The sequence below is a fragment of the Streptomyces sp. NPDC044061 genome (genome assembly GCF_056434305.1).
Genome location: NZ_JBWKFL010000007.1, coordinates 1 through 113035 on the forward strand (window position 1 = coordinate 1; position 113035 = coordinate 113035).

Genomic DNA, 113035 nt, shown 5'->3' on the forward strand with positions numbered 1-113035 from the left:
GTGCCAGTTGTTCTGCCAAGGGCATGGCTGGTTGGCTACGTTCGGGAGGGATAACCGCTGAAAGCATCTAAGCGGGAAGCCTGCTTCGAGATGAGGACTCCCACCCACTTGATGGGGTAAGGCTCCCAGTAGACGACTGGGTTGATAGGCCGGATCTGGAAGCCAGGTAACTGGTGGAGGTGACCGGTACTAATAGGCCGAGGGCTTGTCCATTGATGCTCGCGTCCACTGTGTTAGTTCTGAGGCAACGACCGTTGCCGGCTTTTGAGTAGAACGCATAACAGAAGAGTGTGCTTGTTCGCTCGAAACCATTAGGGTTTCGGTGGTCATAGCGTGAGGGAAACGCCCGGTTACATTTCGAACCCGGAAGCTAAGCCTCACAGCGCCGATGGTACTGCAGGGGGGACCCTGTGGGAGAGTAGGACGCCGCCGAACAATCTTTGGGAAGGACCCCTGGTCACCAGCGTTCAGCTGGGACCAGGGGTCCTTTTGTTTTTACAATGCTTGCGGTACCGAAGACAGGAGTCACCATGTCCACCAACTCTCCCGACGACCGACCGGAGCGCGACCAGCGGCGACGGGACAGTGGTGACCGCGGTGATCGTGGCGGCTACCGCAGTGACCGTGGCGACCGCGGTGGCTTCCGCCGGGACAACGACCGTCGCGACGACCGCGGTTACGGCCGTCGCGACGACCGCGGTGGTTACGCCGGCCGGCGTGATGACCGCCGTGACGACCGGCGTGACGACCGTGACCGTGGCGACCGCGGTGGCTTCCGTCGTGACGACCGTCGTGATGACCGGCGGGACGACAGCCGTGGTGGTGGCTACCGCCGTGAGGGCGACCGGGGTTCGCGCCCGGCGTACCAGCGCGACGACCGCGACCGTGGGGAGCGTGGCGGCTTCCGTCGCGACGACCGCGGTGGCGAGCGTGGCTACCGGCGCGACGACCGCCGCGACGACCGCCGCGACGACCGCCGTGACGACCGCGGTGGCGACCGCGGTGGCGACCGTCCCTCGTACCGTCGCGACGACGACCGGGGCAGCTACGGCCGTCGCGACGACCGCGGTGGTTACGCCGGCCGGCGTGATGACCGCCGTGACGACCGGCGTGACGACCGTGACCGTGGCGACCGCGGTGGCTTCCGTCGTGACGACCGTCGTGATGACCGGCGGGACGACAGCCGTGGTGGTGGCTACCGCCGTGAGGGCGACCGGGGTTCGCGCCCGGCGTACCAGCGCGACGACCGCGACCGTGGGGAGCGTGGCGGCTTCCGTCGCGACGACCGCGGTGGCGAGCGTGGCTACCGGCGCGACGACCGCCGCGACGACCGCCGCGACGACCGCCGTGACGACCGCGGTGGCGACCGCGGTGGCGACCGTCCCTCGTACCGTCGCGACGACGACCGGGGCAGCTACGGCCGTCGCGACGACCGCGGTGGTTACGCCGGCCGGCGTGATGACCGCCGTGACGACCGGCGTGACGACCGTGACCGTGGCGACCGCCGTGGCGAGGACCGCGGTGGCTTCCGGGGCCGTGACGACCGGGGCGACCGCGGTGGCTTCCGCGGACGCGACGACCGCGGTGCCCGTGGGCCCCGAAGGGACGACCGTGGCGGTCGGCCCGGCGGTTACCGGGGGCGTGACGGACGGGACGACCGTCGGGACGACCGCCGGGGCGGTGGCCGCTTCCGCGACGAGCGCGACCGGGACCGTGAGCCGATCAAGCGGCTGCCGATCCCGGAGGACGTCACCGGCGACGAGATCGACAAGGACGTCCGGCAGGAGCTGCAGAGCCTGCCCAAGACGCTCGCCGAGGACGTCGCCAAGAACCTGGTGATGGTCGCGCGGCTCATCGACGAGGACCCGGAGGGTGCCTACGGCTACTCCAAGGTGGCCCTGCGCCTGGCGTCCCGTGTGGCCGCCGTGCGCGAGGCCGCCGGGTTCGCCGCGTACGCCAACCAGAAGTACAGCGAGGCCCTGGCCGAGTTCCGGGCCGCGCGACGCATGACCGGCACCGTGGACCTGTGGCCGGTGATGGCCGACTGCGAGCGCGGGCTCGGCCGGCCGGAGAAGGCGCTGGACATGGCCGGTGCCCCCGATGTGCACAAGCTGGACAAGGCCGGTCAGGTCGAGATGCGGCTCGTCGCCGCAGGTGCCCGGCGCGACATGGGCCAGCTGGACGCTGCCATCGTGACCCTGCAGAGCCCGGAGCTGGCGTCGAACTCCATCCAGCCGTGGACCGCTCGCCTGCGTTACGCCTACGCCGACGCCCTGCTGTCCGTCGGCCGGGAGAACGAGGCGCGGGAGTGGTTCGCGAAGGCCGTGGAGGCGGACCGGGACGGCAGCACGGACGCCTCCGACCGGCTCGCCGAGCTGGACGGCGTGGAGTTCGTCGACGCTCTCGACGAGGGCGAGAGCGAGCACGAGGGCGGCGACCAGCCTGAGGCCGCGAAGGAGTCGGAGGGCGGGCGCGAGCAGAGTGCCGACGCCAAGGACGCCTCCGCGCAGGACGACGACGAGGACTGACCCGTACGGGTGACAACATGACGAAGGGCGGGATCCCCGGGGGGCCCGCCCTTTCGCATGCGCCGGGTCAGACCTCCAGCGCCCGCAGCACCAGTCCCGACGCCGGCTTCGGGCCGAACGAAGTCGACTTGCGGGGCATCGTCACGCCTTGGCGGGCCAGGTCGCGTACGACCTCCTCGTGGACGGGGTGCATCAGCACCGCCGTACTGCCGTCGCGCTCGGCCTTCTCGACCGTGGCCGCCGCGTCGTGGATGTAGGCGATGTGGGCCGGGGAGTCCTCGGGGATGTGCCAGACGTGGTCGAGGAGCGTGGCGTGCAGGACGGTGGCGTCCAGGGAGCGCCAGGCGGCCGGGCGGTCCGCGGGGACGGTGCGGGCCAGCAGGTCCTGGTCCGGGCGGTCGATGAGATGGAAGGTGCCGCCGCCGGCCAGCAGGAAGGCATTGCCCTCGACTGCCGCGTCCGCCAGCGCCCCCAGGGCCTCGGGCAGTGGTTTGTCGAGCCGGCGTAGCCGGAACAGGCCCTCCAGCGTGGCCAGCGCGTCGGTGACCGCGAAGCCGTGCAGCAGGCGGTGGATGGCGCGGACGCGCAGCGGGTAGCGGGAGGTGTCGACCAGCAGGACCAGGCCGTGGTCCCAGGGGCTGGGGGAGGGGTGCTCGGCGCGCAACCGCCGGTAGGTGGCCCAGCGGTGGTGGCCGTCGGCGATGAGGGCCTGGTGGTGGGCCAGGTCGGACTGGATCCGGCTCACGTCGGCGGGGTCGGTGACCGCCCACAGGCGGTGCTGGAAGCCGTCCTCGGTGGTCGTGGCCAGCAGCGGGGGCCGCTCCACGGTGTGCTCGACGACTTCGGCCGCCGTGCCGTTGCCGTGGTACGTCAGCAGGAGGGGTTCGAGGTTCGCCCGGGTGGCCCGCATCAGGGCCGCGCGGTCGGCGACCACCGGGGGCATGACGTCCTCGTGCGGGAGCACCACGCCCTCCGAGGGCTCCGACACGCGCAGGGCGCCGATGACGCCGCGCTGGAGCATGCCGTTGCCGTCCCGCTGCTCGTACACGTACAGGGCGGGGTCCGGGTCGGCGGTCAGGACGCCCTCGGCGAGCCAGCGGCGCAGGGTGTCGGCCGCCTGTTCGGTGCGGGCGCTGGGCGTGCCGGCCTGGGGGAGGATCAGGCGGACGATGTTGTAAGGGTCCGCCGACTGGAGGTGGTGCAGGCCGTCGGGGCGGACCACGACGTCGTAGGGAGGGGAGGTGACGGCGGCCAGGCTGCCGACCCGGTCGGGGTCGTAACGAAGGCCACGGAACGGGGTGAGTTCCAGGCCTCGGCGCGCCGTTGCTTCCGAGTGACCTGCAGTGTTCATCCCGGCATCGTACGTGTGTCAGTGCCATGCGGGATGATCGGGGAAACACGGTCGAACGAGGAGCGATGTGGAATGAGCCAGAGCGTCAGGACGAGGCCCGAGGGCAGTGGGCAGCCCCTGAGCGAGGCGTACGACACGGCGCTGCTCGATCTGGACGGGGTGGTGTACGCGGGCGGGAAGGCGATCGTGTACGCCGTCGACTCGCTGGCACACGCCCGTTCGGGTGGCATGCATCTGGCCTACGTCACCAACAACGCGCTGCGGACGCCGGACGCCGTGGCGGAGCACCTGACGGAGCTGGGGATACCGACGCGGGCGGACGACGTCATCACGTCGGCGCAGGCGGTCGCGCGGCTGATCAGCGAGCAGGTGCCGGCCGGCGCGCGGGTGCTGGTGATCGGTGGTGAGGGGCTGCGGGTGGCGCTGCGCGAGCGCGGCCTGACGCCGGTGGAGTCGGCGGACGACGATCCGGCGGCCGTGGTGCAGGGGTACGGCGGTCTCGATCTGCCGTGGGGGCGGTTCGCGGAGGCGTCGTACGCCGTGGCCCGGGGGGTGCCGTGGTTCGCGTCCAACACCGATCTGACGATCCCCAGCGGGCGGGGGATCGCGCCGGGCAACGGGGCGGCCGTGGAGGTCGTGCGGATCGCGACGGGCGCGGAGCCACAGGTGGCGGGCAAGCCGCTGCCGCCCATGCACCGGGAGACCGTCCTGCGCACGGGCGCGAAGCGGCCGTTGGTGGTCGGGGACCGGCTGGACACCGACATCGAGGGCGCGTTCAACGGCGAGGTGGACTCGCTGCTGGTGCTGACCGGCGTCACGGACGGCCCGCAGCTGCTCGCCGCGCCGCCGCGGCACCGGCCGACCTACGTGGACGCCGATCTGCGCGGGCTGCTCACCGGCCAGCCGCAAGTCACCGAGGAGGGTGACGGTTTCCGCTGCGGGGGCTGGCTCGCGACCGCCGGCGCGGACCGGCTGGAGCTGGAGGGTGAGGGAGAGGCCCTGGACGGGCTGCGGGCGCTGTGCGCGGCGGCCTGGACGGCGGCGGGGGACGGTTCCTGTGAGCTGGAGGTGGGCAAGGCGCTGGCCAGACTCGGGCTCTGACGGGCGGAGAGGCCCCGCACGGGGACCGGGGATCGAGATCGTATGCGAGGGTAGGCTAACCTAACCTCGTGTTGGTCGACAGTCCTCCGGAACAGCGCGCGGAGACCGCCCCCGCGCCTCCAACCCGCCGGGCGGCGAGGGCCCTTGGGCTCCTCCTCTCCGTCGCGGTCCTGGTGCTCGTCGCTCTGGCGAGCATCGCGATCGGGGCCAAGGCGCTCTCGCCGGACCAGGTCTGGCACGGCCTGTTCCACGACACGGGGACGTACGGCGACGTCGTCGTCGACGAACGGCTCTCGCGTACCGTCCTCGGTCTGCTGGCCGGTGCCGCGCTCGGTCTGTCCGGGGCGGTGCTGCAGGCGCTCACCCGCAATCCGCTGGCCGATCCCGGGCTGCTCGGCATCAACGCCGGCGCCTCGGCCGCCGTGGTCACCGCCATCACCTACTTCGGCGTCACCAGCCTCACCGGTTATGTGTGGTTCGCCTTCGGCGGTGCGGCGGCGGTCGGCGCGCTGGTGTGGTTCCTCGGCGGTAGCCGGGGTGCCACCCCGGTGCGGCTGGCACTCGCCGGTACGGCGATCAGCGCCGCGCTGTACGGCTATCTGCAGGCCGTGATGATCACGGACGACGCGGCGCTGGGCAGGATGCGCTTCTGGACGGTGGGTTCACTCGGCTCGGCCACGGACTCGACCATCGTGCAGGTGCTGCCGTTCCTCGCGGTCGGCACCGTCCTCGCGCTCGCCCTGGCCCGGCCGCTGAACGCCGTGGCGATGGGCGACGACACCGCCCGGGCCCTCGGCGCCCACCTGGGCCGCACCCGGGCCCTGGCCATGCTGGCCGCGACCGTGCTGTGCGGTGCCGCGACGGCCGCTTGTGGCCCGATCGTCTTCGTCGGCCTGATGGTCCCGCACATGGTGCGCTCCTTCACCGGCCCCGACCTGCGCTGGATCCTGCCGTACGCGGCGGTCCTGTCGCCCGTGCTGCTGCTCGGCGCCGACGTCGTCGGCCGCGTCGTCGCCCGCCCCTCGGAACTCCAGGTCGGCATCGTCACCGCGATCATCGGGGGACCTGTCTTCATCTTTCTCGTACGACGGCGGAGGACGGCCCAGCTGTGAAGACACTCTCCCGGAGCCGCGTCGTACGCACTCCAGGCGGGCACTCCCTGCGCCTGGACGTCCGCGCGCTGGTCGTCGTCGCCCTGCTGCTGGCCGCGGCGCTCGCCGCGGGCGTGGCACTGATCGGCACCGGGGACGCGAAGATCCCGGCCGCCGACGTCATCAGGGCGCTGGCCGGCGACGGCACCGCGTACCAGGACTTCATCGTCAACGAGTTGCGGCTGCCGCGGGTGCTGGTCGGCCTGCTGGTCGGCGCCTCGCTCGGCCTCGGCGGCGCCCTGTTCCAGGCCGTCTCCCGCAATCCGCTGGGCAGTCCGGACGTGCTCGGCCTCTCGCAGGGCTCGACGGCGGGCGCGCTGGTCGTGATCGTGCTGCTGTCCGGCGACGCCACACAGGTCACGGTCGGCGCGCTGATCGGCGGCCTGCTGACCGGACTCGCCATCTATCTGCTCGCCTGGAAGCAGGGCCTGCACGGCTACCGGCTCGTCCTGGTCGGCATCGGCGTCTCCGCGATCATGACGGCCGTCAACGGCTATCTGCTCACCAAGGCCGACCTGGTCGACGCGGCCCGCGCCGTCGTGTGGATGACGGGGTCCCTCAACGGCCGTGACTGGCAACAGGTCTGGCCGCTGCTCTGGCTGTGCGCCCTCCTCGTACCGCTCGTCCTCGCCAACGCGCGGGGCCTGAGGATGATGGAGATGGGCGACGACGTGGCGAACGCCCTCGGCGTGCGCGTGCAGCGCGTACGGCTGGTCCTGATGGTCTGCGCCGTGCTGCTCGTCGCGGCCGCCACCGCCGCCGCCGGGCCCGTCAGCTTCGTGGCGCTCACCGCGCCGCAGCTCGCCCGGCGCCTGACCCGCTCGCCCGGGCCCAACCTCGTGCCCTCCCTCTGCATGGGCGCCACCCTGCTGGTCACCGCCGACTGGGCCTCGCAGCGCGTCTTCGGCGCCGACCAGCTGCCCGTGGGCGTGGTCACCGGTGTCCTCGGCGGCGCCTACCTGCTGTGGCTGCTGGTCGCCGAGCGCAGGGCGGGCCGGATATGACTGCCGGCAGCGCGACGAACAACCGAAGGAGCCCCGTGAACCGCCTGTCCGCCGAGAACGTCACCCTCGCCTACGACCAGCGCGTCATCGCCGAGGAGCTGTCGGTGGAGATCCCCGACAACTCCTTCACGGTGATCGTCGGCCCGAACGCCTGCGGCAAGTCGACGCTGCTGCGGGCGCTGTCCCGGATGCTGAAGCCGAGCCAGGGCCGGGTGCTGCTCGACGGCCAGGTCATCCAGTCCATGCCGGCGAAGAGGGTCGCCCGCACCCTGGGCCTGCTGCCGCAGTCGTCCATCGCGCCCGACGGCATCACCGTCGGCGACCTGGTCGGCCGCGGCCGCTACCCGCACCAGGGCATCCTGCGGCAGTGGTCGGCCGAGGACGAGCGGGTCGTGCGGGAGTCCATGGCGCAGACCGGCGTCGCCGAACTCGCCGACCGGTACGTGGACGAGCTGTCCGGTGGCCAGCGCCAGCGGGTGTGGATCGCGATGGCGCTCGCCCAGCAGACCCCGCTGCTGCTCCTGGACGAGCCGACCACCTACCTGGACATCCAGCACCAGATCGACGTCCTCGACCTGTGCGCGGAGCTGCACGAGACCCAGGGCCGCACCCTGGTCGCCGTCCTCCACGACCTCAACCACGCCGCCCGGTACGCCACCCACCTGATCGCCCTGCGCGGCGGCGAGGTGATCGCCGAGGGCGCGCCGAAGGACATCGTCACGGCCGAGCTGGTGGAGGAGGTCTTCGGGCTGCGCTGTCAGATCATCGACGACCCGGAGACCGGGACCCCGTTGGTCGTCCCGGCCGCGCGCAGGGCGCGGCTCACAGCAGCCTCCTGAGCCGGAACAGGTCCAGCAGGCTCGCGTCCAGCTTCACCCGGCCCTTGCCCCAGGCGGTCGCGAAGTTCAGCTCACCGTCCACCAGGGCCACCAGGTCGTCGCCGGCCAGGGCGAGCCTGATCTGCGCCTTCTCGCGCGGCGGTCCAGGGTGGGTGCCGTCGATCTCGATCCGGCCGCCGGTCATCCGGCCCGTGAAGGTGACGTCCAGGTCCGTGATGTGGCAGCTCACCGAGCGGTCCAGGGCGGCGGCCGCCCGGACGTCGCCCTCGGCGCCCTGCATGTTGTCCGAGAGCTTCCCCAGCGCGGTGCGGCACTCCTCGATCGTGGCCATCGCCACCGACGTTACCCCAGCCGTTCGGGGTAGCGTCTGGGCATGAGCGAGTCCGTGTCCGAGGAAGAGGTCGTCACCGAGGCCGATCCCGAGCCCCACTACGACCCCGCCGCCCCGGCCCCCCTGAACGTCCCGCGCACCGCCACCGGCAACGCCGAGGTCGACGCCCAGCTGGAGCGGCTGGCCGACGCCGACCACCTCGCCGCCGACGGGCACCTCGAGGTGTACGAGGATGTACACCGGGGGCTGCGCGACGCGCTCACCGCGCTCGACGCCCGCCCGGGACCTCCGGCGCCCCCTCCGCCTCACCACCCGGCGTCACCGGCGCCGTACCAGAGCAGGAGCTGAACCGAACGTGGCAGGAGTCGCACGCCGCCGTCTGGACGCGGAGCTGGTCCGCCGGAAGCTCGCGCGCTCGCGCGAGCATGCCGGCCAGCTGATCGCCGCCGGGCGGGTCACCATCGGCAAGACCGTGGCGACCAAGTCGGCCACGCAGGTGGAGACGGCGGCGGCGATCGTGGTGCAGAGCGACGACAGCGACCCGGACTACGTCTCCCGGGGCGGCCACAAGCTCGCCGGCGCGCTGGAGGTCTTCGTACCGCTGGGGCTCGTCGTCGAGGGCCGGCGCGCGCTGGACGCCGGCGCGTCGACGGGTGGCTTCACCGACGTCCTGCTGCGTGCGGGCGCGGCGCACGTGGTCGCCGTGGACGTCGGATACGGCCAACTCGCCTGGTCTCTCCAAAACGATGAACGCGTCACCGTCAAGGACCGTACGAACGTACGCGAGTTGACGCTCGAGGCGATCGATGGGGAACCTGTGGATCTTGTCGTGGGTGATCTGTCCTTCATCCCGCTCGGACTGGTGCTGCCCGCCCTGAAGCGGTGCGTGCGACCGGACGCCGACCTGGTGATGATGGTCAAGCCGCAGTTCGAGGTGGGGAAGGAGCGGCTCGGCAGCGGGGGTGTCGTACGGAGTCCGCAGCTGCGGGCGGAGGCCGTGCGCGGGGTGGCCGAGAAGGCGTGGGAGCTGGGGCTCGGGGTGCGTGGGGTCACCGCCAGTCCGCTGCCCGGCCCCTCGGGCAATGTCGAGTACTTTCTCTGGCTGCGGTCCGGCGCCCCCGAACTGGACCCGGCCGATGTCGACCGAGCAGTGGCGGAGGGGCCGCGTTGACACAGAACCGAGCGCGTACTGTTTTCCTGCTCGCCCACACCGGGCGGCCCGCGGCGATCCGCAGTGCGGAGCTGGTGGTCAAGGGGCTGCTGCTGTCCGGCATCGGGGTGCGGGTGCTGGAGGAGGAGGCGCGCGACCTGCCGCTGCCCGACGAGGTGGAGCTGGTCAAGGAGGCGACTCCGCAGTGCCTCGACGGCTGCGAGCTGCTGATCGTGCTCGGCGGCGACGGCACGCTGCTGCGCGGGGCGGAGTTCGCCCGGGCGTCCGGAGTGCCGATGCTCGGCGTCAACCTCGGACGGGTGGGGTTTCTCGCGGAGGCCGAGCGGGACGACCTCGATCGGGTGGTCGACCGGGTGGTGGCGCGGTCGTACGAGGTCGAGGAGCGGATGACCGTCGACGTCGTCGTGCACCGCAACGGGGACATCGTGCACACGGACTGGGCGCTGAACGAGGCGGCCGTGCAGAAGGCGGGCGCCGAGAAGCTTCTGGAAGTCGTGCTGGAGATCGACGGCCGGCCGGTGACCGGGTTCGGGTGCGACGGGATCGTCCTGTCCACGCCCACCGGGTCCACGGCGTACGCGTTCTCGGCCGGGGGGCCTGTGGTGTGGCCCGAGGTGGAGGCACTGTTGATGGTGCCGATCTCCGCGCATGCGCTGTTCGCGAAGCCCCTGGTCACCTCGCCGGACTCGGTCCTCGCCGTGGAGGTGCTGCCGCACATCCCGCCCGGGGTGCTGTGGTGCGACGGGCGGCGGACCGTCGAATTGCCGCCGGGGGCGCGGGTGGAGGTGCGGCGGGGGGCGGTGCCGGTGCGCCTGGCCCGGCTGCATCACGCCTCGTTCACCGATCGGCTGGTGGCCAAGTTCGCACTGCCCGTCTCCGGGTGGCGGGGCGCGCCTCACTGACCACTCTCCGGAGTGACATGGGCGGGCCATGTGCGCTCCCCGCCCTGGACCTCGTATGGTCTGTTCCGTGTTGGAGGAGATGCGGATACGGTCGCTCGGGGTCATCGACGATGCCGTCGTCGAGTTGTCGCCCGGGTTCACCGCCGTCACCGGTGAGACGGGTGCGGGCAAGACCATGGTTGTCACCAGCCTGGGGCTGCTGCTCGGTGGGCGCGCGGACCCGGCGCTCGTGCGGATCGGGGCCGGGAAGGCGGTCGTGGAGGGGCGCATCGCCGTCCCCGCGGACGCCACCGCCGTCGTACGCGCCGAGGAGGCCGGGGCCGAGCTGGACGACGGGGCCCTGCTGATCAGCCGTACCGTTTCCGCCGAGGGCCGCTCGCGGGCGCACCTGGGCGGGCGCAGCGTGCCCGTGGGGCTGCTCGCCGAGCTGGCGGACGACCTGGTGGCGGTGCACGGGCAGACCGACCAGCAGGGACTGCTGAAGCTGTCCCGGCAGCGGCAGGCCCTGGACCGGTACGCCGGCGATGCCGTCGCCGTGCCGCTCGCCAAGTACACGGAGGCCTACCGGCGGCTGCGGGCCGCCTCCGCCGAGCTGGAGGAGATCGTCACGCGCGCGCGTGAGCGCGCCCAGGAAGCCGACATGCTCCGGTACGGGCTCGAGGAGATCTCGGCCGTGGAGCCGCGGGCCGGGGAGGACGTGGAGCTGGCCGAGGAGGCGGAGCGGCTGGGGCACGCCGAGGCGCTCTCGTCCGCCGCGACCGCCGCGCACGCCGCTCTCGCGGGCAATCCCGAGGACCCCGAGGGGATCGACGCCTCCACCCTGGTCGCGGGCGCCCACCGGGCCCTGGAGGCCGTCCGCTCGCACGATCCCGCGCTCGCCTCGCTCGCCGACCGGATCGGTGAGATCGGGATCCTGCTCGGTGACGTGGCCGGTGAGCTCGCGGGATACGCCGACGACCTGGACGCCGACCCGCTGCGGCTGGCCGCCGTGGAGGAGCGCAGGGCCGCCCTGACCGCGTTGACGCGCAAGTACGGCGAGGACGTGAACACCGTCCTCGCCTGGGCCGAGCAGAGCGCCGCACGGCTCACCGAGCTGGACGGCGACGACGAGCGGATCGGCGAGCTGACCGCCGAGCGGGACGCGCTGCGCACGGAACTGGGCGGGCTGGCCCAGGCGTTGACGGACGCGCGGACGGAGGCCGCCGAGCGGTTCGCGGCCGCGGTCACCGCCGAACTGGCCTCGCTCGCGATGCCCCACGCGCGCGTGTCCTTCGACATCCGGCAGACCGAGGACCCGGAGGGCGTCGAGGTCGGCGGGCGCACGGTCGCGTACGGGCCCTCGGGCGTGGACGAGGTCGAACTGCTGCTCGCCCCGCACCCGGGCGCGCCGCCGCGGCCCATCGCCAAGGGCGCCTCCGGCGGTGAGCTGTCCCGCGTGATGCTGGCCGTGGAGGTCGTCTTCGCGGGCACCGACCCCGTGCCGACCTATCTGTTCGACGAGGTCGACGCCGGTGTCGGCGGCAAGGCGGCGGTGGAGATCGGCCGGCGCCTGGCCAAGCTCGCCAGGACCGCCCAGGTCGTCGTCGTCACCCACCTGCCCCAGGTGGCCGCCTTCGCCGACCGGCAGCTGCTGGTCGAGAAGACCAACGACGGCTCGGTCACCCGGTCCGGCGTGAAGGTCCTGGAGGGCGAGGAGCGGGTCCGCGAGCTGTCGCGGATGCTGGCCGGGCAGGAGGATTCCGAGACGGCCCGGGCGCACGCGGAGGAACTGCTGGCCACGGCCCGCGCGGATCTGTGACGCCGGCGGCGGGCCGGGGCACCCCAAAGCTCGGCTCGTTCCTGCTGTCCGCCGGGCTCACCCGGGCCGGCCAGGCGCTCCTGAGCGCCGGCCCGCCGCGCGGACGCGAGCGCTGGCAGCGGAGGAACTACGCCGGGCGGACCGTCGGGCTGTACGCCGGACCCGCCTCTGCGCCGGCCACGGCGGCCGCCGCGGCCCGGGTCCACCCCGGCGCCGGGCTCGCGGTGCCGGCCGCCGGGGCCTGCGGGGCGTACGACGGCGTCGCCGGGGATCACCGGCGCGGGTTCCGGGCGCATCTGGGCGCTGCGGGACGGCGAAGTCACCAGTGGGGCCGTCAAGTCGTTCGGGAACTGCGCCGCCGGGCCGGTGGCCGGCTCCCTGCTGAAGGAGCGGCCGGTCGACAAGGCGTCGGCGGGTGTCGCCATCGCCGGCGCCGCGCACTTCGTGAACCCGGTCGACGTACGGCCGGGGCGCGCGGCCGGTGCGGTGCTCGTGCTCGGGGCGCCCGGACTGCTGCGGAGGGGACCGGGCGGTGAACTGACCGCGGCAGCCCTGGGCGGTGCCGCGGCCGTCCTGCCCGACGACCTCGGGGAGCGCGTGATGATCGGTGGCGCGGGGGCGCACGCCCTGGGAGCGGCGCTCGGGGCCGCGGTGGTCGCGTGCAACAGGCGCGCGGGGCTGCCGGCGTACCCCGCCGCGGTGATGGCGGCCGCGGTGTACGGTGACCGGGTGAGCGCCTGGGCTCGGCTGCGCTGAGCCTCTGACCTCCCGGTACGGGCACTCGGGCGGTTGAGGCGAGCCGGAGTTGCCCTCACCCGTGTGGGTGACGTGCTCCGGCGCACTGCTCCGGCCCGCCGCGCTGTGCGCCTCCCCGGATTTCCCGGAACCGCCGTACGGCCTGGCATGCTTGGCGAAGAAGCCAGGGAGGGCGGCGGTGTGAACGCCGGGCGGGCGGCGGGTCGAGCGCAGGGCGGGCGGCGGGTTGAACGCGGTCCGTGCGGGAGGCGCGCGGTACGTCCTTCCGCCCTTGCCCGCCCGCTACCTTCGGTACGTTTCTTCGTGACCGCCCGCGCCGAGTCAGGAGCCCCGGCCCCGTGAGCCCCGTGAGCAGCAACGCACCGCACGGCCAGTCGCCGCTGCGCACCGTGCAGGTGCTGGGCGGAGGCAACGCCGGCAGCAGCGCGCACGTACGCTCCCTGGCCGAGGGGCTCGTCGCCCGGGGCGTGCGGGTCACGGTGTGCGCCCCCGTCGAGGCCGATCACGCCTACGACTTCACCGGTACCGGCGCGGACCACGTGCACGTGCCGCGCAGCAGCGACCCGGCGTCCGTGGCCGCGCTGAGGGCGGCCTGCGCCGACGCCGACCTGGTGCACGCGCACGGGCTGCACGCCTCCTTCCGCGCCGTGCTCGCGCTCAGCGGGCGGCGCACCCCGCTGGTGGTCACCTGGCACAACCGGGCCCGGGCGGAGGGGGCGCGGGCGCATCTGCTGCGGCTGCTGGAGCGGCGCGTGGTGCGGACGGCCGCCGTGGTGCTCGGCACCACCTCCGACCTGGTGGACCGGGCGCGCCGGACGGGCGCGCGGGACGCCCGGCTCGCGGCCGTGCCCCTGCCCGGGCGGCGCCGGCCCGTCGACCGGGACGACCCCGACCGGCTGCGGCCCAAGATGCGTGCCGAACTCGGCGCCACCGGACGACCGTTGCTCATGGCGGTGGGCTCCCTCGACCGGCAGCGCGGCTACGACGTGCTGCTCGACGCGGCCCGGACCTGGCGGGACCTCGACCCCGTACCGCTGGTCGTCGTCGCGGGGGAGGGGCCGCTGCGGCCGGAACTGCAGCGGCGGATCGAGGACGAGGAGCTGCCGGTGCGGCTCGTCGGGCGGCGCGAGGACATGCCCGAGCTGCTCACGGCGGCCGACCTGGCGCTGCTCACCAGCAGTTGGGAGTCGCGGTCCGTCCTCGCCCAGGAGGCGCTGCACGCGGGTGTACCGCTCGTCGCGACGCGCGTCGGCGGCATTCCCGACCTCGTGGGCGACGCGGCCGACCTCGTCCCGTACGGCGACGCGGAGGCGCTCGCGGACGCCGTCGTACGGCTGCTCGCGGATCCGGAGCGGCGGGAGCAGCTGCGGGAGCGGGGCGCGCGGCAGGCGGCGACCTGGCCGACGGAGGACGAGACCGTCGCCCAAGTGCTCAGCGTCTATGACGAGTTGACCCAGCCGACGCCGCTGGCCTAGCCCTGTCCGAAAGAAGGGCCCTGGGCCCCGTCTAGGGCACGTGCCGGCGGGCCCGCAGGGCGAGGCTCAACGCCAGTACCGTTTGCGGGTCGTCGAGGTCGGTGCCCAGCAACTCGCCTATGCGGGCGAGGCGGTTGTAGAGGGTCTGACGGTTGAGGTGCAGCTCGCGGGCCGTCTCCGCCTTGCGGCCCGCGTGCGCGAGATACGTCTCCAAAGTGGGCAGCAGCGGCGGCTTGGAGCGGTGGTCGTGGTCGCGCAGCGGCCCGATCGCGCGGTCCACGAAGGCCGCCAGGTCCGGGTGGTCGCGCAGCCGCCACAGCAGCAGGTCGATGTCGAGACGGCGGGCGTCGTACCAGGGCCGGTCGGTCAGGCCCTGTGCCGCCGTCGCCGTCTCCGCCGCGTGCCGCAGCCCCGCCGACGCGGCCGCCCAGCCGCCGGCCACCCCGACGACCACGACGGGCGGCGGCGCGCCCGGCCGCTGCATCCCGGCCCGCTCGACGCCCGCCCGCAGCGCGGCCGCCACCCGGTCGGCGACCGCCGCACGCTCGGACTCCGAGCGCAGCCCGAGCAGCACCAGGACCCGGCCCTCCACCGGCCGCACGCCGAGCAGCACCGGCACCCCCACCGCGGCCAGCTCCTCGGAGACCGCCCGGGCCAGCACCGCCCAGCCCCCGCCGGGGGAGAGGGAGTCCCCGACCCGCATGACGACCGGCAGCAGCGGGCTGTTGCCGGGCTTGAAACCGAGGACCCGGGCCTGCGCCGGGGCGTCCTCCGCCGTGATCCGGCCCTCGGCGAGGTCGGTGAGGAAGTCACCGCGGCCGCGCGCGGCCAGCTCCTCCTCCTGCCGGGCCTGCATCAGCACCACGGCCAGGATGCCGGCGGCCCGCTCGGCGGCCATCCGGTGCACCGGAGCCAGCGGGGAGCGGACCGGCAGCAGCACCAGCCGGGCCCGTACCGACCCCGGTCCCGCTCCGGGCCCGCCGCCGGGCACGTCCACCAGCACCGAACCGGCGGGCGGCGGCGCGTCCTTGTGCGGACCGCGCAGCCCCTCCCACACCTGCAGTGGATCCGCGCCCTCGGGACCGGACCCGGCGGCGTACAGCAGCCGTCCGTCCGTCGTCTCCAGGAAGACCGGGTTGCCGCTGAAGTCCGCCAGGATGCCCAGCACCTGCGGCACCCCGCCACCGCCCAACAGGGCCTCGGTACACCGGCGATGGACCTCCTCCGCCCGCTGCAGCAGCGCGTAGTGGCCGTTGACGATCTCGGTGTGGATCTCCTCGGTGACGGTCACGAACGGCACCTCGCGGTGCAGCTGGACCAGCGGCAGCCCCGCGCTGCGGGCGGTGTCCACCAGGGCGGCGGGCAGCCGGGTGAAGCGCGGGCCCAGCTCCACCACCAGCGCGGCGATCCCGCGCTCGGCGAGCGTGCGCACGAACGCCCGCTGCTCGGCGGGCCGGGTGCCGAGGCCGTACCCGGTGGTGAGCAGCAGCTCGCCGCCCTTGAGCAGCGAGGCGATGTTCGGTACCTCGCCCGCGTGCACCCAGCGCACGGTGCGTCCCAGCCGGTCGGCGCCGGCCAGGACCTCCGGGAGCCCGCTGCGCAGCCCGGGCAGCTCCAGCGCCCGCTGAACGGTGATCCCGGCGCCCTGAGTGGCGAATCTGCTGTCCGTACCGCTGTCCATGCAGCGGACGCTACCTGCGTGAACGGCGGGACGACAGCGAGGGCTCCGACAGGGCGCATTTTCCGCGACCTCGCCTGGCGCCATGTGGCGCCAGGTGGCATCACTCGGCGTCATCCGGTGCCACGAACCCGCCGACGCGCCCACACCACCGAGCGCCGCGAGTCCCTGCCGAACTCCTCTATATGGGCCGGATGTTGTGGTTGAAGCGGAACACGTTGTCGGGATCGTAGGCCCGCTTCACCTTCTCCAGCCGCAGCAGGTTCCCGCTGCCCAGTCCCTCCTCGACGCGCTTCCGGCCCTCGTCCCCGATGAAGTTCAGGTAGACGGCGCCGGTGCTCCACGGCCGTACATCGGCGCGGACGTCCCGCACCCACGCGATCGCCCGCTCGTCGTCGGCCGGATCGTCCCAGATCGCGAAGGGATGGGCCGCCCAGGCCGCGTCCCGGTAGGGCACCGGATACTCGTGCGGGCCGGCGGCGATCGCCCCGCCCTGCGGGAACAGCAGGTGCTGGGTGCTGGTCGGCACCGGCATGCTGTCCGCGCGGGCGCAGTAGACGTCCACCAGGTCGTCGGGCAGACCGGTGAGGTACTCGGCCGACCAGTAGTTCCGCTGACCGGGCGGATCGTCGAGCATGCACTGGACGTCGGCGTACGGCATGTCGCCGGCCATCTCCACCTCGTGCGGCAGCGCGAGCAGGGGCTCGGCGAGCTTGCGCAGGTCGTCCTCGCCGCCCGCGTACGTCAGCAGCGCGGCGCAGGCCAGCTTGCCCACCAGGTGCTCGGGCACGAATTCCTCGGGCGGGCCGGTCAGATACAGCACCGCGCCGCTCAGCTCGTCCGGGCCGGTACGGACGACCTCGCGGAAGGTGCGGACCACGTCCGGGCCGAACTGCGGGAGGTGGAAGAGCAGGACGATGGAGAACTCCGGCATCTCGTGCAGGCTCAGGGTGAGCGCGGTGGCGATGCCGAAGTTGCCGCCGCCGCCGTGCAGTGCCCAGAACAGCTCGGGGTTCTCGTCGGCGTTCGCGTGCACCCGCTCGGCGTTCGCGGTCACCAGTTCCACGCCGAGCAGGTTGTCGACGGCGTAGCCGAAGGTGCGGTCCAGCCAGCCGGTGCCGCCGCCGAGGACGAAGCCGCCGACGCCGGTGGTCGACGCCCGGCCGCCGGTGGTGGCGAGGCCGTAGGGCTGGGTGGCCCGGTCCAGATGGCTCATCGTGGCGCCGCCCTCGACCCGGACCGCCTCGGCCGCCGGGTCGACGGTCACCTCGTGCATCCGGCGCAGGTCCACCACGAGCGCGCCGTCGCCGAGGGCCGTGCCGGCGACGCTGTGCCCGCCGCCGCGCACCGCGATCGGCAGGTCCAGCTCTCTGCCGAACCGCACCGCGCGGACCACGTCGGTCCCGTCCGCGCACTGGGCGATCACGGCCGGACGCCGGTCGATCATCGCGTTGAAGACCGTACGGGCCTCGTCGTACCCCAGGTCCCCAGGGGCGAACACGTCGCCGACCAGATCCTCGCGCAGCGCGGCGAGGGCCGCGCCCGCCTTCGAAGGGGAAGCCATGGCCGCCCCCTTTCCGAAAAGGGGGATTTGTTCGGTTTCAGCCTAGGCAGGAGCCCCCGAAGAGGCGCGGGGAACCGAGCGGGCGGAGCGTCTAACCGCCGTACGCCCCCGACGCCGTCAGCCGCAGCGCGGTGTCGATCAGCGGAACGTGGCTGAAGGCCTGCGGGAAGTTGCCGACCTGGCGCTGCAGCCGGGGGTCCCACTCCTCGGCGAGCAGGCCGAGGTCGTTGCGCAGCGCGAGGAGCTTCTCGAACAGCTTGCGGGCCTCGTCCACCCGGCCGATCATCGCCAGGTCGTCCGCCATCCAGAACGAGCAGGCCAGGAAGGCACCCTCGTCGCCCGGCAGGCCGTCGACGCCCTCGTCCTCGCCCTCCGTCGGGTAGCGCAGGATGAACCCGTCCGTGGTGGACAGCTCACGCTGGATCGCCTCGATGGTGCCGATCACCCGCTTGTCGTCCGGCGGCAGGAAGCCCATCTGCGGGATCAGCAGCAGGGAGGCGTCCAGCTCCTGGGAGCCGTAGGACTGGGTGAAGGTGTTGCGCTCCTTGTCGTAGCCCTTCTCGCACACGTCCCGGTGGATGTCGTCGCGCAGTTCCTTCCAGCGCTCCAGCGGGCCGTCCGCGTCACCGGACTGGATCAGCTTGATGGTGCGGTCCACCGCCACCCAGGCCATCACCTTGGAGTGCACGAAGTGCCGGCGCGGTCCGCGCACCTCCCAGATGCCCTCGTCCGGCTCCTGCCAGTGGTCCTCCAGGTAGCGGATCAGCTTCAGCTGCAGCAGGGAGGCGTAGTCGTTGCGTGCCAGGCCCGTCATGTGGGCCAGGTGCAGGGCCTCGGTGACCTCGCCGTACACGTCCAGCTGGAGTTGGTGCGCCGCGCCGTTGCCGACCCGGACCGGGGCCGAGCCCTCGTAGCCCGGCAGCCAGTCCAGCTCGGCCTCGCCCAGCTCGCGCTCGCCGGCGATGCCGTACATGATCTGCAGGTTCTCCGGGTCGCCCGCGACCGCCCGCAGCAGCCACTCGCGCCAGGCGCGGGCCTCCTCGCGGTAGCCCGTGCGCAGCAGCGACGACAGGGTGATCGCCGCGTCCCGCAGCCATGTGTAGCGGTAGTCCCAGTTGCGGACGCCGCCGACGTCCTCGGGGAGCGAGGTGGTGGGGGCCGCGACGATGCCACCCGTGGGGGCGTACGTCAGTGCCTTCAGGGTGATCAGCGAGCGGATCACCGCCTCGCGGTACGGACCGTGGTACGTACAGTGCTCGACCCACTCGCGCCAGAAGTCCTCCGTCGCCGTCAGCGCCGCCTCCGGCTCCGGCAGCGGCGGCGGCTCCTTGTGCGAGGGCTGCCACGAGATCGTGAACGCGATCCGGTCGCCGGGGGCGACCGTGAAGTCGGCGTAGGTCGTCAGCGCCTTGCCGTAGGTCTCCGCCTCGGTGTCGAACCAGACCGAGTCGGGCCCGGCCACCGCCACCGTCCGCCCCTCGTGCTTGTGCACCCAGGGCACCACCCGGCCGTAGGAGAACCGCATCCGCAGCGCCGAGCGCATCGGCACCCGGCCGGTGACGCCCTCCACGATCCGGATCAGCTGCGGGGCGCCGTCACGCGGGGGCATGAAATCCGTCACGCGGACGGTGCCGCGCGGGGTGTCCCACTCCGACTCCAGGATCAGCGAGTCGCCGCGGTAGGTGCGCCGGGCCGCGCTGGGCGGCTGGGAGTCGGCCGCGTGCGCCGGGCCGAGCCGCCAGAAGCCGTGCTCCTCGGTGCCCAGCAGGCCGGCGAAGATGGCATGCGAGTCGAAGCGGGGCAGGCACAGCCAGTCCACTGTGCCGTCCCGGCAGACCAGGGCAGCGGTCTGCATGTCTCCGATGAGTGCGTAGTCTTCGATGCGCCCGGCCACGTGCAACTCCAGTCGAACGGCCACGTCACCCCCGCGCAGGGGGGCTGTCGCTAGTGCGGTCAAGGGGTCGTTGTTATGCGTCGTTGAGCGGTGAAGCAAAGCAGTCCGCCGAGCCCTGGGGCAATACGACAGTCTTTGCTCAACGAACTGCCGCGCTCTCGTTGTTCCGGGTAATGCAGGCGGGGGTGTGCCGTCGTTCCGGCCGGGCTCGGCAGCGAGTGTCCGAGCAGGATACGACGCACGTAGATGATCTGCGTGCCGCTCCGGGCAACCCGTGTGGGCCGAACGAGTGAGCAGCGGGTGAGAACGATGTGACATGTGCGTGCCCTGTCGACGCATGTGGTGGGTGTTGCGTGTCGGCGTGGGCGCGGAGCGTGGCCGGAAGCCATCCCGTCCGGGCGCTGATACGCTGGTAGCCCGTGGACCGGTGGGCGACAAACCCCCGAACCGCAGCGACGGCACCCCCGGAAGCGTCCGGACCGGCAGCCGCACCGCACGACAGACAGCGACCACGGGAGCCCCCTCTTGGCCATGCCGCCGAAATCTACGACGACCAAGCACATCTTCGTCACCGGGGGTGTCGCCTCCTCGCTCGGCAAGGGCCTCACCGCCTCCAGCCTGGGCATGCTGCTCAAGGCCCGCGGCCTGCGCGTCGTGATGCAGAAGCTGGACCCGTACCTGAACGTCGACCCGGGCACGATGAACCCCTTCCAGCACGGTGAGGTGTTCGTCACCAACGACGGCGCCGAGACCGACCTGGACATCGGCCACTACGAGCGCTTCCTGGACCGCGACCTGGACGGCTCCGCCAACGTCACCACCGGTCAGGTGTACTCGACCGTGATCGCCAAGGAGCGGCGTGGCGAGTACCTGGGCGACACCGTGCAGGTCATCCCGCACATCACCAACGAGATCAAGCACCGCATCCGGCGCATGGCCACCGACGAGGTCGACGTCGTCATCACCGAGGTCGGCGGCACGGTCGGCGACATCGAGTCGCTTCCCTTCCTCGAGACGGTACGCCAGGTCCGCCACGAGGTCGGCCGGGACAACGTCTTCGTCGTGCACATCTCGCTGCTGCCGTACATCGGCCCCTCGGGCGAGCTGAAGACCAAGCCGACCCAGCACTCCGTCGCGGCCCTGCGCAACATCGGTATCCAGCCGGACGCGATCGTGCTGCGCTGCGACCGTGAGGTGCCGACGGCGATCAAGCGGAAGATCTCGCTGATGTGCGACGTCGACGAGGCCGCCGTGGTCGCCTGCCCCGACGCCCGCTCGATCTACGACATCCCGAAGACCGTGCACGGCGAGGGCCTGGACGCCTACGTGGTGCGCAAGCTCGACCTGCCCTTCCGTGACGTGGACTGGACGACCTGGGACGACCTGCTCGACCGCGTCCACAACCCCGACCACGAGATCACCCTCGCGCTGGTCGGCAAGTACATCGACCTGCCCGACGCCTACCTGTCGGTCACCGAGGCGCTGCGCGCCGGCGGCTTCGCCAACAAGGCCCGCGTGAAGATCAAGTGGGTCACCTCGGACGACTGCAAGACCCCGGCGGGCGCCAAGGCCCAGCTCGGTGACGTCGACGGCATCTGCATCCCGGGCGGCTTCGGCGACCGCGGTGTGCTCGGCAAGGTCGGCGCCATCCGCTACGCCCGCGAGAACAAGATCCCGCTGCTCGGCCTCTGCCTCGGCCTGCAGTGCATCGTGATCGAGGCGGCGCGCAGCCTCGCCGACATCCCGGACGCCAACTCCACCGAGTTCGACCCGGCCACCGGCCACCCGGTCATCTCCACCATGGCCGAGCAGATGGACATCGTCGCCGGTGAGGGCGACATGGGCGGCACCATGCGGCTCGGCATGTACCCGGCCAAGCTGGCCGAGGGCTCGATCGTGCGCGAGGTGTACGACGGCAAGGAGTACGTCGAGGAGCGGCACCGTCACCGCTACGAGGTGAACAACGCCTACCGCGCGGAGCTGGAGAAGAAGGCCGGCATCCTGTTCTCGGGCACCTCGCCGGACGGCAAGCTCGTCGAGTACGTGGAGTACCCGCGCGACGTCCACCCCTACCTGGTCGCCACGCAGGCCCACCCCGAGCTGCGCTCGCGGCCGACCCGCCCGCACCCGCTGTTCGCCGGCCTCGTGAAGGCCTCGGTCGAGCGGAAGAATTCCAAGTAACACACCAGTTGTACGGTGGCCGGGGTGCATACCTTCAAAGGTGGGCACCCCGGCTTTCGTATGGGGCCGGTTTTTTACCTGCACGTGTGGAAGGACAGGGCATGACGATCAAGGACACCCCCGAGGAGTGGGAGATCCGCGCGACGGAGACCCCCTTCGTGGGCAACAAGACCTCCGTCCGCACGGACGACGTGGTCATGCCCGACGGCTCGGTAGTCCGCCGCGACTACCAGGTCCACCCCGGCTCGGTCGCCGTCCTCGCCCTGGACGAGGAGGACCGGGTCCTGCTCATCAACCAGTACCGGCACCCGGTGCGGCACAAGCTGTGGGAGATCCCGGCCGGCCTGCTCGACGTGCCGGGCGAGAACCCGCTGCACGCCGCCCAGCGCGAGCTGTACGAGGAGGCACACGTCAAGGCCGAGGACTGGCGGGTGCTGACCGACGTGTACACCACCCCCGGCGGCTGCGACGAGGCCGTACGGATCTTCCTCGCCCGGAACCTGTCCGAGGCCGAGGGCGAGCGCTTCGAGGCGGAGCACGAGGAGACCGACATGCAGCACGCGCGCGTGCCGGTCGACGAGCTGGTGCGCCGGGTGCTCGCCGGCGACGTGCACAACAACTGCCTCGTCGTGGGCGTCCTCTCCCTGGTGGCGGCCCGCGGCGGCGACCGGCTCGACGCCCTGCGCCCGGCCGACGCTCCGTGGCCCGCGCGTCCCTTCGCGTCCTGAACCCATCCCCGCGCGCATTGGTGTGACGATCGCCTGATCCGATCGAGGGACCTGCCCGCCGCGCTCCTCCGGGAACGTCGCAGAGCGTGAACTAGGCTCTGGAAACGCCCGTACCGGAAGACCCGGCGGGCTTGCGCGTGCGGTGGGACGGGAGTGTGGCCCGTGGCGGACCAGGCGGTGGACACAGACGGCGTGCGGCTGTCCGCGCACCCGGCCACGAACGACCATTTCCTCGGCCGAGCACGCGAGTTGAAGGAGCTGCGCGCCGACATCGAGCGGGCCGGCCTGGACACCCTCTCCGGCAAGAAGGCGCCCCGCGCGCGCGTACTCCTCATCGCGGGCCGCCCCGGCTCCGGCCGGACCACCCTCGCCGAGGAACTGGTGCGCCAGGTCGCCGAGGGTTACCCCGACGGAGTGTTCCGGGCCCGGCTCGGCGAGCCCGACGGCACCCCCGTACCCCTGGAGCGCACCGCACGCGAGCTGCTCGGCGCGCTGGACGTGCAGGCGCCCGCCGGGGCCGCCGAGGACGAGCTGACCGAGGCGCTGCGCGCGGCCCTGGCCGGCCGGCGGTCGCTCCTGCTGCTGGACGACGCGGCCGGCGCCGAGCAGGTCGACGCGCTGCTGCCGGACACGCCGGACTGCCTGGCGGTCGCCGTCTCCGGCGGCCCGCTCACCGGTATCGCGGACGTCCGCCCCTGCACCCTGGGCGGTCTCGACACCAAGTCGGCGGTCGAACTCCTCACCCGCTACACCGGCTCGGTCCGCATCACCGTCGACCCGCGCTCCGCCGAGAGCCTGGCCGAGGCGTGCCAGGGCCATCCGGCCGCGCTCACCCTGGCCGGCGGCTGGCTCGCCTCCCGGCCCCAGGCGGCCGTCTCCGACCTCGCCAAGCGGATGCGCACAGACCCCGCCGACGGTGACGGCGCCGAGGGCACTCCGCTCGCCCGCGTCTTCCGGCTCGTCCACGACCAGCTGCCCGGCCAGTCCGCCCGGATACTGCGACTGCTCTGCCTGGCCCCGGCCGGTCTGATCGACCCGCACACCGCCTCGGCGCTGGCCGGCTGTTCGGTGAACGCCGCCCGCGCCGCCCTGGACGAGTTCGTCGCCCTCGGCCTGCTGCGCGCGGTGGACTCCCCGCTGCCCGAGTACGACGTGCCCGGCTGCCTGCACCCGCTGCTGCGCGTCCTCGCCGAGAGCCTGGAACGCCCGGCGGAGCTGCAGCTGGCCCGGGCCCGCATGCTGGAGCGGACGGTACGGCTGCTGCAGTCGTGCCGGGTGATCACCGAGACGGACAGCCCGCAGGCCCGGGAGAGACTGCAGGAACTGCCGCGGGCGCTGCGCTTTCCCAACCCCCGCGCGGCCGCCGAGTGGCTGAAGGTCCGCAGGCCCGCCCTGCTGGCCGCCGTACGCCTGGCCGTGGCCGACGGGGAGCTGGACACCCTCGCCCGCCGGCTGATGTCCCAGTTGGTCAGGGCCATGGCGGCGCACATCGGCACCTCGGCGGCCGCGCCCGACCTGTACGGGGTCCACGGCCTGGTCCTCGATGTGGCCGAGCGGCGGGGGCTGCACCGGGAGAAGGCCGCGGCCCTGCTGAACCTGGGCGATCTGGACGCGCAGACCGGCCGTACCCGGGCCGCGCTGGCCCGTTTCCGGGCCGCCCTGGACGCCGGACGCGAGGCGAACGACCCGTACGCCATCGGCCGCGCGATGGAATCCGTAGGTGGCGCGCACCAGGAGCTCGGGGACTACGACCGGGCCGCCGACTGGTTCGGCCGCGCCCTCGCCGACCGGCTGGCCCGGGGCGAGCGCCCGGAGGCCGCCCGGCTGTACGGGCGCATCGCCACAGCCCACACCTACGCGGGACGCTACGGCGAGGCGCTCAGGAACTGGCGGGCGGCCGCCGCCGGGTACCGCAAGAACGGTGATGTCGCCGGGCACGCGCGGGCGTTGAGCGAGGTCGCCCGGGTCCAGGAGTACGCGGGCCGGCCCGAGGAGTCGCTGCGGACCTGCCTGGAGGCGGTGGAGTGGGCCCGGCGCGCCGAGGACGCCCGTCTGCAGGCCGCGCTGCAGCTCCGGCTGGCCGACACGCTGGACCGGCTCGGCGACCCCACGGCCGCCCAGCTGCACCGGGCGGCGGCCGAGCGCATGCTGGTCGTGGAACCCCAGGGGGACGACTTCAGTGCGGAACAGGACGCTAACGCCTGCGAAATCCGCAGTGCATCCGACAGAGATTGATGCAATGAAAGGCTAGACAGCCGGAACACCTTCATTAAACTGGCTCTGCCGCTCGTTCTCCTGCGGTGTCTCCCGGTATGCCCCTGCATGTCTGGGTACGTCTGTAATGCACCCCCATACCCTCTGAGCCAAGGACCGTGATCCACGTGAAGGTCGGCATCCCCCGCGAGGTCAAGAACAACGAGTTCCGGGTGGCCATCACCCCCGCCGGTGTGCACGAGCTGGTGCGCAACGGGCACCAGGTCGTCGTCGAGCGGGGCGCCGGCCTCGGTTCCTCGATCACGGACGAGGAGTACGTCTCCGCCGGTGCCGGGATCCTCGACACCGCCGACGAGGTGTGGGCCGCCGCCGACCTGCTGCTGAAGGTCAAGGAGCCCATCGCGGAGGAGTACCACCGCCTCCGCAAGGACCAGATCCTCTTCACCTACCTGCACCTGGCCGCCTCCAAGGAGTGCACGGACGCGCTCATCGAGTCCGGCACCACCGCGATCGCCTACGAGACCGTCGAGCTGCCGAACCGCGCGCTGCCGCTGCTCGCCCCGATGTCCGAGGTCGCGGGCCGGCTGGCCCCGCAGGTCGGCGCCTACCACCTGATGCGCGCGGCCGGCGGCCGTGGCGTGCTGCCCGGCGGTGTCCCGGGCGTGACCCCGGCCAAGGCCGTGGTCATCGGCGGCGGCGTCTCCGGCTGGAACGCCACCCAGGTCGCCGTCGGCATGGGCTTCGAGGTGATCCTGCTGGACCGCGACATCAACAAGCTGCGCGAGGCCGACAGGATCTTCGGCACCAAGGTCAAGGCGATCATGTCCAACTCCTTCGAGCTGGAGAAGGCCGTCCTCGACGCCGACCTCGTCATCGGCGCGGTGCTCATCCCGGGCGCCAAGGCCCCGAAGCTGGTCACCAACGAGCTGGTGTCCCGCATGAAGCCCGGAAGTGTCCTTGTCGACATCGCGATCGACCAGGGCGGCTGCTTCGAGGACTCGCGTCCCACCACGCACGCCGACCCGACCTTCCAGGTCCACAACTCGGTCTTCTACTGCGTCGCCAACATGCCGGGCGGCGTGCCGAACACCTCCACCAACGCCCTCACCAACGCCACGCTGCCGTACATCGTCTCGCTCGCCAACAACGGCTGGGTCGAGGCGCTGCGCCGCGACGCCGCGCTCGCCAAGGGTCTGAACACCCATGACGGCAAGGTCGTTTACAAGGAGGTCGCCGAGGCGCACGGCCTGGAGCACGTGGAGCTGGAGTCCCTGCTCGGCTGACCCCTCCGACCTGGTGAGTCGCCAAGTCGTCACTGGGCAAAAGGCGATTCGTCAACACGGCTCGTCAACAGTGCACACCCGGCCGGACCTTGCCCGACAAGGTCCGGCCGGATGTGTGTATGGTCACTTTGCGGCTCTCGCTCAACTCGCCTCGAACGTAACTCTTCGACCGATTCGCACACCGGTGAAACCTGCTGTGCGACGGCCGTACGCCCTTGACAGCGGGATGTTTCATTGCCGACACATCCTGCCGGGTCCGGCGGATTGTGTTGCTGCGAACCGCCGACACGCCATAGAGTCGCCAATCGTCGGCATGGTGCCACGCTGACCTTGTCTAGAAGTTTCCTGGTCACCAAGGAGGTAAGACGACTTGTGAATGAGTCGACATTTTCTCCCGGGGGTGGTCAACCAGGAATGCCTGCGCGGGGCCAAGGCTCCACGGGGCTCGAGGCTGTCGGCTCCGTCGCTGTCCGAACCTTCGCAGCCCACCAGAGCCAGAGCAGCCCCCACACGGCTCTGTCAGCACACCAGAGCATGGATGGCCATCACGTGAACGCCATGGCCGGCGACGGAAGTGGCGCGCCCCGCAACCGCATCGCCGACTACGACGAACTGCCCGACGGGCACTTCTACGACCCCGACGCCGAGTACGAGCCCGATCCGGAGTACGCGGCCACGCTCGCGCCCGACGCGGCCCGCCAGCGCCGTGAGCGCGTCGGTCCGACCGGACGCCCGCTGCCGTACTTCCCGATCCCGGGCCCGCTGACCGACCACGGCCCCGCGAAGATCATCGCGATGTGCAACCAGAAGGGCGGCGTCGGCAAGACGACGTCGACCATCAACCTGGGTGCCGCGCTCGCGGAGTACGGCCGGCGCGTGCTGCTCGTGGACTTCGACCCGCAGGGCGCGCTGTCGGTGGGTCTCGGCGTCAACCCCATGGAGCTCGACCTCACCGTCTACAACCTGCTCATGGAGCGGGGCATGTCCGCGGACGAGGTCCTGCTGAAGACGGCGGTCCCGAACATGGACCTGCTGCCCTCCAACATCGACCTGTCGGCCGCCGAGGTCCAGCTGGTCTCCGAGGTCGCGCGCGAGTCGACGCTGCAGCGGGCGCTCAAGCCGCTGATGCCCGACTACGACTACATCGTGATCGACTGTCAGCCCTCGCTCGGCCTGCTCACCGTGAACGCGCTGACGGCCGCGCACAAGGTGATCGTGCCGCTGGAGTGCGAGTTCTTCGCCCTGCGCGGTGTGGCCCTGCTGACCGAGACGATCGAGAAGGTCCAGGAGCGGCTCAACCCCGAGCTGGAACTGGACGGCATCCTCGCCACGATGTACGACTCGCGCACCGTGCACAGCCGTGAGGTGCTCGCGCGTGTCGTCGAGGCGTTCGACGACCACGTCTACCACACGGTCATCGGCCGCACGGTCCGCTTCCCGGAGACCACGGTCGCCGGTGAGCCGATCACCACGTACGCCTCCAACTCCGTCGGTGCCGCCGCCTACCGCCAGCTCGCCAGGGAGGTGCTCGCCCGGTGTCACGCCGAGTGAGTCTGCCCGGGGCCGACGAACTGTTCCGTACGACAGGGGGGATGGCGCTCCAGCCGTCCACGCCCCGGCGCGGGACCAACGGCGAGGCCCGGGTGCCGGCTCCCGCGGGGGAGAGCGACGACGCGGCCGCCGCCGAGGACGTGCCGCCGTCGGTGCCCGTGCAGGGCGGTGACGGCGAGGGAGCGGAGCACGTCGCGGCGGAGGCGGAACCTGTGGAGGGCGGTGAGTCCCGCGCGCGGCCGGCCCGGCGCCAGTCGGCGCAGGAAGGTTCTTCTGCGGCCGCCGCGCAGTCCCGCAAGCGGGGGCGGGCGGCGGCCCGGCGGCCCAGCGGGCGCGAGCGGCACGACGAGAAGATCACGGTGTACGTGTCGGCCGAGGAACTCATGGACCTCGAGCACGCGCGACTCGTCCTGAGAGGCGAGCACGGCCTCGCCGTCGACCGCGGCCGTATCGTCCGCGAGGCGGTCGCCGTCGTCCTGGCCGACCTGGAGTCCCGAGGTGACGCGAGCATCCTGGTCCGGCGGCTGCGGGGTCGGTAGTCGGCCTCGTGGGCGGTAAGCGATAGCCTGCGACGGCCATGACCTCGAACGACGCTCCCGCCCCCGGCCCAGGCGCCGGCCGCAGGCGTGCGCTGGGACGGGGACCGGGCACTCCACGAGTGGCTCCGCCGGTGGAGCCGGTCGCGCTTCCCGTGCAGATTCCGGAGCCGGAGCCGGAGGCCGTTGTCCCGGAGACCGAGGCTGCCGAGGCTCTTGTCCCCGAGCCCGAGCTCGTCGTCCCGGAGCCGGAGGTTCTTGAGCCCGAGCTCGTTGTCCCGGAGCCGGGGGTTCTTGAGCCCGAGCCCGTCGTCCCGGAGCCGGAGGACGTCGTCCCCGAGCCCGAGGCCGTAGTACCTGAGGCCGTTCTTCCGGGACCGGACGTCGTCGCCGCCGAAGCCGAAGGGCCCACCGACGGCGTCTTCAAGGTCCGCCTCTCCAACTTCGAGGGGCCCTTCGATCTGCTTCTCCAGCTCATCTCCAAGCACAAGCTGGACGTCACCGAGGTCGCCCTGTCCAAGGTCACCGACGAGTTCATGGCGCACATCCGGGCCATGGGGCCGGACTGGGACCTGGACCAGACGACCGAGTTCCTCGTCGTCGCCGCCACGCTGCTGGACCTCAAGGCGGCCCGGCTGCTGCCCACCGCCGAGGTCGAGGACGAGGCCGACCTCGCGCTGCTGGAGGCCCGGGACCTGCTGTTCGCGCGGCTCCTGCAGTACCGCGCCTACAAGCGGATCGCCGATATCTTCAACCAGCGCCTGGACGAGGAGGCCCGCCGCTGGCCCCGTACCGTCGGTCTGGAGCCCGCGCACGCCGAGCTGCTGCCCGAGGTCGTCATCAGCATCGGCCCCGAGGGCTTCGCGAGGCTCGCGGTCAAGGCGATGCAGCCCAAGCCCAAGCCGCAGGTGTACGTCGACCACATCCACGCCCCGCTGGTCAGCGTGCAGGAGCAGGCGGGGATCGTCGTCGCCCGCCTGAAGGAACTGGGTGAGGCGAGCTTCCGGGCCCTCGTCGAGGACACCGACGACACCCTCACCGTCGTGGCCCGGTTCCTCGCACTGCTGGAGCTGTACCGGGAGAAGGCCGTCGCCCTGGAGCAGGAGGCCGCGCTCGGGGAGCTGCTCGTGCGCTGGACCGGCGGAGACGGGGACGCGGCGCCCATGGTCACCGACGAGTTCGACCGGCCGCCCGAGGAGCCCAAGGAGGAGAAGAAGGCATGAGCGAGGAGACCGCGGAACTCCCGGCGGGGCTCCGTACCGTCGCCGATCTCGACCTCAAGCCCGCCCTGGAGGCGGTCCTCATGGTCGTGGACGAGCCGGCATCGGAGGAGCACCTGGCCAGGATCCTGGAACGGCCGAAGCGGCAGATCGCGGACGCCCTGCGGGAGCTGGCCGACGACTACACCGTGCAGGGCCGAGGCTTCGAGCTGCGGTTCGTCGCGGGCGGCTGGCGCTTCTACAGCCGTGCCGAGTACGCGCCCGCCGTGGAACGGCTCGTGCTGGACGGCCAGACGGCCCGCCTCACCCAGGCGGCACTGGAGACCCTGGCCGTCGTCGCCTACCGCCAGCCGGTGAGCCGCAGCCGCGTCTCCGCCGTGCGCGGAGTCAACTGCGACGGCGTGATGCGCACGCTCCTGCAGCGCGGTCTGGTCGAGGAGGCGGGCACGGAACCCGAAACAGGTGCGATCCTGTACAGGACGACGAACTACTTCCTGGAGCGGATGGGCCTGCGCGGCCTGGACGAGCTTCCGGAGCTCGCGCCCTTCCTCCCGGAGGCGGAGGCGATCGAGGCCGAGACCCAGGAGGGAGTCCCGTCGTTCGACCCGGACGCGCCCGACGCGCCCGGCGGTCAGGACGCAGACGACTAAGACGGAAACCTTGATGCGAAGCAGCGGCAGCGGCAAGAGCGGCGGGCGCGGTAACTACCGCGGTGCCGGCAACGACAGGGACCAGAAGCAGGGGCAGGGCCGGCCCCGCAAGCCCCGCCCCGAGGAGCGCCGCTACGACGTGGGTCCCGGGGCCACCGCGGACGGCCCGAAGTCCGGACGCGGCGGTGCCGCGCGGGGCGGTGCCAAGGGCGGCCCGAAGAAGCCCCAGCAGGGCGGCCGTACGGCTCCCGCGCGCTCGCGCGAGTACGAGGCGCGGGTCGAGGAGCGCAACAGGGAGCGTTACGCGGGCAAGAAGGACGTCAAGGTGCCCAAGACCTTCCCGGGCGCCGAGCAGGAGGGCGAGCGGCTGCAGAAGGTCCTCGCGCGCGCGGGCTACGGCTCCCGGCGCGCCTGCGAGGAGCTGATCGAGCAGGCCCGCGTCGAGATCAACGGCGAGATCGTCCTGGAGCAGGGCCGTCGCGTGGACCCGGAGAAGGACGAGGTCAAGGTCGACGGCCTGACGGTCGCGACGCAGTCGTACCAGTTCTTCTCGCTGAACAAGCCCGCCGGTGTCGTCTCCACCATGGAGGACCCGGAGGGGCGCCAGTGCCTCGGTGACTACGTCACCAACCGCGAGACCCGGCTCTTCCACGTCGGCCGGCTCGACACCGAGACCGAGGGCGTCATCCTGCTCACCAACCACGGCGAGCTGGCGCACCGCCTGACGCACCCCAAGTACGGCGTGAAGAAGACCTACCTCGCGGCGATCGTCGGCCCGATCCCGCGCGACCTCGGCAAGCGCCTGAAGGACGGCATCCAGCTCGAGGACGGCTACGCGCGCGCGGACCACTTCCGCGTGGTCGAGCAGACCGGCAAGAACTACCTGGTCGAGGTGACCCTGCACGAGGGCCGCAAGCACATCGTGCGGCGCATGCTCGCCGAGGCCGGCTTCCCGGTCGAGAAGCTGGTGCGCACGTCCTTCGGGCCGATCACCCTGGGCGACCAGAAGTCGGGCTGGCTGCGCCGTCTGTCCAACACCGAGGTCGGGATGCTCATGAAGGAGGTCGACCTCTAAAGGCGTCTGTGCGGCCTTCTGACGGCCGGTTCCGGGTTGCCCGGGACCGGCCGTCGTCGTGTGCGCCCACGGGGCGCCAGAAGGCGCTGAGGGGCTTGCGGTTCGGTGCGTGCCCTCTTTATAGTCGTCACGACTATTAGTCGCGTTGACCGTGAGGGAGCCGCCGGTCGTGAAGGGCCACGAGAAGCCGGGCGTGGAGGGCTACGACAAGTACGCCCACGAGCCGTTCGCCGTCACCGTCGACCTCGCCGTCCTCACCGTCCGCGCGGGCACCCTGCACGTGCTGCTCGTCGAGCGCGGGCAGGAACCGTACGCCGGTCACCGGGCGCTGCCCGGCGGCTTCCTGCTGCCCGACGAGTCCGCGGAGGCGGCCGCCCGGCGCGAACTCGCCGAGGAGACCGGGCTCGCCGACGTCGCCGGGCTGCACCTCGAGCAGCTGCGCACCTACAGCGAGCCCGGCCGCGACCCCCGGATGCGGGTCGTGTCGGTCGCCTTCACCGCCCTGCTGCCCGAGGCTCCCGAACCGCGCGGCGGCGGCGACGCGGCCCAGGCCCGCTGGCTGCCGTACGACTCCGCCCGGCCGCTCGCCTTCGACCACGACCGGATCCTCGCCGACGCCCACGAGCGGATCGGCGCCCAGCTGGAGAGCGGCTGCGTCGCGACCGCCTTCTGCCCGCCCGAGTTCACGCTCGGCGAACTGCAGCACGTCTACGAGACGGTCTGGGGCACGGCCCTGGACCGCCCCAACTTCCGCCGCAAGGTGCTCGCCACGCCCGGCTTCGTCGAACCCGTCCCCGGTGCCGCCCGGCTCACCGGCGGCCGCGGCAAGCCGGCCGCGCTGTACCGCGCGGGCACCGCGACCATCCTGCACCCGCCCCTGCTCCGACCGTCCCGGGAAGGACGTCCCGCATGACCAGCCTCCAGGCGAGCAAGCGCGCCGCCACCGGTTCCCTGCTCGGCCTCGCCCTCGGGGACGCCCTCGGCTTCCCGACCGAGTTCAACGACGTGCCCTCGATCCTCGCCAAGTGCGGGCCCTGGCGGGAGATGGAGCTGCCGCGGCGCGCGTTCGTCTCCGACGACACACAGATGACCCTTGCCCTCGGACGCGCGCTCGCCGCGGCCATGGAGCGGGGCTTCCTCGCGCCCGGGCGGCTGGAGCGGCCGCTGCGCGAGGAGTTCGTGGACTGGTACCAGTCGCCGGAGAACAACCGCGCCCCAGGCCGCACCTGCCTGACCGCGTGCGGCCTGCTCAAGGAGGACGGCCGGCGCTGGCAGGACGCCAGCCAGATCGGCTCCAAGGGCTGCGGCGCCAACATGCGCGTCGCTCCCATCGGGCTCGCCCCCGGCCTGAGCGACGAACAGCGCGCCGGCGCCGCCCAGTTGCAGTCCGCGCTCACCCACGGCCACCCCACCGCCCTGGCCGCCTCCGACCTCACCGCCCGCGCCGTCCACCTGCTCGCCCGGGGCACCGACCCGGCCGGGCTCGTCGGACAGCTGCGCTCCTACGCCTGCGACAACCGCACCCGCTACGACCACACCTGGCTCGGCGACCTGTGGACCCGCTCCCAGGACCCCGGCCCCGAGCACTTCATCGCGCGCGGCTGGGACGAGTGCCTGGAGATCCTCGGCCGGCTCCAGGAGGCGGTGCGCGACGTCTCGCCGGAGACCGACCCGTGCCTGGCCACCGGCGCGGGCTGGATCGCCGAGGAGGCCCTGGCCACCGGACTGCTGTGCTTCCTGCTCTTCCCCGACGAGCCCGTCACCGCGCTGCGCCGGGCCGCCTGCACCTCGGGCGACTCGGACTCGATCGCCTGCCTCACCGGCGCCTTCGCCGGCGCCTGGCTGGGCGCGGACGCCTGGCCGGCCGACTGGGCCGAGCGGATCGAGTACCGGGGCGACCTGTTGACACTGGGAACGCTCTGGGACGCTTAGGCCATGATCGACGACCTGGGCATGGACCTGACGCCCGTGATCGCCGAACAGCCGGACCCGCTGCTGTTCGCGACCGTCTCCGGGGCCCACCTGTACGGCTTTCCCTCGCAGGACTCCGACCTGGACCTGCGCGGCGCGCACCTGCTGCCCGTCGCCGACCTGGTGGGACTGCGCGAGCCGGAGGAGACGCGGTCACGGGCGTGGGTGCGGTACGGCGTCGAGATGGACCTCGTCACCCACGACGTGCGCAAGTTCGTACGGCTGATGCTCCGGCGCAACGGCTACGTGCTGGAGCAACTGCTCTCGCCCCTGGTCGCGCACACCACCGAGGAGCACCGGGAACTGACCTCCCTCGTGCCGGGCGTCCTCACCAGCCACCACGCCCACCACTACCGCGGATTCGCGGTCACCCAGTGGCGGCTGTTCGAGAAGACCGGCGAACTCAAGCCGCTCCTCTACACGTTCCGTGTGCTGCTCACCGGCGTCCACCTGATGCGCAGCGGCGAGGTCCAGGCTCATCTGCCCACGCTCCTGGAGCAGGTGGGCGCGCCCGGCTACCTGCCCGAACTGATAGCCGCCAAGGCGCAGCAGGAGCACGGCACCGCCGACGTCGAGCACGCGCGCGTGGAGGCTGACGTGGAGCGGCTGCACGCCGTGCTCGACGAGGCCCAGGCCGCCTCAGCCCTGCCCGAGGCGCCCAGTGCCCACGACGCCCTGCACGACTTCGTGGTGCGGGTCCGCTCGGCAGGCTGACGCACGGCGCACCCGGTACAGGAAGTCGGCCACGCGCGCGTGGTCCGGTTCCGGCGGCAGCGGAGTGTGCCGCAGGGCCTCCTCGGACTCGGCGGCCAGCCGGACCATGCGTGCCTCGACCTCGGCCCACGGGACCTCGCCCCGCTTGACCGCCAGCAGCGGCTCCCGCCCGTCCCCGACGTCGAGCCGCAGCTCGCCGGTGCGCAGCAGGTCACGGGCGCTCGTCAGCAGGCGGAGCAGATGCATCGCGTGCTTCCAGCGCGGGGCGCCCGTCGTACGGATGTCGGCGTCCAGCTTGCGGCGCTGGCCGAGGGCGTAGCGGGTGAAGGTGTCGTGGGCGCGGCGGGAGAGGAAGGCGCCGCGCAGGTACAGCAGCTCGCGGCCGGTGTCGTCCACGTGCTCCACCAGCGGGGAGTGCAGGCACTCCAGGATGTTCGGGTTGCCGCGCAGCGCCAGCTCGCAGAACCGCTCCAGCTCCCAGGAGAACCGCTCCTCGCCCGGGCCCTCCACATGCGTCGGTGGTTTCTCGAACCGCCAGAAGAGGGGAGTGGGGGCGAGGAAGACACCCCTGCGGTCGGTGTCGCTGGCCTCCGTGGCCAGGCCGAAGGCCCGGGACCCCATGACACAGGCGTAGATCGTGTGGTCGCGTACGAGGTCGTGGGCGTTCTCGGGCTGCATGCCGGGAGCGTACGCGGGTCCCTCACGCCAGGCGGATCGAATTTCCCTCCACCGTGATCGTCTCGGCGGGCAGCGGCTTGGTCGCCGGGCCGTGCGCCACCGCCCCGTCGGCGATGTGGTACTTGCTGCCGTGGCAGGGGCAGTCGATGGTGCCGTCCGCCACCTGGTTCACCGTGCACCCCATGTGGGTGCAGATCGCCGAGAAGGCCTTGAAGTCGCCCTTCGTCGGCTGGGTGACCACGACCTTCTGCTCCTTGAAGACCTTGCCGCCGCCCTCCGGGATGTCGCTCGTGCCGGCCAGCTCCTGGCTGCCGGGCGACGAGGGGCTGTTCTTGGCACCGTTGCCGCCGCACCCGACGGCGAGCACCGCCGCGCCCGTCACGAGAACCGTGCGCCGCGTCGCGCTGTGGGTCATGTCGTCACTCCGAAATCCCGGAAATCGGTAAATACCGTCATCTTTACATCGAAACCGCTCCGAGTGGTGGAAGCCGCCGACGGCCGACACCGGGTCGGCACCCGTCTCAGCGGGCGGGCGTGGCGCGCCCGGCCGACCGGGGCTGACTAGGCTTGAAGGACCAAGAGCCGATACGCATGTCAGCGAGGAGCAGCGCCGTGGCGGTACGAGCGGTCCGGGGGGCCGTCCAACTGGAGCGGGACGACGCCGCACTCATGGACGAGCAGGTGGGCGCCCTGCTCACCGCCGTCCTGGAGCGGAACGGGCTCGGCACCGACGACCTGATCAGCATCTGGTTCACGGCCACCCCCGACCTGCACAGCGACTTCCCGGCGGCCGCCGCCCGCAAGCTCGGCATCGTGGACGTCCCGCTGATCTGCGCCCAGGAACTGGACATCGAGGGCGCCATGCCCCGCGTCGTCCGGGTGCTCGCGCACATCGAGTCGGACCGGCCCCGCGCCGACATCGCCCACGTCTACCTCGGCGCCGCCGCCGCCCTGCGCAAGGACATCGCCCAGTGAGGACCGCACTCGTCATCGGCACCGGGCTCATCGGCACCTCCGCCGCGCTCGCCCTGACCCAGCGGGGCGTCGTCGTCCACCTCGCCGACCACGACCCGGAGCAGGCCCGTACGGCGGCCGCGCTCGGCGCCGGCACCGACGCGGCCCCCGAGGGCCCGGTGGACCTCGCGATCGTCGCCGCCCCGCCCGCCCGCGTGGCCGCCGTGCTCGCGGACGCCATGACCCGGGGCCTGGCGCGCGGCTACGTCGACGTGGCCAGCGTCAAGGGCGGCCCGCGCCGCGAGCTGGAGGCCCGCGGCCTCGACCTCTCGGCGTACATCGGCACCCACCCCATGTCCGGCCGGGAGAAGTCCGGACCGCTCGCCGCGACGGCCGACCTGTTCGAGGGCCGCCCGTGGGTGCTCACCCCGACCCGGGACACCGACACCGAGGTCCTCAACCTCGCCCTGGAACTGGTCTCGCACTGCCGTGCCGTCCCGGTCGTCATGGACGCCGACGCCCACGACCGGGCCGTCGCCCTCGTGTCGCACATGCCCCACCTGGTCTCCAGCATGGTCGCCGCCCGCCTGGAGAACGCCGAGGAGGCGGCCGTACGGCTGTGCGGGCAGGGCATCCGGGACGTGACCCGGATCGCCGCCTCCGACCCGCGGATGTGGATCGACATCCTCTCCGCCAATCCCGGCCCGGTCGCCGACCTCCTCACGGACGTCTCCGCCGACCTGGACGAGACCGTGCGCGCCCTGCGCGCCCTGCAGTCCTCCGACGAGGACAAGCGGCGCGAGGGCAGCGAGGGCATCGAGGGCGTCCTGCGGCGCGGGAACGCGGGGCAGGTGCGGGTACCCGGGAAGCACGGGTCCGCGCCGCGGGTCTACGAGGTCGTGGCGGTGCTGATCGACGACCAGCCGGGTCAGCTGGCCAGGATCTTCGCCGACGCCGGACAGGCCGGGGTCAACATCGAGGACGTGCGCATCGAGCACGCGACGGGACAGCAGGCGGGTCTCGTCCAGCTCATGGTGGAGCCGAAGACGGTGCCGGTCCTGACGGCCGCGCTGCGGGAGCGCGGCTGGGCGCTGCGGCAATAGGCGCACGGTGTCCGGTCCGGTCCGGCACGCGTGCGTCCGGACGAGTGACCCGTACCCAGTAACCTTGTGCGGGGCGCTCTCGCTCCCCGCACCCCGCTCCCCGCACCGCACCAGGAAGGTGTCCCCTCGTGGAAAACGGCGCCCCGACCGCCAAGTCCGTGATCGTTGCGATCGACGGCCCCTCCGGCACGGGCAAGTCGAGCACGTCGAAGGCCGTGGCCGCGCAGCTCGGTCTGAGCTACCTGGACACCGGCGCGCAGTACCGGGCGATCACCTGGTGGATGGTGACCAACGGCATAGACCTGGAGGACCCGACCGCCATCGCGGCCGTCGCGGGGAAGCCGGAGATCGTCTCCGGCACCGACCCGGCCGCCCCGACCATCACGGTCGACGGCGTCGACGTGGCCGGCCCCATCCGCACCCAGGACGTCACCTCCAAGGTCAGCGCGGTCAGCGCGGTGCCCGAGGTGCGCTCCCGGATCACCGAGCTGCAGCGCTCGCTGGCCGCCGGCGCCGAGAACGGCATGGTGGTCGAGGGCCGTGACATCGGTACGACGGTCCTCCCGGACGCCGATCTGAAGATCTTCCTCACCGCCTCCCCGGAGGCTCGCGCCGCCCGCCGCAGCGGCGAGCTGAAGGGCGCCGACGTCCACGCCACCCGCGAGGCCCTGATCAAGCGGGACGCGGCCGACTCCAGCCGCAAGACCTCGCCGCTCGCCAAGGCGGGCGACGCGGTCGAGGTGGACACCACCGAACTCACCCTCGCCCAGGTCATCGAGTGCGTCGTCACCCTGGTCGAGGAGAAGCGAGCCGGGAAGTGAGCCTTCCGTCCGAGCGGGGCGCCGAGGTCGGGCGGCGCATCGGCGTCGGCCTGATGTACGGGCTGTGGAGACCGCGCGTGCTCGGCGCCTGGAAGGTGCCCGCGACCGGCCCGGCGATCCTCGCCGTGAACCACTCCCACAACATCGACGGACCGATGGTCATGGGCGTGGCGCCCCGGCCGACGCACTTCCTGATCAAGAAGGAGGCGTTCGTCGGCCCGCTGGACCCCTTCCTGACCGGCATCGGCCAGCTGAAGGTGGACCGCGCCTCCGCCGACCGCACGGCGATCGGCCGGGCGCTCGGCCTCCTGGAGAGCGGGGGAGTGCTGGGCATCTTCCCGGAGGGCACCCGTGGCGAGGGCGACTTCGCCTCCCTGCGCGCCGGGCTCGCCTACTTCGCGGTCCGCAGCGGGGCGCCGATCGTGCCCGTGGCCGTCCTGGGAAGCTCCGAGCGGCCCGGCCGATTGATAAAGGCGCTGCCCCCGCTGCGCTCCCGAGTCGACGTCGTCTTCGGCGACCCCTTCGAGGCGGGCGACGGCAGCGGGCGGCGCACCCGCAGGGCGCTGGACGAGGCGACCGAGCGCATCCAGAAGCAGCTCACCAGCCACCTGGAAAACGCCAGGCGCCTGACCGGGCGCTAGGCGACACTTGAGTAGTGGATCAGCCCAAAAGGGTCGTTCCACCGATCACCACGATGAACGACGAGGTACGGACTTCATGAACGACCAGATCCAGCCCGACGGCTCGGCCGAGCACGAGTACGAGCACGGGGCGCTCGGCGACGCCGAGTACGCGGAGTTCATGGAGCTCGCCGCGGAAGAGGGCTTCGATCTCGAGGACGTCGAGGGCGCCATCGAGGCGGCGGGTCACGGCCCGCTGCCCGTGCTCGCCGTCGTCGGCCGGCCGAATGTCGGCAAGTCGACCCTCGTCAACCGGATCATCGGCCGCCGCGAGGCGGTCGTCGAGGACCGGCCGGGCGTCACCCGGGACCGTGTCACGTACGAGGCCGAGTGGGCGGGCCGCCGCTTCAAGGTCGTCGACACCGGCGGCTGGGAGCAGGACGTCCTCGGCATCGACGCCTCCGTGGCCGCCCAGGCCGAGTACGCGATCGAGGCGGCCGACGCGGTCGTCTTCGTCGTGGACGCCAAGGTCGGCGCCACCGACACCGACGAGGCGGTCGTACGGCTGCTGCGCAAGGCCGGCAAGCCGGTCGTGCTGTGCGCCAACAAGGTCGACGGCCCGAGCGGCGAGGCCGACGCGGCCTACCTGTGGAACCTCGGTCTCGGCGAGCCCCACCCGGTCTCCGCGCTGCACGGCCGCGGCACCGGCGACATGCTCGACGCCGTCCTGGAGGCGCTGCCGGAGGCGCCCGAGCAGAGCTTCGGCACGGCCGTCGGCGGCCCTCGCCGTATCGCGCTCATCGGCCGCCCGAACGTCGGCAAGTCCTCGCTGCTGAACAAGGTGGCCGGCGAGGAGCGCGTCGTCGTCAACGAGCTGGCGGGCACCACCCGCGACCCGGTCGACGAGCTGATCGAACTGGGCGGCGTGACCTGGAAGTTCGTCGACACCGCGGGCATCCGCAAGCGCGTCCACCTCCAGCAGGGCGCCGACTACTACGCCTCCCTGCGCACGGCCGCGGCCGTGGAGAAGGCCGAGGTCGCCGTCATCCTGATCGACGCCTCCGAGAACATCTCCGTGCAGGACCAGCGGATCATCACCATGGCCGTCGAGGCCGGTCGTGCGATGGTCATCGCCTACAACAAGTGGGACACCCTCGACGAGGAGCGCCGCTACTACCTCGAGCGGGAGATCGAGACCGAGCTCGGCCAGGTCGTCTGGGCGCCCCGCGTCAACGTCTCGGCCCGCACCGGCCGGCACATGGAGAAGCTGGTCCCGGCGATCGAGACCGCCCTCGCCGGCTGGGAGACCCGCGTCCCCACGGGCCGTCTGAACGCCTTCCTAGGCGAGCTGGTCTCGGCCCACCCGCACCCCGTCCGGGGCGGCAAGCAGCCGCGCATCCTGTTCGGCACCCAGGCCGGCACCAAGCCCCCGCGGTTCGTGCTGTTCGCCTCCGGCTTCATCGAGGCGGGCTACCGGCGCTTCATCGAGCGCCGGCTGCGCGAGGAGTTCGGCTTCGAGGGCACCCCGATCCACATCTCGGTGCGGGTGCGCGAGAAGCGCGGCGCGAAGAAGAAGTAACGGCCGTACGGCGAAGGGCGGTCCCCGCACCGGGGGCTGCCCTTCGCCGTACGTCACGTACCCCGGCGCGGGCCGGGCGGCAGCGCCGCCGGAACGTGGTGCATGCCGGTGTCCTGCTGCCGCCCGAGCGTGCCGACCCGCTGCCACTGCGGCTGCTGCTGGCCGCTGTTGTGCCGGGCGCTGTACGCCCCCGCGCTGTAGGCGCTGTAGGTGGTCGAGCGGTACGAACCGGTGCTGTGCGGGGCGCTCCCGAAGGCACAGAACCCCAGCTCCTCCTCGCCGCTGCGGTCACCCGGCAGCGTACGGAAGGTCTTGACCCACTCCGCGTAGAGCGTGTCGTAGATCGGCGTGGCCGATGGTGCGCCGAGCCCCTCCTGTCCCACCCGCGCGGACGGGACGGAGGAGAAGGAGGACCGGCGGGGAGGAGGAGTGTCGTATGCGTGCACGTATGTCCAAACGACGGCGCCTGTGAAGAGATGCGGTCGTTACGACGCTTTTGGCGTAGTGGGAACCGTGCCGGGAGGAACGAACAGCCCGCGCCCGCCGAGGCGCGGCGGCCTCCCCGCCGGGGAGCCGGCCCTCACGTACCCGCGAGGGGCAGCGCCGCCGCCACCAGCTTCCCGTTCGCCGCGGCCCTGTCCAGGGCCCCGCGCAGCAGGTCCTCCCGGGGCTGCCGGCCGATGGACCCCACCGGGGCGGCGAACATCAGCACCTGCTGGTGCTTGTTGGCGGCGGCCCGCCAGCTGTCCGTGACCTGCAGCGGCTGATGCGCCTGCCACCAGGCCACCGGCTGACCGCCGTTGGCGCCCGGCTGGAGCACCGCGTGCAGCTGGCCGACGGCGAGGAGCACCGACCAGCCGTGCAGCACCGGAGGAACGGACACCAGTTCGGTCACCGGCATGAAGCCCTGCTCGATGAGGAGTGGGAGGAAGTCGTCGCCGAGCCCGGTGGAGCCGGGGCGCACGATGGGCGCGGTCGGCTCGACGACCAGCCCGGGGTGCAACTCGCCCTCGATCAGGACGAGTCCGCTGGTCACGCCGAGCACGGCCTGCTCGGGCACGGACCGCTGCGGCTCGCCGCCCACGGCCATGTCGCTCCCGGTGCCGCCGATGGAGCGGACGGCGCCCTGCAACTGCTCCTCGGTGACCTGGACGACCTGGGAGGGCAGGCAGCCGGCGTGGGCGAAGGCGAGGACGGCGGTCTCGTCGCCGACGAACAGAACGGTGCTGGTGCGCTCCTGCTCGGAGTCGCCCGGGGTACGGCAGGACGTGCAGTCGTAACTGCCCGGGGCGTTCTCTCCGGCGAGCAGCCGGTCGGCTTCTTCGTCGCCGATCTCGGCGCGTACGGCGTCACTGACGTCGAGCATGCGCGGCACGGTGGCTCCCTCGGGATGCGGTGCTGGGTCGGCCGGGTGGCTCCCGGCCCATGAGCCCCGGGGTTCCGGGCTCATGAAGAAGACAACGGGCGTCCTGTGGTGGGGGTCACGCCCCGGGGATAACGGAATCGAACCATCCACCGCACAGGGTCACCTGAGGTACGGCATCGGACACTCACCGTCAACTCTGCGCACAGTCAAGGAACTTGAACGGGTGAAGTGGGTCACAGATCACCTCGGCGGGTGGTCGAAAAATCATGAAATCAGCGGATGAAGCGGGTGGCCGAAAATCGCCGATACCTGGGGTAACGGCGAACTGGCCTGGAATGACAAGGAGTTGGTTGATATCGGCCGCCCCTCCTCCCTACATTCCTCCGCCGTGTGCAACGAGCACCGCTCGGGTACGTCCGCCGGCCGGCAGCAGGCAGAGCACGATCGACACGCCGGCCGTCGCGGACGGGGCGGGCGCGAGGAACCGCGGCAGTACGCGGCAAGACGCGCTCCGTCCGGGGGAGCCCGGGTTCGTGGAGAGGGAATTACATGTCCGAGTGTGCCGATACCACCCGCAACACCGCTCGTCACGACAGCGCCCGCAAGGGCCGTACGACGGCCGCCCTCGCCGGGGCGGCGCTGCTGGCCCCGCTGGGGCTGCTGGCCGCGACCGGCAACGCCGTCGCGGCGGACAACGGAGTGTGGGACCGCATCGCCCAGTGCGAGAGCGGCGGCAACTGGCACATCAACACCGGCAACGGCTACTACGGCGGGCTCCAGTTCTCCGCCGGCACCTGGCGCGCGTACGGCGGCACCGCCTACGCCCCGACGGCCGACCAGGCCCCCAGGAGCGCGCAGATCGCCGTCGCCACCAAGGTCCAGCGCGCCCAGGGCTGGGGCGCCTGGCCGGTCTGCTCGGCCCGGGCCGGGGCCTCGGGAGCAGCCCCCGCGGCCGCCTCGGGCACCGCGGCCAAGAGCGGCGTGACGACGAAGTCCGCACCGGCGAAGGCGCCGGAACGCCCGAAGGGCCACACCAACCGCAACGCCTCCCGCGGCGACTACACCGTCCGCGAGGGCGACACCCTGAGCATCATCGCCGCCCGGCACGGGACCACCTGGCAGCGGATCTACGCCGCCAACCGGACGGTCGTCGGCGACGACCCGAACCTGATCGTGCCCGGCCAGCGCCTCGCGCTCTGAGCGCCGGGCCCTCCGCCCGAGACAGCCGCTGTCCCCAGTCGAGGACAGCGGCTGTCCGCATCGGGTGGCAGACTCGGCCCCATGTTGGAGACCTCGGCACGCCTGCTGCGCCTGCTCTCGCTGCTCCAGGCCCACCGCGAGTGGTCCGGGGCCGAACTCGCCGAGCGGCTCGGCGTCACCCCGCGCACCGTCCGCCGGGACGTGGACCGGCTGCGGGAGCTGGGCTATCCGGTCAACGCGAGCCCCGGCACCGGCGGCGGCTACCAGCTGGGCGCGGGCGCCGAACTGCCCCCGCTGCTGCTCGACGACGACGAGGCGGTCGCCGTGGCCGTGGGCCTGCGCACCGCCGCCGGACAGGGCATCGAGGGCATCGGCGAGACCTCCGTACGCGCCCTCGCCAAGCTGGAACAGGTGCTGCCGGACCGGCTGCGCCGCCGGGTGAGTGCCCTCAACGCCTTCACCGTGCCCATGCTGCGCGGCGGCCCGCCGGTGTCACCCGTCGACCCGGCCCTGCTCACCGAACTCGCCCATCTGTGCCGGGACACCGAGCGGCTGCGCTTCGAGTACCTGAGCCACGAGGGCGCCGTCAGCCGCCGGACCGTCGAACCGCACCGGCTGGTGTGCACCGAGCGGCGCTGGTACCTGGTCGCCTGGGACGTGGACCGGGAGGACTGGCGGACCTTCCGCGTCGACCGCATCACGCCGAAGCCGCCTCACGGCCCCCGCTTCACCCCGCGCGAGGCGCCCGCCGAGGATCTCGCCGCCTACGTGTCGAAGGGCGTCTCCACGCGCGCGTACGCCACGCACTCCGCGGTCCGGCTGCTGGTGCCGCTGCACGAGGCCGCCGAACGGATCTCGCCGTCCGCCGGGACGCTGGAGGCCGACGGGGAGCACGCCTGCGTCCTGCGCAGCGGGGCGCCGAACCTCGAGGTGATGGTCGTTCACATCATGATGACCGGTCTCCCCTTCGAGGTGCTGGAGCCGGCCGAGCTGATCGAGGCCATCAGGACGATTCGTGACCGGCTCGACGACGCTCTGGCTCGGGCTGCGGAACCCGTGCCGCGTACTCCGGATGGTGCAGGTCGAACGCCGGGGCCTCGGAGCGGATCCGCGGCAGGGTGACGAAGTTGTGCCGGGGCGGCGGGCGGGAGGTCGCCCACTCCAGGGAGCGGCCGTAGCCCCAGGGGTCGTCGCTGTCGACCTCCGCGAGCTGACGTCATGATGCTCGCCGGGCGGGTGCCCCGACAGGGGGCGTACGGCGGTCGTGTGCTGAATCCGTGAATTTCCTATGCGGCGTCAGCTCGCCCGGCGGCACGCCGGATTCCGCTCGGAATCGTGTCCCGGACCGGCCGTGATCCCCGCTGCCGTGCTTTCCGCCGGGTAATTCGAGGGGGTGCTCCGACACGCGGGAATTCTGTTCGATTACCCCGGCGAGACGCATGGAAACCCCCGTACGTGTGACGGAGTTCGACGGACACGGGTGTCGGGAACCTGTGACAGAAGTGTGACCGGAGAGGGACTCGGGGCGCGGGCAGCGGGTTCCGTCTTCCGTCACGGCGTGATGCGGCCTAGCGTGGCCGCATGGCACCGATTCCCACTCCGCCGGCGGAGCCCCAGGACAGCCCGGACGGTTACGTCGGCCTCGACGCGGCGAGCGCCGAGCGGCTCGCCCGGCAGCGCGGCTGGTCGACCGTACGGTCGCTGCCGCCGGGCGCGATCATCACCATGGAGTACCGGGTGGGCCGGCTCAACTTCGAGGTGCGGGACGGCCGGGTGGCCCGCGCCTGGAAGGGCTGAGGCCCCTCGCACGCAGCACGAAGGCCCCGCTCCCGGGAGGGAGCGGGGCCTTCGTCGTGGCGGGGTGGGCTGTGCGTACCGGACCCCGCCGCCGTGGTGGGGCGTCAGCCGCCGGTCAATGGACGGGCCGACGGGGAGGTGCCGCGCGGCAGGCGGTCGGCGTGCGGCGGGCGGCGGCTGCCCACCGGGGTGACCGGGCGCTCCGAACGGGCCGTGTGCGGGCCCGGCGCCAGATGGACGGTGGCCCGGGAGCCACGCGCCGACGACACCGGCTCGCGCGCCGGGGCGTGCTGCTCGGCGGCAGCGGTGCGCGGCTTGAGCGCCACGGGCGTGACCGGCAGGGCCGGCGCGGGCACCGTGCGGCCGCGGCGTGCGCGCCAGCGGTCGCGCAGGTCGAAGAGCGCGGTCTCGGCCCTGGTGACCAGGGGCTCGAACCAGGGCAGCGCGAGCATGATCAGCAGGCCGGCGGCCCAGCCCAGCAGCACGTCGCTCAGCCAGTGCGTACCGAGGTAGACGGTGGTGAGGCCGACGCCGAGCGAGGTGACCGCCGACAGGGCGGACAGCCAGCGGCGGGCCCTCGGACTGGAGGCCAGATACGCCAGGATTCCCCACGTCACCACCGCGTTGGCGGTGTGGCCGCTGGGAAATATATCGCCGCCGAGACCCATCTCGTTCGAGCCGATCACGGTCGCGTAGTGCGGACCGAGCCGCCCCATGCCGAGCTTGGCGGCGCCGACCGTGATGTTCAGCAGCAGCAGCGAGGTGGCCAGGGTCAGCAGGGGACGCAGCGTGTGCTGCCGCCAGGAGCGCCAGCCGAGCCAGGCCGCGACCATCACGGCGGTGGGGCCGCGCTGGCCGAGCACCACGTAGTAGTCGAGGAAGGCGTGGATCTGCGGCCACTGCTGGTACGGCCGGAAGAACATGACCTGCCAGTCGAGCCGGACCAGCCAGGAGGTGATCACCACGGCCCACACGATCGCCAGGTAGAAGGCGAGGGTCGCGGTGAACAGCACGACCCGGTGCCGGCTCATCCTCGGCACATCGATGTGGGCCGGTCGTTCCGGCTCACGGTCGAGTCTGGCGAAGACCCGGTCCAGACGCCGGGTCAGGTTTCGTTCGGTACGCACTCAATCGACGTTACAGCGAGTGAGCTCTGTTCCCGGTCGAAACAGGGGCTTTGTGATGACGATGTGATGTGGGAAACCTCTCAGGAGGGGCCTGAATTACCTGGATTCCGCAATCCGCCGAGAGTGCTTCGAGCAATTCCTTTGATCATGCCGGGTGTTGTTTATATCGCCCTTATGAATTCGTTCACCGGGTCATGGGGTGGAATTCTCCCGGGCGTCATCGGCCGCCGGAGTCGATCACGGGGGACCGGAACCGTTCAGCCAGAACGCGCCGTAGACCGCCGTGGCCACCGTCACCACGGCCATCACCAGTACCGACCTGGACGTCCGCAGCCGCGCCAGGGCCCTGGCGAGCGGGAACAGCACCGGGAAGGCCGGCATCAGCAGCCGCGGCTTCGACCCGAAGTAACTCGAGGCGCACAGCGCGAGCGCCAGCACGACACCCGTGTACACCAGCAGCGCGACGGGCTGGCGCTGTCGTACGCCGGTCACGTAGAGCCAGATCAGCAGCGCCACCCCGATGATCAGGCCCGCACCGGCGAGGGCCGACGGGAATGACGTGAACTTGTCGGCGACGAAGCGGGCGAAGGCGTACCCGCCGTCGAAACCGTTGCGCCAGCCCGCCTGTACGTCGAGATAGCCGAACAGGCCCTGGCCCGTGCGGTGGCCGACCCAGAGGACGTAGCCGGCGGCGCCGAGCGGGGCGAGGAGCATGCCGAGGACGCGGCGTGGGACGGGGGCGTCCTGGGTCGCGCCGCTCGTGCGGCGGCTGAGCGAAGAGACGTGTGCCGTGTCCGGTGGGGCAGTTGATGAGGAGGGGGCGCACGTTGCGTCGGTTGCGCCTCCTGACGAAGAGGAGGCGCGTGCTGTGTCGTACGCGCCCTCTGGTGCCGAAGGGGCTTGTGTCGTCCGGTTCGTGCCGTCGGTGTGCGCTTCGCGCCCCGAGCGAGCATCGACCGCCGTGGTGCGAGCGCGTTCGCCGTTGTGCGTGCCGCGCACGCCCCGCGCGTTTCGTTCCCGCAGGAAAGAGGTGACGCCCGCCACCCACACCGCGGCGACCACCGCGAGCCCCACCGGCCGGGTCAGCCCGGCCAGCGCGGCGAGCGCGCCCGCGCTCACCCACCGGCCGGTCAGCACCGCGTACAGCGACCACGCGGCCAGTGCCGTGAACAGGGACTCGCTGTACGCCATCGACTGCACGATGCCGACCGGCAGCACCGCCCACAGCAGCACCGCGCACACCCCGGTACGCCGGCCGTACACGTGCTCCGCGACCGCGAAGATCCCCGCGGCCGCGGCGAGCGAGGCGAGCAGGCTGACGACGAAGCCGGCGTCCGCGTACGACAGCGGAGCGACCGTGTGCAACAGCCGCTCGAGCCAGGGCAGCAGCGGGAAGAACGCCAGGTTGGAGTGGACGTCGCCGTTCGGCAGTCGCACCTCGTAGCCGTATCCCAGCTCGGCGACCCGGGTGTACCAGAGCGAGTCCCAGCGTGCGGTCAGCAGGGTGTACGCGCTCTTGCCGCGCGCGGCGCTCCACACGGCCAGCACGAGCAGGCCCAGGGCGCGGACCGCCACGTACCCCAGGAGGGCCGGGGCCGCCCGGCGCAGAAGTGGGGCGCGGGACGGGGCCACACGCGTCGCGAGATCTGTCACGGGCTCGATTATCGACCGGACGGGGAACCGGGCCGTCCGCCGGGGCGTGGTCAAGAGCGGGCGAAGTGGTGTACGCCACACGGGTTCGGTCCCGCGTGTGAGAGGTCCGCCACGCGACCGCGCGGCGAATGCGCGTACGCTGACGAGTCACCCGCGTGGGTTTGCGCGGGCCGGAGACGCCGCTCCTCTCCGGCCGTACGACGGGGATCCCCACCCCGCCGATCCGCCGCACGCGAGGGATCATCTGGGAGGTACGTACATGTCCGGGACGACCACGGCTGCGGTACGGCCGCGCCGTCGGACGGCCGGGGCCGGTGCCAACCGCTGGGTCGTCCTCCTCGTCCTCTGCGTCAGCCTGCTGCTCGTCGCCCTCGACGCGACCGTGCTGCACGTGGCGGTCCCCGCCGTCACCGAGGACCTCAGGCCCGGCGCCATGGAACTGCTCTGGATCGTCGACGTCTACCCGCTCGTCTGCGCCTCGCTGCTGATCCTGTTCGGCACCCTCGGCGACCGGGTCGGCCGCAGACGCGTCCTGCTGCTCGGTTACGCCCTCTTCGGCGTCGCCTCCGCCCTGGCCGCCTTCGCACCCAGCGCCCAGGCGCTGATCCTCGCGCGGGCGCTGCTCGGTGTCGGCGGTGCCATGATCATGCCCGCGACCCTGTCCATCCTCCGCCAGGTCTTCCCGGACCGGCGCGAGCGCGCGCTGGCCATCGGCATCTGGAGCGCGGTCGCGGCCGTCGGCGCGGCGGTCGGACCCCTGCTCGGCGGCTTCCTGCTGGAGCACTTCTGGTGGGGCTCGGTCTTCCTCGTCAACATCCCGCTGATGCTCGTCAGCCTGCCGGTCGGGCGGATGCTGCTGCCCGAGTCGCGCGGCGACCGCAACGGCCCGTGGGACGTCGTCGGCGCGCTGATGGCGGCGGTCGGCCTCTTCGGTGTCGTGCTGGGGGTGAAGCGGCTCGGCGGCGGCGAGGCGGTGGCGAACCCGGTCACGCTGCTGCCGCTGCTGGTGGGTGCCGCACTGCTCCTCCTCTTCGTGCGGCGGCAGCGGCGGCGCCCGCATCCGCTGGTGGATCTGCGGATGTTCCGGCGGCCGGCGTTCAGCACGTCGGTGGGCTGCATCGTGCTGGCGATGCTCGCGCTGGTGGGCCTGGAGCTGATCGCGGCGCAGTACCTGCAACTGGTGCTGGGTCTCTCGCCGCTGGAGACGGGCCTCAGACTGCTGCCGCTGACCGTGGCGGCGATGGCGGCGGGCCTCGCCGGCGCGCGGATGCTGCGCCGCTTCGGACCGCGCCGGATGGTCTGCTTCGGCTTCTGCCTCACCGCCGCCGCGGTCCTGACCCTGACGGCGATGGGCGGGACCGACGACCCGGGCCTGCTGCTGTTCGGCTTCGTGCTCCTCGGGTTCGGCCTGGAGACCACGCTCTTCGGGGCGTACGAGTCGATGCTGAGCGAGGCCCCGGCCGAGCAGGCCGGCGGCGCCGCCGCGATCGGCGAGACGTCGTACCAGCTGGGCGCCGGGATCGGGATCGCGCTGCTGGGCAGCGTGATGAACGCGGCCTACGCACCCGGTCTCGCGTCGGTGCCGGGAGTCTCCCCGTACGCCTCGGACGCGGCGGGCCACTCGCTGGGCGAGGCCTACGAGGTGGCCGGGCGCCTCGGCGGGTCCGCCGGGGCCGCGCTGCGCCTGGCCGCCCGGGACTCCTTCGTGCACGGGCTGCACGTCACCCTGCTGGTGAGCGCCGGCCTGTTGCTGCTCGGCGCGGCGATGGCACTGCGGCTGCCCCGGGTCATGCAGTGCGGCGAGCCCCATGAAGGGGCCGCAGGGGTCGAAGGGGCCGAAAGGGCCGAAGGGAACGAGGGCGCCGCCGAGGTGGGGCTGCCGTCGCCGCGGGAGGCCGAGAAGCCGAGGGTGTCTGCCTGACCCCCGCTCTGGACGTGCGGGACACTGCACCGTAACGTCGGCTGCGGAGTCGTAACTAGCGCTGCTAGTTTTCACCGTGCCGCAGCCTGCCTCAGTGTCCCGGAGGGTGTTCCATGTCCGCGTCCGCGAAGTTGCCCCCGTTCGATGCCGCCGATCCGCTCGGGATCGACGACCTCCTGGACCCGGAGGACCTGGCCGTTCGGGACACCGTCCGCCGCTGGGCGGCCGACCGCGTGCTGCCCCATGTCGCCGACTGGTACGAGAAGGGCGAGCTGCCCGGCATCAGGGAGCTCGCGCGCGAACTCGGCGGGATCGGCGCCCTCGGCATGTCGCTCACCGGGTACGGCTGCGCCGGCGCCACGGCCGTGCAGTACGGCCTGGCCTGTCTGGAACTGGAGGCCGCCGACTCGGGTATCCGGTCCCTGGTCTCCGTGCAGGGCTCGCTCGCCATGTACGCGATCCACCGCTTCGGCAGCGAGGAGCAGAAGCAGGAGTGGCTGCCGCGCATGGCCGCCGGCGAGGTGATCGGCTGCTTCGGGCTCACCGAGCCCGACCACGGCTCCGACCCCGCCTCCATGCGCACCCACGCCAAGCGCGACGGCGACGACTGGGTCCTCAACGGCCGCAAGATGTGGATCACCAACGGGTCCGTGGCCGGGGTCGCGGTCGTCTGGGCGCAGACCGAGGACGGGATCCGCGGGTTCGTCGTACCGACCGACCGGCCCGGCTTCTCGGCGCCCGAGATCAAGCACAAGTGGTCCCTGCGCGCCTCGGTGACCAGCGAACTCGTCCTGGACGAGGTAAGGCTGCCCGCCACCGCCGTGCTTCCGGAGGTCACCGGCCTGCGCGGACCGCTCGGCTGCCTCTCGCACGCCCGCTACGGCATCGTCTGGGGCGCGATGGGTGCCGCGCGCAGCAGCTTCGAGGCGGCCCTCGACTACGCGAAGTCACGGGAGCAGTTCGGGCGGCCCATCGGCGGCTTCCAGCTCACCCAGGCCAAACTCGCCGACATGGCGGTGGAACTGCACAAGGGGATTCTGCTCGCCCACCATCTGGGGCGGCGGATGGACGCCGGCCGCCTGCGTCCCGAGCAGGTCAGCTTCGGCAAGCTCAACAACGTCCGCGAGGCCATCGAGATCTGCCGTACGGCGCGGACGATCCTCGGTGCCAACGGGATCTCCCTCGAATACCCCGTGATGCGGCACGCGACCAACCTCGAGTCGGTGCTCACCTACGAGGGCACCGTCGAGATGCACCAGCTCGTGCTGGGCAAGGCGCTCACCGGGCTCGACGCCTTCCGGTGAGCCCGGGGGGAGGCAGGGCCGGCGAGCGGCCCTGCCTCAGCTCTGGTTGAAGAAGCCGTCCTCGCGGCGCGCCGCGGGTTCGCCGCTGACGATCTCCGTGTTCGCCGGCGTCAGCAGGAACACGCGGTTCGCGACCCGCTCGATGGTGCCCCGCAGACCGAAGGTCAGCCCGGCCGCGAAGTCGACGACGCGCTTGGCGTCGGCCGGCTCCATCGCCGTGAGGTTGACGATGACCGGGACACCGTCCCGGAACAGCTCGCCGATGGAGCGGGCGTCCCGGAAGCTGTCCGGGGTGACCGTGCCGATCCGGCGGCCCTTCTCCTCGGCCGTGTCCGTGGCCACCTTCACCCGGGGGTCCGTGACCCAGGCGTCCGCGGACGCGGTGCCCTCGGAGTAGTCGTCGTCGTAGTAGCGCTCGTCATCGTTGTCGTCGACGAGGCCGAGCCACGCACTCGCCTTGCGTACCGATCCCATGGACGCCTCCTCTCACAGCAGTCCTTCTTGCTTTCCGCATCCCTATGGTCATCCATGATGCGGACGGCGCGCCAAGTGGATAGACGCCGCGCGGGGGGTTTGTGACGGTACTGGTGCACAGCGGATCCGTCGAGAGTCCTTGTGCCCCAAGGGTCGTGACTCATACGGCTGCTGACTGTGAGTGAAATATGATTGTCGTTGGCGGATGGGTGAGGCACGGTGCGTACGGGTGAACGTGAACCCTGATACGACCCGACAGTCGGTCGATACGATGCCCCGGCTCAACATCACAGCGGACCACGGGGGATCGGCGTGTTCGGAATCGTCAGGCCGTGCGGCCACCGGCTCGGGGAGGGCCTGAAGGCCCAGTGGATGGCGCACTTGTGCGGACTCTGTCTCGCACTGCGCCGTGATCACGGACAGTTCGCCCGTGTCGTGACGAACTATGACGGGCTTCTCGTATCGGTTCTGACGGAGGCTCAGGCGGGCGCGCTGAGCGGGTCCCGGCGGACGGCCGGTCCGTGCGCTCTGCGCGGGATGCGGACGGCGTCCGTCGCGCAGGGCGAGGGCGCGCGGCTCGCCGCCGCCGTCTCGCTGGTGCTCGCCTCCGCCAAGGTCCGCGACCATGTCGCCGACCGGGACGGGCTGCTGGCCCGCAGGCCGGTCGCGGCCGCGGCGCGCCGGGTCGCGGCGAGCTGGGGCAGAGCCGGGGAGCGCGGCGGTCTCGCGGTCGGATTCGACACCGCATCCTGGTCGACGCCGTCGACCGGCAGACCGGCATCGAGGCCCTGGCCGCCTACGGCACCCCGCTGCTGACGGTCACCGAGCCGACGGAGACCGCCACCGCGGCCGCCTTCGCGCACACCGCGGTGCTCGCCGGGCGGCCGGGCAACACCGAGCCGCTCGCCGAGGCCGGACGTCTCTTCGGGCGGCTCGCGCATCTGCTGGACGCCGTGGAGGACCGGGAGGCCGACGCCCTCTCGGGCGCCTGGAACCCCCTCACCGCCACCGGCACCTCCCTCGGCGAGGCCCGCAGGCTCGCCGACGACGCCCTGCACGGCATCCGGCTGGCGCTGCGGGAAGCCGAGTTCAGCGACGGCAAGCTCGTTCACCTGCTCCTCGTCCACGAGCTGCGGCGGTCGGTGGACCGCGCGTTCGGCACCGGTGCGTGCGGGCACGCACCCGAAGCCTCCTTCGGACCGCCTCCAGGGCACCGCGCACCCCCGGCGCCGGGAAACCCCTACGGCAGCCCCTTCGGCGGTGAGCCGCCACGCCCGGACAAGCGGGGCTTCTGGGCCGGGTGTGCGGCGGCCCTCGGGCTGTGCTGCACCTGCAAGGTGTGCTGCGCCGACGAGTACGAGGGGCCGTGGTCGCGCAAGAAGCGCGAGGGGTGGTGCAACAACTGCGACTGCGACTGCTCGTGCTGCGAGGCGTGCCAGTGCTGCGAGTGCTGTGAGTGCTGCTCGTGCTGTGACTGCGGGCTGTGACTCAGTTCTTCGCTTCCGGCGGTGAGATCCGCGACTCGGCGATCGAGGACCCGGTCGTCCCCCACTTCTTCAGGACCTTGTCGTAGGTGCCGTCGGCGATCAGCTTGTTCACCGCCGCCTGGAAGGCCGGGGCCAGCCTGGTGCCCTTCTTGAAGGCGAAGCCGACGTCCAGGCGGTGGAACTCGTTGAGGAACTTCACCCCCTCCTGATGGGCGACGGCGTAGCGCAGGCCGTTGATCGTGGACATCACCACGTCGCTGCGGCCCTGCTGCACCGAGGACCAGATCGCGCCCTGCTCGGAGTACGTCTGCACCTGGTAAGCCTTCTTCCCCGCGTCCGTGCACACGTGCTTGTTCTCCTCCAGCGTGGCCTCGAAGGTCGTGCCGGCGCCGGTCGCGACGTTGAGGCCACACAGCTGCTCGAGATCGGTGATTCTGCCCAGCTTGCTGTCCTTGCGGGTGGCGAAGCCCTGGCCGTCGTTGATGTAGGTGACGAAGTCGATCGTCTTGCGGCGCTCGTCGGTGACGCCGAAGTTGCTCGCGCCGAAGTCGTACTTGCCGCTGTCCAGGGCGGGCAGGATCGCCTCGAAGCTCGCCTGCTCCACCTTGAGTTCGAGGCCGAGCACCTTGGCGACCGCCTTGGTGAAGTCGACGTCCTGGCCGGTCAGTGTCCTGCCGTCGCTCAGATACGTGGTGCCGGGCGGAGTGCCGCCGACGCTGACCGCGACGGTGAGACCGGTGACGCCCGCCGGCAGCAGCTTCGCGGCCGCCGCGTCCTTCGTCTCGGCGGAGACGACGTCCGTGGTGGGCACCTTGTCGGACTTGGCCGCCACCCCGGCGGCGTCCGTCCCGCCCGAGCCACCGGACCCGGAGCCGCAGGCGGTGAGCAGGAGAGTGGCCGAAGTGATGCCGACAAACGGCAAGAAATGGCGATATGCGGGCGTACGCATGGGGCAGCGGTCTCCTGGTGGCGGAAGGCGTGAAGAGCGCGAGGGGAGGGGTGCGCGTGTGAAGGCGAAGAAGAAAGAAGAACGCGAGGGAGGGAGAACGCGTGAGCCCGCTCAGGAACGGGCGCGCAGGGGGTCAGCTCAACAGGAAGAGGACCACACGCGACCGAAGTCGATGTGGGAGCGGGTGACCAGCCACTGCTGTGGATGCATGGGCCAAGTGGAACAGGCATCCGGTTCTGCGTCAACCGAGTTGAGACGTAAGGCTCACAGTGTGGACAGCCTTGACAGCGCACCGAAACGCCCACGTACTCTCGACGGACGGCCCTGCTGAGGGGCTCGGCCGTGACCGCGCCACGCGGCGCGCCCGTGTGAAGGCACCCACCGTGTCCGACGTTCGACCAACGTCACGGAGCCCTCGCATGTCATCCGACACCCTCGCCAAAGTCCCCGCCGCCCCCGAGGCGTCCGAGCGCGCGGACGCGCTGACGATCGTCCCGCAGCGCCGTCCCGGCCAGTGGGCGGCCGCCGTCGCCGTCCTGGTGCTGCTGGGACTCGCCGTCAACTCGGTCCTGCGCAACGAGGCGTTCCAGTGGGACGTCGTCGCCGACTACTTCACCTCGGACTCCGTACTGCGCGGACTGTGGCTCACCCTGTGGCTGACCGCGGTCGTGATGGTCCTCGGCTTCGCCCTCGGCACCCTGCTCGCCGCCTTCCGGCTATCCGCCAACCCCGTGCTGCGGTGGGTGAGTTGGGGCTACGTCTGGCTGTTCCGGTCGATCCCGATCCTGGTGCAGCTGCTGCTGTGGTTCAACATCGGGGCGCTGTACCCGCAGCTGTTCGGGGTGAAGACCGTCAACCTGCTGGGCCCGGTCGCCGTCGCGATCGTGGGCCTCACCCTGCACGAGGCCGCCTACGCCGCCGAGGTCGTCCGCGGCGGCATCCTCTCCGTGGACCGCGGGCAGATCGAGGCCGCCCAGGCGCTCGGTCTGAGCCGGTGGAGGCGCTGGCGGCGGATCGTGCTGCCGCAGGCCATGCGGTCCATCGTGCCGCCCGCCGGGAACATGCTGATCGGCACCCTCAAGGGCACCTCCATCGTCAGCGTCATCGCCGTCAACGACCTGCTGTTCTCGGCACAGTTGATCTACCACCGCACGTACCAGGTGATACCGCTGCTGATGGTCGCCACCCTCTGGTACACCATCGTCACCTCGGTCCTCGGCGTCGGCCAGTACTACGTGGAGAAGCGCTATGCGCGTGGTACGGAGTCCGCCCGATGAGGCCGCAGCTGGTGATCGTGGGAGCCGGGCCGCGGGGGACCGGACTGCTCGAACGCATCGCCGCCAACGCGCCCGAGCTGTACGCCGGTTCGGGACTCGACATCCATCTGGTCGACCCCCATCCGCCGGGCGGCGGACGCATCTGGCGCGAGGCGCAGTCGCCCCTGCTCTGGATGAACTCGCACGCCGAGGACGTCACCATGTTCACCGACGAGACGGTGCGGATGGACGGCCCGGTGCGCGAGGGCCCCACCCTGCACGAATGGGCCGGCCTGGACGGCCGCACCTTCGCCGACCGGCAGATCCAGGGCCGCTATCTGCGCTGGGTGTACGAGCGGGCCCTCGCCGAGCTGCCTCCGGGCGTCACCGTGCATCACCATGCCCGGCGTGCCCTTCGGGTGAGCGGCCCGCGCGAGGGACGCCAGCAGGTGTGGCTGGAGGGCCGCCCGCGCCCCCTGCTCGCCGACCTGGTCGTCCTCGCCCTGGGCCACCTCGACTCCGAACTCGATCCGGAGCAGGTCGAACTGGCCGCCTACGCCCGGGAACACGGCCTCGTCCATCTGCCGCCCGACTTCACCGCGGACAGCGACCTGTCCCCGCTGAAGCCCGGCGAACCCGTCCTGGTGCGCGGCTTCGGGCTGGCCTTCGTCGACCTGATGGTGCTGCTCACCGAGGGGCGCGGCGGGCGCTACGAGGGCGACACCTATGTGCCCTCGGGTCGCGAGCCGGTGCTGTACGTCGGCTCGCGGCGCGGGGTGCCGTACCGCTCGAAGATCGGCTACGACTGGACCGGCGACCGGCCGCCGCTGCCCCGCTTCTTCGGCCCCGCCGAGGTCGAGGGACTGCTGGCGCGGCCGGAGGGCTTCGACTTCCGGCGCGATGTGTGGCCGCTGGTGGAGAGGGAGCTGGGCTTCGCCCACTACCACCGCCTGTTCACCGCACATGCCGAGCGTACGGCGATGGCCTGGGCCGACTTCGAGGAGAAGTACGCCGCCGCCGCCGACCTCGCCGAGACCCGGGCGCTCGTAGCCGCCGCCGTGCCGGACCTGGCCGACCGACTCGACCTCGCCGCGCTCGACCACCCCCTCGACGGGGTCCGTCACACCTCGCACGAGGAGTTCCAGGAGGGACTGCGCGGCCATGTCGAGGGCGACCTGCGCCGCCGGCACGATCCGCGGCACAGCGCCGACCTGGGTGTCTTTCTCGGGATGCTGTCCGTCTACGGGCAGTTGGTGCGCCTCGGGAACATCGGTCCGTGGTGGCACGGCTTCTTCAGCTACCTGGCGTCCGGGCCGCCCGGCCCCCGGCTGCGGCAGATGCTCGCCCTGTCCCGGACCGGCCTCCTGCGGTTCGTCGGCGCCGACATGACCGTCACCGCCGGGGACGGGGTGTTCCGGGCGGCCGGCCCGACCGTTCCCGGGTTCTCCGTCGAGGCGCGGGCGCTGGTCGAGGCCCGGCTGCCCGAGCCGACCGTGGGCCGGGCCCGCGACACCCTGCTGCGGGAACTGCACGCCGACGGGGCCGCCGAGACCCCCGACGGGCTGCTGCGTGTCGACTCCGGCGACGGCCGGATCCTGGACGGCGCCGGCCGACCGCATCCGCGGCGCTTCGCGCTCGGCCCGTTCACCGACGGCCGTACCCCGGGCGCCTTCACCCGGCCGCGCACCGGCGGGCCCGCCTTCCGGCAGAACGACGCCACCGCCCGGGCCGCGCTGTCCTTCCTGCGGAACCTGGCCGGCAGAGCCGCCGCGTGACCGCCCCGCCCACGCCCACTGACAAGGAACCCACACCATGACCGTCATGGTCGACATCAGGTCGGTGCACAAGAGCTTCGGCTCGCTCGACGTCCTCAAGGGCATCGACCTCCAGGTGCGCGCCGGTGAGGTCACCGTCGTGCTCGGCCCCTCCGGCTCCGGCAAGTCCACGCTGCTGCGCACCATCAACCATCTGGAGAAGGTGGACCAGGGCGCGATCACCGTGGACGGCTCGCTGATCGGCTACCGGCGCGCCGGTGACAAGCTGCACGAACTGCCCGAGCGCGAGGTCCTCCGACAGCGCACGCGGATCGGCTTCGTCTTCCAGAACTTCAACCTCTTCCCGCACCTCACCGTCCTCGACAACGTCATCGAGGCACCGGTGTCCGCGCTGAAGCGGCCCCGCAAGGAGGCGGTGGACGGCGCACACCGGCTGCTGGAGCGGGTGGGGCTGGGCGACAGGGCCGACGCCTACCCCCGGCAGCTGTCCGGCGGCCAGCAGCAGCGGGTCGCCATCGCGCGGGCGCTCGCGCTGGAGCCGAAACTGCTGCTCTTCGACGAGCCGACCTCGGCGCTGGACCCCGAGCTGGTCGGGGAGGTGCTGGACGTCATCCGGGACCTGGCGGGCCAGGGCACGACGATGATCGTCGTCACGCACGAGATCTCCTTCGCCCGCGAGGTCGCCGACACGGTGGTGTTCATGGCCGACGGGAGGATCGTCGAGCAGGGCCCGCCGGGCGAGGTGCTGGACGCTCCGCGCGAGGAGCGGACCCGGGCGTTTCTGTCGAAGGTCCTGTGAGGCAGGGCATTGGCATGAGCGCGCTACTCCACCTCGCCGCCGCCCTCGACCAGCCGGGCCGCTACGACGCCGGCTCCTACGTCGAGCCGGCGCGGCTCGCCGAGCGCGGCGGGCTCGACTTCGTGACACTGGACGACTCCTTCGCGCGCCCCGGGCCCGACGCGCTCGCCGTGCTGTCGCGCGTGGCGCCCGCCACCCGGCGGATCGGGCTGGTCCCGACCGTCAGCACCACGCACACCGAGCCCTTCCGGCTCCAGGCCGCCGTCGCCACCTTCGACTGGGCCAGCCGCGGCCGGGCCGGCTGGCGGATCGACGTGTCCACCACCGAGGGCGAGGCCCGCCTGTTCGGCCGCAGACATGCCGCCCCGGCCGACGCGCTGTGGCAGGAGGCCGGGGAAGTCGCCGACGTGGCCGCGAGGTTGTGGGACAGCTGGGAGGACGGCGCGGAGATCAGGGATGTGCGAAGCGGCCGCTTCCTCGACCGGGACAGGCTCCACCATGTCGACTTCACCGGTACCGCCTTCTCGGTCAAGGGCCCCTCGACGGTGCCGCGGCCCCCGCAGGGCCACCCCGTCCGCGTGGTCGACGCCACCGAGGGACAGGCCCGGCCCATCGCGGCCCGTCACGCCGACGTGGCCCTGGTGCGTGCCGCGGACCCCGCGCAGGCCGCCGCCGTGCGCCGCCAACTGCTCGACCAGGCAGCGCAGTTCGGCAGAAACCCGCGCTCCCTGCGGGTGCTGGTGAGCCTGCTCGTCGACCTCGGCGACGGGGAGCACGCGGCCGAGCCCGGGCACGGCGGGGGAGGACCCCGGCCCAGCGCCCGGGGCCCGCTGTACCGCGGCGGCCCCGTCGACCTCGCGGAGCTGATCGCCGGCTGGCACGCGGAGGGCGTCACCGACGGCTTCCACCTCGTCCCCGTCGAGCCGCGCCGTGACCTGGAGCGGCTGGTCAACGGCACGGTGGCGCTGCTGCAGCACCGCGGCCTGTTCCGCACCTTCTATCCGGGCAGCACCCTGCGCGAGCACCTGGGCCTGTCCCGGCCCGCCAACCAGTACGCCGTGACCGGGGGAACGTCATGAACGTACGACGACAGGTGCACCTGGCGGCCCGGCTGCCGGGGGACGGCGAGACCGCCGTGTGGACCGATCCGCGCTCCGGTCCGCGATGTGCGTTCGCCTCCTTCGAGCAGCCGGCGCGCACCGCCGAGCGCGGGCTGTTCGACTTCCTGCTGCTGACCGACGGGCCGCGGCTGCCCGAGCACCGGGGGCGGATCCACGACCTGCACGCGACGGGCTGGCCGGAGCCGATCACCGTGCTGAACGCGCTCGCCGGCGTCACCGAACGGCTCGGGCTCGCCGCCACCGTGCACGCGGCCTTCAGCGAGCCGTACGAACTCGCCCGCAGACTCGCGACCCTGGACCACCTCAGCGAAGGCCGGGCCGCCTGCCACGTGGAGGCCTCCTCGGACGCCTTCAGCGGCGCCAACTTCCGCCACGGCGGCCGCATCGGGGACGCGGACCACCACGGCAGGGCCGCCGAGTTCGTCACCGTGGCACGGCGGTTGTGGGGCTCCTGGACGGCCGACGGGGTGTCCCGGCCGTTCGCGCACCACGGCCGGCACTTCGACATCGCGGGTGAGTTCGGACTGCCCCGCTCGCCGCAGGGCCACCCCGTGGTGATCCGGGCCGGGGACACGGAGCGGGACCGGGAGTCCGCCGCGGCCTCGGCCGACGTGTTCCTCGCCCGGCACCGCCCGCCGGCCGCGGCCCGCTCCCTGCGCGCCGACGTCCGCCGGCGCCTCGCCACGTACGGCAGGGCACCGGAGGACCTGAAGGTCATGCCCGGCGTCACCGTCGTCCTCGGGGACACCGCCGCCGAGGCCCAGGAACGGGCCGTGGAGATCAGGCGGCAGCAGATCACCCCGCGGGGTGCACTGCACGTACTCGAGCGGGTCTGGGGCCTGGACCTCTCCGGTCGCGACCCGGACGGGCCGCTCCCGGAGACCGGCCCGGCGCCGGGCCGGGCGACGGCCGAGGACCGGGACCGGCTCGCGCTCGCCGAGCAATGGCGGGTGCTGGCGAGGGAGAAGGGGCTGTCGATCCGCGAGACCGTGATCGAGGCGAGCGGGCGCCAGTCCTTCGTCGGCACCCCGGAGACGGTCGCCACCGAACTCGAGGCTTACGTACGCGAGGACGCCGCCGACGGATTCGTCCTCCTCCCGCACCTGATGCCCGGTGGCCTCGACGAGTTCGTGGACCGGGTGGTGCCACTGCTCCAGGAGCGCGGCGCCTTCCGCACGGAATACCAGGGCACCACCCTGCGCTCACACCTCGGGCTGCCCGACCCGGCGGGGGAAGGCTGAGCGCGCGTGAAAGGAACCGATCGCATGACGACCGACGCACCCGACGCCTGGAAGCGGTGGCACGAGCAGCGCGTGGAGGCGGTCTCCGCGCCCTTCGGGCCGCTCGCGCTGACCGCCACCCACTGGGTCGAGGATCATCCGGAGGGTCGACTTCCGGACATTCCGGGGACCTGGGTGGCCGATGGTGACGGAGTGGTGCTCAACGCCGCCGGGGCCGACGGCCTGTCCGTGGACGGCCTGCCCTTCTCCGGCGAGGTCAGGCTCCCCGCCGACAGCGGCCCGGCGGCCGGGTCGCGGGTCGCGCTGGGCGGGACGCGGCTGGTGGTGCTGGTCCGCGAGGGTGTCTGGGGGGTGCGGGTCTACGACCCGGACGCCGGCGCCCGGCACGCCTTCCGCGGTATCGAGGCCACTCCGTACGACCCGCGCTGGTCGGTTCCGGGGCGCTTCACGCCGTACGAGGACACGCGCACCGTCCGGGTCGGCAACGCGGACGGACGGGAACGCGGGCTCGCCCTCGCCGGTGAACTCGCCTTCACCGTGGCCGGAAAGGACCTGACCCTTCAGGTCGCGCAGCAGGACGACGGCCCGCTGTGGGCGGTGTTCGCCGACGCCACCAGCGGCCACACCAGCTTCCGGTTCCGGTTCCTCTTCCCGCAGGCACCGGACGCGGAGGGCCGTACCACGGTCGACTTCAACCGCGCCCAGCTCCCGCCGTGCGCGTTCGCCGACCACTTCGTCTGCCCCTTCCCGCCGCCGGGCAACCTGCTGGAGGTTGCGGTCGACGCGGGGGAGCGCGCGCTGAGCCGAACCGGGGCCGCCCGGCGGAACGACTGACCGCGGCCACAGGTGTCCGTCGGGCCGCCCGCCGGCCGCTCCCGCTCGCTGCGGGGGCGGCCGGCGGCGTGAAGATGACGGCATGTGCGGAAATGTCAAGGCGCGCGAGGGGTACGACGGTTGAACGCTGCACGGCCGAAAGGCGCCCTTGTGCCGACCGGCCGTTCGGCCGAATACTGCCGCTCAGCGCTTGTCAGGGGCATGAGAGTTCGGGATCCCGGACCGGTTCCTGGCTGCGCCTCACGGGCCCCGACCCCACGCGGGCCCCCGACTTCCCCTGGGAGGGAACGAAACGTGAGGATCAAGCGCACCACTCCCCGCAGCGGCACCGCGAGACGTACCCGGCTGATCGCCGTGGCGACGGGCTTCCTGGCCGCGGCGGCGTTCGCCGCCCCCACCGCGAACGCCGGCGACGCCCACACGTTCAGCGCCAACCAGCTCACCAAGGCGAGCGACTCCGTCCTCAAGTCCGACATCGCCGGCACGGCCTGGGCGGTGGACAGCGGGACCAACCGTGTCGTCGTCACCGTCGACAGCACGGTCTCCAAGGCCGAGATCGCCAAGATCAAGCGGCAGGCCGGCGCCGACGCGGGCGCGCTGGCCATCAAGCACACCCCCGGCAAGTTCAACAAGCTGATCACCGGCGGCGACGCCATCTACGGCGGCGCCTATCGCTGCTCGCTCGGCTTCAACGTGCACAGCGGCAGCACGTACTACTTCCTGACCGCCGGCCACTGCGGCGAGGTCGCCTCCACCTGGTACAGCAACTCCAACCACAGCACGGTGCTGGGCACCAACGTCGGATACAGCTTCCCGGGCAACGACTTCGCGCTGGTGCGGTACACCAACTCCTCGATCTCGCACCCGAGCGCGGTCGGCAGCCAGACCATCAGCAGCGCGGCCACCCCGTCCGTGGGGACGACCGTCTACCGGCGCGGTTCCACCACCGGCACCCACAGCGGCCGGGTCACGGCGCTCAACGCCACGGTCAACTACGGCAGCGGTGACATCGTCCGCGGCCTGATCCAGACCACGGTCTGCGCCGAGGGCGGCGACAGCGGCGGTCCGCTCTACGCGGGCAGCGTGGCCTACGGTCTGACCTCCGGCGGCAGCGGCAACTGCAGCTCCGGCGGTACGACCTTCTTCCAGCCGGTCACCGAGGCGCTGAGCTACTACGGTGTGACCCTTCCCTGACGGGTCGGCTCCCTGGCGGGGCCGAACCCCTGACGGTTCGGATCCCCGACGGACACGGCTTTCGGTGTGCCCCCGCACGCGGGTCGCGTGCGGGGGCACACCCCTGTCCGGGCCACTGCGTGGATGGCGTGGTGCGTTGGTTTCCGGCCAGGGGTAACCGTCACTGCCCGCCTATGGGTTACTCGCGCGTAGTGTTTGCAGTGCGAATTCCCTGGGGTGTCGGCTCCCGGTCAAGTGAGCCGGGGGCGTACGGCTTTCCCGCGCGCGCGTCCTGAAGTCGACCTTGTGTGCTCCCCGTGCGGTTCGGAAGAGTGGGCGCCCGTCAACCAGCCTTCAGGCCCGTGAGGTCCCCACAACCTCCGGACCGACCCCCCACAGGAGGACACGAGTTGAAGCACCGACGCATATCCGGGCGGCGGGCCGCCGTGGCCGGCGCGGGAGTCGCCGCACTGGTCGCCGCGGGCATCACCTTCCAGACTGCGAACGCCAGCGAGCCCGCGAAGTCCGCGCCGGAAGCGCGGGTTCTGTCCGCCCCGGCGGCCGGAAAGCTCGCCTCGACGCTCGTGCAGGACCTCGGTTCCGGCGCGGCGGGCAGCTACTACGACACCCAGGCGAAGAGCCTCGTCGTCAACGTGCTCGACGCGACCGCCGCCAGGACCGTCGAGGCGGCCGGCGCCAAGGCCAGAATCGTCGCCAACTCGCTCGCCGAACTCGACGGCGCGCGGGCGGCGCTGAAGCGGGACGCGACCGTCCCCGGCACCTCGTGGGCGACCGACCCGGTCACCAACAAGGTCGTCGTCACCGCCGACAGGACCGTGTCCGGGGCCACCTGGACCAAGCTCGACAAGGTGGTCGAGGGGCTCGGCGGGAAGGCCGAACTCAAGCGGTCCAAGGGGGAGTTCAAGCCCTTCGTCGCCGGTGGTGACGCCATCAGCGGCTCGGGCGGGCGCTGCTCGCTCGGCTTCAACGTGGTCAAGGACGGGCAGCCGTACTTCCTGACCGCGGGCCACTGCACCGAGGCCATCTCCACGTGGTCGGACTCCAGTGGCAAGCAGATCGGGCAGAACGCCCAGTCCAGTTTCCCGGGCAACGACTTCGGGCTGGTCAAGTACACGGCCCAGGTGGACCACCCCAGCGAGGTCGACCTCTACAACGGTTCCTCCCAGAAGATCACCGGTGCCGCCGAGGCCACCGTCGGCATGAAGGTCGCGCGCAGTGGCTCGACCACTCATGTGCACGACGGCACGGTCACCGGGCTGAACGCCACCGTCAACTACTCCGAGGGCACGGTCAGCGGTCTGATCCAGACCGATGTGTGTGCCGAGCCCGGTGACAGTGGGGGGTCGCTCTTCTCGGGCGGCAACGCCATCGGGCTGACCTCGGGGGGCAGTGGTGACTGCACCTCCGGTGGGGAGACGTTCTTCCAGCCCGTCACCGAGGCGCTGTCGGCGACCGGCAGCAAGATCGGCTGATCACCCGGCTTCGTGGCGACTTCGGCGGCTTCGGCGGCTTCGGAGGTTTGGCAGGTTTCAGAGGGTCCGTGAGAAGCCCCGTCCCGTTCGAGGGGCGGGGCTTCGCGGTTTTCTGCGCGTGCGTCGGGTTCGCGTCGATACCTGCGGCGCCTGTGCGGGTCCGTCTTGGCTTGGGGCGCGCCCGTGGTTCGTCGGGGGTCGGGGCCGCGGCGGGGGGTGTCCGTCCTCGGTCCGGCGCGCCGTCTCCTTGATCGGCGCCCCTTTTGCGCCGGCCGCCGCGGGCGGACACCCCCGCCACGTCCCCTTCCCGCCGTGCGCGGCAGCCGGCCGGTATGGGGCGTGTGTCCGGGCGTTTGTGCAGGTCGGACGCCGTCTTGCGGATGTCGCACACTTGTTCGGGAATGGGGGTATGGTGGGGGTGGGAACTGATGTTCGAGAGCTGTTCGGGGCTCACGAGTACGGGAGGTGTGTGTGCCGGGCTTCGCGCATCTGCACACCGTCTCCGGGTTCTCCCTGAGGTACGGGGCCTCCCACCCGGAGCGGCTGGCCGAGCGCGCCGAGGAGCGGGGCATGGACGCTCTCGCCCTCACCGACCGCGACACCCTCGCCGGTACGGTCCGCTTCGCCAAGGCTTGTGCCAAGGCGGGTGTCCGCCCCCTGTTCGGCGTGGATCTTGCGGTGGCCGAGCCCGTGGTCGTACGGCATGAGAGGCGTCGTACGCCGGTGCGGGGTGGTGCCTTCGTGGACGAGTCGACCCCCCGGGTGACCTTTCTCGCCCGGGACGGGGCCCGCGGCTGGGCCGACCTGTGCAGGATGGTCACGGCGGCGCACGAGGGCGAGGGTGTGCCTCTGCTTCCCTGGGACGGCAACCACGGCGAGGGGCTGACCGTGCTGCTCGGTCCGGGGTCGGACGTGGGCCGCGCGCTCGCCGCGGGGCGGCCCGACCGCGCCGCGCGGCTGCTCGTCCCCTGGCGCGAGGTCTACGGCGACGCGCTGCGCCTGGAGGCCGTCTGGCACGGTCGTGAAGGCACGGGGTCCGGCTCCCTGCGGCTGGCCGCCCGTACCGTCGGCTTCGCCGCCGAGCAAGGGGTGCGGCCCGTGCTCAGCAACGCCGTCCGGTACGCCGACCCCGGCCAGGGGCCGGTCGCCGACGTCCTGGACGCCGCCCGGCGTCTGGTTCCGATCGACCCCCGCAAGGAGCTGGACTCCGGTGAGGCCTGGCTGAAGGACGCCCAGGCCATGCTGCGGGTGGCCGAGCGGGTGGTGGAGGCGGCCGGGTACCGGCGGGACACCGCCCACCGGCTGCTGGAGCAGACCGGGGACACGGCCGCCGAGTGTCTGGTCGACCCCGAGGACGATCTCGGCATCGGCACCGTCCACTTCCCCGAGCCGCACCTGGTCGGCGCCGGTCGCCGCACCGCCCAGCGGGCGCTCGCCTCCCGGGCGGCTGCGGGCATGGTGCGGCTCGGTCACAGCGGCAGGCGTGAGTACTGGGAGCGGATGCACCGCGAGCTGGACATCATCGCCCACCACGGCTTCGCCTCCTACTTCCTCACGGTCGCCCAAGTGGTGGACGACGTCAGGGAGATGGGGATCCGGGTGGCCGCCCGCGGTTCCGGTGCAGGGTCGCTCGTCAACCATCTGCTCGGGATCGCGCACGCCGACCCGATCGAGCACGGGCTGCTGATGGAGCGCTTCCTGTCCAAGGAGCGGGTCGTGCTGCCGGACATCGACATCGACGTCGAGTCCGCGCGCCGGCTGGAGGTCTACCGGGCGATCATCGACCGGTTCGGTGGCGAGCGGGTCGCGACCGTCTCCATGCCCGAGACCTATCGCGTGCGGCACGCCATCCGTGATGTGGGGGCCGCTCTGTCCATGGATCCGGCCGAGATCGACCGGGTGGCCAAGTCCTTCCCGCACATCCGGGCCCGGGACGCCCGTGCCGCGCTGGCGGAACTGCCCGAGCTGCGGCAGCTCGCGGGGGAGAAGGAGCGGTTCGGCAGGCTGTGGGAGCTGGTCGAGGCTCTCGACGCGCTGCCGCGCGGTGTCGCCATGCATCCGTGCGGGGTGCTGCTGTCGGACGCCTCCCTGCTCGCCCGTACGCCGGTGGTGCCCACCAGTGGCGAGGGGCTGCCGATGTCGCAGTTCGACAAGGAGGACGTGGAGGACCTCGGGCTGCTCAAGCTGGACGTGCTGGGTGTGCGGATGCAGTCGGCGATGGCGCACGCGGTCGCCGAGGTGGAGCGGGTGACGGGCGAGCGGGTCGACCTGGACGCGCTGCCGCCGGGGGACCCGGCGACGTACGGGCTCATCCGGTCCACCGAGACGCTGGGCTGCTTCCAGATCGAGTCGCCGGGGCAGCGGGATCTGGTGGGGCGGTTGCAGCCGGTCACCTTCCACGACCTGGTGGTCGACATCTCGCTGTTCCGGCCGGGGCCGGTCGCCGCCGACATGGTGCGGCCGTTCATCGAGGCCCGGCACGGGCGGGCGCCCGTCCGCTTCCCGCACCCGGATCTCGAGGTGCCGCTGAAGGACACGTACGGGGTCGTCGTCTTCCATGAGCAGGTCATCGACATCGTCGCCGTCATGACCGGCTGCGGGCGTGGCGAGGCGGACCGGATCCGGCGCGGGCTGTCCGACCTCGAGTCGCAAGGGCGGATCAAGGTGTGGTTCGCCCAGCAGGCGGCGGCCAACGGGTATGACGCGGAAACGATTCAGCGGACCTGGGAGATCGTCGAGGCGTTCGGTTCGTACGGCTTCTGCAAGGCGCACGCGGTCGCTTTCGCCGTGCCGACGTACCAGTCGGCGTGGCTGAAGGCGCATCACCCGGCCGCCTTCTACGCCGGGCTGCTCACGCACGACCCCGGCATGTATCCGAAGCGGCTGCTGCTGGCGGACGCGCGGCGGCGCGGGGTGCCGATCCTGCCGTTGGACGTGAACGTGTCCGGGGTGGCACACAGGATCGAACTGGTGTCTGAATCAGGGGTGCGGGGGCTGCGGCTCGCCCTCTCCGACGTGCACGGCATCAGCGAGGCCGAGGCGAAGCGGATCGCGGACGGGCAACCGTACGCCTCCCTGCTGGACTTCTGGGAGCGGGCCCGGCCGAGCCGCCCGCTCGCCCAGCGGCTTGCCCAGGTGGGTGCGCTGGACGCCTTCGGCGCCAACCGCCGCGACCTGCAACTGCATCTGACCGAGCTGCACCGGGGTGCCCGGGGCGGTGGCGGCGGCCAGCTTCCTCTCGCCGGCGGGCGGCGGACGGCCTCGGCCGGGCTGCCCGACCTGACCTCGGCGGAGCGGCTCAGCGCCGAGCTGGGTGTGCTCTCCATGGACGCCTCGCGCAATCTGATGGACGACCACCGGGAGTTCCTCAAGGAGCTGGGCGTGGTGTCGGCACGCCGGCTGCGTGAGGCCAGGCACGGGGAGACGGTGCTGGTCGCGGGCGCCAAGGCGGCCACCCAGACCCCGCCGATCCGGTCCGGCAAGCGGGTCATCTTCAGCACACTGGACGACGGCACGGGCCTGGTCGACCTCGCCTTCTTCGACGACTCGCACGATGCCTGTGCCCACACCGTCTTCCATTCCTGGCTGCTGCTGGTGCGCGGAGTGGTGCAGCGGCGCGGTCCGCGCAGTCTGAGCGTGGTGGGGTCCGCCGCCTGGAACCTCGCCGAACTCGTCGAACTGCGCACCGACGGCGGGCTCGACGAGGTGGCGGCACGGCTCGCGGAGCCGCCCGGGGCCGAGCGGGGGACGGTGGACGGCGACGGTCCGGCCCGGGCCCGGCTCGCGGGGTCGGAGGGAGCGCCCCCGCCGGCCGGTTCCGCGGCTCCTGACCCGATGGCCGACCGGAAGATCCGCATGTCCACGGGGTACGAGATGCACCCCTGGGCGGATCTGCGTCCCGCGGGCGAAGGGCCCGCGAGCGGAAGGAAGTTGTGGCACCAGAGTCCGGGGAGTGCGGGATGACCATCCTCTGCGTACGTTTCCAGCTGCCGCCGATGTACGAGGCGGCCCTGCCCGGGCTGCTCGGACTGCTGGAGGAGTTCACCCCGGTCGTGGAGGCGCTGCCCCCGGACGGGGCGCTGGCCGATCTCCGCGGCGCCGAGCGGTACTTCGGGCGCAGCGCCGTCGAACTGGCCTCGGTGATCCGGGTCCGCGCCCTCGCGCTTCACGGCGTCGACTGCGTGATCGGCGCCGGACCGGGCCCGATGCTGGCCCGCGTGGCGCTGCGCGACGCCCGCCCCGGGGTGACCTGCGCCGTACCCCAGGAGCCGGACGCCATCGCGGAGTTCCTCGCCGAGCGGCCCGTGTCCGCGCTGCCCGGCGTCGGCACGGCGACCGCCCGCACCCTGTGCGAGTACGGCCTGGACACCCTGGGACGGGTCGCCGCCGCGCCCCTGTCCACGCTCCAGCGGCTGATCGGAGCGAAGGCGGGCCGCGAACTGCGCGAGAGGGCGGGCGGCGTCGACCGGGGCCGGGTCGTCCCGAACGCCGTCTCCCGGTCCCTGGCCGCCGAACGCCCCTTCGAACTCGATGAGCTGGACCCCGGCCGGCACCGCAGGGCGCTGCTGTCGGCCGCCGAGGAGATCGGTGCCCGGCTGCGCGCGGTGGAGAAGGTCTGCCGCACCCTGACCCTCACCGTGCGCTACGCCGACCGCTCCTCGACCACCCGCAGCCGCACCCTCAAGGAGCCGACCGCGCACTCGGCGGCCCTGACGAAGACGGCCTACGGCATGTACGAGGCGCTCGGCCTCCAGCGTGCCCGGGTCCGTGCGCTCGTCCTGCGCGCCGAGGGTCTGACCTCCGCCGACCAGGCCTCCTACCAGCTCACCTTCGACCCCGTGGACGAGAAGGTCCGCCGGATCGAGGAGGTCGCGGACCGTGCCCGCGCGAAGTTCGGGCCGCGCGCGGTGATGCCGGGGAGGCTGGCCGCGTAACGCGCCTGCTCCCCGGCTCAGTTGGCCCAGGGAGGCGTGATGCGCGAGCCGTCGGCCAGCCGTGCCTCCAGGCCGATGGAGGTGGTGACCCAGGAGATCGCGGTGTGGTCGGTGGGGTTCTCGACGGCCAGAGTCGCACCGGGGTTGACGATCACCGTGTCACCGGCCGAGATCCGCTCGGTGCGGCCGTCGAGCGTCATCAGCAGCTCGCCGACGAGCAGATGGAAGATCTCCTCACGGTTGACGGTGTGGGCGGGCGCCCTGGTGCCGGCCGGGATCTCCCCGCGCCAGGCGCACAACTCCTTGCTGCCGGTGAGCGGGGTGGCGTACGAGACGAAGCGGGCGCCGTGGATCTCGTGGGTCACGGCCTCGGACGAGCGGACGACGGGCATGCGAACTCCATTCCGTATGGTCAAGCGGATTGACTATATGGTCAACCTGCTTGACCGATCCGTCAAGGGTGTTTCAATGCCTCCGTGCAGAACTCCGACGCCATGGCCCTGTCCGCCGCGCTGCTCGCCGTCGCGGGTGACCTCACGCAGCGCATCCATGAGGGGGTCGTGGCCCGCGGTTTCACGGACCTCCGGCCGGCCCACGGCTTCGCCTTCGCGCGGCTCTCGCCGGACGGCGCCACCGTCACCGACCTCGCCACCCATCTCGGGGTGACCAAGCAGGCGGCGAGTCAGCTGGTCGACGAGATCGTGCGCAAGGGGTACGCCGAGCGGCGGCCGCATCCCGGGGACGCACGGGCCCGGCTGATCGTGCTGACCGAGCGGGGACGAGCCTGCACCCGTGCGGCGGAGGCGGCGGCCTCCGAGGCTGTCGGGGGGTGGGTCGAACTCCTGGGCGAGGGTGAAGTCGGCATGTTGCGGGAGTGTTTGACGCAGATCGCGCCCTACGGTCCCGTCAGGCCTGCCTGGTGACGGTTCGTCGGCGGTCGAGTGAGGCTCTGGTTATCACTGGAAGTTTTTACTGACGCGTAACTTCACAGCTGCACTACTCGCCCGTAACTTGACGAGTGAACAGCATCCTCGTGATCCGGATCACAGGGTTGGGGGGTGTCTTCTGGATCGGGCCGGCGTGATCCAGAAGACACCCCCCAAGGCCGTCGCACCTCCCTTGAGCCGCAAGGAGATCACACGATGCTGCCCTGGAAGCGAGTGCTCAGACCCCTCGCCGCGCTGCTCCTGACCGCCGCCGTCGCCGCCGTTCCCGCCGCCACCGCCCATGCCGACTCCACCGCACCCAGCAGCGGTTGGAACGACTACTCCTGCAAGCCCTCCGCCGCCCATCCCCGCCCGGTCGTCCTCGTCCACGGCACCCTGGGCAACTCCGTCGACAACTGGCTGTCCCTCGCCCCGTATCTGAAGCACCGCGGATACTGCGTCTACTCCCTCGACTACGGCCAGCTGCCGGGAGTTCCCCTCTTCTACGGCCTCGGCCCCATCGACCAGTCGGCCGGGCAGCTGTCCGCCTTCGTCGACAAGGTGCTCGCCTCGACCGGAGCCGCCAGGGCCGACCTGGTAGGCCACTCCCAGGGCGGCATGATGCCCCGCTACTACCTCAAGTTCCTCGGCGGAGCCGCCAAGGTGAACGCCCTCGTCGGCCTCGCCCCCGACAACCACGGCACCGACCTGGACGGCCTGACCAACCTGCTGCCGTACTTCCCCGGCGCCGAGGACCTCATCAAGGCCACCACCCCCGGCCTCGCCGACCAGATCGCCGGCTCCGCCTTCCTCACCAAGCTCAACGCGGGCGGCGACACCGTACCCGGAGTGCACTACACGGTCATCGCCACCAAGTACGACGAGGTGGCCACCCCCTGGCGCGACCAGTACCTGAGCGGCCCGGACGTCCGCAACGTCCTGCTGCAGGACCTGTGCCCGCTGGACCTGTCCGAGCACGTGGCGATCGGCCTGTTCGACCGCATCGCCTTCCACGAGGTGGCCAACGCCCTCGACCCGGCCCACGCGACCGCCACCACCTGCGCTTCGGCCTTCAGCTGACGCGCCGCCGGGGCCTGTCCGACCTGAGCCGCCGGACAGGCCCCGGAAGTTCCGCCGCGAGGATCAGCGGCCGGTCCGGCTGTCGCCCGCAGCCCGCCGCCGAACCGACAGGAACAGCGCCGCCGAGCCGAGCGCCAGCGCCGCCGCACCGCCGATGGCGACGTACGAGGTTCCGGTGGAGGCACCGGTCTCGGCGAGGTTCTCCGAAGCGCCGGCCACTTTCGGTTCATTGGCCGGTCGCACCGCCGCGGTGGGCTCCGCCGACGTGCTCGCGTCGTCGTCCCCGTGCCCGTGGTGCTCGATCGTCGACCTGTCGGCACCGTCCTCGATCTGCCGGTCGGAGGGCGCGGAGGCGCTCGGCGCCGGGGTCGTACCACCGCTGCCGCTGCCGAAGTCGACGTCGGAGCAGGAGTAGAAGGCCTCCGGGCTGTCCGAGCGCTGCCAGACCGCGTACAGCAGCTGCCTGCCGGTACGCTCGGGCAGGGTGCCCGAGAAGGTGTAGAAGCCGCCCGAGGGTACCGGGTCGGTGGCCGTCGCGACCGGGTTCGCCAGGTCCAGGTCGGACCAGGCCAGTGGCTTCGCCGGGTCGTACCCGGGCTTGGTCGCATAGACCTTGAAGGTGCCCTTGTGCGGGGCGGTCACACGGTACTTGAAGGTGTACGACCCGCTGTGCACGCTCGTCGCCGGCCAGTCGGCGCGGGCCAGGTCCAGCCCCTTGAACTCCTCGTTGCCGGCGCTGCACAGCTTGCCGTCCGGGATCAGCTCCTGGTGCCGGCCGGCCGCGTCGCCGATCCGGATGCCGTTCCAGTCGTACAGCGCCTGAGTGCCGCCGGCCGCCACGGCCGCCTCGCAGGCCGCCGACTTCGGGCTCTCCGGTCCCTCCGCGTAGCACTGCGCGACCCGGCTGACCGGGTCGCCCATCGAGCCGTGCGCGGACGCGGGCGCGGCGGCGAGCGCGGTCAGGGCGAGCGGGGCGAGACCGGCGACGGCCACGGCGGCGGCCTTGCGGTGTGCGGACATGAGGAACTCCTCGAAAGCGGTTCTCCGGAGCGGCCGGATCCCGTGGGGTGATCCGAAGCTAGCCCCGAGAAGCCGCGAAATCGCCTGCTGGGGGCGGGCGATGGAGATCCTTATGGTCGCCTTAAGGAGGTGCTCAGGCTGCGCTCAGGTAGGTAGCGTTCCGGCATGACGAACGAGCACCACGAGCGGATCCGGCCGGCCGTCGCGGGCGACGTGCCGGACGTGCGGGCCGTCACCGACGCGGCCTACCGCCACTACATCGAGCGCATCGGCGTGGTGCCGCAGCCCATGGAGGCTGACCACGCGGCGAACGTGGCCGCCGGGAAGGTGTTCGTCACCGGAGGGCCCGTCGTCGGGCTGGTGGTGGTCGAGGCGTTCACCGACCACCTCTTCCTGGACAGCATCGCCGTCCACCCGGACGCCCACGGGCAGGGCGTCGGGCGGCGGCTGCTGCGTTTCGTCGACGCACGCGCGCGTGCGCTCGGCCTCGACGAGGTCCGGCTCTATACGAACGCGATGATGTGGGAGAACCAGAAGATCTATCCGAAGTACGGCTACCAGATCGTGGAACGCCGTGTCGACGGTGCCTATGACCGCATCCACTACCGCAAGAGGCTGGACTGACGGCCCCTCGGCGGTCAGCTGTCCGGCCACCAGGTGCGTGCGATGTCCTTGCGCACCTCCGGGCGCCCTGCGGGGCGCTCCTCCGCCTCCTCGCGGAGCCGGCGGCTGTCCGTCCTCTTCAGGGGCTTGTGCACGGTCGCACGGCGCATGGCTGCCTCCTTCAGTGCCTACCGAGTTCCGCGTTGTCACGGAGATAGACGCTTTTGGCGAGAGTTCCTCATCGGTGCCGGTCTGTCAGTGGCGGCTGTCACGTCGGGACTGTCAGTGGCGGGTGTCACTCTTTGGGCATGACGAACGGGAGTGAGTACACGGTTGCGGTGGGTTCCGAGGTGGACTGGGACGCTGAGGCCGCGGGGTTCGACGACGAGCCGGACCACGGCCTGCGCGCGCCCGAGGCGCGGGCGGCCTGGGCCGCGCGGCTGCGGTCCTGGCTGCCCGAGCAGCCCGCCGACGTCCTGGACCTCGGCTGCGGCACGGGCAGCCTGTCGCTCCTCGCGGTCGAGCAGGGACACCGGGTGACCGGAGTGGACAGCTCCCCGGCCATGGTCGAGCGTGCCCGGGCCAAGCTCGCCGGCCGGGACGCGGTGGTCCTGCGCGGGGAGGCCGCCGCCCCGCCCGTCGGGGAGCGGCGCTACGACGTCGTCCTCGTCCGGCACGTGCTGTGGACGCTGCCGGATCCCGCGCGCGTCCTCGCGCACTGGCGGACCCTGCTGCGGCCGCGGGGCCGGTTCGTGCTGGTCGAGGGCGTCTGGGGGACCATCGGTCCGGTCGGCATACCCGCCGGCCGGCTCGCCTCTCTCCTGGAGCCGGTCGCCCGGGACGTGCGTGTGGAGCGACTGTCCGACGACCCCCTGCTGTGGGGGAAGACGGTGGACGACGAGCGGTACGCGGTGGTGGCGACGGTGTAGCCGACGGGCGGGGGCACCGGAGGCGTCAGGCCAGCAGGTCCTCGAAACCACCCTCGCGGGCCAGCGCCTCCAGTTCGTCCAGTGCCGCCACGGCGGCGGACGCGGCCTCGGGATCCGTCACCGTCAGCCCGCTCTCGGTGAACTCGTCCTCGTCCAGGCGCCGTACGTCCGTGCCGTCGGCGGAGCGCCACAGGTCCAGGTCGAGGTCCTCGACGACCAGTTCGCTGCCGGACAGGGCGGCCGGGCGGGTGATGTCGCAGTACCAGCCCTTGACGGTGCCGTCACCCGCGCGGACCTCCTTCACCGAGTACCAGCGGTCCCGCCAGTAGTGCTCGGTGAAGACGTCGCCCGCCTCGAAGCGCACGAAGCCGAAGTCGCGGTCGCCCTCGCCCGCCCACGGTGCGCGGACCGAGACGCGGACGCCGTCGTCGTGGAGCAGCTCCGCCGGATAACGGATCTTCGTACGGCCGCCCTTGACCAGGACCACCTCCACCCGGGGAGCGGGCTCAGCCGAGTTCGCGGACATAGCGCACCTCCGTCGCGCAGATCTCGTACCCGAGCCACTTGTTGATCGCGATCATCGGGTCGTTGCCCGCGTCGTTGCCGGTGAAGGCCTCGGTGATGCCGGCGGCGCGGGCCCGGTACAGGGAGTGGATCTTGGCGAGCTTGGCCAGGCCACGACCGCGGTGGGCGCGGGCGGTACCGGTCATGGCGGTGGAGTAGCGGGTGCCGCCGTCGGTGTAGGCCACGCTGAAGGCCACCGGGCGGCCGTCGACGACCGCGGCCATGGTCAGCTCGGGGTGCAGCAGCGGATGCCGCCACGCCTGCTCCAGCCAGGCGTCGTAGTCGGTGAACTCGATGTCGACCTCGCCGGGTTCGTCCGACACCGTCTCCGCGTCCAGGTCGAACAGCGGCCGCGGGTCGTCCGCGAAGTCGGCCGCCGTGCGCAGCTCCACGCCCGGCGGCACCTCCGGGAGCGGCGGCAGGGTGCCGTGCGCCAGGTCGAGCCGGAGGAAGTGCGCGGGGCGGCCCCTCGTGTAGCCGTGCCGTTCGGCGAAGTCACGGTTGCCGGGCTCGTCGAGGACCCACGTGTACAGCTTGGTCGCGCCGATCGCGGCGAGATGCTCCTCGGCGGCCCGGACGAGCAGCCGGCCGGCACCCCGGTGGGTCCGGTCCGGGCGGACGTAGATGTTCAGGTATCCCTGGCCCGGCTCCGGGCTGTCGTGCACGAGGGAGACCCCGGCCGAGCCGATCACCTCGCCGTCCTCGACGGCGATCAGTGCGCGGAAGTGGGCGTCGGGGTGGCTGTGGATGTGCATGTGGCGCACCGAGTCCGGGGTGAACAGGATGTACGGGAGGGCGAGATGGCGCACCCGGGCATAGCCCTCGGTGTCGGCCGGGACGTCGGGACGGAGGTCACGCACGATCACTGTCATGGGGAGGCACCGTACGGGGATGTCTGCCGGGGATGCCTCTCATTTTCCGCCGGGTACGGGACAATCGGTCTTGTGAGCCTGAAGATCCACATCGATGACAGCGCGCCGCCGTACGAGCAGGTGCGGGCGCAGATTTCCGAGCAGGCGCGGTCCGGGGCGCTGCCGGTGGGGTACCGGCTGCCGACCGTGCGCGGGCTGGCCGAGTCGCTGGGGCTCGCGGTGAACACGGTGGCCAAGGCGTACAAGGCGCTGGAGAGCGACGGGGTGATCGAGACGCGGGGGCGCAACGGAACGTTCGTGGCCGCCGCCGGCCCGGCCGCGGTACGTGAGGCTTCGCTGGCCGCCCAGGCCTACGCGGAGCGGGCGCGCAGGCTCGGGCTGGGGGAGGAGGAGGCGCTGGCCGCGGTACGGGACGCCCTGCGGGCGGCTTACGGAGAGGGGTGAGGAGAGTTCCGTACCGCCGCAGAACGCCGTCGGGGCCGAGCGTCGCGGTGGCGGAAGCGAGTCAGCGGTGTGCCGCCGGTTCCGGTGTCCGCGTCACCGTCAGCCCCGCCCGGCCCGCCGCCCTCCCGAAGACCACCGCGTCCTCCACCGCCGCCCCGCCCGGATCGTTGTTGAAGTACGCGTGGACGTCCTCCCTGTCGGACCACGTCGTCGCGATCCGGTCCACCCAGGTCTCCAGGGACCGTTTGCCGTAGCGCGGCCACGGCCGGGCGCGTCCCTGGTGGAAACGGACGTACCCCCAGTCGGTCGTGCGCCACAGCGGGGTCACCGGGCGGGCCTGGACGTCCGCCCAGCACAGGGCCGCCCTCCGGGACTCGAGGAGTTTGCGCACGTCCGGCGACCACCAGGAGTCGTGGCGCGGCTCGACCGCGACCCTCGTACCCCGTGGGAAGCAGGCCAGGCAGGCGTCCAGCAGGGGCGGGTCCACGCGCAGGTTCGGCGGCAGCTGCAGGAGGACCGGCCCGAGACGGTCGCCGAGGCCCGCCGCGTGGGTCATCAGACGGTCGACCGGTTCCTCGGGCTCCTTCAGGCGCTTGATGTGGGTCAGAAACCGGCTCGCCTTGACCGCGACCACGAAGTCCGGCGGGACGCGGTCACGCCAGGCCGCGAAGTTCTCCCGGGACGGCAGCCGGTAGAACGCGTTGTTGATCTCCACGGTCGCGAAGAGCCGTGTGTACTCCTCCAGCCACAGCCGCGCCGGCACGCCCGACGGGTACACGACGTCCCGCCAGTCCTTGTACTGCCACCCCGAGGTGCCGACGAACAAGGTCATGGCACCATCAAAGCACTACAGGTACAGCCCCGCGTCCGCCCCGTCCCGCGCCCCCGGCACCGACGTCGGCCCGGCACCCCGGCGCAGGGCGTACAGCTCGGCGAGCGTCGCGCCGTCCCGGCCGACGGCGTCCTGTCCGGCGGCCTCGCCGCCCAGCCAGTTCACCGCCTCCCCGCGGGTCAGCGGGCCCACCTCGATGCGCGCCAGGCAGCGGCCCGGGCGGACCACGGCCGGGTGCAGGCGCTCCAGGTCCTCGTTGGTGGTGACGCCGACCAGCACGTTGCGGCCCTGGCCGAGCAAGCCGTCGGTGAGGTTGAGCAGCCGGGACAGGGCCTGGCCCGCGGTGTGCTTGGCCTCGCCGCGGATCAGCTCGTCGCAGTCCTCCAGCAGGAGCAGACGCCAGCGCGCCTTGCCCGCGCTGTCCTCCTCGCCGATCGCGATGTCCATCAGATAGCCGACGTCGGAGAAGAGCCGCTCCGGGTCGAGCACGCAGTCCACCTGGCACCAGTCCCGCCAGGAGCGGGCGAGGGTGCGCAGGGCGGAGGTCTTGCCCGTCCCGGGCGGGCCGTGCAGCAGGAGCAGCCGGCCCGCGATGTCCTCGGGGGTCGTCTTCATCAGGCGGTCCATCGCGTCCGCCACCGGGGCCGTGTAGTTGGGCCGGACCTCGTCCCAGGTGCCCGCGGAGATCTGGCGGGTGGTGCGGTGCGGGCCGCGCCGCGGGGAGACGTACCAGAAGCCCATGGTGACGTTCTCCGGCTGCGGCTCGGGCTCGTCGGCCGCGCCGTCCGTGGCCCGGTCGAGGATGGTCTTCGCCAGCTCGGCGGTGGTCGCGGTGACCGTGACGTCCGCGCCGCGGTTCCAGCGGGAGACCAGCAGGGTCCAGCCGTCGCCCTCGGCGAGGGTCGCGCTGCGGTCGTCGTCGCGGGCGACCCGCAGCACCCGGGCGTCCTCCGGCAGCAGGGTCGCGCCGGAGCGCACCCGGTCGATGTTCGCCGCGTGCGAGTACGGCTGCTCGCCCGTCGCGAAGCGGCCGAGGAACAGCGCGTCGACGACGTCGGACGGCGAGTCGGAGTCGTCGACGTGGAGCCGGATCGGCAGAGCGTCGTGTGGGTTCGCAGACATGCCGCCATGATCCGGCACCGATGCCCTCCGCGCACGGCATTTCCGCCGCTTGTTCAGGGTGTTCCCAAGAGCTGCCCCGTAGGCGGTTTCCGCCATTACTGTTGTCCTTGATGGGACGTCATGAGTGGTATACGGGGGCTCGGCGGTGGCGGCTCACCGCCCTGCTCGGAGTGGGAGTGGCCGCCCTGGCCCTGGTGGTGACCCTGATCAACACGCTTCCCGGGGGCGGCGCGAGCACCGCCGGCACCTCGCGCGACGGTGACAAGGTGCACGGCACGCCGGCGACTCCGCCCCGGCGCCCGCATCCGGACGTGGGCTGGGGCTTCACCCACACCCAGTACAGCGCCGACGAGGGCGGCGACCCGGCCGTCGAGCGGGTCGAGCAGCTGCTGGCGAAGGACGCCGGCCTGCCGCAGGACCAGGCGATCATGGGCTGGGGCGCCGACAACCCCGAGCCGGTGAAGGGACATTACGACTTCGCGGCGATGGACCGCCGCATCGACTTCATCCGCAGGTCGGGCGGCACCCCGGTGGTCACGCTGTGCTGCTCACCGGACTGGATGAAGGGCGGCAGGTCCGGCGTCGGCAACACCGACTGGAGCCGGTCCGCCCTGGAGACCGCGCCCACTCCGGACCACTACCAGGACTTCGCCGACCTGGCCGCGACCGTCGCCAGGCGCTATCCGGACGTACGCCACTTCATCGTGTGGAACGAGTTCAAGGGCTTCTGGAACAACGCCCGGGGCCGCTGGGACTACGAGGGCTACACGAAGATGTACAACCTCGTCCACAAGGCGCTGAAGAAGGTCGACAAGGACATCATGGTCGGCGGCCCGTACCTGGTCATGGACAGCCTCGACCCGCGCGACCAGAAGGCCTCCGACGCGCTGAAGGGCCCCTGGGGCGCCATGGACCAGCGGGTCCTCGACGCCTTCGCCTACTGGAACCGCCACAAGGCCGGGGCCGACTTCGTGGTCGTCGACGGCTCCAGCTACACCAACGACGACGAGCTGCTGCCCGACGAGTTCGCGGCCACCGACAAGCTGACCGCGGTGGGCGAGTGGATCCGGCGGCAGACCCACGGCCTGCCCCTGTGGTGGGCCGAGTACTACGTCGAGCCCGCCGACGGCAACGACGAACGAAGGGGCTGGTCCGAGGCCCACCGCCTCGCCGTCCACGCCGCCGGGCTGATCGCCATGGCCAGGGGCGGCGCCTCCTCCGGCTTCTACTGGAACCCGGAGGAGGAGAAGGGCGCCGACTGCCCCGGATGCCTGTGGACGCCCACCGGCACCTCAGGCGGCGGGAAGGAACTGCCCATGTACGACCTGGTGTCCCGGTTCGGCAAGGCCTTCCCGGCGGGCGCCAGGTACGAGACCGTGTCCGTCGCCCGGGACGACGTGCCCAACGTCCGGGTCCTCGCCACGGCCGGCACGATCCTGGTGGTCAACACCCTGGACCGGACGATCAGCGCACAGGTCGACGGTAAGCGGTTCGACATGCACGCGTACGAGGTGAAGTGGCTCGACCGCTGAGCCGCCCACCCCGCGCCGCCCGCCGAGCCACCCGCCCCGCACCCGTCACTTCATGGTCAGGAACCGCTGCACCAGCGAGGCCAGCAGCACCGCGAGCAGCGGCAGCGAGAACCAGAAGCTGCCCTGCAGCCGGCGCAGTTGCCGTACACCCGGCCGTGCCGCGACCCGCACCACCTCGCGGGCGGTGAGCAGCAGGATCAGCGCCACGGCGGCCAGCGCGCCGACCACCGACCAGGACGTCCAGGTCACCTGCGGCCCGATGGGCCCCGGATCGGGCTTCGGCACCGCGCCCGCCGGCCGCTTGTGCATCGCGTACACGGTGACGTCGTCGTTGACCAGGACCTTCGTCAGCTCCTGCCGGTTGTCCAGGTTGTGGATCAGCCGGGACTCCCAGGTCGCCGAGTAGCCCGCGTCCAGCTCCAGATAGGTGACCTGACTCTCGTTGACCATCAGGTACGAGTTCGGCCCCGCGTCCTTGAGCGCCTTGACCAGGCCCGACACCAGCACCGGGTCGACCGGTGCCTGCGTCGGCACGTAGTTCACCCGTTCCATGTCCCGCGCGCCCCACGGCATCGCCGGGGTCACGTCGTTGACCGGGTCCTGGGTGAGCCACAGCAGCCGTACCGTGGGCCGGTCGTGTGCGTACACCCAGTCCATGGCCGCGACCTCGCCGGGCCGGGTCCGCTCGAACGGCTCGTTGCCCCACCGGGCCACCAGGAAACCGCCCATCAGCAGCAGTCCGGCCAGCAGGGCGGCCAGCGGGGCGAGACCGACCCGGTCCTTCTCGCGTTCCTCGGCGGGGACGCCGGTGCGCGGGAAGAGGGCGAGGGCGCCGAGCAGGGCCGCGCCCGGCAGGGCGAACATGAAGACGCGCAGCGCCATCTCACCGCCGTAGGACTGCATGCCGAAGCCCAGGAACGGCACGAAGGTGAGCACCAGCAGCGACCGCTCCCGGTACTTGTGGAAGCGTCTGCGCCACCAGCCCCAGCAGGCGCAGGCCATCACGGAGCCGGCCAGCAGGACCCGGGTGTACAGGACCAGTTTGTGCGTCGAACTCCCGCCCTGGATACGGCCGGAGACGGAGGTCGAGACGTTGCTGCCGACCCCGCCGACCCCGCCGAAGAGGTCGTCGAAGTGCCCGGACCAGTACGGCTCGGCCATGAAGCCGACCCAGGCCGCGACCAGCACGGCGAACAGGATGGGCAGGCCGCGCAGCTCCGACCGCCCGAGCAGCACCAGGGCCGCGAGGACACCGAGCATCACGAACGGGGTGAGCTGGTGCGCCGGGACGCTCGCCGCGTACAGGCCGATCAGCACCAGCAGCAGCACGGCCCGCCGGCTCCGGTCGGCGGGTTCCACCTCGGCCTCGCCCGGGCGGTACCTCGTCCAGATCACGTGGGGAGCACGGAACCACACGAGCAGGATCGCCACGAAGACGAGGTACAGCAGGTAGGTGAAGCCCTGCGGGGAGAAGTAGTCCTGGCCGACCCAGCCGCTCAGGACGAAGATCCAGATACCGGTCCACTTGGCCCGCCAGCTCGCCCGCAGGGCGCGGGTCAGCAGGAACATCGGTGCCAGGTAGGCGAGTTGGAGGGCCGTAGGCCACCAGCGGATGATCTCCGTGAAGTCGTCGATCCCGCACGCCCTGGAGACGAACGCGGCCGCCGCGAAGAAGCCCGGCCAGCTCCAGCGGGCGTCCAGGTCCGGCACCGCGGACCCGGTGCGGTCGATGTAGTCGATGAACCCGAGGTGCTGCCAGGCGGTCGCGAACCGCGGCTCGGTCTCCAGCATCGCCGGCAGCGCGTGCAGGGACACCACGGTCGCCAGCAGCGTGACCAGCAGCAGCGCCCGGTGCTCGCGGCGCAGCCGGAGCAGCGAGGCGAACACCGTGATCAGCAGCGCGGCTCCCACCAGCGTGGGCAGCGGCAGCACCGAGACCAGGCCGAGGCCGCCCATGGCGTCCAGGTCGGCCTCGCCGAGCCGCAGCGCGGGCACCCAGTACAGCAGGAGCGCGGCGATCAGCAGACAGCCGAGGACGACCCCGGAGCGGGTGGGCAGCAGACGGCCGGCCGGCGCAGACGGTGCCGGCTCCTCGGGTACGGCCTCGTCCGGCACGCGGTCCTCGGCCGCCGCATCCGCGAACGGCGCGTCGACCTCCACCTCCCGCGACCGTGCCGCATCCGTGAACGGAGCGTCGGCCTCGGCCTCCCGCAGCAGCGCCGCCTCGGCCGGACCGAGCGACGCCTCGGCGCCCGGCTCCGGCTCCTCGACCGGGCGCGGCACGGGTACGCCGGCCGGTGGGGTGCCGGGGCCCGGGCGGACGTCCGGCCGGCGTTCGACGTGGTCGAAGTCGACGTGGATGCCGAGGGCGAGGGTGTCGTTGTCCAGCGCCCAGGCCGGGCTGTGCCGGCGTGGCGGGGCGTCGGCCGGGACTTCCCGCGCCCCCAGGTCGGCGAGGTCCCCGTCCGGCGCCGCCGTCTCCGGCACGGCGGCGGGAGCGGCCCGGACCGTCTTCCACAGCTTCGGGGCCGCGATCGTCACGATCACGGCGAGGCTGGAGATCTCGGCGACACCCGCGCCGGTCAGGCCCATGCGGGGCAGGAGCAGCAGCGTCAGGCCGAGCACCAGCACGCACAACAGGCCCTGCAGCCAGGCGAGTCCGGCGGTCCGGCTCTGTGCGCGCAGCACCGCGAAGTGCGTCTCCATCACGACCCGCAGCACCGCGCCGACCGCGAACCAGCGCAGCAGCGGGGTCGCCGCGTCGGCGTAGCCGTCGCCGAAGACGCCCAGGATCCAGGGTGCGCCGACGAACAGCACGCCCGCGATCGGCAGCATGATCCGGGCCATCCGCTTCAGCGCGGCGCGGGTGTTGGCGGCGAGCCGCCCCGGGTCGTGCGAGCCCTCGACCGTCAGCGACGCGCCCATGTTGATGGCGAGCAGGTTGGTCGTGCCGCCGATGGTCGTGGTGATGTAGAAGTACGCGTTGTCCTCGGAGGTGACCTGCGACGCGATGATCACCGGGACGAGGTAGACCACGGCGAGCGAGAAGAGGGACCCGGTGTAGTCCCCGGCCAGGAATCTGCCGATCTCCCTCAGCGTGGGCGGCCTGGCATGCTCCGCGGTCGCCTTCACGTGCCGCGGGACCAGCCGCCGGAACACCAGCCAGCCCAGCGGCACCGCCGAGGTGGCGATCGCGGCGATCCAGGACACGAAGACGCCGGTGGCCGGGATCGCCACGGCGAACGCGACGAGCAGCCCCAGCTTCACCGCCGAGAACACGGTGTTGCCCACCGGCACCCAGGGCGCGCTGCGCAGCCCGGTCAGCACACCGTCCTGGAGGGTGAGCAGGTTCCAGGCGACGACGGCCGCGACGAAGCCGAGGGCGTTTACCGGTCCGTGCAGGAAGCGGTACGACGGCCCCCACACGTCCAGGGTGAGCAGGAAGGCGCCTGCCGCCAGCGCCACGATCAGCGAACTGCCCGCGTAGGTCCGAAAGATGAGCCGTCCGGTGCGCGCGCCGGCCACCGGGATGAAGCGGGCCAGGGCACCGGTCAGGGTCACCGCGGTCAGCCCGGCGAGCAGCTTCATCGCGGCGATGGCGGCGGAGCCCTGGCCGACCGCCGACTCGGAGTAGTAGCGCGCCGCGGCCAGCCAGAAGCCGAGCCCGAGGACGGCGGAGATGCCGGTGTTGAGCATCAGCGCGTAGGCGTTGCGGAACAGCTGGTTGCCGCCGGCCGACCGGCCCGCCCCGGGCAGGCGCAGCCGGCGCCCGGACTGTTCGGGCGCCTCGGTCCCGGGCGTCGCGGCCTCGGTGGTGGTGGTCGTGTCAGACACGGGAGCTGATGGCCTTCCGGCGGACCTGGCGTGCTCTGCGGACGAGGGCGTAGCCCTTGGTGAGGGCGCGGTCCCGGGCGAAGTTGCGAGCGATCGCGCGGCCCTGGAGCAGCCGCTCGAACTCCTCGACACCCGTGCCGCGGCGGACGGTGACGCGCCGCAGGGCGTACGGCCCCTGGCGGCGGCGGGCGAGCCCGTTGCCGACGGCGAGCGCCTGGGCGTACCGGGCCTCCCGCACGGCCTGCCGCACCCGGCGGCTGGAGTAGCCGTAGGGGTAGGCGAAGGACGCGGGCCGGGAGCCGAGTTCACCGGTGAGGATCTCCGTGCTGCGCGCCAGCTCCGCGCGCAGCGCCCGGTCGCAGAGCTGATCGAGCTGCGGATGGGTGTGGCTGTGGCCGCCGATCTCGACGCCGGTGTCCGCGAGGTCGCGCACCTGCTGCCAGTCGAGCATGGTGTCCAGGCCGCCTCCGGTGTCGTACGCGCCCTTGATCCAGCCGGTGGAGACGAACAGCGTGGCCGGGAAACCGTGCTTGGCGAGCACGGGCAGGGCATGCCGGTGGACGCCCTCGTAGCCGTCGTCGAAGGTGATCAGCACCGGCCGGCCGGGCAGCGGGCGGCCGTACCGCCAGCGCGCCGCGAGGTCGGCGGTCGTCACCGGGGTCAGCCCCAGGTCGCCGATGAGCGCCATCTGCTCGGCGAACGCCTCCGGGGCGACCGACAGGGCCCGGGTGGCGTCGTTGGGTGCGCTCGCCACCGCGTGGTACATGAGAATCGGTACGGGAGTGTCACTCATGGGCGTTCCCCCTCGATCCGTACGCCCGCACGGCTCATGGGCGTTCCCCTTCGATCCGTACGACGGAGAACGCCGACCCGCCCCGCCGTGCCCGCACACTGCCCACCACGTAACCGCCCGCGGCCGTCAGCACGCCCGCGACGATCGCGCCCGCGCGGCCCGCGCCGCCCGGCCGGGCGAGCAGCGCGTCACGCACACCCCGGGCTACCCCGGCGGGCAGTACCCGGGTGGTGTAACGGCGTTCGGACTCCAGCCCCTTGCCGGCGCCGACGCTCCTCGCCACCAGGGCCTTCGACAGGCCCTCGGCGTAGGTGCGGGTGCGGAAGTAGGCGAAGTGCTCACGCGGCCCGGGCACCCGGTGGTGGATGACCGCGCGGTCGTCGATGAGCAGTACGGCGTCGGGGCGGGCCCGGGTGAGGCGGATGCACAGTTCCGTCTCCTCGCAGCCCAGCGGTCGCCGGTCGCCGTCCCGGCCGATGCCGGTGGCGAAACCTCCCGCCGCCTCGAACGCCGTCCGCCGGAACGAAGCGTTTCCGCCGAGGACGTTACGGACCCGGACGCGGCCCGGCGGCAGCCCCCGGTAGGTGCAGCCCACCACCCAGTCGAACTCCTCGGGGAACCAGGCCGGACGCCGGCCCGACGCCCACACCGGGACCGTACGGCCGCCGACCGCCATCACGCGCGGGTCGGCGTACCCCTCGGCGAAGCGGCACAGCCAGTCCCGTTCGGCCACGGCGTCGTCGTCCAGGAAGGCGATCACCTCGCCGCGGGAGGCGGCGATACCGGTGTTGCGGCCTGCCGACAGACCGCGCGGACCCCGGTTGGCCAGCACCCGCACGTCGGCGGCCTGCTCGTGCTCCCGGGCCAGCCGCTCCAGCAGGGCGGCGTTGTGGTCCACGACCAGGAGCGTCTCCAGCGCCGGATACGACTGCGCGCGCACCGAGGAGACCGCCGCGAGGATGTCCTCCCAGCGGTCCTCGGTGTACACGCAGATCACGACGGAGATGCCGGGATCTCTCAAGACACCTCTCCCCGGACCGAGTCGAGCAGCGGGGAGTGGTGTTCCTGGCGGCGCAGCTCCCGCCGGTTGGAGCGTTCCTTGAGGATGACCTTCAGCACCCGCAACCCGTCCCGCACGGCCCGCAGGTTGCTCGTGCCGTGGATGCGGAGGTACTCGTGGCTGGGGATCTCCTGCACCTTCAGCCCCGCCTTGACCACTCTGATGTTCATCAGCGTCTCGACCTCGAAGCCGGTGCAGTCGAGGTCGATCTTGTCGAGGCAGTGCCGCCAGAACGCGTTGTATCCGTAGCAGAGGTCGGTGTAGCGGGCGCCGAACTTGCGGTTGACGACGGTGCACAGCGCCCAGTTGCCGAGTTTGCGGATGAAGGTCATGTCGTCGGTGCCGCCGCCGTTGGCGAAGCGGGAGCCCTTTGCGAAGTCGGCGCCCGAGACGAGCGCGGAGACGTACGACACGATCTCGTTGCCGTCGGCCGAGCCGTCCGCGTCGACCATCACGATGATGTCGCCGCTGCACGCCTCGAACCCGGTGATCAGGGCATCCCCCTTGCCCTTGCCCCGCTGTTCGACGACCTTCACCGCCGGCCACAGCGAACGGGCCACCTCGACGGTGTCGTCGGTGGAATTGCCGTCCACAAGAACGACTTCCTGTATCCAGTCCGGAAGGGTCTTGAAGACGTAGGGCAGATTCTCCGCCTCATTCATGGCGGGAATCACCACGCTCACCGGCGGAGTGATCGCCAGGTGAGAGGAGATGGGCCGGTAGTGGGTGGCCATTAACGGATCCTGGCCCGAACTGGGCGGATGCAGGACGGAACTCATGAGTGTGGTCCCTCTCGTCCGGTGGACCGCCCGCCCCTGGGCGGCCCGGCTCTGTGTCCGGTTCGAAAGGGGGGTTCTCATCTTCGGCACGGCGAATTGATCTCCGTGCACGCTGACGAGCTGGCAAAGCTGGCCGGCCCACCGGAAAAGAACGGCAGCCGGTCGCGCGGCACGACTCGGTCACAAGTGCGGTCACCGAGCACGGCACCCCCCTACCGCGCCCCGCGCCGGTACGTCACGGCCCTGAGCCCTCCCCTGAACCGTGTGCTGACGGACCGATGCGGGTGAGATGTATGACGGTATTGACGATTGAAGCAGAATGGCAAGACCTGGAACGAGGCCTCACGTTTTTGTTGGTTTGGCCGTTACACAACTTTGGCCTGCGTTGGTCACTCTTGCGGGTGTTTTATCGAACTGAATTTCCTCCGGGTGAGGACGGCCAGGAGCAGCAGCAGGCTGAGCGCGGTCACCGCGACGACCCCACCCCGGACCGACCAGCGGTGCACGGCCAACATGCCTTGGGCAACCAGCATGTTCAGTACGACGGCACCCGCAAGCGCGCTGAGCGCCCGGCCGAACGGATCCAGCCCGCGCAGCGCCGCCCCGATCCCCGTGGCCGGCGCCGCGACCAGGAAGAACAGCGTGCACGGACCGCGCAGCGGGGTCCCGGCGTCGGTGAGCGCGAGCAGTGCGCCGACCGCGCCGACGGCCGTGGCCGCCCCCGCGAGCAGCGGCGACAGGTCCCTCCCCGGTCCTGCCCCGGCCTGCTCGGTGGTGCCCTCGTTGCCGCCTGTTGAAGGTGTCTTGATGCCTAACGTCTGCATTGGCGACTTTGCCCCCCGACGCGCCGGATGCCGGGCTTCAATGTCGCGCAGGCCGGGCGGGCCGTCAAGATGACATCCCTCTTTAAACATGTGTTCGCCAGGGGCTTCCGAGGCGTCCGGGAGGCGAGTGCCCAGAGTTGACGTTCTGTCAATAGACCTGGCATGCACACGTAATAGTCGTATCGGTGAACATCCTCGATCGATCTCGTTGAGAACCGAAAAGTCTTGGCATGGACACTTCCCGTCAACACGCGTAGTTGCTACGACAGTTGTGGCAGAGATCCTGCTAAAGGGAGGTTCCATGAGACGTTCCCGACTTACCGGATTCGTTACCTCGCTCCTCCTCGCCACCGGCCTCACCCTCACCGGGGCCGCCGCCGCGCAGGCCTCCTCGGCTGCCGCGACGGGCGGCTATGTGGCACTCGGCGACTCCTACTCCTCCGGAGTGGGAGCGGGCAGCTACATCAGCTCCAGCGGCAGCTGCGACCGCAGCACCAAGGCGTACCCGTACCTGTGGAACGCCGCGCACGGCCCGTCCTCGTTCGCCTTCAACGCCTGCTCGGGCGCCAAGACGGACGACGTCCTGGCCGGCCAGCTCGGTTCGCTCAACTCCTCGACCGGCCTGGTGTCCATCACCATCGGCGGCAACGACGCCGGTTTCGCCGACGTCATGACGACCTGTGTCACCAGCTCCGACAGCACCTGCCTGGCCAAGATCAACGCCGCCAAGGCGTACGTCGACTCGACGCTCCCCGGCAAACTCGACGCCGTCTACAACGCGATCAGCGCCAAAGCCCCGTCAGCCCGGGTGGTCGTGCTCGGCTACCCCCGCTTCTACAAGCTCGGGCAGACCTGCATCGGGCTCTCCGAGTCCAAGCGGTCCGCGATCAACGGCGCGGCCGATTACCTGGACAACGCCATCCAGAAGCGCGCCCTGGACCACAACTTCGTCTTCGGCGACGTGCGTACCACCTTCACGGGCCACGAGATCTGCTCCGGCGACTCCTGGCTGCACAGCGTCAACTGGCTCGACATCGGCGAGTCGTACCACCCCACCGCGGCCGGCCAGTCCGGCGGCTATCTGCCGGTCTTCACCAGCGCGGCCTGAGCCGTACGGGCGAGTCCGTCAACGCGAGACCTTCCAGGGCCGACCCGTCAGGGTGAAGTCTCAGGGTGAGCCCGAAGGGGAAGCGGAGGCCCCGTCCGACGGGGTCTCCGTCGGCGTCGTCGCGCACGTCACCGAGAACGGCACCGCGTTCGACGTCGTCCGCACCGGACCGCGCACCTCCACGCTGATCTCGTTCTCGATCGCCCCGCTCTCGGAGTAGGCGGTCACGACCACCTGGACCTGCTTGGTCCGCCCACCGTCCGACGGGAACGACAGCGTCTTCCACTCCGGGTCGGAGACCGACCCGTGTGCGAGCACCCACCGGTACTCCACCTGCGCGGGCAGCCGTCCCACCGTGAACGTCGCCGTGAACGTGGGCGCCTGCGCGGTCGGCGGCGGGCAGGTTCCGTCGTACGCCGTGTGCGCTCCCGTCAGGGTGACCCGCACGGACTGGACCGGCCGGCTGCTCGCCGTACCGCTGCTCCGCGCGGGCGACGGCGCCCCGGAGCCGGAGCCGGAGTCGGTGCTCGGGGAGGGGGAGTGCGTGACTCCACCGGCCCTGCTGGTGTGCGCGCCGGCGTTCCCGTCGCCGCCGCCGTGGTCGTGGTCGAGCAGCGCGTACGTCAGTCCCGCCACCGCCAGGACGACCGCCAGGAGACCGGCCACCAGCACCGCACCGGCGCGCCGTCCGCGCTCCGGCTCCGCGACCGTGGTCCGCGGCTCCGGATACCCGGTGGGCAGCGGCATCGGCGGTGTGGGAGCGGGCCGTTGCGGCTGGGCCGAGACCGTCGTCGGGGCGTACGGCGGGACCGGCGTCGCCTCCGTGCGGGGAGCCCCGCCCGCCGCGACGAGCCGCAGGTCCCGCTCCGCCCGCTCGGCGGACAGCCGCTCGGCGGGATCCTTGCGCAGCAGTCCCTCGATGACGGGAGCGAGCGGCCCGGCCCGGTGCGGCGGGGGCAGCGCCTCGTCCACCACCGCACGCAGGGTGCTCAGCGGAGTGTCCTGCCGGAACGGGGAGTTGCCCTCCACGGCCGCGTACAGCAGCACGCCCAGCGACCACAGGTCGGACTCCGGTCCGGGGGTGCGCCCCAACGCCCGCTCGGGGGCGAGGAACTCGGGCGATCCGATGACCTCTCCGGTCATGGTCAGCGCCGAGCTGCCCTCGACCGTGGCGATGCCGAAGTCGGTGAGGACCACTCGGCCGTCGTTGGCGAGCAGCACGTTGGCCGGCTTCACGTCCCGGTGCAGCACCCCGGCGGCGTGCGCGGCGCGCAGCGCGGCCAGCACCTCGGCACCGATGTGCGCGGCCCGCTGCGGGGTGAGCGGGCCCTCGGCCTCCAACTGGTCGGCCAGGGACAGTCCGTGGACCAGCTCCATCACGATCCACGGGCGGCCGCCCTCCATCGCCACGTCGTACACAGTGACCACGTTGCGGTTCGCGACCCGGGCCGCCGCCCACGCCTCGCGCTCCAGGCGCGCGTACATCCGCTCCACGTCCGAGACGGCCAGCCCGGCCGGGGCCCGTACCTCCTTGACGGCCACCTCGCGGTGCAGCACCTCGTCACGGGCGCGCCACACCGTGCCCATGCCGCCCTCGCCGAGCGGGGACAGCAGACGGTAGCGCCCCGCGATCACACGGTCGCGGCCCGGCTCTTCGGACACGGGCTCCCCCCACGGCATCTGACGTGAATTCTCCACAAAAGTAGCTCAGCCGAGCGCGGATGCGGCCCCCTTGAGCACCAATCCGGCACCCAGGGCGACCACGACCAACGCGGACGTGAGCGGCAGGGTCCGGCGCACCAGGGCGGCCACGGGGTGCGTGGTCCAGCGCGGGCGCCGCTCCAGTGCCCGGTCGATCCCCGAGCCGAGCCTGACGACCGCGAACCCGGCCGCCGTGAGGGTCAGCGCGAGACCGGCGCCGTAGGCCACGACGAGCAGGAGTCCGAACCAGGCCTTCCCGAGTGCGGCGGCACCTACCAGCACGACGACCGCGGAGGGACTGGGCACCAGACCCCCGGCGAACCCGAGCAGGATCGTGCCGCGGAGGGTGGGGGCGGTGGGGTGGGTGTGGGTGTGGCCGCCATGGGTGTGTTCGAGGGCGTGGGGGTGGTGCCCGTGATGGTGATGGTGATGGCGGTCGTGGTCGTGGTCGTGCGTGTGGTGGTCGTGGTCGTGTTCGTGGTGATGAGGGACGTGGTGGTCGTGGTGGGCCGCTCCGTGGTGGGCGCCCACGGCGACCGGCTGACGCTGCTGCACCTCCGCGTGGGCATGGACGTGGGTGTGTCCGTGCGCGCGGTTGCGCCAGGCACGTCGTACGAGGTTCGCGCCGGCCACGAGCACCAGGGCGCCGCTGGCGATGCCCAGCCAGGCGATCACCGAGGGCGTCGCGGCGGAACCGGCCGTGACGAGCAGGCCCAGGGCGACCACGCCGAGCGTGTGGGTCACCGTGACCGAGGCGGCCAGGGGCAGCACGTCCCGCAGCCGGGCCCGGCCCCCGCGTGCGGCCGCCGTCGCGGCCATCAGGGTCTTGCCGTGGCCGGGCGCGAGGGCGTGCATCGCGCCGAGCACGACGGCGATGAGCAGGGCCAGCACGGCGAAGCCCAAGGTGAGGTCGTGGCGCGCCACCAGGTCGTCCAGGGCGCGGGTCCAGCGGTCGGCGCCCCGGGGCAGCACGGAGGCGCCCGGTGCGTCCTGCCGCTCCTCGGCGAGGGCCGGCCCGCCGGGCCGCACCCGCAGGGCGGCACGGGCGGTGTCGGCGGGGGAGGACAGCAAGTCCTTCGGGTAGGCGGTGAGTTCGTGCGAGACCGACTTCTTCGGCACGTCCGTCGCGGTGAGCGTCATCCGGTCGCCGCGGGCGGTGATCTCCCGCCAGCCGGGCCCGCTGGTGGCGCCCGCGCTGTGGAAGCCGAGAGTGACGGACTTCCCCCGGGGGAGTGCCGCGGTGAACCGGCACTCCACGCGCAGGGTGTTCAGGCCGGCCTGACCGGGCCGCAGGCCGGCGTGGGCGGAGCCCGGTGTCAGCGCGGCCGGGTGCCCCCCGACGGTGAGCTTGCTGCCCCGGGCGGCCTCGGCGCAGCGCCGCTCGGCCCATGTGGCCAGGCCCAGCCGCTGGATGTCGGGCTTGGCCTGGGTGGCCGGGATCTCGGCGAGGTCCTCCACATGGTCGACCCGGAGTTGTCCGGGGGCGGCGACGAGACCGTCGTAGCGGTTGACGGTGAAGTTGCCGAGAGGGTGCGCGCTCGCGGCCGTGGCCGGGGTGAGCACGAGGGCGCAGGCGGCGGTGAGGACGGCAGCGCCGCAGGCCAGTGGGCGGCGGAGGTTCACTTGGCGGCCTCCAGCGCCTTGCGGGCCTCGGCCGCGCCCAGCGGAGAGAAGCCCGGGTTCAGCTTCAGGGCCGCCTTCAGGGAGGCGCGGCCGTCCCCGGTGTGGCCCGTGGCGATCTCGATCATGCCGCGGTGGTACAGGAAGGCGGCGTTGCGGTAGCCGGTCGCCGTGGCTCGGCGGGCGTACGGAAGGGCCTCCGCGTCACGGCCGTTGACGTGCAGCGACCAGGCGAGGGCGTCCGCGGTGTGCACGGTGTGGCGGCGGCCCCATTCGGCGCGGGCCGCGCGCAGGGCGGACGCCTTGTCGCCGTGGTCGGCGGCGGCCAGCGCGGTGTCGAGGTCGGCGTTGACGCCGTTGGCGCGGGCGAGGGCGATCCAGGCGTCCACCAGTGCGTACTGCTCGCGCGCCCTGGCCCGGTCGCCGGCCGCGCCGCGGGCCTCGTACAGCTCGCCGAGTTCGACCAGCGGTCCGGGCAGCGGATAGCGGGAGACCACGGTCTCGAGGCCCTTGATCGCCTCGTCCCGCCGGCCGCCGGCCGCCTGCGCTCGGGCCCGGCCCTCCAGCGCGGGGAGGTAGTTCTCGTCGGCGGCCAGGGCCCGGGCGTAGTAGGTGAGCGCGGTGGCGTGGTCGCCCTGGGTCCAGGCGAGTTGGCCGAGCTGTGCGGCCACGTAGGCCGCGTCCCCCGGGGAGGTGGCGGCGGCGAGGGCCTGCTTGAGCACGCGCCGGGCGGTCGTCACGTCGCCGCGCAGTTCGTGCACGTACGCGTACCGGGTGAAGACCGGCACGCCCGGCTTGCGCGCGTCGGCGGTCCAGGCGGCCCGGGACGCCTCCGCGTACCGGCCGAGTTCGACCAGGGCGTCGATGCGTGAGGAGAGGGCCCGCTCGCTGTACGGGTTCTGCTTCAGGGTCTGGTCCGCGTAGGCCAGGGCGTCCTTGAAGTCGTGCCGGGCGGCGGCGAGGGCGGCCCGCCCGGCCAGTGCCTGGTCGTTGCCGGGCGCGAGCGCCAGGGACCGCTGCAACGCCCTTTCGGCCTGCGGGTACCGGGCCGGGTCACCCTTGGTCCGCGCCTGCTCGACGTAGGCCAGACCGAGGGTGGCCCAGCCGTCGAAGTCCTTGGGCTGGGATCGCAGATGGGACTGCAGGGCGGCGATGCTCGCGTCCAGGTCGCCGCTGCCCAGCACCCCCGGGTCGACGGCGCTGGAGGCAGCCACGGCCACGGGGGCCCGGTCCCGCGCGGCCCCGACGGCGATCGCTCCGCCGGTGAGGGCGACCGCCAGCAGGGCCGCACAGCCGATGAGCCGCGCACCTCGCAGGCGCCGGCCGGCGGCGGCGACCCGCCGGACGGCGGCGACCCGCTCGTCACCGCCGGGGGCGGCACCGGGCTCCGCGTGAGGAGTGTCCGCCTGGTCCGGCGCTTCGGACTCGGATACGGCCGGAGCGGCGTCCTGGGCGGTGAGCCCGGTCACGGAATCCGCGGATGCCGGGGGAGCGGCCGTTGTCGTCTCCGGCGTGGGGGGCACCGGCGGCTGAGACGCGGTCGCGGAGATCACCGGTGCGGCAGCCGGGGGGATCCGTTCCATGTTCTCGGCGTTCTCGGCGTTCGCGGCGTTCTCGGCCGTGGAAGTCGTCGGCGGGTGAGGCGTCGCAGCGGTCCTCTCCGCCGTCGCCGTGGCGGTCGTGGGCTCGACGGCACGGGGCGCCGGCGGGTGGGGTGCTGTCGTGGGCGTCTCCGCCGTGGCCGTGGCCGTCGTGGGCTCGGGGGTGGAGGTCGCCGGCGGGTGAGGGGTGTCCGCGGGGGCCTTCGGCGGTGGGGCCGGGGCCGTCGTCGCCGTGGTGCCCCGGGCGGCGGCACCGCCCGTGCTCGTCCTCCGCTCGCCGGGCTCGTCGTCGTTCGTGCGCGCGGACATGCCTCTCCTCGGTCGCCTGATGCGGTCGCCTGATGTGGTCGAAGGAAATGGCGCGGCCCGCCGTGGGGGAGGGGAAAACGGGCCGCGCCGGTCGGTGGGTGCGGATCAGTACGGACGCTGCATCCGGCGGCGCCACCAGGCGAGGGCGGTGCCGATCAGCAGGATCCCGGCCGCGCCCGAGGCCGCCGAGGCGGCGATCAGGACCGTGTCGCCCGAGCCGCCCGCGGAGGAGCCGGCCGGCTGCAGCGCGTCGCCGAGCTGGCTGCGCACGTCCGCGCCCTTGGTCGTGCCCTTGGCGAGCGCTCCTCGCGAACCCGAGGTGGGTTCGGCGACGTACGGGAAGTACTTCTCGAACTTCTTGTCGTTCTTGTCCACCGCGTCGCCCAGGTCGTTCTTGGAGCCGACGAGTTCGCCCTCCACGACCTGCAGCGCCTCGTCCACCACGTCGTCGGTGAGCCGGCGGCCGTTCGGGAAGCCCGCGTTGTCACCGTCCAGGACGCCGAGACGCTTGGGATGCATGCTCGGCTTGATCGAGGTGTTCAGCCGCAGCTCCTCCGAAGGCTTCACGTTCGGAGGCTGGTTGAGGCCCTTGACGCCCTTGAGGAAGACGTCGACGAGGTCGTTGCGCGGCTCGGCGGGCGCCTTGATCTTGTAGATGGACTCGATGAGCTTCGGCAGCTCGGGGTTGGTGACGTTCTTCAGGAACTGCCCGTCGTACCAGGGCTGGGACGCGTTGAACTTGTCCTTGTCCTTCTGCGGGTTGACGACCTCGTTGACCAGCGGGTTGCCGAGCCGGGAGACCTGCGAGTAGTAGCCCTGCGCGTTACGGCGCTGGGTGGTCGACCAGAGGCCGACGACCGGCTGCTTCGACGACTCGCGAATCAGGTCGTTGGGGACCTGCAGGGCGATCGTGTTGACGTTGTAGCCCTTGAGCGTGTCCCGGCCGACCTCGGTGAGGTTGCCGCCGTACAGCAGGTCGAAGACCCGAAGGTCCAGGAAGAACGGGTCGTCGGCCTGGCCGGCGAAGGTCGCGGCACCGCCCGCCGTCTTGTACACGGCCTGGGCACGCAGCTTGCCGTAGTCCGGCATGGACGCCTTGCCCACGTTCGACGGTGCGACCGGTACGTCGTCCGCGAGCTTCGTCTTCGACACCACGTGCTGGTTCTTCAGCCGGATCAGGTCGATGTCGTACGTCTGCGTGACGTTGAGGTCCGGGTCGTCCAGGCTGGTGACCGGACCGGTGTTGTAGAGGAAGGTGTTGCCGTTCTTGGTGTGTGTCTTGAAGGTGTAGCGGAACAGCAACTCGCCCTGCGCGTCACCGTTGTTGTCGATGTGGATGTCGTACTGGGCATCGTCCGCGAACGTGTAGAAGTTCGGGCCGCCCGCCGGCTCCTCGAACGGGATCCAGTTGGCCACGATCGTCGTGGTGTCGGGCTTGTCCGGGCTGGCGAACGCGTACAGGTCCGTGTTGTCGTACTGGGGGGTCCCCGAGATCAGCGGGGCCTCCCGGTGGGAGGAGGCGGAGGCCGCCCCGGGTTCCAGCGTGGCGACACCGGCGGCTGCGAGCCCTCCGGCGGCCAGCGCACCACAGATGAGCGAGACCAGGCCCTTGCGTCCCGAGCCGCTCCTGGAGAAGAGAGGTGTCATGCCGTCCGTCCTCAGTGCCAACTTGCCTTGACGGACGGGTATACGGAGCCGGCGAGCCGTTCGGATTGGTCCGGCGGAAAGATTTTTTTCGTCTTTCAGGACCCGCGTTTTCGGCCCCCCGATCCGTATCAACCGCCGGAGGTGTGCGCTCGTGCGGATGCGTGGAGTCAGAGGCAGGGCCGGCTGCGGCCACGGAAGGGGGACCGGGGTGGAGGCGGACGAGCTTCTGGTGCTCGTTGCGGGCGGAGACCAGAGGGCATTCGAGGATCTCTACGGACTGGTGTCGGGACCGGTGTTCGGACTCGTCCGGCGCATCGTGCGCGACCCCGCGCAGTCCGAGGAGGTGGCCCAGGAGGTGCTGCTCGAACTCTGGCGTTCCGCCGGCCGGTTCGACCCCCGGCGCGGCAGCGCCCTGTCCTGGATCCTCACCCTCGCCCACCGCCGCGCCGTCGACCGGGTGCGCAGCGCCCGCGCGGCCGGAGAACGCGAGCAGCGGGAGGCGCTGCGCGCCGGGGAACCCGCCTTCGACCACGTCAGCGAGGAGGTCGAGGCCGGTCTCGAACGCGAGTGGGTGCGCCGCTGCCTGAACCGGCTCACCGCACTGCAGCGCCAGTCGGTGACCCTCGCCTACTACGACGGCTACACGTACCGTGAGGTGGCCGAGCGGCTCTCGCTGCCGCTGGGCACGGTCAAGACGCGGATGCGCGACGGACTCGCCCGGCTGCGCGAGTGCCTGGGAGGTGCCGCATGAGCCTCTTCGGCCGTCTGCTGGGCCGCGAGGACCTGCACTCCCTCGCCGCGCCCTACGCGCTCGACGCCCTCGACCCGGGCGAGCGGCGCCGCTTCGAGAAGCACCTGGGGTCCTGCGACCGCTGCGCCGCCGAGGTCCGCGCCCTGACCGAGGACGCGGTCCGCCTCGCCTTCTCCGCCGCGGCCCCCGCACCGGCCGCCCTGCGCGACCGGGTCCTGGCCGCGGTCCGCACCACCCCGCAGGAGCAGGCCCCGGCTGCCGCACGGGAGCGCGCCCCCCAACTGCCGCCGCACGTCTGGGGTACCCAGCCGCCGCCCTCCCGCACCCGTACGCCCCGGGCGCGCCCCCTCTTCGTCCCGTTCGCCACGGCGACCGCCGCCGCGGCCCTCGTCGTCGCCTCCCTCTTCGCCGTCCAGGCGAACCGCACCCAGCACCGGCTCGACGCCGAGCGGGACCGGGCACGTGAGATCGCCCACGTTCTCGCCGCTCCCGACGCCCGCGCCGCGGGCAGCGAGGACGCCCGAGGCCGAAGTATCGGAGTGATCGCTTCCGTATCGGAGGGGCGGGCCGTCGTCACCCTCAGCGGGTACGGCACCCCGTCCGGCGGCCGCGTGCACCAGCTCTGGCTCATGCGCCCCCATGGGCAACCGCGCTCCCTGGGGCTCCTCGCGGGCGACACGCCCTTGGTCGCGAAGGGGCTCGACAAGTCCTCGGCGTCACTCGCCGTAACCGTCGAGCCTGACGGCGGCTCAGCTCGGCCGACCAGTCAGCCGGTTGTCCAACTCACCCTGAAACCGGTCGGATTCGGAGAGTAGTCAAAGTGGGATGGTCAACCTCCTTGCAGGGAAGGTGAATCCTGTGGCCGAGATACACGCGTGCCCCGGTGGGGCGATAGGGTTACCCTGCCCGGGCCGGGTGGACTCGTACGGGTGGGGAGTGACATGGAGCAGATAACAGTGCGCAGCAGGGCCAGGGTCCCTGCGATCACCTGCGGAAGCAGCGCGACCAGTTCGCGTCTCGACCGCCATCTGTCGGTGCTGGCGGGTCCCGCCATACCGCAGCGGGAGACGGTCGAGGCGACCTCGCTGATGCTTGAGCTGACGGCACGTGACTCCGCGCACAAGCGCAGCGACCGGGGTGCGCGGGTCCGCCGTGTCTCTCTCTTCGCACCGCTGCGTCGGCTGCGCCGCTCGCTGTTCGGCGGTCGCTGAGCGGTCACTGAGCGAACCGGCTCACCTCGGAAAGCCTCTTCGAGGACCCGCGCTCAGGCCACCACACCTTCCCTGCGCAACGCTGCGATCTCGTCGTCCGTCATCCCCACGGCATGCAGCAGTGCCCCGGTGTGCTGCCCGAGCGCGGGCACGTCGCCCATCCGTGCCTCGTCCCCGCCCGGCAGCGTGATGGGAGGCAGCAGCGCCCTCAGCGGCCCGACCGGCGACCCCACCTGACGCCACCGCTCCCGGGCCGTCAACTGCGGATGCTCCGCGAGCTCGTGCAGGTTCCGCAGCCGTGCGCAGGCGATGCCGGCCTTCTCCAGCCGGGCCAGCGCCTCGTCGGCGTCCAGCTTGCCCAGCGCGCCCGCGACCAGCTCGTCGGTCCGCTCCCGGTTCGCCACGCGCGCGGCATTGGTCGCGTACGCCGGGTTCGTCCCCAACTCCGGTCGGCCCATGACCTGTTCGGCCAGCCGCCGCCACTCCCGGTCGTTCTGCACCGACAGCAGCACCCGCCCGCCGTCCGCCGTCGCGTACGCGTCGTAGGGCGCAATGACGGCGTGCGCGAGGCCGGTGCGCGCCGGGGGCTCACCGCCGTGCATCGCGTGGTGCAGCGGATGGCCCATCCACTCGGCGAGGGCCTCCAGCATCGACACCTCCACCGGCCCGCCCCGCCCGGTCGTGCCGCGCCGCACCAGCGCGGCCAGTACACCGGAGAAGGCGTACATGGCCGCGGCGATGTCCGCCGCCGGGATCCCCGCCTTCACCGGCTGCCCGGGCGTCCCCGTCACCGAGACCAGACCGGCCTCGCACTGCACGAGCATGTCGTACGCCCGCTTGTCCGCGTACGGCCCCGAGCCGCCGTACCCGGAGATGTCCACGGCGATCAGCCGCGGGTGCGCCGCGCACAGCGTGGCCGCGTCCAGCCCCAGCCGGGCCGCCGCGCCGTGGGCGAGGTTCTGCACGAACACGTCCGCGTCCGCGATCAGTCGCCGTACGACGTCCAGTCCGCGCGGGTCCTTCAGGTCCAGGGCGACGGACTCCTTGCCGCGGTTGCACCACACGAAGTGCGAGGCGAGACCGCCTGCCGCGGTGTCGTAGCCGCGCGCGAAGTCGCCGCCGTCGACGCGCTCCACCTTGATGACCCGGGCCCCCAGGTCGGCGAGCTGCCGGGTCGCGAAGGGCGCGGACACGGCCTGTTCGACGGCGACGACGGTGATGCCCTCCAGGGGCAGGGGCAGATGATCCATGGGATGGATCATTGCCCGTGACCGGCGGGTTTGTCAGCAGCCGGTCACCGGGGAAGGGTGGACCCATGCTGGATCAGGAGCGCGCGAGGCGCCAACTCGGCTTGATCGCCCAGACCTTGGAGGAGGCTCGCGGGAACGGCGTCGCGCTGTGGCTGCGCGGCGGCTGGGCCATGGACTTCTTCCTCGGCGAGGTCACCCGGGACCACCGGGACATCGACTGGTTCGCCCGGGCGAAGGACGCGGCGGTCCTCGCCGGTGTCCTCGACCGGCTCGGCCACACGCCGGTGCCCGGTCCGCCGTCCGATCTCCAGCTCGACTTCGTGAAGGACGGGCTCGACAGCAGCTTCACCCTGCTGGGCCGGGACGCGCGGGGCCGGGTGACGTCGCGGGCGGCCGTGGACCGGGACTCCCTGGCCGGACGGACTGCTCTCCGGCGAGCCGGGCCGCATCGGCCCGCTGGAGGCGCCGATCGTCGGCCCCCGGGCCCAGATCGAGATCAAGCGCATGATGCCCGTGTGGGACCCCACCCGCCCCCGCCGCACGAAGGACGCCGAGGACATCGCCCGGCTCGAGACCGCCCTCCGGCGGGGGCGCCGGGCCCCGCCCTGGCCGGGCGGAAGGCGCCGTCGCGCCGAGCCGACCTGATCCGAGAGAAGGGCCCTAGAGCAGGGCGAACTGGCCCTCGGGTCCCTCCTCGTGGTGGTCCAGGACCGTCGCGGGGCGCCGGGACGCCGCCGGTGCGGGAAGGACGCCGGCCCGCCTCAGGTCGGCTGCCGTGATCGCTGACGTCGGCTGCGACTCGGCTCGCCGAGCCCTGAGTTCCCCGAGCAGTGCGAGCACGGTGATCAGCTCCAGCAGCTCCGACGTCCACGGCTGGGGCCAGGCCGTGGGCCGGATCGCGGCGAGGGTGCCGGGCTCGGCGGCCGCGGTGCGGGCCGCGAACCAGGCCTCCAGGACGCGGACCCCGGCCACCTCGTAGTCCCAGGCCTCCGGTGGCACGGGGGAGATGCGGCCCTCGTCGAGCTGGAGGGTCTCCTCGTCCCGGTCGTAGTGCAGGGTGAGCGGGCGGGTGGGCAGGGGCGCGCGGACGTAGGGGCGGCGGCCGCCCGGGAGCTTGGGGCGTTCGCCGTTGCGGCGCATCAGCCACAGCGTGCGGTGACCCGACTCGACGCCCCGGGACCAGACTTCGGCGTCCTCGGCGAGTGGCACGCTGAGGTCGGGGCGGACCGCCGCCAGGATCCAGGCCAGCACATCCGGTGCGGTGACGCGCACACCCAGGCGGGCCGACAGGAGGTCCGGCAGGCCCGGAGCCAGGTTCGGTTCCGCGCCCCCGGGACGGCGGTACAGCGGGCGGACGGGACCGGTGCGGAGGGTCGGGAGGAGCGAGGTCGCCAGCAGAGGGTGGTCGTCGGCCGTCTCCACCACGAACACCTGGTGCTCGTCCGCCACCCGCCACAGTTCCGGGCGGGCCGTGTCGATCAGTCGGTGGTCCGGGATCAGCCACTGCTCGTCGAAGGGCGCCGCGAGCACCCGTACCGGCTCCGCGCAGGGCCCCTCGGCCCGCGCCAGCCGCTCCGTGCCGCCGGACCGGCCGGGCAGCCGGCCGACGGCGGATTGCGGCGTGCGGGAGCGGGTGGGCTCGAACAGGGCCTCCCGGTCCGGCCCCTCGGCCTTCAGCAGGGCGTCCCAGCGGGCCTTCAGGCAGGCCGGATCGGGTGCCGTCGGCCAGGCGCGGCCCGGCCGCAGCGGTGCGACGGACCACGGCATGAGGTCCGCCAGCAGCGGAGCGTCGTCGTGCGTCACGCTGGGCATCGTAGAGCCTGTCGGTGAAGGCGGGATCAGGTGGCTTCCAGGGTCACCGTGAAGGAGAAGCGGTCGCCCCGGTAGTGGATGACCACGACGTCCAGCACCCGGCCCTGGGCGTCGTAGGTCACGCCCGTGTAGTGCAGGATCGGGCTGAGCAGCGGCACCTGGAGCAGCCGCGCCGTCTCCGGGTCGGCGAGCCTCGCCTCCACGGTGTCCGTGATGCGGCCGATGTCCGCCCCGACGACGTCCCGCAGCACCTTGGTCATCGGCCAGCGCACCAGATCCTCCCGGTCGATGCGCGCGGCCAGTTCGGGCCGGACGTGGTTGCGGGCGTGGTTGGTCGGCTCGCCGGTCTTCTCGTCGCTGCGCAGGCGGTGGTACGTCGCCACCTCCGGGAGGTCCGGGAAGTACTCGGCGAGTTCGCCGGTCACGGCCGCGCTGCCGTGGTCCAGCAGCTCGGTCGTCATCCCGGACTGCTGGGCCACGATCGCGTCCACCGAGCCCAGCAGCCGCACGGGGGCACCCCGTCGCACACCGGGCTCGATGAACGTGCCGCGCCGCCGGTGCCGGCTGATCAGCCCCTCGTCCTCCAGTTCCTTCAGCGCCTGCCGCATGGTCAGCACGCTGACCCCGTAGTGCCCGGCCAGCTGCTCCTCGGTGGGCAGGCGCAGCGGGTCCCGCGGCGAGCGGCCGAGTATCGAGGCGCGCAGGGACTGCGACACCTGGTACCACAGCGGCAGCTTGCGGTTCAGGACGATCGAATCGGGAGCGAAGGAGGTCACATGGCTATCCGTACCTGTTGAAGAACGTTCAGTGCAACGGAGGCGTCACAGTGCGCGAAAGTGACGCTCGAGTCCCTGCCACACGTCGTCGTACCGCTGCTGCAGGTGGTCCGCCTCCGCCGCGTGCCGCGTGAGCGTCATCGGCCAGCGGGTCTCGAACATGAACGCCAGCCCGTCGTCGATCTTCTGCGGCCGCAGCTCGGCCGCGCCGGCCCGGTCGAAGGTCTCCCGGTCGGGGCCGTGCGCGGACATCATGTTGTGCAGCGAGCCGCCACCCGGCACGAAGCCCTCCGCCTTGGCGTCGTAGGCGCCCTCGATCAGGCCCATGTACTCGCTCATCACGTTCCGGTGGAAGTACGGCGGCCGGAAGGTGTCCTCGCCCACGAGCCAGCGGGGCGCGAACACCACGAAGTCGACGCCGGCCAGGCCCGGGGTGTCCGACGGGGCGGTCAGGACCGTGAAGATGGACGGGTCCGGGTGGTCGTACGAGATGGAGCCGATCACATTGAAGCGGCGCAGATCGTAGACGTACGGCACATGGTTGCCGTGCCAGGCGACCACATCGAGCGGGGAGTGGTCGTAGGTGGCCGTCCAGAGGTTGCCGCAGAACTTGTTCACCACCTCGACCGGGCCCTCCACGTCCTCGTACGCGGCCACCGGTGCCCGGAAATCGCGGGCGTTGGCGAGACCGTTCGCGCCGATGGGGCCCAGGTCGGGGAGCTGGAACGGCGCCCCGTAGTTCTCGCACACATAACCACGGGCAGAGTCGTCGAGCAGCTCCACACGGAAGCGCACCCCACGTGGAATCAGCGCCACATGGGCCGGTTCCACATGCAGCCGGCCGAACTCGGTGTGCAGCAGCAGCCCGCCGCGCTCCGGCACGATCAGCAGTTCCCCGTCGGCGTCGGAGAAGACCCGCTCCATCGAGGAGTTGGCGTGGTACAGGTGCACGGCCATGCCGGAGCGCTGGGTGGCGTCGCCGTTGCCGCCCAGGGTCCACAGTCCCGCCAGGAAGTCCGTGCCCGCCGGCGGCTCCGGCAGCGGGTTCCAGCGCAGCCGGTTGGGGTCGGGCACCGTCTCGGCGAAGGGGGCGGTGCGGACCGCGTCGTTGCCGATGCGGGTGAACGCGGGGTGCGCGGCCGACGGGCGGACGCGGTACAGCCAGGAGCGGCGGTTGTGCGCCCGCGGCTCGGTGAACGCCGATCCGCTCAGCTGCTCCGCATACAGGCCGAGCGGCGCGCGCTGCGGCGAGTTGCGGCCCTCGGGCAGGGCGCCCGGCACCGCCTCCGAGGCGTGTTCGTTGCCGAACCCGGAGAGATACGACAGTCCCTCGGCGGTCTTCCGTGCGTCCCCGCTCATGATCGCTCCCTTGCGCTCCCGATTCCTATGTATCACCGTAGGAATGAGTGGGGGGCGGGCGCAAGAGGGCCCCGGGTCCTCCCTCCGGCGTAGGGCGGGAACCAGACTTCAGGGGGATTCGGGTGCCGGAGCGTTGTTCTAGGGTCCCGGGCATGTCATGGACGTGGTGGACGCGCAGAACTCTGATCGCGCTCGCGGTCTGCGTCCTGCTGCCTCTCGGAGCGGAGGGCTGCGGGACCGGCGAGGCGCACGGGCAGGCCGATGCCGTCTCGCCCTCGCCGGTGGGTAAGGTCCTGGACGACACGGACGAGACCGGCCGGCACCTGCGCGAGGTCGCCAGGAAGGACGCGCCCGAGGTCGGTGTCGAGGTGACCCCGGGCAGCGCCCGCGGCTGGGACGTCAGGCTGACGCTGCGCCACTTTCGTTTCTCCCCGGCCGGCGCGCGGCCGAAGGCGGTCCCCGGGTGCGGGCTCGTGCGCCTCTTCGTCGACGGCCGCCCGGTGACCCGGCTGCACGCCCACGAGTACCACCTGGCCGGCCGTCTCGTCCCGCACGGCACCCACCACGTCACCGCCCGTCTGTACGCCGACGACGGCACGGCGTGGGCCGTGCACGGCAAGCCGGTCGAGAGCACCGCCGACATCACCGCCTCGGGCGCTGAGACGGAGCCGGCCGGCACCGCCGCCGTCTCCGCACCGGCTCCGTCCGGGCCGGCCGTCACCGCGAGCCTCGCCACAGGGCGATGAGTGCAACGGCCACACTTTTCCGTACTGGGGGGCGAGGTTCACCTGACCCCGGCGGAAAGGCATCATGAAGTCCGTGCCCCACGCGACATCGCTTCGCCGCGCGCCCGTCCAGCGGCGCAGCGCGGAACGGCTGACCAGGATCCTGGACGCCTGCGCCGACCTCCTCGACGAGGTCGGCTACGACTCCCTGAGCACCCGCGCCGTGGCCGTGCGCGCCGGCGTGCCCATCGGCTCGGTCTACCGCTTCTTCGGCAACAAGCGGCAGATGGCCGACGCCCTCGCCCAGCGCAACCTGGAGCGGTACACCGAGCGCGTCACCGAGCGGCTCGGGGAGGCGCCGCAGGGGGACTGGCGGGCCGCCATGGACGCCGTGCTGGACGAGTACCTGAGCATGAAACGCACCGCGCCCGGCTTCTCCCTGGTGGACTTCGGCAACCAGATCCCGGTCGGCGCCCGGCACGCCGAGCCCAACACCCGGGTCGCCGACCGTCTCACCGACCTGCTCTCCGGCTACCTCGGCCGCACCCCGGACGAGGAGCTGCGGCGCGTCTTCCTGGTCGCGGTGGAGAGCGCGGACACCCTGGTGCAACTGGCCTTCCGGCTTGACGCGCAGGGTGACGAGGCGATCATCCACGAGACGCGGGAACTGCTGCGGGCGTACCTGGGGCGCGTGCTCGACTGAGGGACCCCACGGACCGGCACAGGGGGCTCCCCTCCATGCCAACCGGTCGGTATGCTCGCCTCGAGCCCGCCCGTGCCCGCGCTCCCGCCCCGGCTCGCGCGGCATGTTCGCCGACCCTCCGGGAGGACCCGTGTCCCGCACCGCCCTGCGAATCTGCCCCCTGTGCGAGGCCACCTGCGGGCTGACCCTCACCATCGAGGGCACCCGTGTCACCGGCGCCCGCGGCGACCGCGAGGACGTCTTCAGCAAGGGGTTCATCTGTCCCAAGGGCGCCTCCTTCGGCGCCGTCGACGGTGACCCCGACCGGCTGCGCACCCCGCTCGTCCGTGAGGACGGCGCCCTGCGCGAGGCCACCTGGGAGGAGGCCTTCGACGCGGTCGCCGCGGGCCTGCGCCCGGTCGTGGAGCGGTACGGCCCCGACGCCCTGGGTGTCGTCCTCGGCAACCCCAACGTGCACACCATGGCCGGCGCCCTCTACCCGCCGGTGCTGCTCGGCGCCCTGCGCACCCGGAGCCTGTTCACCGCCTCCACGGTCGACCAGATGCCCAAGCACGTCTCCAGCGGGCTGCTCTTCGGCGACGCCCACGCGATACCGGTGCCGGACCTGGACCACACCGACCATCTGCTCCTCATCGGCGCCAACCCGCTGGAGTCCAACGGCAGTCTGTGCACCGCCCCCGACTTCCCCGGCAAGCTCAAGGCCCTCAAGGCCCGCGGCGGCCGGCTCACCGTCGTCGACCCGCGCCGCACCCGCACCGCGAAACTCGCCGACCGCCACCTCGCGATCCGGCCCGGCACCGACGCCCTGCTGCTCGCGGCGATGGCGCACACCCTCTTCGCCGAGGACCTCGTCGGCCTCGAGGACCTCGCCCCGCACGTCCAGGGCGTCGATGAAGTACGCGACGCCCTGCGGGAGTTCACCCCCGAGGCCGTCGCCGGGGCCTGCGACCTGGACCCCGCCGTCATCCGCACCCTCGCCCGTGAACTCGCCGCCGCGCCCACCGCCGCCGTCTACGCCCGCATCGGCAGCTGCACCGTCCCGCACGGCACCCTGGCAAGCTGGCTGGTCGACGTCCTCAACGTCCTCACCGGCAACCTCGACCGGCCGGGCGGCGCCCTGTTCCCGCAGGCCGCCACGGACAAGACGCCGCGCCCGGCGGGCCCCGGCCGCGGCTTCGCCCTCGGCCGCTGGCACTCCCGGGTACGGCGACTGCCGGAGGCCAAGGGCGAGTTGCCGCTCTCCGCGCTCGCCGAGGAGATCGACACCGCAACCGACCAGGGCGAGCCCATCCGCGCGCTCGTCGTGGTCGCGGCCAACCCGGTGCTGTCCGCCCCCGACGGCGACCGACTCGACAAGGCCCTGGACTCGCTGGACTTCATGGTCAGCGTCGACCCGTACCTCAACGAGACCTCCCGCCACGCCGACGTCGTTCTGCCCCCGCCCCCGCCCTCGCAGAGCCCGCACCACGACTTCGCCTTCAACACCCTGGCCGTCCGCAACCAGGTCCGCTACAGCCGCCCCGCCGTCCCCCTCGAACCCGGCCGGATGGCCGAGACCGAGATCCTGGCCCGGCTGATCCTGGCCGCGACGGGCATGCACGGCGCAGACCCGGCCGCCGTGGACGCGATGGTCATCGACCAGACCCTCGGCAAGGCCGTCCAGGAACCCCACTCCCCGGTGCACGCTCGCGACCCCCGGGAACTGGCCGCACGGCTCACCGGGGAGACCGGCCCCGAGCGCCGGCTGGACATGATGCTGCGCCTCGGCCCGTACGGCGACGGATTCGGCGCCCGTCCCGACGGCCTGACGCTGGAGAAGGTGCTCGCGCACCCGCACGGCATCGACCTGGGCCCGCTGCGCCCCCGCCTGCCGCAGCCGCTGAAGACCGCGAGCGGCAGGATCGAGCTGCTGCCCGGGCCGATCGCCGGCGATCTGCCCCGGCTCCGGGAGGCGCTGCGCGAGCGCCCCGCGGGGCTCGTGCTCGTCGGCCGCCGCCATCTGCGCTCCAACAACAGCTGGATGCACAACGTGCCCGCCCTCACCGGCGGCAGCAACCGCTGCTCCCTGCACCTCAACCCGGAGGACGCCGCACGCCTCGGTGTGCGGGACGGGGAGCCGGTGCGGGTGAAGGGCGCCGGGGGAGAGGTGACCGCGCCCGCGGAGGTCACCGACGCGGTCCGCCCGGGCGTCGTGAGCCTCCCGCACGGCTGGGGCCACGACCGCCCCGGCACCCGGCTGAGCCACGCCACCACGGCCCCCGGCGTCAACGTGAACCAGCTCCTGGACGGCAGCCTGCTCGACCCGCTGTCGGGCAACGCGGTCCTCAACGGCGTGCCCGTCGAGGTGGCCGCGGTGACCGTCGTGTCCGAAAAGCTCACCCCTGTGACCTGAGCAAAGCTGTGACCTGCATTTTTGCGCTTATTGCTCGCTCGTCAACGTCTTGTTAACGCCGTTTGAACGGACCTAACGTCATCGCACCGCCGGCCCTGGTGGGAGTTCAAGGGCGAACGTTAGGTATCCATTCATGCTGACCATCCTCGGCTTCGCCATGATCGCGACCTTCCTGGTCCTGATCATGCTGAAGAAGATGTCGCCGATCGCGGCGCTCGTGCTGATCCCCGCGCTGTTCTGCGTGTTCGTCGGCAAGGGCGCCAAGCTCGGCGACTACGTCATCGACGGCGTCACCGGCCTCGCCCCCACCGCGGCGATGCTCATGTTCGCGATCGTCTACTTCGGTGTGATGATCGACGTCGGCCTCTTCGACCCGATCGTCCGGGGCATCCTGAGGTTCTGCAAGGCCGACCCGCTGCGCATCGTCGTCGGCACGGCGATGCTCGCCGCGATCGTCTCGCTGGACGGCGACGGCTCGACCACCTTCATGATCACCGTCTCGGCGATGTACCCGCTGTACAAGCGCCTGAAGATGAGCCTCGTCGTGATGACCGGCGTGGCCGCCATGGCCAACGGCGTGATGAACACGCTGCCGTGGGGCGGCCCGACCGCCCGCGCGGCGACCGCGCTGAAGCTGGACGCCGGCGACATCTTCGTCCCGATGATCCCGGCCCTGGCCATGGGCCTGGTGTTCGTCCTCGCCCTCGCCTACGTCCTCGGCCGCCGCGAGCGCGAGCGGCTCGGCGTGCTCACGCTGGGCGAGGCGCTCGTGCGGGAGCCCGCCGAGCAGGAGACCGTGCTGGTGGGCGCCGGTTGCGGCAAGGACACGCGGCCGGGCGGCGGTTCCGGCGTCGGCCCGGACGCCCCCCTCGACGAGCCCGAGGGCGACGGCTTCCAGGGCCTCGACCCGCGGCGCGCCACCCTGCGCCCCAAGCTGTACTGGTTCAACGCACTGCTCACGGTCGCGCTGCTCACGTCCATGATCATGGAGTGGCTGCCGATCCCGGTGCTGTTCCTGCTCGGTGCCGCGCTCGCGCTCACCGTCAACTTCCCGCACATGCCGGACCAGAAGGCGCGCCTGGCCGCGCACGCCGACAACGTCCTCAACGTCTCCGGCATGGTCTTCGCCGCCGCCGTCTTCACCGGCGTCCTGCAGGGCACCGGCATGGTGGACCACATGGCCGAGTGGCTGGTGCACAACATCCCCGACGGGATGGGCCCGCACATGGCCTTCGTCACCGGCGTGCTGAGCATCCCGCTCACGTACTTCATGTCCAACGACGGCTTCTACTTCGGCATCCTGCCGGTGCTCGCCGAGGCGGGCCAGGCGCACGGCGTCTCCTCGGTGGAGATCGCCCGCGCCTCCCTGGTGGGCCAGCCGCTGCACATGTCCAGCCCGCTCGTCCCGGCCGTGTACGTCCTCGTCGGCATGGCCAAGGTCGAGTTCGGCGACCACACCAGGTTCGTCGTGAAGTGGGCCGCCCTGACATCCCTCGTGGTGCTGGGGGCAGGGATCCTCTTCGGCATCATCTGACCGGGCGGCACACAGGAGGACTCGATCATGGCGCCCGGTGGGAACCGCGGCTGGCTGCTCCGCCTCGTCATCGCCTTCGGCTTCGCCCAGGGGGCGGTGTCGATGGCCCGGCCCGCCGTCTCCTACCGGGCGCTCGCGCTCGGCGCGGACGAGCGTGCGGTCGGCGTCGTCGCGGGTGTCTACGCCCTGCTCCCGCTCTTCGCGGCCGTACCCCTCGGCCGCCGCACCGACCACGGCCGCTGCGCGCCACTGCTGCCGGTGGGAGTGGTCCTCATATCCGGCGGCTGCGTCCTCAGCGGACTCGTCAACTCCCTGCGGGCGATGGCCCTGTGGAGCGGAGTGATGGGGCTCGGCCACCTCTGCTTCGTGATCGGCGCACAGTCGCTGGTGGCTCGCCAGTCCGCGCCGCACGAACAGGACCGCAACTTCGGGCACTTCACCATCGGCGCCTCCCTCGGCCAGCTCATCGGCCCGGTCGCGGCGGGCGTCCTGATCGGCGGTCCCGACATGGCGGGCAGCAGCGCGCTCGCCCTCGTCGTGGCGGGCGCGGGTGCCGCGGTCGCGTGCTCCTCGCTGTGGCGCGTCGAGGACCGTACGGCGGTCGACTCCCGTGCCCCGCGGGGCGAACGGGTGCCCGTGGGCGGGATCCTGCGCGCCCGAGGCGTACCCGCGGGCATGCTGATCAGCCTCTCCGTGCTCTCCGCCACAGACATCCTCACCGCCTACCTGCCGGTGGTCGGCGAGTACCGGGGCATCGCCCCCTCGGTGATCGGCGTTCTGCTCAGCCTGCGTGCCGGGGCCACCATCGCCTGCCGTCTCGTCCTCACCCCGCTGCTGCGCCTGCTCGGCCGGCCGGCGCTGCTCACCGTGACCTGCTTCCTCGCGGCCGTCCTGTGCGCGGGGGTCGCCCTGCCGGTACCGGTCACGGCGCTCGGGCTGATGCTCACGGTGCTCGGTTTCTGCCTCGGCGTCGGGCAGCCGCTGTCCATGACCACGGTCGTCCAGGCCGCCCCCGAGGAGGCGCGCTCCACCGCCCTCGCCCTGCGCCTGACCGGCAACCGGCTCGGCCAGGTCGCCGCACCGGCCGCTGCGGGCCTGGTCGCGGGCGTGGCCGGGGTGGCCGCGCCGTTCGTGATGCTCGGGGCGCTGCTGCTCGTGTCCTCCGGGGTGGCGCTGCGGTCACCGGGCGCCGGAGGGCCGGCCGAGGGGGCCGCGGCCGTGTCGCGGGAGGGCCGGAAGAGAGCGCCGTTGCGCCGCACGAGCGATATCTGACGGCGTGTCCGGCGTTGGTGCCGTGTGCGGTGGAGTACGTGCGTGAGAGTCCCAACGAAAGGTCGATTTGTATGAAAATCGTCTAACTCGGAGGAGCTTCATGGCCACCCTGACACTTCCACGGACTTTTTCCCGTGCGGGCGCCACCGTCGTCCTCACCGCCATCGCCGCGGCGGGCGCGTCATGGGTGGCGGCACCGACGGCGTCGGCCCAAGGGGAGAACGGCGACATCAGGATCCACCGCGTGGGCGTGCCCTTCGGGGTCTCCAAGGACGACCCGCTGGTCTGCAAGTTCTACCTCGACGCCGTCAACTTCGACGTCCTGCCCACCGTCGCCTACACCATCACACCGCAGCCCCCGCTGCCCACCGCCGCCACCGTCACCGGCACCATCCAGCTCGCGGGCGGCGCCGGGCACACCGACCCGCTGGGGCTGGCGGACGGGCAGTACAGGATCACCTGGGTGATCGGGGGTGCCAACCATGAGAAGGTCTTCCGCGTCAACTGCCACGACGGCAACCAGGACCCGCAGCACGGCTCGGCCGGCCAGATCGAGGACCACCAGGGCGGTGATCAGCACGGTGACCAGTCCAGCGACCAGCGCGATGACGCGAGCTGGGGCCAGGGCGGCGACCACAACGACGGGCCCAAGGGCGGTGTCCACGCCGGTGGCGGCGGTCTCGTCGACACGACCGGCGCCTTCTCGCCCGTGGCCGCCGCGGCGGCCGTGGGCCTGGTCGCGGTCAGCGGCGCCGTGTACGTCCGGCTGATCCGCCGCCGGCCGCATGGCGCCGCGTAGGCGCAGACGCAGGCCGTGGCACCGGACCCGTGCCTACCGCCTCGCCAGGACGGCGCTCCTCGCGGTCGTCCTGGTGACGGCGGTCCGGTGCGGGGGACACGACAGCTCCGGGCCCGTCCGGGCGGGCGGCCCGGCAGCCGCTCCGGCCGCGGGCCGGGAGGCGGCCGCTCCGGTCCGCCCGACACCCCCGCCCCGCCCGCTGCCCCGGTCCCGGCCGACGTCCCTGCGCATCCCGTCCCTCGGGATCGACGCGCCGGTCACCGGTCTGCGACTGGGCTCGGACCGGCAGTTGGAGACACCACCGCTCGACAAGGCCAAGCTGGTCGGCTGGTACGAGGGCGGCCCGACACCGGGCGAGACCGGCACCGCCATCGCCGTCGGCCACCGCGACACCACCACGGGCCCCGCCGTCTTCTCCGCCCTCGCCCTGGTCGGGCCGGGCAAGCCGATCGAGGCCCGGCGCGCGGACGGCCGTACCGCGGTCTACACCGTGGACCGGGTGAAGGTCTTCGACAAGGCCGGCTTCCCCGACCGGGAGGTGTACGGCCCGGCCCGGCGGCCGGAGTTGCGCGTGCTCACCTGCGGCGGCCTGTTCAGCCGGCGCACGGGCTACACGAGCAACGTGGTGGTCTTCGCCCATCTGACCGCGACGAAGTGACCGCGCGGCGCGGACGGCGGGGCCGGCCCGCGCCCCGAATCCCGCCGTCCGTTTCCGCCGCTGCCTGCGGCGCGGCGTCCGGTCCGGTGCCCTCTCTTCCCCGGCCGGGCACATTCCGTTAACTTTCGTGACCCACAGGCCCCGTGCGGCTCGCACCGGACCTTCGGACCCACGGAGCAGCGGCGCTCCGGCCAGCCCCCGGGGGCAGCAGTCATGACACGCGCCATCTCTCTGCACGACGTGAGCAAGTCCTACGCGCGCGGCCCCCGCGTGGTGGAACGGCTCTCGCTGGACATCGCCCCCGGCGAGTTCCTGGTCCTGCTCGGCCCCTCCGGCTGCGGGAAGTCCACCGTGCTGCGCATGATCGCCGGACTGGAGGAGATCGACGAGGGCGAACTGCTCCTGGACGGCGAGTACGCCAACGACTGGCAGCCCTCCGAGCGCGACATGGCGATGGTCTTCCAGAACTTCGCCCTCTACCCGAGCATGACCAGCCGCGACAACATCGGCTTCCCGCTGCGCATCGAGGCCCCCGGCGCCGACCCCCGCCCGCGCGTGGACGCGACCGCCCGCATGCTCGGCATCGAGGACCTGCTGGACCGCTTCCCCAGCCAGCTCTCCGGCGGCGAACGCCAGCGGGTGGCCATGGGCCGGGCGATCGCCCGCCACCCCACCGCGTTCCTGATGGACGAGCCGCTGTCCAACCTCGACGCCAAGCTCCGCAACCATCTGCGGGCCGAGATATCCCAGCTCACCCGCCAACTGGGCGTCACCACGGTGTACGTCACCCACGACCAGGCCGAGGCCATGTCGCTCGGCGACCGGGTCGCCGTCCTGCGCGGCGGAGTCCTCCAGCAGGTGGGCAGCCCGCGCGAGGTCTACGCCCTGCCCCGCAACGTCTTCGTCGCCGCCTTCGTCGGCATCCCGCGCATCAACCTGCTGCGCGGCCTGGTCCGCGCCCCGCTGGACGGCGCCATGACCATCAGCCTCGGCAAGCAGTACCTGCGGCTGCCCGAACCCCTCAGCCTGGACCACCAGTTGCTCCGGGTGCAGCAGGGCCGCGAGGTCATCGTCGGGCTTCGCTCGGAGGCGGTGCGCATCGCCAAGCGCAGTGCCGCCCGGCCCGGTGAGGTGCCGCTGACCGGGCTGGTGGAGCACGTGGAGTTCCAGGGGCACGAGACCCTCGTCCACTTCGACACCGGCTCCCGCCCCGCCGTCGTGACCGAGCTGGAGGCCCCGCGCCCGGCCGCCCGGCCGGCGCGCCGGCGGCGCCGGGAAGGGCCGACCGTGCTGGGCCGGCTCAGGGAGCGGGCCGGCTCGCTGCGCGCCGGACCGGTGGTGGTGCTGGAGCACCCGGCGGACACGGAGGCGGAGTACGCGCCTGCCGAGGGGCGACTGCCGGGCGACCTGGTCGTGCGCACCACCCCCGACATCCGGCTCCGGCACGGCATGCAGGTCCCGCTCCTGGTCGACCTGGCCCACCTGTTCGTCTTCGACCAGCACGGCGACCGTATCTGCCCGTCCCCGGCACGGCTGCCCGACCTGGAGGAGTGAGTGCCCGCCCGGCGATGATGTCCCGGTGAGTCTGGCCGACCGGTGTCTCTGGCGCGCGAAAACTATCGCCGCTAGTTTGTGTGCCGGACGACGGAGACCCGCCGGGAGGAAGCACCATGAAGGCACACGACGGCCTGTACATCGACGGCGCCTGGCGCCCCGCCGAGAGCCGGGACGTGATCGAGGTCGTGAACCCCGCCGACGAGCAGGTCGTCGGCCGGGTCCCGGCCGCGGGCGCCCTGGACGTCGACACCGCCGTACGCGCCGCGCGCGCGGCTCTGCCGGCCTGGGCCGCCACGCCACCGGCCGAGCGGGCCGCGCGCCTGACCGCCCTGCGGGACGTCCTCGTGGTCCGCAAGGACGAGATCGCCGAGACGGTCACCGCGGAACTGGGCTCCCCGCCGCAGTTCTCCCAGGCCGTGCATGCCGGTGTGCCGATCGCGGTCGCGGGCTCCTACGCCGAGCTGGCCGCGACCCACTCCTTCGAGGAGAAGGTCGGCAACTCCACCGTCCTGCACGAGCCGATCGGCGTCGTCGGCGCGATCACCCCCTGGAACTACCCGCTCCACCAGATCGTCGCCAAGGTCGCCCCGGCGCTCGCCGCCGGCTGCACGATCGTCCTCAAGCCCGCCGAGGACACCCCGCTCACCGCCCAGCTCTTCGCCGAGGCGGTCCACGAGGCGGGCGTACCCGCCGGTGTGTTCAACCTGGTCACCGGCCTCGGCCCGGTCGCAGGCCAGGCCCTCGCCGAGCACCCGGGCGTGGATCTGGTGTCCTTCACCGGCTCCACGGCGGTCGGCCGGCAGATCGGCGCGGTGGCCGGCGCGGCCGTCAAGAAGGTGGCGCTGGAGCTGGGCGGCAAGTCCGCCAACGTCATCCTGCCGAGCGCCGACCTCGCCAAGGCCGTGAACGTCGGCGTGGCCAACGTGATGTCCAACTCCGGACAGACCTGCAGCGCCTGGACCCGGATGCTGGTCCACCGGGACCGGTACGACGAGGCCGTCGAACTGGCCGCGGCCGCGGCCGCCAAGTACGGCGACCGCATCGGCCCGGTGGTCAGCGCCAAGCAGCAGGCACGCGTGCGCGGCTACATCGAGAAGGGCGTCGCCGAGGGTGCCCGGCTGGTCGCGGGCGGCCCCGAATCGCCGCGGGAGAAGGGCTACTTCGTCAGCCCGACGGTCTTCGCGGACGTCACAACCGACATGACCGTCGCCCAGGAGGAGATCTTCGGCCCGGTCCTCACCATCCTGCGCTACGAGGACGAGGAGGACGCCCTGCGCATCGCCAACGGCACGGTGTACGGCCTCGCGGGCGCCGTCTGGGCCGGTGACGAGGCCGAAGCCGTCGCCTTCGCCCGCCGCATGGACACCGGCCAGGTCGACATCAACGGCGGCCGGTTCAACCCCCTCGCCCCCTTCGGCGGCTACAAGCAGTCCGGGGTCGGCCGGGAACTCGGCAGCCACGGCCTCTCCGAGTACCTCCAGACCAAGTCCCTCCAGTTCTAAGGAAGTCCGCGAACCATGGCCGTACGAGCCGCCGTCCTGCCCGCCATCGGTGCCCCCCTGGAGATCACCGACATCGACCTGCCCGAACCGGGCCCCGGACAGGTCCGCGTCCGCCTCGCCGCCGCCGGCGTCTGCCACTCCGACCTGTCCCTGTCCAACGGCACCATGCGGGTGCCCGTCCCGGCGGTCCTCGGCCACGAGGGGGCGGGGACGGTCGTGGCCGTCGGGGAGGGCGTCGCGCACGTGGCCCCCGGCGCCCCCGTCGTCCTCAACTGGGCACCCTCCTGCGGCAGTTGTCACGCCTGCACGCTGGGCGAGGTCTGGCTGTGCGCCAACGCCCTGAACGGCGCCGCCGATGTCTACGCCCGCACCGCCGACGGCACCGACCTCCACCCCGGTCTGAACGTCGCCGCGTTCGCCGAGGAGACGGTGGTCTCCGCGTCCTGCGTGCTGCCCCTCCCGGAGGGCGTCCCGCTCACCGACGCGGCCCTCCTCGGCTGCGCCGTCCTCACCGGCTACGGTGCCGTGCACCACTCGGCACGGGTGCGGACCGGCGAGACGGTCGCCGTCTTCGGGGTCGGCGGAGTGGGCCTGGCCGCCCTGCAGTCGGCCCGCATCGCGGGAGCCTCCAGGATCATCGCCGTCGACGTCTCCCCGGAGAAGGAGGAACTGGCCCGGGCGGCCGGCGCCACCGACTACGTCCTCGCCTCCGACACCACCCCCCGCGAGATCCGCGCGCTCACCGGCAAACAGGGCGTCGACGTCTCCGTGGAGTGCGTGGGCCGCGCGGTCAGCATCCGCGCCGCCTGGGACGCCACCCGCAGGGGTGGCCGTACGACGGTCGTCGGTATCGGCGGCAAGGACCAGGAGGTCACCTTCAACGCCCTGGAGATCTTCCACTGGGGCCGCACCCTGTCCGGCTGTGTGTACGGCAACACCGACCCGGCCCGTGACCTGCCGGTGCTCGCCGAGCACGTACGGGAGGGCCGGCTGGACCTCTCGGCGCTGGTCACCGAACGGATCGCCCTGGAGGGCATTCCGGCGGCCTTCGACAACATGATCGCGGGCAAGGGCGGCCGGGCGCTGGTGGTGTTCTGACGGTCAGCCGACCCTTTCGGGTCGCGGCTCACCGGCCGCGACCCGCCGCGTCCGCCCGCGCATCCGGGACCGCGACACCGCCACGCCCGCGAGGCACAGCGCCCCGCCCACGAGCGTCAGCGGCCCCGGCACCTCACCGAGCGCCAGCCAGGACATGAGGACGACCAGGGCCGGCACCGCGTACGTCGTCGCGCCCATCCGACTGGCGGTGGTGCGGGCGAGGGCGTAGGCCCAGGTGGTGAAGGCCAGCGCGGTCGGGAAGACGCCCAGGTAGACCATGTTCAGCGTCGCCGACAGGGGTGCGCGGGCGGCCTCGTGCACCAGTTGCCCGGCGAACGGCAGGCAGGCCACCGCCCCGACCAGACACCCGAACGTCGTGACCTGCAACGCGCCGGCCCGGCCCAGGGCGGGCTTCTGCGCGACGACACCGGAGGCGTACGCCACGGCCGCGAGCAGGCACAGCGCCACGCCGAGCAGCGAGGACCCGCCTCCGCCCGACATCGACAGCCCCACGGTCACCGCACCCGCGAACGACACCGCCATCCCCGCCAGCAGCCTCGGCGGCATCGGGTCACCGAGCAGCCGGGCGCCGAGCAGCGCGATGAGCAGCGGACCGATGTTCACGACCAGAGCCGCGGTTCCCGCGTCGACCTGCTGCTCGCCCCAGTTCAGGACGACCATGTAGAGCCCGAACCACAGCAGCCCGGAGAGCAGGATCCCGGGCCAGGCCGATCTGGGCGGCGGTCCTTCCCGCCGCAGGGCCCAGATGACGCCCAGGGCGACAGCCCCCGACACCAGCCGGCCGAGGGCCAGCGCACCGGGGGAGTAGGCGTCTCCCGCACTCCGGATCGACACGAAGGCGGAGGCCCACAGGACGACGGTGACGGCGGCGGCGCCGGTGGCGAGTATGTGAGGGCGGTTCCGGATGACGTTCATCATGCTCCCGAGGCTAGGCAGGGTGTCGAATGGGGGCCGGCGGGAATCGGACGGGGCGTGCGCGCTCCGGCAGGGGCGGGCGGGGAAGCGCGACCGGCCGCGACGGACCCGCACGCGGCGGCACCCCGCCGTTCTCGTGGCCGCTCACAGCAGTGCGTCCCGCTGGATGCCCAGC

Annotated in this window: 98 protein-coding genes, 2 rRNA genes and 2 pseudogenes (1 of these 102 cut by a window edge); 67 read left to right on the forward strand and 35 right to left on the reverse strand. The window is 72.3% G+C overall.

Annotated features, from left to right (window positions below; translation table 11 throughout):
- The 3 genes from AC07CM_RS13075 to AC07CM_RS13085 form a co-directional block, all read left to right on the forward strand.
- Positions 1–213: ribosomal RNA gene (locus AC07CM_RS13075) — 23S ribosomal RNA — on the forward strand; the annotation flags it as partial.
- 105 nt (positions 214–318) lie between these two features.
- Positions 319–435, forward strand: a 5S ribosomal RNA gene (gene rrf / locus AC07CM_RS13080).
- 1295 nt (positions 436–1730) lie between these two features.
- The gene (locus AC07CM_RS13085; protein ID WP_478876735.1) at positions 1731–2528 is read left to right on the forward strand and encodes a tetratricopeptide repeat protein; all 798 of its coding nucleotides are present in this window, start codon (positions 1731–1733) and stop codon (positions 2526–2528) included.
- Positions 2529–2595: 67 nt separating this feature from the next.
- Here AC07CM_RS13085 and AC07CM_RS13090 read toward each other — a convergent pair whose 3' ends face one another.
- Entirely contained in the window at positions 2596–3879 is a 1284-nt protein-coding gene (locus AC07CM_RS13090; RefSeq protein WP_478876448.1) for a DUF1015 domain-containing protein, read from the reverse strand.
- Between the two features lie 72 nt (positions 3880–3951).
- Between AC07CM_RS13090 and AC07CM_RS13095 the strand changes: the two genes are divergently transcribed.
- The 4 genes from AC07CM_RS13095 to AC07CM_RS13110 all read left to right on the forward strand — a co-directional run bounded on the left by AC07CM_RS13095 (position 3952) and on the right by AC07CM_RS13110 (position 7974).
- Positions 3952–4980 (forward strand): HAD hydrolase-like protein, encoded by a 1029-nt coding sequence (locus AC07CM_RS13095; protein WP_478876449.1) that lies wholly within the window; start codon positions 3952–3954, stop codon positions 4978–4980.
- Between the two features lie 68 nt (positions 4981–5048).
- Complete coding sequence (locus AC07CM_RS13100) at positions 5049–6092, forward strand: FecCD family ABC transporter permease (RefSeq protein WP_478876450.1); 1044 nt, start codon at positions 5049–5051, stop codon at positions 6090–6092.
- Complete coding sequence (locus AC07CM_RS13105; protein ID WP_478876451.1) at positions 6089–7135, forward strand: FecCD family ABC transporter permease; 1047 nt, start codon at positions 6089–6091, stop codon at positions 7133–7135. The genes AC07CM_RS13100 and AC07CM_RS13105 overlap by 4 nt, the downstream gene beginning before the upstream one ends.
- Complete coding sequence (locus AC07CM_RS13110) at positions 7132–7974, forward strand: ABC transporter ATP-binding protein (RefSeq protein ID WP_478876452.1); 843 nt, start codon at positions 7132–7134, stop codon at positions 7972–7974. The genes AC07CM_RS13105 and AC07CM_RS13110 overlap by 4 nt, the downstream gene beginning before the upstream one ends.
- Here AC07CM_RS13110 and AC07CM_RS13115 read toward each other — a convergent pair.
- Entirely contained in the window at positions 7958–8305 is a 348-nt protein-coding gene (locus AC07CM_RS13115) for a sterol-binding protein (RefSeq protein WP_478876453.1), read from the reverse strand. The two genes, AC07CM_RS13110 and AC07CM_RS13115, sit on opposite strands and share 17 nt — an antisense overlap.
- A gap of 42 nt (positions 8306–8347) precedes the next feature.
- On the opposite strand from AC07CM_RS13115, the gene AC07CM_RS13120 reads away from it, so the two are divergent.
- The 6 genes and pseudogenes from AC07CM_RS13120 (at position 8348) to AC07CM_RS13145 (ending at position 14407) form a co-directional block, all read left to right on the forward strand.
- Positions 8348–8653: a hypothetical protein gene (locus tag AC07CM_RS13120; RefSeq protein WP_478876454.1), complete on the forward strand. Its 306-nt coding sequence runs from the start codon at positions 8348–8350 to the stop codon at positions 8651–8653.
- 7 nt (positions 8654–8660) lie between these two features.
- The gene (locus AC07CM_RS13125) at positions 8661–9476 is read left to right on the forward strand and encodes a TlyA family RNA methyltransferase (protein ID WP_478876455.1); all 816 of its coding nucleotides are present in this window, start codon (positions 8661–8663) and stop codon (positions 9474–9476) included.
- Positions 9473–10378: an NAD kinase gene (locus AC07CM_RS13130; RefSeq protein WP_478876456.1), complete on the forward strand. Its 906-nt coding sequence runs from the start codon at positions 9473–9475 to the stop codon at positions 10376–10378. Before AC07CM_RS13125 ends, AC07CM_RS13130 begins: the two co-directional genes overlap by 4 nt.
- Positions 10379–10433: 55 nt before the next feature.
- Positions 10434–12176: a DNA repair protein RecN gene (gene recN / locus AC07CM_RS13135; protein WP_478876457.1), complete on the forward strand. Its 1743-nt coding sequence runs from the start codon at positions 10434–10436 to the stop codon at positions 12174–12176.
- Positions 12173–12932, forward strand: a pseudogene (locus AC07CM_RS13140) (hypothetical protein). Before recN ends, AC07CM_RS13140 begins: the two are co-directional and overlap by 4 nt.
- A 338-nt stretch (positions 12933–13270) precedes the next feature.
- Positions 13271–14407, forward strand: coding sequence for a glycosyltransferase family 4 protein (locus AC07CM_RS13145; protein ID WP_478876458.1), 1137 nt, complete (start codon positions 13271–13273; stop codon positions 14405–14407).
- Positions 14408–14438: 31 nt separating this feature from the next.
- Here the strand turns inward: AC07CM_RS13145 and AC07CM_RS13150 are convergent, their stop codons facing one another.
- The 3 genes from AC07CM_RS13150 to AC07CM_RS13160 all read right to left on the reverse strand — a co-directional run bounded on the left by AC07CM_RS13150 (position 14439) and on the right by AC07CM_RS13160 (position 19543).
- Complete coding sequence (locus AC07CM_RS13150) at positions 14439–16088, reverse strand: PucR family transcriptional regulator (RefSeq protein ID WP_478876459.1); 1650 nt, start codon at positions 16086–16088, stop codon at positions 14439–14441.
- 178 nt (positions 16089–16266) lie between these two features.
- On the reverse strand, positions 16267–17649 hold the full coding sequence (locus tag AC07CM_RS13155) for an FAD-binding protein (protein WP_478876460.1): 1383 nt from the start codon (positions 17647–17649) through the stop codon (positions 16267–16269).
- A gap of 91 nt (positions 17650–17740) precedes the next feature.
- Complete coding sequence (locus AC07CM_RS13160) at positions 17741–19543, reverse strand: glycoside hydrolase family 15 protein (RefSeq protein ID WP_478876736.1); 1803 nt, start codon at positions 19541–19543, stop codon at positions 17741–17743.
- Positions 19544–20074: 531 nt separating this feature from the next.
- On the opposite strand from AC07CM_RS13160, the gene AC07CM_RS13165 reads away from it, so the two are divergent.
- The 12 genes from AC07CM_RS13165 (at position 20075) to AC07CM_RS13220 (ending at position 33666) form a co-directional block, all read left to right on the forward strand.
- The gene (locus tag AC07CM_RS13165; RefSeq protein WP_478876461.1) at positions 20075–21724 is read left to right on the forward strand and encodes a CTP synthase; all 1650 of its coding nucleotides are present in this window, start codon (positions 20075–20077) and stop codon (positions 21722–21724) included.
- Positions 21725–21825: 101 nt separating this feature from the next.
- Positions 21826–22452 carry an NUDIX domain-containing protein gene (locus AC07CM_RS13170; protein WP_478876462.1) on the forward strand — a complete coding sequence of 209 codons (627 nt, stop codon included), beginning with the start codon at positions 21826–21828 and terminating at the stop codon, positions 22450–22452.
- Between the two features lie 162 nt (positions 22453–22614).
- Positions 22615–24687 carry a tetratricopeptide repeat protein gene (locus tag AC07CM_RS13175; protein WP_478876463.1) on the forward strand — a complete coding sequence of 691 codons (2073 nt, stop codon included), beginning with the start codon at positions 22615–22617 and terminating at the stop codon, positions 24685–24687.
- 137 nt (positions 24688–24824) lie between these two features.
- Complete coding sequence (gene ald, locus AC07CM_RS13180; protein ID WP_478876464.1) at positions 24825–25949, forward strand: alanine dehydrogenase; 1125 nt, start codon at positions 24825–24827, stop codon at positions 25947–25949.
- 414 nt (positions 25950–26363) lie between these two features.
- Entirely contained in the window at positions 26364–27500 is a 1137-nt protein-coding gene (locus AC07CM_RS13185) for a ParA family protein (protein ID WP_478876465.1), read from the forward strand.
- Positions 27485–28039 carry a hypothetical protein gene (locus tag AC07CM_RS13190; RefSeq protein WP_478876466.1) on the forward strand — a complete coding sequence of 185 codons (555 nt, stop codon included), beginning with the start codon at positions 27485–27487 and terminating at the stop codon, positions 28037–28039. The genes AC07CM_RS13185 and AC07CM_RS13190 overlap by 16 nt, the downstream gene beginning before the upstream one ends.
- A 38-nt stretch (positions 28040–28077) precedes the next feature.
- The gene (locus AC07CM_RS13195; RefSeq protein ID WP_478876467.1) at positions 28078–29259 is read left to right on the forward strand and encodes a segregation and condensation protein A; all 1182 of its coding nucleotides are present in this window, start codon (positions 28078–28080) and stop codon (positions 29257–29259) included.
- Positions 29256–29906, forward strand: a complete 651-nt coding sequence (gene scpB / locus AC07CM_RS13200; RefSeq protein WP_478876468.1) for an SMC-Scp complex subunit ScpB — start codon at positions 29256–29258, stop codon at positions 29904–29906. The genes AC07CM_RS13195 and scpB overlap by 4 nt, the downstream gene beginning before the upstream one ends.
- 13 nt (positions 29907–29919) lie before the next feature.
- Positions 29920–30981, forward strand: coding sequence for a pseudouridine synthase (locus AC07CM_RS13205; protein ID WP_478876469.1), 1062 nt, complete (start codon positions 29920–29922; stop codon positions 30979–30981).
- A 169-nt stretch (positions 30982–31150) separates the two neighbouring features.
- Positions 31151–31894, forward strand: a complete 744-nt coding sequence (locus AC07CM_RS13210; RefSeq protein ID WP_478876470.1) for an NUDIX hydrolase — start codon at positions 31151–31153, stop codon at positions 31892–31894.
- A complete protein-coding gene (locus AC07CM_RS13215; protein ID WP_478876471.1) occupies positions 31891–32913 on the forward strand; it encodes an ADP-ribosylglycohydrolase family protein in 1023 nt (340 codons plus the stop codon). Before AC07CM_RS13210 ends, AC07CM_RS13215 begins: the two co-directional genes overlap by 4 nt.
- A gap of 3 nt (positions 32914–32916) precedes the next feature.
- Positions 32917–33666, forward strand: coding sequence for a nucleotidyltransferase domain-containing protein (locus AC07CM_RS13220; protein WP_478876472.1), 750 nt, complete (start codon positions 32917–32919; stop codon positions 33664–33666).
- On the opposite strand, the gene AC07CM_RS13225 is transcribed toward AC07CM_RS13220, so the two are convergent.
- Positions 33592–34344, reverse strand: coding sequence for a nucleotidyltransferase domain-containing protein (locus AC07CM_RS13225; protein ID WP_478876473.1), 753 nt, complete (start codon positions 34342–34344; stop codon positions 33592–33594). The genes AC07CM_RS13220 and AC07CM_RS13225 overlap by 75 nt on opposite strands.
- A 22-nt stretch (positions 34345–34366) precedes the next feature.
- Complete coding sequence (locus tag AC07CM_RS13230; protein ID WP_478876474.1) at positions 34367–34759, reverse strand: Rieske (2Fe-2S) protein; 393 nt, start codon at positions 34757–34759, stop codon at positions 34367–34369.
- Positions 34760–34956: 197 nt separating this feature from the next.
- Between AC07CM_RS13230 and aroH the strand changes: the two genes are divergently transcribed.
- The 5 genes from aroH (at position 34957) to der (ending at position 39421) form a co-directional block, all read left to right on the forward strand.
- On the forward strand, positions 34957–35319 hold the full coding sequence (aroH, locus tag AC07CM_RS13235; RefSeq protein WP_478876475.1) for a chorismate mutase: 363 nt from the start codon (positions 34957–34959) through the stop codon (positions 35317–35319).
- Positions 35316–36401, forward strand: coding sequence for a prephenate dehydrogenase (locus tag AC07CM_RS13240; protein ID WP_478876476.1), 1086 nt, complete (start codon positions 35316–35318; stop codon positions 36399–36401). Before aroH ends, AC07CM_RS13240 begins: the two co-directional genes overlap by 4 nt.
- A gap of 128 nt (positions 36402–36529) precedes the next feature.
- Positions 36530–37222, forward strand: a complete 693-nt coding sequence (cmk, locus tag AC07CM_RS13245) for a (d)CMP kinase (RefSeq protein WP_478876477.1) — start codon at positions 36530–36532, stop codon at positions 37220–37222.
- Between the two features lie 53 nt (positions 37223–37275).
- Positions 37276–37863 carry a lysophospholipid acyltransferase family protein gene (locus tag AC07CM_RS13250; protein WP_478876737.1) on the forward strand — a complete coding sequence of 196 codons (588 nt, stop codon included), beginning with the start codon at positions 37276–37278 and terminating at the stop codon, positions 37861–37863.
- 76 nt (positions 37864–37939) lie between these two features.
- Positions 37940–39421 carry a ribosome biogenesis GTPase Der gene (gene der, locus AC07CM_RS13255; RefSeq protein WP_478876478.1) on the forward strand — a complete coding sequence of 494 codons (1482 nt, stop codon included), beginning with the start codon at positions 37940–37942 and terminating at the stop codon, positions 39419–39421.
- Positions 39422–39474: 53 nt separating this feature from the next.
- Here the strand turns inward: der and AC07CM_RS13260 are convergent, their stop codons facing one another.
- Both AC07CM_RS13260 and AC07CM_RS13265 read right to left on the reverse strand, forming a co-directional pair.
- A complete protein-coding gene (locus tag AC07CM_RS13260) occupies positions 39475–39867 on the reverse strand; it encodes a hypothetical protein (protein ID WP_478876479.1) in 393 nt (130 codons plus the stop codon).
- 134 nt (positions 39868–40001) lie between these two features.
- Positions 40002–40796, reverse strand: coding sequence for a hypothetical protein (locus tag AC07CM_RS13265; RefSeq protein WP_478876480.1), 795 nt, complete (start codon positions 40794–40796; stop codon positions 40002–40004).
- 540 nt (positions 40797–41336) lie between these two features.
- Here AC07CM_RS13265 and AC07CM_RS13270 point away from each other — a divergent pair.
- The 3 genes from AC07CM_RS13270 to AC07CM_RS13280 all read left to right on the forward strand — a co-directional run bounded on the left by AC07CM_RS13270 (position 41337) and on the right by AC07CM_RS13280 (position 43784).
- Entirely contained in the window at positions 41337–41987 is a 651-nt protein-coding gene (locus tag AC07CM_RS13270) for a LysM peptidoglycan-binding domain-containing protein (RefSeq protein ID WP_478876481.1), read from the forward strand.
- Positions 41988–42068: 81 nt separating this feature from the next.
- A complete protein-coding gene (locus AC07CM_RS13275) occupies positions 42069–43109 on the forward strand; it encodes a helix-turn-helix transcriptional regulator (protein ID WP_478876482.1) in 1041 nt (346 codons plus the stop codon).
- Between the two features lie 459 nt (positions 43110–43568).
- The gene (locus AC07CM_RS13280) at positions 43569–43784 is read left to right on the forward strand and encodes an I78 family peptidase inhibitor (protein ID WP_478876483.1); all 216 of its coding nucleotides are present in this window, start codon (positions 43569–43571) and stop codon (positions 43782–43784) included.
- A gap of 104 nt (positions 43785–43888) precedes the next feature.
- Here AC07CM_RS13280 and AC07CM_RS13285 read toward each other — a convergent pair whose 3' ends face one another.
- Entirely contained in the window at positions 43889–44911 is a 1023-nt protein-coding gene (locus AC07CM_RS13285; RefSeq protein WP_478876484.1) for a phosphatase PAP2 family protein, read from the reverse strand.
- Positions 44912–45148: 237 nt separating this feature from the next.
- Positions 45149–46564 (reverse strand): mannosyltransferase family protein, encoded by a 1416-nt coding sequence (locus AC07CM_RS13290; protein WP_478876485.1) that lies wholly within the window; start codon positions 46562–46564, stop codon positions 45149–45151.
- Between the two features lie 259 nt (positions 46565–46823).
- Between AC07CM_RS13290 and AC07CM_RS13295 the strand changes: the two genes are divergently transcribed.
- Complete coding sequence (locus AC07CM_RS13295) at positions 46824–48485, forward strand: MFS transporter (RefSeq protein ID WP_478876486.1); 1662 nt, start codon at positions 46824–46826, stop codon at positions 48483–48485.
- 113 nt (positions 48486–48598) lie between these two features.
- The gene (locus AC07CM_RS13300; protein WP_478876487.1) at positions 48599–49789 is read left to right on the forward strand and encodes an acyl-CoA dehydrogenase family protein; all 1191 of its coding nucleotides are present in this window, start codon (positions 48599–48601) and stop codon (positions 49787–49789) included.
- Positions 49790–49825: 36 nt separating this feature from the next.
- On the opposite strand, the gene AC07CM_RS13305 is transcribed toward AC07CM_RS13300, so the two are convergent.
- A complete protein-coding gene (locus AC07CM_RS13305) occupies positions 49826–50263 on the reverse strand; it encodes a cell division protein SepF (RefSeq protein WP_478876488.1) in 438 nt (145 codons plus the stop codon).
- Between the two features lie 312 nt (positions 50264–50575).
- Here AC07CM_RS13305 and AC07CM_RS13310 point away from each other — a divergent pair.
- Positions 50576–51750, forward strand: a pseudogene (locus AC07CM_RS13310) (DUF5685 family protein).
- A 1-nt stretch (position 51751) separates the two neighbouring features.
- Here AC07CM_RS13310 and AC07CM_RS13315 read toward each other — a convergent pair.
- Positions 51752–52699 carry an ABC transporter substrate-binding protein gene (locus AC07CM_RS13315; RefSeq protein WP_478876489.1) on the reverse strand — a complete coding sequence of 316 codons (948 nt, stop codon included), beginning with the start codon at positions 52697–52699 and terminating at the stop codon, positions 51752–51754.
- A 419-nt stretch (positions 52700–53118) separates the two neighbouring features.
- Between AC07CM_RS13315 and AC07CM_RS13320 the strand changes: the two genes are divergently transcribed.
- From AC07CM_RS13320 to AC07CM_RS13365, 10 genes are all read left to right on the forward strand, one after another.
- Complete coding sequence (locus tag AC07CM_RS13320) at positions 53119–53976, forward strand: amino acid ABC transporter permease (RefSeq protein WP_478876490.1); 858 nt, start codon at positions 53119–53121, stop codon at positions 53974–53976.
- Positions 53973–55730 carry an FAD/NAD(P)-binding protein gene (locus tag AC07CM_RS13325; protein ID WP_478876491.1) on the forward strand — a complete coding sequence of 586 codons (1758 nt, stop codon included), beginning with the start codon at positions 53973–53975 and terminating at the stop codon, positions 55728–55730. Before AC07CM_RS13320 ends, AC07CM_RS13325 begins: the two co-directional genes overlap by 4 nt.
- A gap of 37 nt (positions 55731–55767) precedes the next feature.
- The gene (locus tag AC07CM_RS13330) at positions 55768–56529 is read left to right on the forward strand and encodes an amino acid ABC transporter ATP-binding protein (protein ID WP_478876492.1); all 762 of its coding nucleotides are present in this window, start codon (positions 55768–55770) and stop codon (positions 56527–56529) included.
- 14 nt (positions 56530–56543) lie between these two features.
- A complete protein-coding gene (locus AC07CM_RS13335; protein ID WP_478876493.1) occupies positions 56544–57608 on the forward strand; it encodes an LLM class flavin-dependent oxidoreductase in 1065 nt (354 codons plus the stop codon).
- Complete coding sequence (locus tag AC07CM_RS13340; RefSeq protein ID WP_478876494.1) at positions 57605–58891, forward strand: NtaA/DmoA family FMN-dependent monooxygenase; 1287 nt, start codon at positions 57605–57607, stop codon at positions 58889–58891. The genes AC07CM_RS13335 and AC07CM_RS13340 overlap by 4 nt, the downstream gene beginning before the upstream one ends.
- A 24-nt stretch (positions 58892–58915) precedes the next feature.
- The gene (locus AC07CM_RS13345; RefSeq protein ID WP_478876495.1) at positions 58916–59725 is read left to right on the forward strand and encodes a DUF1684 domain-containing protein; all 810 of its coding nucleotides are present in this window, start codon (positions 58916–58918) and stop codon (positions 59723–59725) included.
- A 294-nt stretch (positions 59726–60019) separates the two neighbouring features.
- On the forward strand, positions 60020–60919 hold the full coding sequence (locus tag AC07CM_RS13350; protein ID WP_478876496.1) for a S1 family peptidase: 900 nt from the start codon (positions 60020–60022) through the stop codon (positions 60917–60919).
- A 389-nt stretch (positions 60920–61308) separates the two neighbouring features.
- Positions 61309–62391 carry a S1 family peptidase gene (locus AC07CM_RS13355; protein WP_478876497.1) on the forward strand — a complete coding sequence of 361 codons (1083 nt, stop codon included), beginning with the start codon at positions 61309–61311 and terminating at the stop codon, positions 62389–62391.
- A 471-nt stretch (positions 62392–62862) separates the two neighbouring features.
- Positions 62863–66354 carry a DNA polymerase III subunit alpha gene (locus tag AC07CM_RS13360; RefSeq protein ID WP_478876498.1) on the forward strand — a complete coding sequence of 1164 codons (3492 nt, stop codon included), beginning with the start codon at positions 62863–62865 and terminating at the stop codon, positions 66352–66354.
- Positions 66351–67325 (forward strand): DNA polymerase Y family protein, encoded by a 975-nt coding sequence (locus tag AC07CM_RS13365; RefSeq protein WP_478876499.1) that lies wholly within the window; start codon positions 66351–66353, stop codon positions 67323–67325. The genes AC07CM_RS13360 and AC07CM_RS13365 overlap by 4 nt, the downstream gene beginning before the upstream one ends.
- A gap of 17 nt (positions 67326–67342) precedes the next feature.
- Here the strand turns inward: AC07CM_RS13365 and AC07CM_RS13370 are convergent, their stop codons facing one another.
- Positions 67343–67717 carry a cupin domain-containing protein gene (locus AC07CM_RS13370; RefSeq protein ID WP_478876500.1) on the reverse strand — a complete coding sequence of 125 codons (375 nt, stop codon included), beginning with the start codon at positions 67715–67717 and terminating at the stop codon, positions 67343–67345.
- Between the two features lie 84 nt (positions 67718–67801).
- On the opposite strand from AC07CM_RS13370, the gene AC07CM_RS13375 reads away from it, so the two are divergent.
- Both AC07CM_RS13375 and AC07CM_RS13380 read left to right on the forward strand, forming a co-directional pair.
- Positions 67802–68248, forward strand: a complete 447-nt coding sequence (locus AC07CM_RS13375) for a MarR family winged helix-turn-helix transcriptional regulator (protein WP_478876501.1) — start codon at positions 67802–67804, stop codon at positions 68246–68248.
- Positions 68249–68467: 219 nt separating this feature from the next.
- On the forward strand, positions 68468–69331 hold the full coding sequence (locus AC07CM_RS13380; RefSeq protein WP_478876502.1) for an esterase/lipase family protein: 864 nt from the start codon (positions 68468–68470) through the stop codon (positions 69329–69331).
- A gap of 63 nt (positions 69332–69394) precedes the next feature.
- On the opposite strand, the gene AC07CM_RS13385 is transcribed toward AC07CM_RS13380, so the two are convergent.
- Positions 69395–70351 (reverse strand): lytic polysaccharide monooxygenase auxiliary activity family 9 protein, encoded by a 957-nt coding sequence (locus AC07CM_RS13385; RefSeq protein ID WP_478876503.1) that lies wholly within the window; start codon positions 70349–70351, stop codon positions 69395–69397.
- A gap of 165 nt (positions 70352–70516) precedes the next feature.
- On the opposite strand from AC07CM_RS13385, the gene AC07CM_RS13390 reads away from it, so the two are divergent.
- A complete protein-coding gene (locus tag AC07CM_RS13390) occupies positions 70517–70975 on the forward strand; it encodes a GNAT family N-acetyltransferase (protein WP_478876504.1) in 459 nt (152 codons plus the stop codon).
- A 14-nt stretch (positions 70976–70989) separates the two neighbouring features.
- Here the strand turns inward: AC07CM_RS13390 and AC07CM_RS13395 are convergent, their stop codons facing one another.
- The gene (locus tag AC07CM_RS13395; protein WP_478876505.1) at positions 70990–71124 is read right to left on the reverse strand and encodes a hypothetical protein; all 135 of its coding nucleotides are present in this window, start codon (positions 71122–71124) and stop codon (positions 70990–70992) included.
- Positions 71125–71262: 138 nt separating this feature from the next.
- On the opposite strand from AC07CM_RS13395, the gene AC07CM_RS13400 reads away from it, so the two are divergent.
- Positions 71263–71883, forward strand: a complete 621-nt coding sequence (locus AC07CM_RS13400; RefSeq protein WP_478876506.1) for a class I SAM-dependent methyltransferase — start codon at positions 71263–71265, stop codon at positions 71881–71883.
- 25 nt (positions 71884–71908) lie between these two features.
- Here the strand turns inward: AC07CM_RS13400 and AC07CM_RS13405 are convergent, their stop codons facing one another.
- Positions 71909–72409, reverse strand: coding sequence for a ribonuclease FAU-1 family protein (locus AC07CM_RS13405; protein ID WP_478876507.1), 501 nt, complete (start codon positions 72407–72409; stop codon positions 71909–71911).
- Positions 72390–73319, reverse strand: coding sequence for a GNAT family N-acetyltransferase (locus tag AC07CM_RS13410; RefSeq protein WP_478876508.1), 930 nt, complete (start codon positions 73317–73319; stop codon positions 72390–72392). The genes AC07CM_RS13405 and AC07CM_RS13410 overlap by 20 nt, the downstream gene beginning before the upstream one ends.
- Before the next feature lie 72 nt (positions 73320–73391).
- On the opposite strand from AC07CM_RS13410, the gene AC07CM_RS13415 reads away from it, so the two are divergent.
- Positions 73392–73763, forward strand: a complete 372-nt coding sequence (locus AC07CM_RS13415; RefSeq protein ID WP_478876509.1) for a GntR family transcriptional regulator — start codon at positions 73392–73394, stop codon at positions 73761–73763.
- A gap of 61 nt (positions 73764–73824) precedes the next feature.
- On the opposite strand, the gene AC07CM_RS13420 is transcribed toward AC07CM_RS13415, so the two are convergent.
- Both AC07CM_RS13420 and AC07CM_RS13425 read right to left on the reverse strand, forming a co-directional pair.
- Positions 73825–74595: a DUF72 domain-containing protein gene (locus tag AC07CM_RS13420; RefSeq protein ID WP_478876510.1), complete on the reverse strand. Its 771-nt coding sequence runs from the start codon at positions 74593–74595 to the stop codon at positions 73825–73827.
- Between the two features lie 15 nt (positions 74596–74610).
- On the reverse strand, positions 74611–75717 hold the full coding sequence (locus AC07CM_RS13425) for a DUF5925 domain-containing protein (RefSeq protein WP_478876511.1): 1107 nt from the start codon (positions 75715–75717) through the stop codon (positions 74611–74613).
- A 110-nt stretch (positions 75718–75827) separates the two neighbouring features.
- On the opposite strand from AC07CM_RS13425, the gene AC07CM_RS13430 reads away from it, so the two are divergent.
- Positions 75828–77249, forward strand: coding sequence for a GH39 family glycosyl hydrolase (locus AC07CM_RS13430; RefSeq protein WP_478876512.1), 1422 nt, complete (start codon positions 75828–75830; stop codon positions 77247–77249).
- 45 nt (positions 77250–77294) lie between these two features.
- On the opposite strand, the gene AC07CM_RS13435 is transcribed toward AC07CM_RS13430, so the two are convergent.
- The 5 genes from AC07CM_RS13435 to AC07CM_RS13455 form a co-directional block, all read right to left on the reverse strand.
- On the reverse strand, positions 77295–81083 hold the full coding sequence (locus AC07CM_RS13435) for a lipopolysaccharide biosynthesis protein (RefSeq protein WP_478876513.1): 3789 nt from the start codon (positions 81081–81083) through the stop codon (positions 77295–77297).
- Positions 81076–81876 carry a polysaccharide deacetylase family protein gene (locus AC07CM_RS13440; RefSeq protein WP_478876514.1) on the reverse strand — a complete coding sequence of 267 codons (801 nt, stop codon included), beginning with the start codon at positions 81874–81876 and terminating at the stop codon, positions 81076–81078. Before AC07CM_RS13440 ends, AC07CM_RS13435 begins: the two co-directional genes overlap by 8 nt.
- Before the next feature lie 34 nt (positions 81877–81910).
- On the reverse strand, positions 81911–82897 hold the full coding sequence (locus tag AC07CM_RS13445) for a glycosyltransferase family 2 protein (protein WP_478876515.1): 987 nt from the start codon (positions 82895–82897) through the stop codon (positions 81911–81913).
- Positions 82894–83715 (reverse strand): glycosyltransferase family 2 protein, encoded by an 822-nt coding sequence (locus tag AC07CM_RS13450; RefSeq protein ID WP_478876516.1) that lies wholly within the window; start codon positions 83713–83715, stop codon positions 82894–82896. The genes AC07CM_RS13445 and AC07CM_RS13450 overlap by 4 nt, the downstream gene beginning before the upstream one ends.
- A gap of 389 nt (positions 83716–84104) precedes the next feature.
- Positions 84105–84539, reverse strand: coding sequence for a hypothetical protein (locus AC07CM_RS13455; RefSeq protein ID WP_478876517.1), 435 nt, complete (start codon positions 84537–84539; stop codon positions 84105–84107).
- 301 nt (positions 84540–84840) lie between these two features.
- On the opposite strand from AC07CM_RS13455, the gene AC07CM_RS13460 reads away from it, so the two are divergent.
- Entirely contained in the window at positions 84841–85647 is an 807-nt protein-coding gene (locus AC07CM_RS13460) for an SGNH/GDSL hydrolase family protein (RefSeq protein WP_478876518.1), read from the forward strand.
- Between the two features lie 60 nt (positions 85648–85707).
- Here the strand turns inward: AC07CM_RS13460 and AC07CM_RS13465 are convergent, their stop codons facing one another.
- From AC07CM_RS13465 to AC07CM_RS13480, 4 genes are all read right to left on the reverse strand, one after another.
- A complete protein-coding gene (locus AC07CM_RS13465) occupies positions 85708–87327 on the reverse strand; it encodes a serine/threonine-protein kinase (protein ID WP_478876519.1) in 1620 nt (539 codons plus the stop codon).
- Positions 87328–87354: 27 nt separating this feature from the next.
- A complete protein-coding gene (locus tag AC07CM_RS13470; RefSeq protein ID WP_478876520.1) occupies positions 87355–88971 on the reverse strand; it encodes an urease accessory protein UreH domain-containing protein in 1617 nt (538 codons plus the stop codon).
- A complete protein-coding gene (locus tag AC07CM_RS13475; protein WP_478876521.1) occupies positions 88968–90878 on the reverse strand; it encodes a tetratricopeptide repeat protein in 1911 nt (636 codons plus the stop codon). The genes AC07CM_RS13470 and AC07CM_RS13475 overlap by 4 nt, the downstream gene beginning before the upstream one ends.
- A 105-nt stretch (positions 90879–90983) precedes the next feature.
- Entirely contained in the window at positions 90984–92525 is a 1542-nt protein-coding gene (locus AC07CM_RS13480; RefSeq protein WP_478876522.1) for a DUF4331 domain-containing protein, read from the reverse strand.
- A 208-nt stretch (positions 92526–92733) separates the two neighbouring features.
- On the opposite strand from AC07CM_RS13480, the gene AC07CM_RS13485 reads away from it, so the two are divergent.
- From AC07CM_RS13485 to AC07CM_RS13495, 3 genes are all read left to right on the forward strand, one after another.
- On the forward strand, positions 92734–93276 hold the full coding sequence (locus AC07CM_RS13485) for a sigma-70 family RNA polymerase sigma factor (protein WP_478876523.1): 543 nt from the start codon (positions 92734–92736) through the stop codon (positions 93274–93276).
- Positions 93273–94091: an anti-sigma factor gene (locus AC07CM_RS13490; protein WP_478876524.1), complete on the forward strand. Its 819-nt coding sequence runs from the start codon at positions 93273–93275 to the stop codon at positions 94089–94091. The genes AC07CM_RS13485 and AC07CM_RS13490 overlap by 4 nt, the downstream gene beginning before the upstream one ends.
- Before the next feature lie 126 nt (positions 94092–94217).
- A complete protein-coding gene (locus AC07CM_RS13495; RefSeq protein ID WP_478876525.1) occupies positions 94218–94487 on the forward strand; it encodes a hypothetical protein in 270 nt (89 codons plus the stop codon).
- Positions 94488–94540: 53 nt separating this feature from the next.
- Here AC07CM_RS13495 and AC07CM_RS13500 read toward each other — a convergent pair whose 3' ends face one another.
- Positions 94541–95737: a CaiB/BaiF CoA transferase family protein gene (locus AC07CM_RS13500; RefSeq protein ID WP_478876526.1), complete on the reverse strand. Its 1197-nt coding sequence runs from the start codon at positions 95735–95737 to the stop codon at positions 94541–94543.
- 170 nt (positions 95738–95907) lie between these two features.
- Between AC07CM_RS13500 and AC07CM_RS13505 the strand changes: the two genes are divergently transcribed.
- The gene (locus tag AC07CM_RS13505) at positions 95908–96516 is read left to right on the forward strand and encodes a hypothetical protein (protein WP_478876738.1); all 609 of its coding nucleotides are present in this window, start codon (positions 95908–95910) and stop codon (positions 96514–96516) included.
- Here the strand turns inward: AC07CM_RS13505 and AC07CM_RS13510 are convergent.
- From AC07CM_RS13510 to hmgA, 3 genes are read right to left on the reverse strand one after another with little or no spacing between them, the layout of a single operon-like run.
- Complete coding sequence (locus tag AC07CM_RS13510; protein WP_478876527.1) at positions 96398–97549, reverse strand: type ISP restriction/modification enzyme; 1152 nt, start codon at positions 97547–97549, stop codon at positions 96398–96400. The two genes, AC07CM_RS13505 and AC07CM_RS13510, sit on opposite strands and share 119 nt — an antisense overlap.
- Positions 97550–97575: 26 nt before the next feature.
- On the reverse strand, positions 97576–98325 hold the full coding sequence (locus AC07CM_RS13515) for a GntR family transcriptional regulator (RefSeq protein WP_478876528.1): 750 nt from the start codon (positions 98323–98325) through the stop codon (positions 97576–97578).
- A gap of 45 nt (positions 98326–98370) precedes the next feature.
- Positions 98371–99684: a homogentisate 1,2-dioxygenase gene (gene hmgA / locus AC07CM_RS13520; RefSeq protein ID WP_478876529.1), complete on the reverse strand. Its 1314-nt coding sequence runs from the start codon at positions 99682–99684 to the stop codon at positions 98371–98373.
- Positions 99685–99836: 152 nt separating this feature from the next.
- Between hmgA and AC07CM_RS13525 the strand changes: the two genes are divergently transcribed.
- The 10 genes from AC07CM_RS13525 to AC07CM_RS13570 all read left to right on the forward strand — a co-directional run bounded on the left by AC07CM_RS13525 (position 99837) and on the right by AC07CM_RS13570 (position 111924).
- Positions 99837–100430, forward strand: a complete 594-nt coding sequence (locus AC07CM_RS13525) for a hypothetical protein (RefSeq protein WP_478876530.1) — start codon at positions 99837–99839, stop codon at positions 100428–100430.
- Between the two features lie 64 nt (positions 100431–100494).
- A complete protein-coding gene (locus AC07CM_RS13530; RefSeq protein WP_478876531.1) occupies positions 100495–101112 on the forward strand; it encodes a TetR/AcrR family transcriptional regulator in 618 nt (205 codons plus the stop codon).
- 130 nt (positions 101113–101242) lie between these two features.
- Positions 101243–103504: a molybdopterin oxidoreductase family protein gene (locus AC07CM_RS13535; RefSeq protein ID WP_478876532.1), complete on the forward strand. Its 2262-nt coding sequence runs from the start codon at positions 101243–101245 to the stop codon at positions 103502–103504.
- A gap of 133 nt (positions 103505–103637) precedes the next feature.
- Positions 103638–105038, forward strand: coding sequence for a CitMHS family transporter (locus AC07CM_RS13540; protein WP_478876533.1), 1401 nt, complete (start codon positions 103638–103640; stop codon positions 105036–105038).
- 27 nt (positions 105039–105065) lie between these two features.
- Positions 105066–106310, forward strand: a complete 1245-nt coding sequence (locus tag AC07CM_RS13545; RefSeq protein WP_478876534.1) for an MFS transporter — start codon at positions 105066–105068, stop codon at positions 106308–106310.
- A 100-nt stretch (positions 106311–106410) separates the two neighbouring features.
- Positions 106411–107109, forward strand: a complete 699-nt coding sequence (locus tag AC07CM_RS13550) for a hypothetical protein (RefSeq protein WP_478876535.1) — start codon at positions 106411–106413, stop codon at positions 107107–107109.
- Positions 107096–107767, forward strand: a complete 672-nt coding sequence (locus AC07CM_RS13555) for a class F sortase (RefSeq protein ID WP_478876536.1) — start codon at positions 107096–107098, stop codon at positions 107765–107767. Before AC07CM_RS13550 ends, AC07CM_RS13555 begins: the two co-directional genes overlap by 14 nt.
- A 213-nt stretch (positions 107768–107980) precedes the next feature.
- The gene (locus AC07CM_RS13560; RefSeq protein WP_478876537.1) at positions 107981–109321 is read left to right on the forward strand and encodes an ABC transporter ATP-binding protein; all 1341 of its coding nucleotides are present in this window, start codon (positions 107981–107983) and stop codon (positions 109319–109321) included.
- A gap of 116 nt (positions 109322–109437) precedes the next feature.
- Positions 109438–110826 (forward strand): aldehyde dehydrogenase family protein, encoded by a 1389-nt coding sequence (locus AC07CM_RS13565; RefSeq protein ID WP_478876538.1) that lies wholly within the window; start codon positions 109438–109440, stop codon positions 110824–110826.
- Positions 110827–110841: 15 nt separating this feature from the next.
- Positions 110842–111924 (forward strand): Zn-dependent alcohol dehydrogenase, encoded by a 1083-nt coding sequence (locus AC07CM_RS13570; RefSeq protein ID WP_478876539.1) that lies wholly within the window; start codon positions 110842–110844, stop codon positions 111922–111924.
- Positions 111925–111927: 3 nt separating this feature from the next.
- Here AC07CM_RS13570 and AC07CM_RS13575 read toward each other — a convergent pair whose 3' ends face one another.
- Both AC07CM_RS13575 and AC07CM_RS13580 read right to left on the reverse strand, forming a co-directional pair.
- Entirely contained in the window at positions 111928–112863 is a 936-nt protein-coding gene (locus AC07CM_RS13575) for a DMT family transporter (RefSeq protein WP_478876540.1), read from the reverse strand.
- A 141-nt stretch (positions 112864–113004) separates the two neighbouring features.
- A protein-coding gene (locus AC07CM_RS13580; RefSeq protein WP_478876541.1) for an ArsR/SmtB family transcription factor crosses the window boundary here: on the reverse strand, positions 113005–113035 show its 3' portion. It continues 683 nt past the right edge of the window; 31 of the gene's 714 nt are visible here — the last part of the coding sequence; the start codon falls outside the window, past its right edge — the gene reads right to left on this strand; the stop codon is at positions 113005–113007.

What these genes read in the sequence shown, in the direction of transcription:
- AC07CM_RS13090 (WP_478876448.1), bottom strand. Translation starts at nt 3,879, where the DNA reads ATGAACACTGCAGGTCACTCGGAAGCAACGGCGCGCCGAGGCCTGGAA.
- AC07CM_RS13095 (WP_478876449.1), top strand. Translation starts at nt 3,952, where the DNA reads ATGAGCCAGAGCGTCAGGACGAGGCCCGAGGGCAGTGGGCAGCCCCTG.
- AC07CM_RS13110 (WP_478876452.1), top strand. Translation starts at nt 7,132, where the DNA reads ATGACTGCCGGCAGCGCGACGAACAACCGAAGGAGCCCCGTGAACCGC.
- AC07CM_RS13115 (WP_478876453.1), bottom strand. Translation starts at nt 8,305, where the DNA reads ATGGCCACGATCGAGGAGTGCCGCACCGCGCTGGGGAAGCTCTCGGAC.
- AC07CM_RS13120 (WP_478876454.1), top strand. Translation starts at nt 8,348, where the DNA reads ATGAGCGAGTCCGTGTCCGAGGAAGAGGTCGTCACCGAGGCCGATCCC.
- recN (WP_478876457.1), top strand. Translation starts at nt 10,434, where the DNA reads ATGGTCTGTTCCGTGTTGGAGGAGATGCGGATACGGTCGCTCGGGGTC.
- AC07CM_RS13150 (WP_478876459.1), bottom strand. Translation starts at nt 16,088, where the DNA reads ATGGACAGCGGTACGGACAGCAGATTCGCCACTCAGGGCGCCGGGATC.
- AC07CM_RS13155 (WP_478876460.1), bottom strand. Translation starts at nt 17,649, where the DNA reads ATGGCTTCCCCTTCGAAGGCGGGCGCGGCCCTCGCCGCGCTGCGCGAG.
- AC07CM_RS13165 (WP_478876461.1), top strand. Translation starts at nt 20,075, where the DNA reads ATGCCGCCGAAATCTACGACGACCAAGCACATCTTCGTCACCGGGGGT.
- AC07CM_RS13170 (WP_478876462.1), top strand. Translation starts at nt 21,826, where the DNA reads ATGACGATCAAGGACACCCCCGAGGAGTGGGAGATCCGCGCGACGGAG.
- AC07CM_RS13185 (WP_478876465.1), top strand. Translation starts at nt 26,364, where the DNA reads ATGCCTGCGCGGGGCCAAGGCTCCACGGGGCTCGAGGCTGTCGGCTCC.
- AC07CM_RS13195 (WP_478876467.1), top strand. Translation starts at nt 28,078, where the DNA reads ATGACCTCGAACGACGCTCCCGCCCCCGGCCCAGGCGCCGGCCGCAGG.
- scpB (WP_478876468.1), top strand. Translation starts at nt 29,256, where the DNA reads ATGAGCGAGGAGACCGCGGAACTCCCGGCGGGGCTCCGTACCGTCGCC.
- AC07CM_RS13205 (WP_478876469.1), top strand. Translation starts at nt 29,920, where the DNA reads ATGCGAAGCAGCGGCAGCGGCAAGAGCGGCGGGCGCGGTAACTACCGC.
- AC07CM_RS13215 (WP_478876471.1), top strand. Translation starts at nt 31,891, where the DNA reads ATGACCAGCCTCCAGGCGAGCAAGCGCGCCGCCACCGGTTCCCTGCTC.
- AC07CM_RS13220 (WP_478876472.1), top strand. Translation starts at nt 32,917, where the DNA reads ATGATCGACGACCTGGGCATGGACCTGACGCCCGTGATCGCCGAACAG.
- AC07CM_RS13225 (WP_478876473.1), bottom strand. Translation starts at nt 34,344, where the DNA reads ATGCAGCCCGAGAACGCCCACGACCTCGTACGCGACCACACGATCTAC.
- AC07CM_RS13230 (WP_478876474.1), bottom strand. Translation starts at nt 34,759, where the DNA reads ATGACCCACAGCGCGACGCGGCGCACGGTTCTCGTGACGGGCGCGGCG.
- AC07CM_RS13250 (WP_478876737.1), top strand. Translation starts at nt 37,276, where the DNA reads ATGTACGGGCTGTGGAGACCGCGCGTGCTCGGCGCCTGGAAGGTGCCC.
- der (WP_478876478.1), top strand. Translation starts at nt 37,940, where the DNA reads ATGAACGACCAGATCCAGCCCGACGGCTCGGCCGAGCACGAGTACGAG.
- AC07CM_RS13270 (WP_478876481.1), top strand. Translation starts at nt 41,337, where the DNA reads ATGTCCGAGTGTGCCGATACCACCCGCAACACCGCTCGTCACGACAGC.
- AC07CM_RS13275 (WP_478876482.1), top strand. Translation starts at nt 42,069, where the DNA reads ATGTTGGAGACCTCGGCACGCCTGCTGCGCCTGCTCTCGCTGCTCCAG.
- AC07CM_RS13280 (WP_478876483.1), top strand. Translation starts at nt 43,569, where the DNA reads ATGGCACCGATTCCCACTCCGCCGGCGGAGCCCCAGGACAGCCCGGAC.
- AC07CM_RS13295 (WP_478876486.1), top strand. Translation starts at nt 46,824, where the DNA reads ATGTCCGGGACGACCACGGCTGCGGTACGGCCGCGCCGTCGGACGGCC.
- AC07CM_RS13300 (WP_478876487.1), top strand. Translation starts at nt 48,599, where the DNA reads ATGTCCGCGTCCGCGAAGTTGCCCCCGTTCGATGCCGCCGATCCGCTC.
- AC07CM_RS13305 (WP_478876488.1), bottom strand. Translation starts at nt 50,263, where the DNA reads ATGGGATCGGTACGCAAGGCGAGTGCGTGGCTCGGCCTCGTCGACGAC.
- AC07CM_RS13315 (WP_478876489.1), bottom strand. Translation starts at nt 52,699, where the DNA reads ATGCGTACGCCCGCATATCGCCATTTCTTGCCGTTTGTCGGCATCACT.
- AC07CM_RS13320 (WP_478876490.1), top strand. Translation starts at nt 53,119, where the DNA reads ATGTCATCCGACACCCTCGCCAAAGTCCCCGCCGCCCCCGAGGCGTCC.
- AC07CM_RS13325 (WP_478876491.1), top strand. Translation starts at nt 53,973, where the DNA reads ATGAGGCCGCAGCTGGTGATCGTGGGAGCCGGGCCGCGGGGGACCGGA.
- AC07CM_RS13330 (WP_478876492.1), top strand. Translation starts at nt 55,768, where the DNA reads ATGACCGTCATGGTCGACATCAGGTCGGTGCACAAGAGCTTCGGCTCG.
- AC07CM_RS13335 (WP_478876493.1), top strand. Translation starts at nt 56,544, where the DNA reads ATGAGCGCGCTACTCCACCTCGCCGCCGCCCTCGACCAGCCGGGCCGC.
- AC07CM_RS13340 (WP_478876494.1), top strand. Translation starts at nt 57,605, where the DNA reads ATGAACGTACGACGACAGGTGCACCTGGCGGCCCGGCTGCCGGGGGAC.
- AC07CM_RS13345 (WP_478876495.1), top strand. Translation starts at nt 58,916, where the DNA reads ATGACGACCGACGCACCCGACGCCTGGAAGCGGTGGCACGAGCAGCGC.
- AC07CM_RS13365 (WP_478876499.1), top strand. Translation starts at nt 66,351, where the DNA reads ATGACCATCCTCTGCGTACGTTTCCAGCTGCCGCCGATGTACGAGGCG.
- AC07CM_RS13370 (WP_478876500.1), bottom strand. Translation starts at nt 67,717, where the DNA reads ATGCCCGTCGTCCGCTCGTCCGAGGCCGTGACCCACGAGATCCACGGC.
- AC07CM_RS13380 (WP_478876502.1), top strand. Translation starts at nt 68,468, where the DNA reads ATGCTGCCCTGGAAGCGAGTGCTCAGACCCCTCGCCGCGCTGCTCCTG.
- AC07CM_RS13385 (WP_478876503.1), bottom strand. Translation starts at nt 70,351, where the DNA reads ATGTCCGCACACCGCAAGGCCGCCGCCGTGGCCGTCGCCGGTCTCGCC.
- AC07CM_RS13390 (WP_478876504.1), top strand. Translation starts at nt 70,517, where the DNA reads ATGACGAACGAGCACCACGAGCGGATCCGGCCGGCCGTCGCGGGCGAC.
- AC07CM_RS13395 (WP_478876505.1), bottom strand. Translation starts at nt 71,124, where the DNA reads ATGCGCCGTGCGACCGTGCACAAGCCCCTGAAGAGGACGGACAGCCGC.
- AC07CM_RS13400 (WP_478876506.1), top strand. Translation starts at nt 71,263, where the DNA reads ATGACGAACGGGAGTGAGTACACGGTTGCGGTGGGTTCCGAGGTGGAC.
- AC07CM_RS13405 (WP_478876507.1), bottom strand. Translation starts at nt 72,409, where the DNA reads ATGTCCGCGAACTCGGCTGAGCCCGCTCCCCGGGTGGAGGTGGTCCTG.
- AC07CM_RS13410 (WP_478876508.1), bottom strand. Translation starts at nt 73,319, where the DNA reads ATGACAGTGATCGTGCGTGACCTCCGTCCCGACGTCCCGGCCGACACC.
- AC07CM_RS13420 (WP_478876510.1), bottom strand. Translation starts at nt 74,595, where the DNA reads ATGACCTTGTTCGTCGGCACCTCGGGGTGGCAGTACAAGGACTGGCGG.
- AC07CM_RS13425 (WP_478876511.1), bottom strand. Translation starts at nt 75,717, where the DNA reads ATGTCTGCGAACCCACACGACGCTCTGCCGATCCGGCTCCACGTCGAC.
- AC07CM_RS13430 (WP_478876512.1), top strand. Translation starts at nt 75,828, where the DNA reads ATGGGACGTCATGAGTGGTATACGGGGGCTCGGCGGTGGCGGCTCACC.
- AC07CM_RS13440 (WP_478876514.1), bottom strand. Translation starts at nt 81,876, where the DNA reads ATGAGTGACACTCCCGTACCGATTCTCATGTACCACGCGGTGGCGAGC.
- AC07CM_RS13450 (WP_478876516.1), bottom strand. Translation starts at nt 83,715, where the DNA reads ATGAGTTCCGTCCTGCATCCGCCCAGTTCGGGCCAGGATCCGTTAATG.
- AC07CM_RS13455 (WP_478876517.1), bottom strand. Translation starts at nt 84,539, where the DNA reads ATGCAGACGTTAGGCATCAAGACACCTTCAACAGGCGGCAACGAGGGC.
- AC07CM_RS13460 (WP_478876518.1), top strand. Translation starts at nt 84,841, where the DNA reads ATGAGACGTTCCCGACTTACCGGATTCGTTACCTCGCTCCTCCTCGCC.
- AC07CM_RS13465 (WP_478876519.1), bottom strand. Translation starts at nt 87,327, where the DNA reads ATGCCGTGGGGGGAGCCCGTGTCCGAAGAGCCGGGCCGCGACCGTGTG.
- AC07CM_RS13475 (WP_478876521.1), bottom strand. Translation starts at nt 90,878, where the DNA reads ATGTCCGCGCGCACGAACGACGACGAGCCCGGCGAGCGGAGGACGAGC.
- AC07CM_RS13480 (WP_478876522.1), bottom strand. Translation starts at nt 92,525, where the DNA reads ATGACACCTCTCTTCTCCAGGAGCGGCTCGGGACGCAAGGGCCTGGTC.
- AC07CM_RS13490 (WP_478876524.1), top strand. Translation starts at nt 93,273, where the DNA reads ATGAGCCTCTTCGGCCGTCTGCTGGGCCGCGAGGACCTGCACTCCCTC.
- AC07CM_RS13495 (WP_478876525.1), top strand. Translation starts at nt 94,218, where the DNA reads ATGGAGCAGATAACAGTGCGCAGCAGGGCCAGGGTCCCTGCGATCACC.
- AC07CM_RS13500 (WP_478876526.1), bottom strand. Translation starts at nt 95,737, where the DNA reads ATGGATCATCTGCCCCTGCCCCTGGAGGGCATCACCGTCGTCGCCGTC.
- AC07CM_RS13505 (WP_478876738.1), top strand. Translation starts at nt 95,908, where the DNA reads ATGGACTTCTTCCTCGGCGAGGTCACCCGGGACCACCGGGACATCGAC.
- AC07CM_RS13510 (WP_478876527.1), bottom strand. Translation starts at nt 97,549, where the DNA reads ATGCCCAGCGTGACGCACGACGACGCTCCGCTGCTGGCGGACCTCATG.
- hmgA (WP_478876529.1), bottom strand. Translation starts at nt 99,684, where the DNA reads ATGAGCGGGGACGCACGGAAGACCGCCGAGGGACTGTCGTATCTCTCC.
- AC07CM_RS13525 (WP_478876530.1), top strand. Translation starts at nt 99,837, where the DNA reads ATGTCATGGACGTGGTGGACGCGCAGAACTCTGATCGCGCTCGCGGTC.
- AC07CM_RS13530 (WP_478876531.1), top strand. Translation starts at nt 100,495, where the DNA reads ATGAAGTCCGTGCCCCACGCGACATCGCTTCGCCGCGCGCCCGTCCAG.
- AC07CM_RS13540 (WP_478876533.1), top strand. Translation starts at nt 103,638, where the DNA reads ATGCTGACCATCCTCGGCTTCGCCATGATCGCGACCTTCCTGGTCCTG.
- AC07CM_RS13545 (WP_478876534.1), top strand. Translation starts at nt 105,066, where the DNA reads ATGGCGCCCGGTGGGAACCGCGGCTGGCTGCTCCGCCTCGTCATCGCC.
- AC07CM_RS13550 (WP_478876535.1), top strand. Translation starts at nt 106,411, where the DNA reads ATGGCCACCCTGACACTTCCACGGACTTTTTCCCGTGCGGGCGCCACC.
- AC07CM_RS13555 (WP_478876536.1), top strand. Translation starts at nt 107,096, where the DNA reads ATGGCGCCGCGTAGGCGCAGACGCAGGCCGTGGCACCGGACCCGTGCC.
- AC07CM_RS13560 (WP_478876537.1), top strand. Translation starts at nt 107,981, where the DNA reads ATGACACGCGCCATCTCTCTGCACGACGTGAGCAAGTCCTACGCGCGC.
- AC07CM_RS13565 (WP_478876538.1), top strand. Translation starts at nt 109,438, where the DNA reads ATGAAGGCACACGACGGCCTGTACATCGACGGCGCCTGGCGCCCCGCC.
- AC07CM_RS13570 (WP_478876539.1), top strand. Translation starts at nt 110,842, where the DNA reads ATGGCCGTACGAGCCGCCGTCCTGCCCGCCATCGGTGCCCCCCTGGAG.
- AC07CM_RS13575 (WP_478876540.1), bottom strand. Translation starts at nt 112,863, where the DNA reads ATGATGAACGTCATCCGGAACCGCCCTCACATACTCGCCACCGGCGCC.